This window comes from Spirosoma validum, from assembly GCF_014699035.1.
Taxonomy (GTDB): domain Bacteria; phylum Bacteroidota; class Bacteroidia; order Cytophagales; family Spirosomataceae; genus Spirosoma; species Spirosoma validum.
On sequence record NZ_JACXAA010000003.1, the window covers coordinates 1 to 115,343 of the forward strand.

At 50.2% G+C, this 115,343-nt stretch carries 72 protein-coding genes and 2 pseudogenes (1 of these 74 running past the window's edge); 33 read left to right on the forward strand and 41 right to left on the reverse strand.

Going from position 1 to position 115,343, the window contains the following annotated elements:
- Nucleotides 1-111 precede the first annotated feature (111 nt).
- The 6 genes from IC230_RS08835 to IC230_RS08860 all read left to right on the forward strand — a co-directional run bounded on the left by IC230_RS08835 (nt 112) and on the right by IC230_RS08860 (nt 11,676).
- Nucleotides 112-1,239, forward strand: a complete 1,128-nt coding sequence (locus tag IC230_RS08835) for a zinc-dependent alcohol dehydrogenase family protein (protein WP_191038641.1) — start codon at nt 112-114, stop codon at nt 1,237-1,239.
- Nucleotides 1,240-1,241: 2 nt separating this feature from the next.
- A complete protein-coding gene (locus IC230_RS08840; protein ID WP_191038642.1) occupies nt 1,242-2,717 on the forward strand; it encodes an NAD-dependent succinate-semialdehyde dehydrogenase in 1,476 nt (491 codons plus the stop codon).
- Nucleotides 2,718-2,786: 69 nt separating this feature from the next.
- Nucleotides 2,787-4,046, forward strand: a complete 1,260-nt coding sequence (locus IC230_RS08845; protein ID WP_191038643.1) for an MFS transporter — start codon at nt 2,787-2,789, stop codon at nt 4,044-4,046.
- Nucleotides 4,047-4,147: 101 nt separating this feature from the next.
- On the forward strand, nt 4,148-6,556 hold the full coding sequence (locus tag IC230_RS08850; protein WP_191038644.1) for a TonB-dependent receptor: 2,409 nt from the start codon (nt 4,148-4,150) through the stop codon (nt 6,554-6,556).
- A gap of 76 nt (nt 6,557-6,632) precedes the next feature.
- Nucleotides 6,633-8,510, forward strand: a complete 1,878-nt coding sequence (locus tag IC230_RS08855) for an aldolase/citrate lyase/malate synthase family protein (RefSeq protein WP_191038645.1) — start codon at nt 6,633-6,635, stop codon at nt 8,508-8,510.
- A 325-nt stretch (nt 8,511-8,835) separates the two neighbouring features.
- Complete coding sequence (locus tag IC230_RS08860; protein WP_223860517.1) at nt 8,836-11,676, forward strand: PQQ-dependent sugar dehydrogenase; 2,841 nt, start codon at nt 8,836-8,838, stop codon at nt 11,674-11,676.
- Between the two features lie 106 nt (nt 11,677-11,782).
- Here IC230_RS08860 and IC230_RS08865 read toward each other — a convergent pair whose 3' ends face one another.
- From IC230_RS08865 to IC230_RS08875, 3 genes are all read right to left on the reverse strand, one after another.
- Nucleotides 11,783-12,103, reverse strand: coding sequence for a DMT family transporter (locus IC230_RS08865; protein ID WP_191038646.1), 321 nt, complete (start codon nt 12,101-12,103; stop codon nt 11,783-11,785).
- Between the two features lie 300 nt (nt 12,104-12,403).
- Nucleotides 12,404-13,597: an MFS transporter gene (locus IC230_RS08870; protein ID WP_191038647.1), complete on the reverse strand. Its 1,194-nt coding sequence runs from the start codon at nt 13,595-13,597 to the stop codon at nt 12,404-12,406.
- Between the two features lie 217 nt (nt 13,598-13,814).
- Nucleotides 13,815-14,435, reverse strand: coding sequence for a class I SAM-dependent methyltransferase (locus IC230_RS08875; RefSeq protein WP_223860519.1), 621 nt, complete (start codon nt 14,433-14,435; stop codon nt 13,815-13,817).
- Nucleotides 14,436-14,870: 435 nt separating this feature from the next.
- On the opposite strand from IC230_RS08875, the gene IC230_RS08880 reads away from it, so the two are divergent.
- From IC230_RS08880 to IC230_RS08905, 6 genes are all read left to right on the forward strand, one after another.
- A complete protein-coding gene (locus IC230_RS08880) occupies nt 14,871-18,353 on the forward strand; it encodes a SusC/RagA family TonB-linked outer membrane protein (protein ID WP_191038648.1) in 3,483 nt (1,160 codons plus the stop codon).
- Nucleotides 18,354-18,380: 27 nt separating this feature from the next.
- Nucleotides 18,381-19,817 carry a RagB/SusD family nutrient uptake outer membrane protein gene (locus IC230_RS08885; RefSeq protein ID WP_191038649.1) on the forward strand — a complete coding sequence of 479 codons (1,437 nt, stop codon included), beginning with the start codon at nt 18,381-18,383 and terminating at the stop codon, nt 19,815-19,817.
- Between the two features lie 260 nt (nt 19,818-20,077).
- Nucleotides 20,078-22,375, forward strand: a complete 2,298-nt coding sequence (locus IC230_RS08890) for a GH92 family glycosyl hydrolase (protein WP_191038650.1) — start codon at nt 20,078-20,080, stop codon at nt 22,373-22,375.
- A complete protein-coding gene (locus IC230_RS08895) occupies nt 22,357-24,687 on the forward strand; it encodes a GH92 family glycosyl hydrolase (protein ID WP_191038651.1) in 2,331 nt (776 codons plus the stop codon). The genes IC230_RS08890 and IC230_RS08895 overlap by 19 nt, the downstream gene beginning before the upstream one ends.
- A gap of 102 nt (nt 24,688-24,789) precedes the next feature.
- Entirely contained in the window at nt 24,790-26,559 is a 1,770-nt protein-coding gene (locus tag IC230_RS08900) for an L-lactate permease (RefSeq protein WP_223860521.1), read from the forward strand.
- Nucleotides 26,560-26,606: 47 nt separating this feature from the next.
- The gene (locus IC230_RS08905) at nt 26,607-28,235 is read left to right on the forward strand and encodes a hypothetical protein (protein ID WP_191038652.1); all 1,629 of its coding nucleotides are present in this window, start codon (nt 26,607-26,609) and stop codon (nt 28,233-28,235) included.
- Between the two features lie 164 nt (nt 28,236-28,399).
- Here IC230_RS08905 and IC230_RS08910 read toward each other — a convergent pair whose 3' ends face one another.
- Nucleotides 28,400-29,821 (reverse strand): TRAFs-binding domain-containing protein, encoded by a 1,422-nt coding sequence (locus IC230_RS08910; RefSeq protein ID WP_191038653.1) that lies wholly within the window; start codon nt 29,819-29,821, stop codon nt 28,400-28,402.
- Nucleotides 29,822-30,269: 448 nt separating this feature from the next.
- On the opposite strand from IC230_RS08910, the gene IC230_RS08915 reads away from it, so the two are divergent.
- The gene (locus IC230_RS08915; RefSeq protein WP_191038654.1) at nt 30,270-31,694 is read left to right on the forward strand and encodes a Gfo/Idh/MocA family protein; all 1,425 of its coding nucleotides are present in this window, start codon (nt 30,270-30,272) and stop codon (nt 31,692-31,694) included.
- Nucleotides 31,695-31,871: 177 nt separating this feature from the next.
- Here the strand turns inward: IC230_RS08915 and IC230_RS08920 are convergent, their stop codons facing one another.
- The 4 genes from IC230_RS08920 to IC230_RS08935 are packed head-to-tail and all read right to left on the reverse strand — an operon-like array spanning nt 31,872 to nt 35,066.
- Nucleotides 31,872-32,222: an L-rhamnose mutarotase gene (locus IC230_RS08920; RefSeq protein ID WP_191038655.1), complete on the reverse strand. Its 351-nt coding sequence runs from the start codon at nt 32,220-32,222 to the stop codon at nt 31,872-31,874.
- Nucleotides 32,223-32,269: 47 nt separating this feature from the next.
- Nucleotides 32,270-33,082 carry a sugar phosphate isomerase/epimerase family protein gene (locus IC230_RS08925; protein WP_191038656.1) on the reverse strand — a complete coding sequence of 271 codons (813 nt, stop codon included), beginning with the start codon at nt 33,080-33,082 and terminating at the stop codon, nt 32,270-32,272.
- On the reverse strand, nt 33,079-34,119 hold the full coding sequence (locus tag IC230_RS08930) for a zinc-binding alcohol dehydrogenase family protein (protein ID WP_191038657.1): 1,041 nt from the start codon (nt 34,117-34,119) through the stop codon (nt 33,079-33,081). The genes IC230_RS08925 and IC230_RS08930 overlap by 4 nt, the downstream gene beginning before the upstream one ends.
- Nucleotides 34,116-35,066: an aldo/keto reductase gene (locus IC230_RS08935; RefSeq protein ID WP_191038658.1), complete on the reverse strand. Its 951-nt coding sequence runs from the start codon at nt 35,064-35,066 to the stop codon at nt 34,116-34,118. Before IC230_RS08935 ends, IC230_RS08930 begins: the two co-directional genes overlap by 4 nt.
- 244 nt (nt 35,067-35,310) lie before the next feature.
- Between IC230_RS08935 and IC230_RS08940 the strand changes: the two genes are divergently transcribed.
- Complete coding sequence (locus IC230_RS08940) at nt 35,311-36,156, forward strand: ceramidase domain-containing protein (RefSeq protein ID WP_191038659.1); 846 nt, start codon at nt 35,311-35,313, stop codon at nt 36,154-36,156.
- Nucleotides 36,157-36,203: 47 nt separating this feature from the next.
- Here the strand turns inward: IC230_RS08940 and IC230_RS08945 are convergent, their stop codons facing one another.
- The 6 genes from IC230_RS08945 to IC230_RS08970 form a co-directional block, all read right to left on the reverse strand.
- Nucleotides 36,204-37,712, reverse strand: coding sequence for a DUF1501 domain-containing protein (locus IC230_RS08945; protein WP_191038660.1), 1,509 nt, complete (start codon nt 37,710-37,712; stop codon nt 36,204-36,206).
- A gap of 61 nt (nt 37,713-37,773) precedes the next feature.
- On the reverse strand, nt 37,774-40,545 hold the full coding sequence (locus IC230_RS08950) for a DUF1553 domain-containing protein (RefSeq protein WP_191038661.1): 2,772 nt from the start codon (nt 40,543-40,545) through the stop codon (nt 37,774-37,776).
- Between the two features lie 198 nt (nt 40,546-40,743).
- Nucleotides 40,744-44,055 carry a VCBS repeat-containing protein gene (locus tag IC230_RS08955; RefSeq protein ID WP_191038662.1) on the reverse strand — a complete coding sequence of 1,104 codons (3,312 nt, stop codon included), beginning with the start codon at nt 44,053-44,055 and terminating at the stop codon, nt 40,744-40,746.
- A 70-nt stretch (nt 44,056-44,125) separates the two neighbouring features.
- Nucleotides 44,126-45,694, reverse strand: a complete 1,569-nt coding sequence (locus IC230_RS08960; RefSeq protein WP_191038663.1) for a RagB/SusD family nutrient uptake outer membrane protein — start codon at nt 45,692-45,694, stop codon at nt 44,126-44,128.
- Between the two features lie 27 nt (nt 45,695-45,721).
- The gene (locus tag IC230_RS08965) at nt 45,722-48,781 is read right to left on the reverse strand and encodes a SusC/RagA family TonB-linked outer membrane protein (protein WP_191038664.1); all 3,060 of its coding nucleotides are present in this window, start codon (nt 48,779-48,781) and stop codon (nt 45,722-45,724) included.
- Nucleotides 48,782-48,959: 178 nt separating this feature from the next.
- Nucleotides 48,960-50,300: a sugar porter family MFS transporter gene (locus IC230_RS08970; protein ID WP_191038665.1), complete on the reverse strand. Its 1,341-nt coding sequence runs from the start codon at nt 50,298-50,300 to the stop codon at nt 48,960-48,962.
- 100 nt (nt 50,301-50,400) lie between these two features.
- Here IC230_RS08970 and IC230_RS08975 point away from each other — a divergent pair, with 100 nt between their 5' ends.
- Entirely contained in the window at nt 50,401-51,282 is an 882-nt protein-coding gene (locus tag IC230_RS08975; RefSeq protein ID WP_191038666.1) for an AraC family transcriptional regulator, read from the forward strand.
- Here IC230_RS08975 and IC230_RS08980 read toward each other — a convergent pair.
- On the reverse strand, nt 51,279-54,644 hold the full coding sequence (locus IC230_RS08980; RefSeq protein WP_191038667.1) for a DUF5107 domain-containing protein: 3,366 nt from the start codon (nt 54,642-54,644) through the stop codon (nt 51,279-51,281). The two genes, IC230_RS08975 and IC230_RS08980, sit on opposite strands and share 4 nt — an antisense overlap.
- 200 nt (nt 54,645-54,844) lie before the next feature.
- A complete protein-coding gene (locus IC230_RS08985) occupies nt 54,845-57,730 on the reverse strand; it encodes a sugar-binding domain-containing protein (RefSeq protein WP_223860523.1) in 2,886 nt (961 codons plus the stop codon).
- Nucleotides 57,731-58,075: 345 nt separating this feature from the next.
- Between IC230_RS08985 and IC230_RS08990 the strand changes: the two genes are divergently transcribed.
- Nucleotides 58,076-59,230 carry a glycoside hydrolase family 43 protein gene (locus IC230_RS08990; RefSeq protein ID WP_191038668.1) on the forward strand — a complete coding sequence of 385 codons (1,155 nt, stop codon included), beginning with the start codon at nt 58,076-58,078 and terminating at the stop codon, nt 59,228-59,230.
- 108 nt (nt 59,231-59,338) lie between these two features.
- Here IC230_RS08990 and IC230_RS08995 read toward each other — a convergent pair whose 3' ends face one another.
- From IC230_RS08995 to IC230_RS09015, 5 genes are all read right to left on the reverse strand, one after another.
- Nucleotides 59,339-60,061 carry a DUF4198 domain-containing protein gene (locus IC230_RS08995; RefSeq protein WP_191038669.1) on the reverse strand — a complete coding sequence of 241 codons (723 nt, stop codon included), beginning with the start codon at nt 60,059-60,061 and terminating at the stop codon, nt 59,339-59,341.
- Nucleotides 60,062-60,126: 65 nt separating this feature from the next.
- Complete coding sequence (locus IC230_RS09000; RefSeq protein ID WP_191038670.1) at nt 60,127-60,405, reverse strand: transcriptional repressor; 279 nt, start codon at nt 60,403-60,405, stop codon at nt 60,127-60,129.
- Nucleotides 60,406-60,447: 42 nt separating this feature from the next.
- A complete protein-coding gene (locus tag IC230_RS09005) occupies nt 60,448-61,779 on the reverse strand; it encodes a PepSY-associated TM helix domain-containing protein (RefSeq protein WP_191038671.1) in 1,332 nt (443 codons plus the stop codon).
- Between the two features lie 133 nt (nt 61,780-61,912).
- The gene (locus IC230_RS09010) at nt 61,913-63,166 is read right to left on the reverse strand and encodes a DUF4374 domain-containing protein (RefSeq protein WP_191038672.1); all 1,254 of its coding nucleotides are present in this window, start codon (nt 63,164-63,166) and stop codon (nt 61,913-61,915) included.
- 23 nt (nt 63,167-63,189) lie between these two features.
- Complete coding sequence (locus IC230_RS09015) at nt 63,190-65,523, reverse strand: TonB-dependent receptor (protein ID WP_223860525.1); 2,334 nt, start codon at nt 65,521-65,523, stop codon at nt 63,190-63,192.
- Nucleotides 65,524-65,893: 370 nt separating this feature from the next.
- On the opposite strand from IC230_RS09015, the gene IC230_RS09020 reads away from it, so the two are divergent.
- Nucleotides 65,894-66,901, forward strand: coding sequence for a helix-turn-helix transcriptional regulator (locus tag IC230_RS09020; protein WP_191038674.1), 1,008 nt, complete (start codon nt 65,894-65,896; stop codon nt 66,899-66,901).
- 202 nt (nt 66,902-67,103) lie between these two features.
- The gene (locus IC230_RS09025; RefSeq protein ID WP_191038675.1) at nt 67,104-67,514 is read left to right on the forward strand and encodes a RidA family protein; all 411 of its coding nucleotides are present in this window, start codon (nt 67,104-67,106) and stop codon (nt 67,512-67,514) included.
- 362 nt (nt 67,515-67,876) lie between these two features.
- Here IC230_RS09025 and IC230_RS09030 read toward each other — a convergent pair whose 3' ends face one another.
- Nucleotides 67,877-68,203, reverse strand: a complete 327-nt coding sequence (locus tag IC230_RS09030; protein ID WP_191038676.1) for a YXWGXW repeat-containing protein — start codon at nt 68,201-68,203, stop codon at nt 67,877-67,879.
- A 610-nt stretch (nt 68,204-68,813) separates the two neighbouring features.
- Here IC230_RS09030 and IC230_RS09035 point away from each other — a divergent pair.
- Entirely contained in the window at nt 68,814-69,266 is a 453-nt protein-coding gene (locus IC230_RS09035) for a VOC family protein (RefSeq protein ID WP_191038677.1), read from the forward strand.
- 53 nt (nt 69,267-69,319) lie between these two features.
- Nucleotides 69,320-69,499: a hypothetical protein gene (locus IC230_RS09040; protein ID WP_191038678.1), complete on the forward strand. Its 180-nt coding sequence runs from the start codon at nt 69,320-69,322 to the stop codon at nt 69,497-69,499.
- A 137-nt stretch (nt 69,500-69,636) separates the two neighbouring features.
- Here the strand turns inward: IC230_RS09040 and IC230_RS09045 are convergent, their stop codons facing one another.
- The 9 genes from IC230_RS09045 to IC230_RS09085 all read right to left on the reverse strand — a co-directional run bounded on the left by IC230_RS09045 (nt 69,637) and on the right by IC230_RS09085 (nt 84,124).
- Entirely contained in the window at nt 69,637-71,541 is a 1,905-nt protein-coding gene (locus IC230_RS09045; protein WP_191038679.1) for a GSCFA domain-containing protein, read from the reverse strand.
- Nucleotides 71,542-71,651: 110 nt separating this feature from the next.
- On the reverse strand, nt 71,652-72,968 hold the full coding sequence (locus IC230_RS09050) for an enolase C-terminal domain-like protein (protein ID WP_191039278.1): 1,317 nt from the start codon (nt 72,966-72,968) through the stop codon (nt 71,652-71,654).
- Between the two features lie 160 nt (nt 72,969-73,128).
- A complete protein-coding gene (locus IC230_RS09055) occupies nt 73,129-75,318 on the reverse strand; it encodes an outer membrane protein assembly factor BamB family protein (RefSeq protein ID WP_191038680.1) in 2,190 nt (729 codons plus the stop codon).
- 144 nt (nt 75,319-75,462) lie between these two features.
- Nucleotides 75,463-76,443, reverse strand: a complete 981-nt coding sequence (locus IC230_RS09060) for a hypothetical protein (RefSeq protein ID WP_223860527.1) — start codon at nt 76,441-76,443, stop codon at nt 75,463-75,465.
- A 72-nt stretch (nt 76,444-76,515) separates the two neighbouring features.
- Nucleotides 76,516-78,246, reverse strand: coding sequence for a RagB/SusD family nutrient uptake outer membrane protein (locus IC230_RS09065; RefSeq protein ID WP_191038681.1), 1,731 nt, complete (start codon nt 78,244-78,246; stop codon nt 76,516-76,518).
- Between the two features lie 42 nt (nt 78,247-78,288).
- Nucleotides 78,289-81,756 carry a TonB-dependent receptor gene (locus tag IC230_RS09070; protein WP_191038682.1) on the reverse strand — a complete coding sequence of 1,156 codons (3,468 nt, stop codon included), beginning with the start codon at nt 81,754-81,756 and terminating at the stop codon, nt 78,289-78,291.
- Between the two features lie 195 nt (nt 81,757-81,951).
- On the reverse strand, nt 81,952-83,070 hold the full coding sequence (locus IC230_RS09075; protein ID WP_191038683.1) for a FecR family protein: 1,119 nt from the start codon (nt 83,068-83,070) through the stop codon (nt 81,952-81,954).
- A gap of 108 nt (nt 83,071-83,178) precedes the next feature.
- Nucleotides 83,179-83,775 carry an RNA polymerase sigma factor gene (locus tag IC230_RS09080; RefSeq protein ID WP_191038684.1) on the reverse strand — a complete coding sequence of 199 codons (597 nt, stop codon included), beginning with the start codon at nt 83,773-83,775 and terminating at the stop codon, nt 83,179-83,181.
- Between the two features lie 121 nt (nt 83,776-83,896).
- Nucleotides 83,897-84,124, reverse strand: a complete 228-nt coding sequence (locus tag IC230_RS09085) for a hypothetical protein (protein ID WP_191038685.1) — start codon at nt 84,122-84,124, stop codon at nt 83,897-83,899.
- 198 nt (nt 84,125-84,322) lie between these two features.
- Between IC230_RS09085 and IC230_RS09090 the strand changes: the two genes are divergently transcribed.
- Nucleotides 84,323-86,854, forward strand: a complete 2,532-nt coding sequence (locus IC230_RS09090; protein ID WP_191038686.1) for a carbohydrate-binding domain-containing protein — start codon at nt 84,323-84,325, stop codon at nt 86,852-86,854.
- A gap of 128 nt (nt 86,855-86,982) precedes the next feature.
- Here the strand turns inward: IC230_RS09090 and IC230_RS09095 are convergent, their stop codons facing one another.
- Together IC230_RS09095 and IC230_RS09100 are read right to left on the reverse strand one after the other, a co-directional pair.
- The gene (locus IC230_RS09095) at nt 86,983-89,016 is read right to left on the reverse strand and encodes a M13 family metallopeptidase (RefSeq protein ID WP_191038687.1); all 2,034 of its coding nucleotides are present in this window, start codon (nt 89,014-89,016) and stop codon (nt 86,983-86,985) included.
- A gap of 237 nt (nt 89,017-89,253) precedes the next feature.
- Nucleotides 89,254-89,433, reverse strand: a complete 180-nt coding sequence (locus tag IC230_RS09100; RefSeq protein ID WP_191039280.1) for a RagB/SusD family nutrient uptake outer membrane protein — start codon at nt 89,431-89,433, stop codon at nt 89,254-89,256.
- A gap of 125 nt (nt 89,434-89,558) precedes the next feature.
- Between IC230_RS09100 and IC230_RS09105 the strand changes: the two genes are divergently transcribed.
- From IC230_RS09105 to IC230_RS09140, 8 genes are all read left to right on the forward strand, one after another.
- Nucleotides 89,559-90,272 carry an RNA polymerase sigma-70 factor gene (locus IC230_RS09105; RefSeq protein WP_191038688.1) on the forward strand — a complete coding sequence of 238 codons (714 nt, stop codon included), beginning with the start codon at nt 89,559-89,561 and terminating at the stop codon, nt 90,270-90,272.
- 19 nt (nt 90,273-90,291) lie between these two features.
- Nucleotides 90,292-91,299 carry a FecR family protein gene (locus IC230_RS09110; protein WP_191038689.1) on the forward strand — a complete coding sequence of 336 codons (1,008 nt, stop codon included), beginning with the start codon at nt 90,292-90,294 and terminating at the stop codon, nt 91,297-91,299.
- A 24-nt stretch (nt 91,300-91,323) separates the two neighbouring features.
- Nucleotides 91,324-94,698, forward strand: a complete 3,375-nt coding sequence (locus IC230_RS09115) for a SusC/RagA family TonB-linked outer membrane protein (protein ID WP_191038690.1) — start codon at nt 91,324-91,326, stop codon at nt 94,696-94,698.
- A 54-nt stretch (nt 94,699-94,752) separates the two neighbouring features.
- On the forward strand, nt 94,753-96,366 hold the full coding sequence (locus IC230_RS09120) for a RagB/SusD family nutrient uptake outer membrane protein (RefSeq protein WP_191038691.1): 1,614 nt from the start codon (nt 94,753-94,755) through the stop codon (nt 96,364-96,366).
- Nucleotides 96,317-97,444 carry a glycoside hydrolase family protein gene (locus IC230_RS09125; protein WP_317171779.1) on the forward strand — a complete coding sequence of 376 codons (1,128 nt, stop codon included), beginning with the start codon at nt 96,317-96,319 and terminating at the stop codon, nt 97,442-97,444. The genes IC230_RS09120 and IC230_RS09125 overlap by 50 nt, the downstream gene beginning before the upstream one ends.
- Nucleotides 97,445-97,454: 10 nt before the next feature.
- The gene (locus IC230_RS09130; protein WP_223860529.1) at nt 97,455-99,059 is read left to right on the forward strand and encodes an MGH1-like glycoside hydrolase domain-containing protein; all 1,605 of its coding nucleotides are present in this window, start codon (nt 97,455-97,457) and stop codon (nt 99,057-99,059) included.
- 33 nt (nt 99,060-99,092) lie between these two features.
- Nucleotides 99,093-101,117 carry a beta-L-arabinofuranosidase domain-containing protein gene (locus IC230_RS09135; RefSeq protein WP_191038692.1) on the forward strand — a complete coding sequence of 675 codons (2,025 nt, stop codon included), beginning with the start codon at nt 99,093-99,095 and terminating at the stop codon, nt 101,115-101,117.
- Nucleotides 101,118-101,229: 112 nt separating this feature from the next.
- A complete protein-coding gene (locus IC230_RS09140) occupies nt 101,230-103,128 on the forward strand; it encodes a glycoside hydrolase family 127 protein (RefSeq protein WP_394355486.1) in 1,899 nt (632 codons plus the stop codon).
- Between the two features lie 160 nt (nt 103,129-103,288).
- Here IC230_RS09140 and IC230_RS34755 read toward each other — a convergent pair.
- From IC230_RS34755 to IC230_RS09155, 4 genes and pseudogenes are all read right to left on the reverse strand, one after another.
- Nucleotides 103,289-104,184 (reverse strand): annotated as a pseudogene (locus tag IC230_RS34755) (outer membrane beta-barrel family protein).
- A pseudogene (locus tag IC230_RS34760) lies at nt 104,132-104,377 on the reverse strand (outer membrane beta-barrel protein); the annotation flags it as partial. The pseudogenes IC230_RS34760 and IC230_RS34755, both read right to left, overlap by 53 nt.
- A gap of 108 nt (nt 104,378-104,485) precedes the next feature.
- The gene (locus IC230_RS09150; protein WP_191038694.1) at nt 104,486-105,469 is read right to left on the reverse strand and encodes a ThuA domain-containing protein; all 984 of its coding nucleotides are present in this window, start codon (nt 105,467-105,469) and stop codon (nt 104,486-104,488) included.
- Nucleotides 105,470-105,600: 131 nt separating this feature from the next.
- Entirely contained in the window at nt 105,601-106,515 is a 915-nt protein-coding gene (locus IC230_RS09155; RefSeq protein WP_317171780.1) for a dipeptidase, read from the reverse strand.
- A gap of 293 nt (nt 106,516-106,808) precedes the next feature.
- Between IC230_RS09155 and IC230_RS09160 the strand changes: the two genes are divergently transcribed.
- From IC230_RS09160 to IC230_RS09175, 4 genes are all read left to right on the forward strand, one after another.
- Complete coding sequence (locus tag IC230_RS09160) at nt 106,809-108,542, forward strand: T9SS type B sorting domain-containing protein (RefSeq protein WP_191038695.1); 1,734 nt, start codon at nt 106,809-106,811, stop codon at nt 108,540-108,542.
- 103 nt (nt 108,543-108,645) lie between these two features.
- Entirely contained in the window at nt 108,646-109,341 is a 696-nt protein-coding gene (locus IC230_RS09165) for a hypothetical protein (RefSeq protein WP_191038696.1), read from the forward strand.
- A complete protein-coding gene (locus IC230_RS09170; RefSeq protein WP_191038697.1) occupies nt 109,341-110,024 on the forward strand; it encodes a response regulator transcription factor in 684 nt (227 codons plus the stop codon). The genes IC230_RS09165 and IC230_RS09170 overlap by 1 nt, the downstream gene beginning before the upstream one ends.
- A 23-nt stretch (nt 110,025-110,047) precedes the next feature.
- Nucleotides 110,048-111,379 (forward strand): HAMP domain-containing sensor histidine kinase, encoded by a 1,332-nt coding sequence (locus tag IC230_RS09175; protein ID WP_191038698.1) that lies wholly within the window; start codon nt 110,048-110,050, stop codon nt 111,377-111,379.
- Between the two features lie 54 nt (nt 111,380-111,433).
- Here IC230_RS09175 and IC230_RS09180 read toward each other — a convergent pair whose 3' ends face one another.
- The 4 genes from IC230_RS09180 to IC230_RS09195 all read right to left on the reverse strand — a co-directional run.
- Complete coding sequence (locus IC230_RS09180; protein ID WP_191038699.1) at nt 111,434-112,624, reverse strand: PepSY-like domain-containing protein; 1,191 nt, start codon at nt 112,622-112,624, stop codon at nt 111,434-111,436.
- A 106-nt stretch (nt 112,625-112,730) separates the two neighbouring features.
- On the reverse strand, nt 112,731-113,732 hold the full coding sequence (locus IC230_RS09185) for a hypothetical protein (protein WP_223860531.1): 1,002 nt from the start codon (nt 113,730-113,732) through the stop codon (nt 112,731-112,733).
- Between the two features lie 75 nt (nt 113,733-113,807).
- Nucleotides 113,808-114,593: a bestrophin-like domain gene (locus tag IC230_RS09190; protein ID WP_191038700.1), complete on the reverse strand. Its 786-nt coding sequence runs from the start codon at nt 114,591-114,593 to the stop codon at nt 113,808-113,810.
- 180 nt (nt 114,594-114,773) lie between these two features.
- Nucleotides 114,774-115,343: the end of an arsenic transporter gene (locus tag IC230_RS09195; protein WP_191038701.1), read on the reverse strand. It continues 690 nt past the right edge of the window; 570 of the gene's 1,260 nt are visible here — the last part of the coding sequence; its start codon lies beyond the right edge, outside the window; the stop codon is at nt 114,774-114,776.

Below are 115,343 nucleotides of genomic sequence, written 5' to 3' on the forward strand. Positions count from 1 at the left end.
GCTTCAGCCCGTACAGCGCCTGACATCCGATACGGGCTGAAGCCGAACGCGGCCCGGCCCGTGGTACCGATCCAACTGCTCAAATAATCACCGATTACAAACCGCTATTACATGAAAATCAGAGCCGCCGTTTTGCACGAAATGGGTAAAGACCGCCCGTACACCAGCAGTAAACCGCTTACCATTGAGGAAATCGACTTGCAGCCACCACAGGCAGGGGAGGTGTTGGTCAGGATTAAAGCGGCCGGACTTTGCCATTCCGATCTATCGGTCATCGACGGAAACCGACCCCGTCAGATGCCGATGGCCTTAGGACACGAAGCGGCTGGTGAAGTCGTTGAGCTGGGTCCTGGGGTTCACGATCTGGCCGTTGGCGATCACGTGGTCTTCTCGTTCCTGCCCATTTGTGGCCATTGTATGCCCTGCATGACGGGTCGTCCGGCGCTCTGCGAAAACGGGCTTGCTGCGAACAACAAAGGTGAATTATTGGGTGGAGGCTCCCGGCTTCAGGACCAACAGCATCACCTGGTTCACCATCATATGGGCGTATCGGGCTTTGCTGAATATAGCGTAGTGTCCCGAAAATCTATCGTAAAAATTGATCCGACCCTGCCCTTCGACATTGCCGCGCTGTTCGGCTGTGCCATCATGACGGGCGTAGGCGCTGTGATCAATACGGCCAAATTATCCCTTGGACAAACCGTGCTGATTACCGGGATGGGCGGAATTGGTTTTGCCGCTCTGCTGGGTGCGCTGGCCGGAGGAGCCAGTAAAATCATAGTGGCCGATGTGAACAAGGATAAACTGACGAAAGCCCTGGAGCTGGGTGCCCATGCGGTTGTCGATTCGTCGGAGGCCAATGCCGTGGAGCAGGTGAAAGACCTGACCCGTGGGGGAGTGGACATTGGATTCGAATTTGCCGGTGTCGTACCTGCGCTGGAGTTTACGTACTACGCCACCGCGAGAGGAGGAAAAACCGTCACGGCGGGTTTGCCGCACCCCAGTAAAATGATGCAATTATCGCCTACGAAACTGGTTGCCGACGAGCGAACCCTGCAAGGTTCGTACATCGGTAGCTGCGTTCCGGCACGGGATATTCCGGCTTACATTTCGCTCTATCAGGCGGGTCGTCTTCCGGTCAATAAGCTGATGACGCACAAGCTGCAATTGGATGATGTCAATGAGGGATTTGAACGGTTAGCCAAAGGCGATGCCATCCGTCAGGTAATTACGTTCTAGCTATGAACTCGATCAGCACGAATCAGGATTTTCAGACAGCGAACTCGCTCATCCGAACGCAGGCCTACGTAAACGGCCAGTGGGTAAATGCGGCCAGTGGCGCTACGTTCGACGTCATCAATCCGGCTACTGGCGACGTAGTGGCCACGGTGACCGACATGGATCAGCACGACGTTCGCCAGGTCATTGACGTAGCACACAACGCCTGGCCCGCCTACCGGGACCTGACCGCCAAAGAGCGGGCTGCTATGCTTAAAAAATGGTTCGCGCTGATTCTGGAAAATAAGGAAGAATTGGCCCGGCTTATGACGATGGAGTGCGGGAAAGTTCTCACCGAAAGCCGGGGCGAGGTCGACTATGGTGCTTCGTTTATTGAGTGGTTTGCCGAAGAAGCCCGACGTATCTACGGCGATGTGATTCCGGCCAATACCCGGGACAAACGCATCGTGGTTGTTAAGCAATCCGTGGGCGTAACGGCAACGATTACCCCCTGGAATTTTCCGCTGGCTATGATTACCCGAAAGGTCGGCCCGGCGCTGGCGGCTGGCTGTCCGGTCATTGTCAAACCCCCTTCCGAAACGCCGTTGACCGCCCTGGCTGTTTCTGAGTTAGCCGAAAAAGCGGGCTTCCCGCCGGGGGTTTACAATACCATTACCACCTCAAAAAATGCTGAAGTTGGCCTGGAGCTATGCGAAAACAGTAAAGTGCGCAAACTCTCGTTTACTGGGTCGACCGCTACTGGCAAGCTGCTGATGAAGCAGTGTGCGTCGAATCTGAAAAAGATCTCGCTCGAACTGGGCGGTAACGCGCCATTTATCGTCTTCGAGGACGCCGACATTGATGCTGCCGTAAAAGGCGCGATTGCATCCAAGTTTCGAAACAGCGGCCAGACCTGCGTGTGCGTCAACCGCCTGTATGTGCATGATAAAATCTATGACGAATTTATCGGCAAACTGGCAAAAGCCGTAACGGCGCTACGTGTAGGTAATGGGTTGGACGTCGACTCGCAGATCGGGCCGTTGATCAACGAAAAAGGACTGGATAAAGTGAAGCGTCACCTGGATGATGCCCTGTCGAAAGGAGCGAACATAATGGTCGGTGGGCATGAACTGGAAGGGTTGTTTTTCCAGCCAACAATTCTGACCGGCGCAACCGCCGATATGATCATTGCGCAGGATGAAGTCTTTGGTCCGGTGGCGCCCATTTTTCGCTTTAGCGATGAGAAAGAAGTCATTGAACAAGCTAACGCAACCCCATATGGACTGGCTTCGTACTTCTACAGCCGGGACATAAACCGTTGCTGGCGCGTGGCCGAAGCGCTGGACGTGGGTATGGTCGGCATCAATGACGGCATGATTTCGACCGAGGTGGCCCCGTTTGGTGGCGTTAAAGAATCGGGCATTGGTCGTGAAGGCTCCAAATACGGCATGGATTATTTCACGGAAGTCAAGTATATGTGCTTCGGCGGAATTAGCTGATTGATTTGTGTTTAATCCTGTCCATCCGAACGTCGGCCCGACTGTTCATCCTGTCAAAAAACGTACGATATGCTCGAACCTATCACTAAATCCCGACCATCGGTTTCTCCGTCGCTGCTACGTCAGTTGTTACAGATTCCGGTCATTGTGGCGGCACTAGGCTATTTTGTCGACATCTACGATCTGCTTTTGTTCAGCATCGTTCGGGTGCAAAGCCTCAAAGATCTGGGTGTTGCAGACTCGGCTATGCTGTCTCAGGGAATCTACCTGATCAATACCCAGATGGCTGGTCTGCTCGTTGGTGGCATCATCTGGGGAATCCTGGGTGATAAGCGGGGTCGTCTGTCGGTACTCTTTGGCTCGATCCTGATTTACTCGCTGGCGAACATTGCCAATGGCTTTGTTATGTCGGTCGATCAGTACGCACTACTTCGCTTTATTGCAGGTGTTGGCCTGGCGGGCGAACTGGGCGCAGGCATTACGTTGGTAGCGGAGATTCTGCCGAAAGAAATTCGGGGCTACGGTACGTCGCTGGTCGCTTCCGTTGGACTCCTGGGCGCTGTATTAGCCTATTTTATTGCCGATATGTTTGCCTGGCGAATTGCCTATTTCATTGGTGGAGGGCTGGGGTTGTTGTTGTTACTGATGCGTGTCAGTGTGTTTGAATCGGGTATTTTTACGAAAGTCAAAGACAGGGAAACGGTATCCAGGGGTAATTTTTTACAGTTGTTTGCCACTAGTAGCCAGTTCCTGAAATACCTGCGCTGTATCCTGATTGGCCTGCCTGTCTGGTTTGTGGCTGGCATTCTGATGACCTTCTCGCCCGAGTTTGGGAAAGCGCTGGGTCTGAGTGAACCGATTGTCGCCGGGAAAGCCGTCATGTGGGAATACATCGGTTTAGCCATCGGCGATTTATCGAGTGGCGTGTTCAGCCAGTACATGAATAGTCGGAAAAAGGTGCTGGGCTTGTTTTTGTTATGGACTGCTTCGCTGGTAGTGGTGTACCTGTACGTACCGTTTCAATCCGCTACGATGTTTTACGCGATTTGTGTAGCCCTGGGCTTCGGTGTCGGCTACTGGGCTTTGTTTGTCACCATTGCCGCTGAGCAGTTTGGCACCAATCTCCGGGCCACGGTCGCCACCACGGTGCCAAATTTTGTGCGGGGAAGTATCAACATCATGACGCCATTGTTCCTGCTGTTCAAAGATCAGTTAGGTATCATCAACGGGGCGGCCTTATTGGGCGCACTAACCATTCTGACGGCCTATCTCGGTCTCTGGAAGATGGAAGAAACGTTTGGTAAAGACCTCAATTTTCTGGAAGAGTGATTAGTACGTAACGAATGTTCAACTTGTTTGACGGCTACCGTATGAAACGTTTTTATTGTACTGGATTTTTGGATTCGTTAGCTGGCAATTCTGTAAAAAGAATGCTTACGATGCTGATCAGTCTAACCGTTCATTGTGCGCTGGCGCAAACGAATCTTACGGGCAGAATCACCAACGAACAGGGGTCAGGTCTTGAAGGTGTTTCGGTACGTATCAGCGAACTAAAGAAAGGGACGGTTACGGATAAGACCGGTACGTTTGCCATTGAAGCGGTGCTGCCCGGTACGTACACGCTGCTGATCTCGAACGTAGGATTCAACAGCCAGAAGCTGAACGTGACCGTGCCAGACGGACAGCCATCGCCGATAGCCGTTACGTTGAAAGAAGGAATTTATAACCTGGATGAGGTTACCATCGAAGAGCGCAAAAACAGCATTCAGGTGGAGCGACTGCCCGACGTACACAACGTATACCTGACTGCTGGCAAGAAGAACGAAGTTGTTCAGCTTGAATCGGTAAATGGCAATATCGCCGAGAAAACCGGACGACAGATTTTTGCCAAAATTCCGGGTGTGTTTGTCTACGATATGGATGGTAGCGGAAACCAGATCAACATCTCGACGCGGGGGCTCGATCCTCACCGGTCGTGGGAATACAACATCCGGCAGAATGGCGTCATTACCAATTCCGATATGTACGGCTACCCCGCTAGTCACTACAGCCCCGCCATGGAGTCGATTGAACGGATTGAGTTGGTGCGCGGATCGGCTTCGTTGCAATATGGCGCGCAGTTTGGGGGCATGATCAACTACGTTACCAAAGCACCAGACACCAGCCGTGCGTTTGGCTTCGAGAGCATCAATACAGCCGGTTCGTATGGTCTGTTCAGTTCCTACAATGCCATCGGCGGGAAAATTGGGAAGCTGACGTACTCGGCGTATTACCAGATTCGACATTCGAATGGCTACCGGAAAAACGCCCGCTCGGATGCTGAATCCCAATTTATTAGTCTGACCTATGCCTTCAGCAAATCATTGCAGGTGAAAGCTGAACTGGGTCGTTCCTCGTACGTATTTCAGATTCCCGGCCCGTTGACCGACGCCCAATTTGCGCAGGACCCGCGCCAGTCGACCCGATCCCGTAATTATTTCAACCCCGACATCTACGTGCCGTCGCTGGTGCTGGACTGGAAAATCGGCCCGTCGACCCGGCTTCGCTGGACCAACTCGGGTGTGTACGGCGACCGGAACAGCGTCATGCTGGATGCATTTGCGACGGTAGTCGATACGATCAATCCGGCGACGAATCAGTACCGGGCTCGTCAGGTCGATATTGATAATTTCAACAGCTTTACGTCGGAGCTACGGCTGGTACATCAGTATCGAATTGCTGGTCTGACGAGTATTATGGCGGCTGGCGTTCAGTACATGCACAACAACCTCCGGCGTCGTCAACTCGGAAAGGGAACCACCGGCAGTGACTTCGACCTGAGCGTGACCGATCCAGCTTTCGGGCGCGATCTGTACATGAACACGAAAAACATTGCGTTCTTTCTGGAGAACCTGCTGTACATAACTCCGAAAGTAACGATAGCACCCGGCATACGTATCGAGAGCGGTTCTACCGATATGACCGGAGCCATCTCGTACTACGCGCCCGCTGATTTGCCCAACAGTATTCGCCACGGCTTCCCTCTTTTCGGGATCAACGCGCAATATCGTCCGAACGAAACCACGAAATTTTATGCTGGTATATCGCAGGCGTATCGCCCTGTTGTCTTTAAAGACATCATTCCGGGTTCGGTGCTGGAAAAGGTGGATAAAAATCTGAAAGACGCCTTTGGCTATAATTTCGAAGCTGGGGTTACGGGAAATGTCGGCTCGTTACTGACCTACGACATCGGCGTTTTTCAACTGCTGTACAACAACCGGATGGGTATGCTTTCGATGAACGACAACACCAGTCAGGCCTATCTGCTACGAACTAACGTGGGCAATACGCTGACTAAAGGCGTTGAACTCTACGCGGAGTATAAACCCATCCACATCGATCACAAACTGGGGCTACCAACTGAGTTTTCGGTTTTCACGTCAACGTCTTATTTTGACGCTACGTATAGCAAAGGTAGTGCGATCAATAATAATGAAAACACCAGCATCGTCGGCAATAAACTCGAAGGGGTGCCGACCTGGATTACGCGAAACGGGCTTCAGGTTCAGCACCGGAAATTGTTTGCCACGTTGCAATACAGCTACGTAGGCGCGAGTTTCGCCGATCCGCTGAATACCGTTACGCCATCGGCAAATGCCGCTCGTGGCCTTGTTCCGGCCTATAGTCTATGGGATGTGAACGCTACCCTGCGACTGACCAAGAGTTACACGCTTCGCCTGGGCATCAACAACATTGCTAATAAACAATACTTTACCAAACGTCCGACGATGTATCCGGGGGCCGGTATCTGGTCTTCCGATGGACGTAGCGCCGTACTTTCGTTCGGCATAAAATTATGAATGACTGTACCTTTACATCCGACCGCAAACCGGTACGTTACTAAGCTGACTAATACGATCGACAACCCTGACAATTATGATTAACATTCGCCCTCATCTACAGGACCTTTACCCCGACGTCTACACGCCCGAAGCCCAGGAAGCGCTCGCCGTTCTGGCTCCTTTCAACAAACGGATCAAAGAGGTCATGGACCAGCGCATGCAGCGTCGGGCCCGGCGGCAGCAGCAACACGAGCGCATTACGTTCCTCGACCCGCAAAGCACCATTCCCGGAACGGATATAAACGTCCAGGATGCCCGCGATGGCAAGTTCGAAGGAGCGGCCATTCCGGCGGATTTACAGCGGCAATGGATTCAGGGAACGGGTCCGGCAGCTAAACCCAACGCTCCGGTCGAAAGTAGCATCCGGAACGTAGCGTATGCGCTTTTGTCCGGCGCTGACGGCTGGATGTTCGATGGGGAAGATGCCCTGGGACAGATTACGATCATGTCACTCGACAACCAGCGTAACCTCAAACTGGCCATTCACAAAGATCCGCTCTTTCTGAACGTAGCGAAACAGGTGGCTGCTGAGATAAACCGCTGGGCCGAGTCGTTCCTGGGTCGAAAAACAATTGATAACTGGGAAGACCAACTGAATTTCACGACCAAGATTTTCCGCGCGCGGGGACTGCATCTTGATGACCGCCATATCCGCGATGCCGATGGAGAATCTATGGCCGCTTCGATCGTGGATCTGACGCTCTACGTCGTGAACAATTATCAGGCGCTGCAACAGGCGGGTTCGTCCATTGTGCTGTACCTGCCCAAAATTCAGACTGCTGAGGAAGCAGGTGTCTGGAATGCACTCATCAGTGCGCTCGAAAATCACCTGGGTCTGGCAGTCGGTACGGTTAAAGTTTATGTACTGGTCGAACAGTTAGAGGCCACTCATCAACTGATGGAAATTCGGGCTGCGCTGGGCAAGCATTTTGTGGGTTACAATACCGGTCGTTGGGATTACATCAACAGCGTATCGGACGCGCTGGCCTGGGACAAAAGCTTCGTCAATCCCAACATCGAAGCGATTACCATGACCTACGGTTACATGCGAAATTACGAAGATCGCGTGCGCCGGGCCGTCAATACGCCCGATCTCAATGGCAACTTTGCGCTTTGGCAGGGCGGCATGGAGCCTAACATTCCGGTGGGTTCAGAAGCGGGCGTGTCGGCCAGTATGGCGAAAGCCGTTGCCGGAGCCGAGCGGGAGCAGCAGGCCGGCGCCAGTGGCAAATGGGTGGCCCACTGGAAAATGGTTCATATCGTCCGACCCGTCTGGGAGAAAGTGGGGCAACCGAATCAGTTAGGCCGCGAATTCCCTCGTCTGACCTATACCCAGGCCGACGCCGATGGCCTGATGCAACTGGAACCGGCACCGACCGACATTCGGGGCGCCCGCAATCTATTGAGCGTAGCGCTGCAATACGGAAATGCCTTCGGACAAGGGATGCAGGCGGCTGCGCTGAAAGCCGCAGACTTCTTCGGTAACGACGACATTCTGTACCTGATGGAAGATATGGCTACGGGTGAAATCCGGCTGAGTATCCTCTGGGAGTGGTTACATAAAGGGGCCGTTCTGACCGAAGCTGATGCGGCCACGGGTGTTAAAGCGGGTGATGGTTTTTCGACAGATCTGTACAAAAAACTACTGGACGAAGAGTACGAAAAACTGCTGAAGGCCGATAATAAAGACGTATTCGATGCCTCAAAAACCACTACGTTACCAATTTCGAAGGAGATTGCTGAGGTGTACGTACTAAGTGATGTCAAAGCGCCCTGGTTCATCGATTTGCTGAACATCAATCTGAACAATACGGACCTGGACGAAGCCAAAGACCGCATCCGGTTATATATGGATACGTTGGTGAACGAAGGGAAACGGATCACCGAAAACCTTGATTTTGTAGCTGCCTGAATGCGTTCACCTCTAAATCCCCTGAAGGGTAGGGTTGTTACGTTCTGATCCCGAAGGGATCCCATGTCTATAGGGGAAATAGCTTCCTGTGCGCTTTGCATGCCGAAGGTATGCCACCCCAGCGATTGTGGCATACCTTCGGCATGCTGGATACGGGTGAATGATTGGGGTTTTCTATAAACATGTGATCCCTTCGGGATCGGGCTACACGAAAAGTGACGCTAAATACGAGAACTCAACGGCCCTGCCCTGAAGGGGGCTTTAGGAGTATATAAACAAGAACTTAACTGTCCTTTGGGATTTTCAAACAGTCTTATCGATACGCATGGCAACAGTGCGGCTGATCCTGCTCTTAATTGGTCTGACGGGCCTTCTCTCTATGAAGAGGCCTGATGCCGATAAGCCGAACGTGGCCAAGCGTGGCCCGGTCCGACCGAACGCGGCCCGACCCGAAGCGAATCGGTTTACCCGTGTCGTGCTGGCGGAGAAACTGAACGAACCGATGGCGCTGGCTCCGCTGGAGGACGGCCGCGTCTTGTTCATCGAACGGAAAGGAACCATTCATCAGTACAATCCTACGACCAACCGGATTAGCGTGGTCGCGACGATTCCGGTCAATACCACCTATACGAACCGGGAGGGAAAAGTACGGGAAGCCGAAGATGGCCTGCTGGGCATTGTCCCCGACCCGAATTTTGTGCAGAATCATTGGCTGTACCTGTATTACTCGGACCCGGATGCATCCAAAAACGTACTGGCTCGGTACGAGATGCTGGACGATCGGCTAGTGATAGAATCGAAAAAAGTGTTGCTGGAAATTCCAACCCAGCGTGAAGAATGCTGCCATACCGGGGGCGGCATGGTGTTCGATCCACAGGGAAATCTGTATCTGCTCACGGGCGATAACACCAGTCCATTCAGCAGTCTGGTTTCCGGCTACGCGCCCATCGATGAGCGACCAGGACGTAGTGCCTGGGATGCTCAGAAATCATCCTCTAATACAAACGATCTGCGGGGGAAACTGATTCGGATTCACCCTGAGCAAGATGGTTCCTATACGATTCCGAAGGGTAATTTATTTGCGGAAGGACAGCCAAACGGTAGCGATCCCGGCGGGGAAGCGCGCCGAACCCGTCCGGAAATTTACGGGATGGGTCTACGGAATCCCTGGCGGCTTTCCCGCGACAGCCGAACGGGTTACGTGTATTGGGGCGAAGTGGGCCCTGATATGAAAGATTCGGTTGGACTTGGTCCGTATGGGTACGATGAATTTAATCAGGCGCGGAAAGCCGGTAATTTTGGCTGGCCCTACGTAGTGGGTAACAACGCAGCGTACTGGGACCGGGACTACACTACTGGAAAAGTCGGAGCACAATTCAACCCGGCTAAACTGATCAATGACTCGCCCAACAACACGGGGTTACGGGAGTTGCCGCCCGCTCAAAAAGCACTGATCTGGTATTCACACCGGGCTTCGGACGAGTTCCCGCTGATGGGCAATGGCGGTCGAAGCGCGGTGGGTGGACCTATTTACCACAAAAGCGATTTTAAAAACGCCCAGCGTCCCTTCCCGGATTATTACGAGGGTAAATGGCTGATCACCGACTTCATGCGGGGCTGGATCATGTCCGTAACCCTGGATGCACAGAGCAACTACGTAGCTATGGAGCGGTTTCTTCCCAACGAGCGTTTCGACAGCCCCATCGATATGAGGTTTGCGCCCAGTGGCGATTTATACCTGCTGGAATACGGTAGTGCCTGGTTTCAGGGAAATGACAATGCCCGACTGGTACGGATCGAATACAACAGTGGTAATCGGAAGCCCGTCGCGCAGGCATCGGCTGATAAAACCGCCGGAGTCGTTCCGCTTAACATAGCGTTTTCATCGGCAGGCTCAACGGATTATGATCATGACACGCTGATTTACGAGTGGCAGACCACGCCAAAAGCAGGTGGCACCATCCAGACATTTACGTCGGCCAATCCGACGGTCCAGTTCGATAAAGCGGGAGTATATACGGCCCGACTGACGGTAACGGACGCCAAAGGAGCCAGCAACAGCAAAACACTGGAGATCAAAGCAGGCAACGAGCCGCCTGCTGTAGCGATTACGCTGAAAGGAAATCAAACGTTTTTCTTTCCAAACCAGTCGATTGAGTATGCAGTGAGCGTATCGGATCGGGAAGATGGAAGTTTGTCGAACCCGGCGCAAATCACGCCCGATCAGGTAGCGGTGAGTATGGAGTATCTGCCCGAACGTTTCGACCGGGTAACCGTGGCGATGAATCAGCGTAGCGCCGACATGACAGCCAGTTACGCCACTGCGCAAAGACTCATTTCCGAGAGCGATTGCCGGGCTTGCCACTCGATCAACCGGCCATCTGTCGGACCAGCGTATCAACACATCGCCCGGAAATACAAAGGCGATCCCAACGCCGTAGAGCGGCTGGCCCGGAAGGTGATCAGCGGAGGAAGCGGCATCTGGAGTGAAGCTACCATGAGTGCGCATCCGCAACTCTCGCTGACGGATGCTTCGACCATCGTGACGTACATTCTAAGCCTGTCCGAAGAGCCGAAAACGGCCAAATCGCTGCCCACATCAGGAAGTTATCCGTTTATTATTCCCGAAGGCCAGACCAGCACCGGCGTTTTCATCTTTCGGGCTGCCTACACCGATAAAGGAGCGCCGGACGTTTCCCCCATTTCGGCGGAAAAAGTTGTGGTGCTACTTAGTCCAGTGTTACTGCCCGAACAGGCGGATACGACAAAAGGCACCGAACAGACTACGGCCCAGAACCGACCGTTTTACATGATCGGGTCCGGCGCTTATCTAGGCTACTCACAACTCGACCTGACGGGTATTGACCATATCGACGTAGCAGCTCAGGCTCCGGCGCGGGCCGATGCGGCTGGAGGCATCGTGGAGATGCGGTTAGATTCGCCGGCGGGGAAACGTGTTGGCGAATCCCCCATGATCAGTAGTCGAACTCCCGGTTTGTCGGCCGGTTCATCAACTACGCAACGCTCAACCATAACTATCCAATCAGCCCCGATTGCGGGCATTCATGACGTTTACTTCGTCGTTAAAAACCCCGCTGCCCGACCCAATCAGGTATTGCTGCAACTAACGTCTATTACGTTCAAGCCAGCCGACGTAACGAAATAACAGGGTTCTCATGCGGGATAGTTTTACTAAAACAGACCGAATCCTTGCGTGGCTTAGGTCAGCAACTGTGCTCATTTTCAAAATGAAGTTTTTGACCGATAGCAGGTTAATGGTTCGATGAGAGTTTCATCAGAATAAGGCCAGCAATAAGTAAAAAAGCCGCTAGAAAGCGAGTAACGCTGATTTGTTCACCAAGAAAGAGAATCCCAACCACAAATGCGCCTACTGCTCCAATGCCTGTCCAGATGGTATAGGCGGTGCCCAGCGGTAACGTCCGCATGGCTATAAGCAGTAATCCAAAACTGCCGATCATGGCAGCTATGGTAATTAAAGATGGAATAAGGCGGGTGAACCCTTCCGACTGTTTCATGAAGTAGGCCCAAACGACCTCTAACAACCCAGCGACAACTAAATAAGTCCAGGACATAACTCTGACCTCTGTTAAGAAACTGGGTCGTCCCGAATTATTTTCCCATTGTGGGGGAGGTCGTCCTCCTGGTTACCACGAATCCTCTAAGGGATAAAGGATTCTCAAACGAGGTTGCAAATATAGCCTATCTGATCCGCCGGGCTAACTACTTTTTCTGAAAGCTTTTATTCCGGCTTACTCAAGAATGACAAAGTTGTGCAGCAACCACGAGGGGTTGGTGAGAATAGAGCCTTAACGGGTATAAACTCATTTTGAGTATGATAAGCTGTCAGAATACACCCTTTCCTGAGCGGTTATTTAACTTGCTTTCCCGTTTATACCATAACTCAGGGCAACCAGCAACAGCAAAAAAGCTAAGCTGCCCAATGCAATACTCAGTGAAAAATGATAGGCGATAAAGCCCAGTAAAGCCGGGCCTGCCAGCATACCCGTATAGCCGATCGTCGTGATGGCCGATATACTGACTGTGGGAGCAATACCGGGCAGTCTGCCTGCTGCGCTGAAAAATATTGGTACAATATTGGCCGCCCCCAGGCCCAGCAGCACAAAGCCGGTCAGTGCTCCGTATACCCAGGGACTCAGAATGGCTATCAACAGGCCCACTGCACTCAGTAAACTGCCACCCACCACGACTGTTTTGCTGTTCAGACGTGCCACTATTTTATCGCCTACTAACCGCATTGTGGCCATAGCAACGGAAAAAGCGGCATAGCCCGTCCCTACCAACTCTGGTTCGATTCCTTTGACGTCCCGTAGAAAGATGGCACTCCAATCGAGGATGGCCCCTTCGGCCAGAAAAACGGCAAAGCACATCAGTCCCAGGAACAAGACACTACTGTGCAACCAGCCGAACCGCTGCTTACCTTCCGTTGGCTTCTCCTTCGTAGTGGAAAACTGAGCAATAACCTGTCGCTCAACAGCAACGGGAAATAAGTGCTTGTACTGGGTGATGGTAATGATGATCAGTAACGCGGCAATACTGACAATGGCGTAGACTGGATTGAGTCCCAGCTTAATCAAAAATCCCAATCCCAGCGAACCGAACAGGCCGCCCACACTAAAGAGACCATGCAGGGACGACATAATGGGGCTGCCGTACAGATTCTGCACCTGCACACCATGGGAGTTCATGGATACGTCAATGGCACCAACGCCGGCTCCAAACATAAATAACGTTATCGCTGTGGCCGCAGTGGAGGGCAGGATGAGCAGCAGCGGCAAAGCAATAGCCATAATCACCACGGCACCAGTCATGATGATGCGGCTACCGAAACGGCTCACCAGCCAACCCGAGGTAGGCATCATCAGCATAGCCCCAGCGCCCAACAGCAGCAATAACAATCCCAGATTGGCGTCGTTTAACGCTAACCGATCTTTAGTATAAGGAACCATCGGAGCCCAACTGGCCATCCCCAGCCCACAAACCAGAAAAATCAATTGGGTGGCTATGCGAGCCTTTGATACACGTACTGATGGTATGGCTATATCCATTCCACGATAAATATAAATGTGATTCCCAAATGTATAAAAAATGAGTATTCAGCTCCGATTTTAGTCGCATGGGTAGGGGCACGACTTTTCCTGATAATACTCTGAGGTAACACCTTCTTTCGTACAATCACTGAGCTTGTTTGGAGTGGAAAGTAAGTGAACGCTGCCGTGGGATTTTGCGATCCCGTTTTGGCAAGACTACCCAACGTAGGCCTTCCTAGCGTTCCTGTTTTTGACATACCAACCTTGTCCAGGACACTTTTTCTTTGTGTTGCATCAGGCTCGGCTGATTCTCAATACACATTAATGTGGTTAGCCTGGAACAGTAAGCATCCTGTATGGTTTGCCTGCCACTTGTGGGAAAAAAGTGGCTTCCTGCGCCGGGTGGGCCATGGCGAAGCGAAAGGGCTACAATGTCATTTATTTTCAACAGGGAGGCTATTCTTTCCATGGCCATAGCTTGTTCTTCATCGTCAAGATGATACCACACACCTGATGCCAGAATAAAGTCGAACTGGTTAGCCTGATCACTAAGTAGGCTAAGCTTTGGTAGGCAGTCATCAATCCAGTCAATCATTGGAGAGTGGTATAACTTCTTTCCTACTATTCGAAATTCTTCCGTAGGCTCTACGGCGACAACTGAATGTCCTCTTTGTGAAAATTCAAAGGCATCTCTTCCAATACCGGCTCCCAGATCCAAAATGCGACCTGCCACTTTAGGAATAAACGGTAAGAAATCCTGATGCAATTTCGTGAAGTCAATGGCTGTTGTAGCTTCAATAAATTTTGGGGCAACATCCGCATATCCTTTTGTCCCCGGTATAGACTTCATTTCCATTTGTTCTACGTTGGGCAACAGCCACGCCCGTATTAGGAGACGTTTGCCGCGAATTCTTTACTATTGTGAAGTTGAGTTAACTATTGGCTGCAACAGCATCGTAGGATTATTACTCTACAACTGTATCCTAAATTAGCCAGTTGACCCCATTTTTAGTGGAAATCCCCATGTAAGCTGACAAGTCGTCCAATCTATCGCTGGTAAAATCAATCGTCTCCTGCCTTATTAAATTCAATTTTTTGAAAAAATAAGTAAAAAAGACTAAGTGTTATTTGATGCTTAATCGTCTTGATTATGAAGTTGGTCATAAGCTACTTTGAATAGAGGCAGCAACGGATTGGAATACAACTTACCAGCGAGGTTCGGTAGAACTGTGTGTAATAGTCATGAAAGAAATCGATCTATAAATCGCTAACGAAAAACCCTTACCAAACGATGAACAAACTGTTTCGTATGCTACTTCTGATTGGGGTGGTGCTGGGAGGAGTACGGCCCGGATTTTCGCAGGTGCTGGCAAAAGCGCAGCAACTTCCCCAGAAAGAAAAACTGTGGAAAGCCTCTCCGCAGAAATTAAAAGATGTTCTAAAAAAGCTACAGGAATATTACGCGACTGACATTCTGTTTTTCGACCGGAACGTCGAAGGGCTTGTGGTGACGGGTAATACGGTCAATTTCAACACAGGTATTGAGAAAAACTTAAGCGCCATTCTGAAACCGCTCGGACTTCGTTATAAAAAGGTGAAAAACGGAGGTTACGTAGTGATGTCGAAAGAACCATCCGGCCGGGTTGAAACCGGGAGCGGGCCGGAGTCGGTTGTCGCACCCGAATCAGCCGAGCGGCCTGAACCCGAAGCTGATAGACGCGAGTCGTCATTGGTTGTACCTGGAGTGTCTTTGGAAAACAGGCTGGCGGATATTGCCGTTCAGGGAACCGTAACGGACGAAAAAGGGGAGAGCTTACCGGGTGTGAGTATTGTTGTCAAGGGTTCCCAGCGCGGAACCACGTCTGATGCCGAAGGGAACTATAAACTGGACGTACCGACCGAAGCAGCCATACTAATCTTTAGCTACGTTGGGTATCTGGCCCAGGAAATCAGTGTGGGTAGTCGAACGACTGTGGACGTTACGTTAACGGCTGATAATAAAACCCTTGATGAGATTGTCGTGGTGGGGTATGGCACCGTCAAGAAAAAAGATTTAACCGGTTCGGTAGGGGTGGTTAGTGCCAAAGAAGTAAAGGATCTTGGCGTAACCCGTATCGAACAGGGATTGGCGGGGCGCGTGGCAGGGGTTCAGGTGAAAACCGTTTCGGGCGAACCGGGGGCAGCCCCACAAATTCGTGTACGCGGTATCGGGAGCATCTCAGCCGGAGCTACCCCTTTATACGTAGTGGATGGGTTTCCTACGGATAATATCCAGACCATCAATCCGAATGACATCGAAACCCTGGATATTTTGAAAGATGCGTCGGCCACGGCCATTTATGGCTCCCGCGGGTCAAACGGGGTCGTAATTATTACCACGAAGCGGGGCAAATCCGGTAAGGCAAACCTGTCTCTGGATACGTATTACGGCTGGCAAAGTGTACTGAAAGTGCCTATCATGAAGAATTCACTGGAACAGGCACAATTCTTCTACGATGGTATGCGGAATAAAAATCTGGATGCTGGCCGGGACGTATCGGGCTCACCGACCGCCTGGGCAACGCCAGTGCCTGCCATCATCATGGACGTACTGCAGGGACGGAACACGACAGATGAGAATTCGCTGGACAAAGTACTCGTTACGGCTCCGCAGCGTCAGATTCAGTTGTCGGCTACGGGTGGTTCCGAAAATATTCGATATGCCGTAAGCGGAGAGTATTTTAACCAGGACGGGATTATCGTTAACAGCGGTTTCAAGCGCTATTCACTCCGAACCAACATTGACGCCCAACTGTCGAAACGGTTGGCAATGCGCGTTAGTGTCAATCCGTCGTATACAGATCTCCGTTCATTGCCGTCAACGGGTGTAAGTGGTGGTACGGCCGCTACGTTGGGCATTGTTGCATCTACTTTGCAGGTACATAATTTTCGCCCGCTGCTGAATCCGGATGGAAGCTATTTTAATTACGCTGGCCTGGCTGATATGGCGGATATTTATAACCCATTGGCCGTTGCTCAGGAAACCGTTACGTCTCAAAAAAACCTGCGTCTGTTGGGTAACGTTGGTGTTGACTATCAGGTCATCAACGATTTAAAGTTCAGCGTGTTGCTGGGTGGCAGTGTCCTGAATAATAAGGGAATGTATTTCCGGCCGCAGCGGGCTTATTTTGCCAATGAGCTGCCCAATGGTTCCGACAATGCCTCCATGATTACCAACTGGCTTACCGAATACACACTGAACTATACCAAAACCCTTGACAAACACTCGATTGCTGCTTTAGCGGGCTACACCGTCCAGAAAGAACGTGGCGAAGTCAGCAATATGAGCAGCAATAAATTTCCCAATAACCTGGTGCCGACCCTAAGCGCGGTGGGCGGTCTGATCAGTAACGGAACGGCTTCGATTTATGAGTGGTCGCTGCTGTCGTACCTGGCCCGGGTCAACTACAATTACAACAGTAAATACTACGTAACGGCATCCATCCGAACGGATGGATCGTCGCGTTTTGGAGCCCGGAATAAATACGGTTTGTTTCCTTCGGCTGCGCTGGCCTGGCGTATTTCGGACGAAGACTTTCTGAAAAATATACGGAATATTAGTGAGCTTAAACTACGGCTTAGCTACGGCGAAACGGGCAATAACAACATCGGAAATTATGATCAGTACGCTACCGTCAACTACGAAAATTACGGGCTGGGCGGAACCGTGGCTACGGCCATTGCACCGGGTCGGATTGCGAATCCGAACTTAACCTGGGAAAAGCAGAAGTCCATCAACATGGGCGCTGACGCCAGTTTTTTTAACAGCCGACTTAACCTGTCCATCGATCATTTTCAGTCCAGAAATACGGATCTGTTGCTGAACGTAAACATCCCGAACAATACCGGATTCAGCACCGCTTTACAGAATATCGGGGAAGTACGGAATACGGGCTGGGAGTTTGTCTTGAACACGGTCAATATTGATCGAAAAATCAAATGGTCAACGGATCTGAATTTGTCGACGTACCGCAATAAGGTCGTAAAACTTGGCCCACAGGGAGACCCAATTTACTCCGGTAATAGTGTCACTATGATTGGGCAGCCGATTGGTATGTTTTTTGGCTGGAAGGTCGATGGTATTTTTAAAACCCAGGCCGAATTAGACCGGGGACCCATTTACAACCCGAGCGGAAGTGATCGTTCGCGCGTGGGCGACGTACGGTTCGTTGATATTGATGGCGATGGCGTTATCACGAACGCCGATAAAACGATTATGGGCTCACCGTATCCCGATTTTTTTTACGGTATGACCAACCGCGTTTCCTATAAAAGCCTGAGCCTGAGTGTTAGTCTGCAAGGTTCGCAGGGAAACATGATTTACAATACGTCGCGGGGTGGTGGAAATAGCGGCCGGGCCCGCGTTCGTGGATATTCCTTCAGCAACAATTATTGGAAATCGGAGCAGGACCCCGGCGACGGGAAAACACCCCGCCCCAACGATACGCCTACGGGTGGGGTTCGGTTGCCTAGTCAGCTCTTTCTGGACACCGGTACGTATCTGCGGGTCAACAATATTACCCTGGCATACGTAGTGCCCGGCTCCATTACGCAGCGGCTGAAGCTCAGTTCGCTTCGGGTTTATGTGAACGCCAATAATCCATTCATTTTCACGAAGTACACCGCGTTTAATCCGGAATCCAGCACAACGGAGAATCCCCTGCAACCGGGTGTCGAAGCCAACGATTATCCGTTGCAGAAAAGCTTCATGGTTGGTTTAAACGTCGGTTTTTAACGTAGTGAATCCCTAAACAGGAACGAGATGAAAAAGACTGTCTGCCTATTACTACTGAGCATGCTGGCGACGTCGTGCCAGAAAAGCTTTATCGAATTGAATCCGATTTCGACGGTTAGCGTCGATGCTGTTTATAAAACGGACAAAGATTTTCAGGATGCTGTTGTCGGTATTTACAGCGCCCTCCGCAACCAGTACCAGGATTTCTGGATTTTCGGTGATCTGCGAAGCGACGGTTCCTGGCACGCGCTGGGCAATGACGCTTTTCTGGTTTCGGTCGACAAGTTTAACATGAATAGTGATGCCAATTTGATGATCTCGACCTGGCGAAATTATTACAGCGCCATCAACCGGGCCAACCTGGTCTTGTCAAGTATCGAAGTAGCCGATCCAGCCGTTGTAACGAACAAAGATCGTCATGTAGCGGAGGCTAAATTTCTGCGCGCATTCGCGTACTTCGATCTGGTACGCATTTTTGGCGACGTTCCATTGAACACCAAACCGACAACAATTGAGGAGGGCTATACGAAAACGCGCGAAAAAGTCGATAAGATTTACGATGAAGTTATCGTCAAGGACTTACTGGATGCCGAAGCGAAACTTCCCGCAAAATATACGGGCGTCGACGTCGGTAGAGCCACAAAAGGAGCCGCCAAAGCTATTCTGGGTCGGGTGTATATGACCCGAAAAGACTTTGTCAAAGCGGAAGCGAAGTTACAGGAAGTGACAACGTCCGGGTATTCACTGCTGGCCAATTACAATGACCTGTTCGATTACACGAAGGATGAACATCACAGCGAATACATCTTCGATATTGAATATCAGGATGGTAATCTGGGTGCGGGCAGCGGCTTCTCTAATAAATTCCTGCCTAAATCGGCCAACTCACTAGCCGAAACGTTTTACGGAATCAAAGGGGGAGCCGGTGAACAGAATACGCCAACGCTGGCGCTGTTCGACTCGTTTGATCCGAAAGATCCCCGGCGCGATGTGACCGTCGCGAAAGGATACACGGACAATAACGGCGTTTTTCAGGGCTTTTTGCAGATCGCTACGTTCACCAAGAAATATTTAGCCATCACCAATACGCTGAACGACAGCAAAGTAAACTGGAAAGTGATCCGGTATGCCGACGTGTTGCTGATGCTGGCCGAAGCGTTGAACGAAAATGGGAAGACGGATGCCGCGCTTACGTATCTGAATCAGGTACGAACCCGCGCCAAAATGCCCGCGTACACGACCATGACCAAAGATCAGCTACGTAGCAAAATTTACGATGAACGCGTTTATGAACTCTCGATGGAAGGCGTGCGCTGGTTTGATCTGGCCCGAACGGATCGGTTAACGACTGTAATGGCACCCCTTGGTTTCAAGCCGTATAATGCGCTATTCCCGATTCCGCTGGTCGAAATACAGATTATCAATAACCCTTCTGTACTCCCTCAAAACCCGGGGTATAATTAGGGGATGATTAATGCAAATAGGTATAGGACTCTGGTATGTTGGTATGACGGCTGCGGCCGACCGTCCCGTCGGGGTCAGATGTCTATAGAGATAACGAGGTGCTATAAACATTTGACCCCAGCGGGACGGTCGGCCGCAGCCGTCATACCGAGCTAGGGTCTTGGAATCCTTCTGAGAGTATTCTTTCCGCAAATCGTTTTTTTATAGAGTAGAGCTAGGAATAGCTCAACCGTAATAATGTTTGATGCCTTTTCTCGATCATGATGAACCAAAAAATCAGCCTGCTATGTAGCCTGTCAATACTTCTCCTGTCAGGAATTCAGGTCAGCTTTGGGCAGAAAAAAGCCAACAACTCAGCGAATGGATTAACCTACATTGATCCGACGATTGGGAACGTAGCGCCCTTGCTCAACACCAACCGGCCGGTGGTGCATCTGCCTAACCAGATGGTGCGGATGTTTCCCAAACGGCAGGATCATCTAGATATGCAGATCACCGATTTTCCCATGCTTTCCCAGAACATCATTACGCCCCAGATGGTCTTCGCCATTAAGCCATTTGCCGGAGTACTGGCGGACACGGGTTGGTATCGTCGGCTAACCTACGATCATGATTTTGAGACGATTCACCCCTGGTATTATTCGGTCCGACTCACGGATGACAATATCTTAACGGAATTTACGCCGGGCGCTAAAACAGGTATGTACCGGTTCACGTTTCCGGCGGGCGTGAAAAAGAATCTGCTCCTGTCACATTATTACGCCAATGGTAAATACGACTTTAAGGACGGGAACGCCATTGTAGGGACAGAGTACGTGAACGATGCGATCCATGAGCAGAAAGGCATAGCGTATCTGTATGGCGTTTTTACGGGTAAGCCGCAGACGGGTAAGAAAGAGGGCGAGAAAGATTGGGGACGGTATACAGTGACTGGTACGCAGGAAAAACCGAAGAAAGTAGCTGGTGAACGCGCCTTTGCCAGCTATTCAGAAACCGATTCGCCGGTAGTTGAATTCCGGTACGGTATTTCCTTTATCAGCCATGAGCAGGCCAAAAAGAATCTGGAGCAGGAACTGATGAACGTTAGCTTCGATCAGTTGAAAAATAAAGCGCAGGCCGCCTGGGTAAAAACTATTGGGCAGATTAACGTAGAAGGCGGAACCGACGCTCAGAAACGCAGTTTCTATACCTCGCTCTACCGCTGCTACGCCCGCATGGTCGACATGTCGGAAGAGGGAAAATACTATAGCGGCTACGACAAGAAAGTACACGTAGATAAACGCCCGTTCTATACTGACGATTACACCTGGGGCAATTACTTAGCCTTACATCCGCTACGTAGCATTCTGGACCCTCAGCGCGAGGCCGACATGCTGGAGTCGTACGTGCGGATGTACAAAGAGAGTGGGTGGATGCCGGAGTATCCGAAACCGTACGGGGATCGTCCAGGAATGTTTGGTTTCAAGTCGTCGGTGATGTTTCTGGATGCGTATCGCAAAGGCATTCGCAATTTCGATACGAAGACGGCGCTGGAAGGCATGCTCAAAAATTCGGAGAAAGCTACGATGCTTCCGTCGCGAAACGGTCCGAAGGGGGCGCTTGAGGATTTTTATTACGCTAAAGGATACTACCCGGCGCTACGTCCCGGTGAGCAGGAAACGGATTCGGTTACGGCAGCTAAGCGTGGTCAAAAACGGTCGGCCGTTGCCGTTACGTTGGGAAATAGCTACGACAGCTGGGCGTTGAGCGAGTTGGCCAAAGAACTGGGTAATCAGGAGGTATATAAACGCTACGCCCCGTATGCGCAGAATTACAAAAACCTGTATTACGCCAAAACCGCCTTTTTTATGCCTAAAGACGCGCAGGGTAACTGGATTGAGATCGATCCGAAGTTTGATGGTGGTCATGCCGGTCTCGACTATTACAACGAAAATAACGGCTGGAATTACCGCTGGAATGTGCAGCAGGACATAAAAGGACTAACGGAATTGATGGGCGGACCTGACAAGTTAGAGCAGAACCTCGATCAGCTTTTTCGGGAAGGATTGGACCGGCCAAAGCCGGTTTTCTGGGAGAAATTTCCGGATCAGACGGGCCTGATTGGTCAGTTTGCGATGGGCAACCAGGTTACGTTCTTCATTCCGTATCTGTTCAACTACACCAACTCACCCTGGAAGACCCAAAAGTACACGCGCCTGCTGCTGGATACGTGGTTTCAGGATACCATTTTCGGCGTACCGGGCGATGAAGATGCGGGCTCAATGTGCTCATTTGCCGTTTTTTCGGCGATAGGTTTCTACCCAACCACACCCGGTATTCCCCGTTATTCGATCACCAGTCCACTTTTTAGTAAGGTGACAATCAAGTTGCCGAATGGCAAAACCTTTACGCTGTCGGCACCAAAGTCATCCCGAATCAACAAATACATCCAGTCGGCAACTTTAAACGGAAAGCCGTTGACGTCGCTATCCTTCTCGCACGAAGAATTGATGCAGGGCGGTACGTTAGTGCTGGAGATGGGCGAGAAAACCGACAAAAAATGGGAGATAACTTATTAGCCGATATGAATTGCTCAATACGTCCTAACCGACTGGTTAAACTCGCTTTAACGACTGTCATTATTGCTTTTTGTGCCCAGACCAGCCGGGCACAAAATGGGAAGGGAAGTAACCCTACCCTCAACTATATCGACCCCACGATTGGCAACGTAGCGCCTTTGCTGAATACCAACCGGCCGGTCGTTCATCTGCCTAACCAGATGGTGCGTATGTTTCCCAAGCGGCAGGATCATCTGGATATGCAGATCACCGATTTTCCGATGATGGCGTTGAACATCATTACGCCCCAGATGGTCTTTGCCATCAAACCGTCGAAGGGGAACGTAGCGGACACGGCCTGGTACCGTCGACTGACGTATGACCATGATCTGGAAGTAACCCAGCCCTGGTATTATTCCGTCAAACTTACGGACGACAATATTTTAACCGAGTTTACGCCCGGCGCCCGAACGGGTATCTATCGCTTCACTTTTCCGGCGGGTGTGAAAAAGAATCTGCTCCTGTCGCACTATTACGCTAATGGCAAGTATGACATCCAGAATGGCAATGCGGTGGTGGGAACTGAGTTTGTCAATGATGCGATTCACGACCAGAAAGGCATGGCTTATTTATACGGCATGTTCACCGGTAAACCGCAAACGGGTAAAAAGGAAGGCGAGAAGGACTGGGAGAAATATACCGTTAGTGGTGTGCCGGAGAAACCTAAGAAAATGCCTGGCGAGCGACTTTGGGCAAGCTACGGTGAAAACGACCCTTCGACCGTAGAGTTTCGGTACGCTATCTCGTTTGTTAGTCCCGAACAGGCCAAAAAGAATTTCGAGAACGAACTCAAGGGCGTTTCCTTCGATCAGCTCAAAGCTAAAGCCCAGGCCGCCTGGGCAAAAACCATCGGCAAAATCAACGTAGAGGGTGGAACTGAAGCCCAGAAACGCAGTTTTTACACCTCACTTTACCGTTGCTACGCCCGCATGGTCGACATGTCGGAAGACGAAAAATACTACAGTGGCTACGACAAGAAAGTGCATGAGGATAAACGCCCGTTCTATACTGACGATTATACCTGGGGCAATTACCTGGCCCTCCACCCACTACGTATTATCCTTGACCCTCAGCGCGAAGCCGATATGCTGCAATCCTACGTAACGATGTATCAGCAGAGCGGCTGGATGCCGGAGTATCCAAAGCCGTACGGGGATCGTCCAGGAATGTTCGGTTTCAAGTCGTCGGTGATGTTTCTGGATGCGTATCGCAAAGGCATTCGCAACTTCGACGTAAAAACGGCATTTGAGGGCATGCTGAAAAACGCTGAACAAGCTACCATGCTGCCGTTCCGTAATGGCCCTAAAGGTGACCTGGAGACTTTCTATGTCAAGAAAGGCTACTATCCGGCGCTACATCCCGGAGAGAAAGAAACCGACGCGTTTGCTTCGCAGAAACCCGGCCAGAAGCGATCAGCGGTGGCCATTACGTTGGGCGATTGTTACGACAGCTGGGCGCTAAGCGAATTGGCGAAAGAATTGGGTAACGAACAAGTGTACGCTACGTATGCGCCCAGGACGCAGAACTACCGAAATCTGTGGAGCGATAAGCATACGATGTTTATGCCTAAAGATGCCCAGGGCAATTGGATCGAGATCGACCCGAAATTTGACGGTGGCCATAACGGTTTCGATTATTACAATGAAAACAACGGCTGGAGCTACATGTGGAACGCCCAGCAGGACCTGAAAGGGCTGCGTGAATTAATGGGCGGCCCTGAAAAAATGGAGCAAAATCTGGATCAGCTTTTCCGCGAAGGCATGGGTAAAAGCAAGCCCGTTTTCTGGGAGATGTGGCCAAACCAGACTGGCATGATTGGTCAATTTTCAATGGGCAATCAGGTCACCTTCTTCATTCCGTATCTATTCAATTACACCAACGCGTCCTGGAAAACCCAGAAGTATACGCGACTGCTACTGGACACTTGGTTTCAGGATACTATTTTCGGTGTTCCGGGCGATGAAGACGGCGGGTCGATGTCGTCCTTTGTCGTTTTCTCGGCGATGGGTTTTTACCCAACCACGCCGGGCATTCCCCGCTATTCGATCACCAGTCCGCTCTTTACAAAAGTCAGTATTGCCTTGCCCAACGGGAAGACGTTCACCCTGTCGGCTCCAAAATCATCGCGGACGAATAAGTACATCCAGTCCGCTACGTTAAACGGAAAACCCTTGACGTCGCTCTCGTTTACCCACGAGGAACTGATGCAGGGCGGTACGTTGGTGCTGGAGATGGGCGAGAAAACCGACAAAAAATGGGATATGCAGAACTGATGGGTAATCCATTCCTACCAATCGAGAGCTTATTCACTTTAAAGGGAAATAGATCACCAGAATTAACAGCTATTACATCCTACTCAATAAAGCCATCGGATTATGAAATGGACCCAGGTCATTGACCCACTCAATAATATAGCGTTGTCGGTACTTGTGGCGGCAGTGCCTATTCTCTTTATTTTCTGGGCGCTGATTATTCGAAAAATGAAAGGCTATCAGGCCAGTTTACTCGCAATAGCCATTGCTACGGTCATTGCCATATTGGTTTACGGCATGCCGGTGAAGCTGGCGCTCTTATCGATCGGTCACGGCGCTTTATACGGTCTGTTTCCGATTTGCTGGCTGGTAATTATGTCCGTCTTTCTGTTTAATCTGACGGTAAAGAGCGGTCAATTTGAGATCATCAAGCACTTTATGGCATCCATTACGTCTGACCGACGCTTGCAGGCCTTACTGATTGCGTTCTCGTTTGGCTCCTTCCTGGAAGGTACGGCAGGGTTTGGCGCTCCGGTGGCCATTACGGCCGCCATGCTGGTCGGACTGGGGTTCAATCCGCTGTATGCGTCTGGTATTTGCCTGATTGCCAATACGGCTCCGGTTGCTTTCGGGTCCATTGGAATTCCGATTACCGTAGCGTCGCAAGTGTCGGGTATTCCTGAACTGCCCATTTCGCAGATGGTGGGTCGGACGCTGCCCATTCTGTCGGTGATATTGCCCTTTTATCTGGTAACCATTATTGCGGGCTTCAACAAGACCAAAGAAGTGCTGCCAGCCGTATTGGTATCGGGCGTTTCGTTTGCCTTCCTGCAGTGGTTCTCATCCAACTATATAGGGCCGTCGCTGCCTGACGTGATTGCAGGTCTCGGGTCCATCATCAGTCTGATGGTGTTTCTGCGGTTCTGGAAACCCAAAACCGTTTGGCGCTTTGCCAACGAACCTGCTGCTACGTTTAACACCGACGTAACGTATACCGCTGGGCAAATGCTACGAGCCTGGTCGCCCTTTATCGCGCTGACCATTATGGTGATTGCCTGGGGGATGCAACCGATCAAAGACGTTCTTAATTCGCTGGGATTATACCAATTCGAATTTCCAGGGCTTCACAAGATCATTCAGGGGACAGACGGTAATTTGATTCCTAAGCTATTTAAATTCAATTATTTATCCGCTGCCGGAACGGCTATTCTCATTGCGTCGCTTGTCTCCATTCCGATGGTCGGGCTAACGTATCGGGAAGGAGGGAAGGTATTCATCGCTACCCTGAACCAGTTGCGATTTCCGATCCTGACCATAGCCGCCGTACTGGGATTTGCCTACATCGTTAACGACTCTGGCATTACGCTTACTCTGGCCGAAGTGCTGGCTAATACGGGTGTTCTGTTCCCATTTTTTGCTCCTGTGCTGGGTTGGCTTGGCGTGTTCATTACGGGTTCCGATACGTCGGCCAATGCTTTGTTCAGTAAATTACAGTACGCTACGGCTCAGTCAATTGGCGTCGATCCGGTTATAACGGTTGCTGCCAATGTATCGGGTGGGGTAGTGGGTAAGATGATTTCGCCCCAATCCATTGCCGTAGCCGCTGCGGCTGGCGATCTGGTTGGTCAGGAATCCCAGCTGTTTCGCTTTACGGTGAAGCATAGTTTCCTGATGCTGGGTGTTATTTGCCTTATTACGCTGGCGCAGGCTTACGTGTTCACCTGGCTAATTCCCGTTTATGACATGCTCAGCACGGCGAAAGTGGCTATTAGCCCTGACGTAGCGCGAGGATACACATACCTCGTCGGACTAGCAATTCTCCTGGTTGCGTTGGTGACGGCAATCCTGCTTGTTGGGAGAAAGAGAACCCAAACGCCTACGCTGGTGAATTAAGAATTAACAGGGATTACAATAGTCTAAACCTATCTTGTTCAAACGCCATGAACTTGTTCAACCCCAAAAAAGCATGGTTGCTGGCATGCCTTGCCGGTCTATACGCAGTCCATTCAACAGCGCAGTCGATCCCGCGTTCGAACGTACCAGCTCCGGCTTTCGAGGTCACGGGCAGTATCTATCCGTGGGAGGTGCATGACGAAGGCATCGATCTCATTCTGGACAACATGACCGGTATTGCCGGAGTAAACTCGGTTTACCTGATTGCCGTTATGCACCAGGAGCATCGACCGTTTAACAATGATAACCTGCCAGGGACGTTCAACTTTATCCATAATCCGGTCCGAACCGAATGGGATGCCGAAGATTCGCGGGCGTATTTTAAGCCACACATGGAGTTGTATGGGAAGATTAAACCCCTGATGTCGCGCGAAGCCTGGCTGAATGATACCGATTGGCTAAAAATCGTGCTTGACAAAGCCCACGCGCGTGGATTACGAGCGGGTGTCGAGGTATCGCATACATACATTCCGGTAGACTACCTCAACCAGCACGAAGAGTACAAACAACGCGACATCACCAATAAGCCGGTTGATCGGCCCTGCACGAACAACCCGGATGTACGGGAGTATCTGGTTACGCTTTATGGCGATCTGGCGAAGCATTATGATGTCGATTACATTCAGACGTGCATGTTGCTATTCAGCCGGTCGGATGATCCGGTTAAAGGCGGTACGTGTTTCTGCGAATCCTGTAAGCACAAGGCAAACGCAATGGGCTTCAACATGGAGGAAGCAATTCCGGTTTTGAAAGACAACCCGTATGCCGAACCCCAACTGACCAACTGGCGAAATTTTAGAAAAGCCTGTACGACAGAAATTTATAAACTGGTTACGGATCGAATCCACCAGGAAAATCCGAGCATTGATTTTCGCCTGAATGACCTGAATGACCGAACATCGGGCTTAACCCTGGAGGAGTTGAAAAACAACATCAACTCGGTTCATCTCTCCACCCATACCGAACAGAATGGCTATCAGAAATCGGATCGAAAATCGCGCATATTAACCACGAAGTATTTCATGGGAGACAACATTCCCATTATTCCTGGTGTACCAACTCGTTTACTCACCACACCGGAAATCATCAAGTCCAGCATCAAGATTTCGGTTGAAAATGGTTCCAAGGGCATCGGTATCAAACACTACGATGGATCGCCGTATTCGAATCTTCGCGCAGTACGTAACGGATTAAGTGAAGCAGGCGTTGCCGGATTTAAACCCGTTATAGGAATGGAAGTTGAAGACATGACGCTTACGGGATACACGGTCGATAAGTTCCTGATTGAAAAATGCGTACAGACAACCGGCAAGGGAACCGCCAAATCTACTTTCAATAAGCCATCGGGTGTATATACGGTCGTGGTTTCGTACGCGGACGAAAAGAATGGGCAGGGCAATCTGGCCCTGGCGATCGCTGGTAAGCAGAAAGCATCCTGGAAGCTAAACGAGGATGTTGGTTGCTGGCGCCGAAAAACTATCCCTAACGTTAAAATCAATGCGGGTGATACGATTGAACTTACGGGTATTGCCAATGGTAGTGAAACCGCTAAGGTCGATTACATCGAATTTATCGCCCAACCGACCACAGGAAAACTGAAAATAGCTGGATTGTAAATTTGTATGGTTAACTCATTGGAGCACAAACGCCCGTGCTGAAGACACAGATTATAGGCGTTTGTTCAATATTTTTACTTCTCAATGCTACTGTGGAGCGGTGGTAATTTTGCATCGATTAGATAGGTAGCCGACATTATTTTGAACGTCGGCTACCTATCTTTTTAGGAAAGTTTGGCCGCAATTTTTTCAATGTTGGCTGTTTCTTCTCCGCGATCTTTTCTGAAGGTAATAATTTTGGTAAGATTATCTTTTGTCGTACCAAACATCCAGCTTTCTACAGCTAATGGTTTTGCTTCGTAATAGAACTCTTCTGCCTCGGCAAATCTATTCTCGATGACTGCCAATTCGAGTAACGTAGCGTAATCCCAATAGTCGGGGTCCTTCCGTTTCATTTTTGATAAAACAGCGTATTCAACAGCCGGTACTATACGTAATGCTTTTTCTTTCTGCCCCGATAATTCCAGACAGGTAACGTAATTAACACCAGGAAAAGCATCTCTTGGATCAAACTCAAAGCCTTTTTCGTAATATTTAAGTGCGGTTTTTAAGTGCACTTTTGCCTCGCCTATATCGCCGTGTTTGTAAGCACGATCAAATTTGTCCTTATAAATTCGGCCCCAAATGCCATATGTTTCACTGCTCGCTTTCTTATTACTTTCTAACTTCCTCAATACATCTTCTGCTTCGTTGATCATTACGTCATCAACTGGTTTTTTCTTGCTTCCATTCCGGTTCAAGATAAGCGCATATTGTTCCTGAACCATCACTGTTTCAAAGACATATCGAGGTAATTGTTTGATGAAATCCATCATCTCCGTAAACGCTTCGATGTTCCGGTAGGATAGCATCATATCGATTAATAAGGCTGTTTCTACATTTTCTAATGGCTTATTTTGATCAACTATTTTATTGATTGCCTCAATTCGTAAGGATTTAATTTTGGATTCGTCCTGATCGGTAAGACTGCGAGCATAGGCTAAATCTTTTTTAATATCGCCATCATAGATTACTCGTTCTCTAAAGACATCGGTTTTTTCATGTTCAACTGAATTCTGGAAGGTAATTCCATTGATCATATCATACAAAGGGCTATCGGTTAACCGGGATTTTTTGGCGCTCAAAAGAATGGTAGTCAACTTTTGTATGTCATTTTCTTTATCAGATAAATTAAAATCTTTGTCTACCTGATAAGCAAACGTTCTGTTAAAACCAATATCAAATGGAAGCGGAAAATGGGAAGAAGCAATAATGGGAATTGTTGTAAAGGGCCTGACAGCATAGCGCATACCTAACTCATAATAGGCATTAGGATTCGCATTCGTTAAATCAGCTACGCAGAATTCGCAGAGAATAATTTTTTCATACATTGTTTTTTGGATGGAGCCAAAGTTGCTTTCTTCCCGTTCGATTAAAGGCTCCATCCCCGCCCTCACAATAGCAGGCTTTACTAATTCTTCGTAGATCTTATCGAAGTCAATTTTCTGTATTGGGTCATTTACGTTTTTTGACTCGAATTTGGCCTGGAGATCTTTTAGATTAGGCTTTTTATCAAAAGAGGTGATGACAAAGCAAAAGGGTTTCATGAGCTTGGAAGGTTAAACGGTGTTTAGAGAAAGGGAAAAGAGTTCACATTACGTTAGGAGCGCTATCTAGCCTTGCTACTGAGACCGCGCCAATGGTTCTGTTAGAGGCTATCCTGTCTGATTATGAGGTTGGTGTAACAAAGAAAGTAAAATTGCGACGTTTTTTTTAGTGAAGCAATTCGACACAAGTCCCCAACGGATTTGAGTGGCAACACCTGCTGATCAAATGCTACGTAATGAGGTGTGGGGATTCTTGGAGATTGCCGACTGGAGGATCGACGGGCACTGGACGACGTGACGAGAGTTAGGTAGAGAGTAATCACGGTGAAGACTAAAGCCTGCTTAGCAGTAGATAGAAGAGTCCGGCATTAGTAAAAAAGTACCCTCTTGTGGCTTCTGTATCGTACAGGTAAGTCAATCCTTAATCACTCATTTTAACAGTCTGAAAATGGATAGTGAAAACATACACGTAAACCGGCGAAGCTTTCTTAAACAGGCAGCCGCTGGCTCGGCTACTGCATTGGCGACAATTGCTTTTCCGACCATCGTTCCGGCATCGGTTTTTGGCAAGAACGCCCCCAGTAACCGGATACATATCGGACAGATCGGTTTCGGACGGATTGCCATGACGCACGATCTGCCCGAAATTGTGAAACATGGCTTTGCGCAGGTCGTAGCGGTCGCTGATCTGGACGCTAAGCGTTTAGCGCAGGGAAAAACCTGGATTGAAAAACAGTACGTCAATAAAGAAACGGGAAAATCGTCGGTCGATGTGAAGACCTTCAGCAATTACCGCGATCTATTGAACAGCAAGGATATTGATGCGGTAATTATCAGTACACCCGATCACTGGCATGCCCAGCCTGCTATGGAAGCGGCTATCGCCGGGAAACACGTTTACATGCAAAAACCCACTTCGCTGACTATTCAGGAAGGGCGTATGATGGCCGACGTAGTGAAGAAACGGGGGATTGTATTTCAACTGGGTAGTCAGCAACGGTCCATGAGCCCGTGGCCGCAGTTTCACCGAACCTGTGAACTGGTGCGAAATGGCCGGATCGGTACGCTCAAAAAAGTGATTATCGGCTTACCAGGCGATCCCGCAGGAGGCAATCCATCGCCGATGCCGGTTCCTGAAAATCTGAATTATGACATGTGGCTTGGGTCAACTCCTAACGTACCATATACCCTGGACCGGGTTCACTCCCAGACGGATATCGGCTCGCGGCCCGGTTGGCTGCGGTGCGAACAGTTTGGCGCGGGCATGATTACCGGCTGGGGCTCTCACCATATTGATATTGCTCATTGGGGAATGGATACTGAACTGACCGGACCATTGGAAGCGGAAGGACGAGCGAGTTTTCCAACCTCAGGGCTGTGGAATGTCCACGGTGATTTTGAGGTAGAAATGCTGTACCCAAACAACGTGGTCATGCAGATCAGCGGAGCGAATCCCAATGGCGTGCGCTTTGAAGGCACGGAAGGCTGGATTTTCACCTCCCGGGGTAATGTTGGCGTAACGGCTTCTGATCCAGGTGCTGCTAAAGGGGGCGAAAACAAAGCCTTTTATGCCAGCGACTCGAAAATCCTGCAATCCGTTATTGGCCCTAAAGACATCAAGCTTTACGAAAGTCCCGAACAGCATCTTAACTGGCTGGAGTGCATTCGGGACAGTAAAAAGACCATTAGCCCGGTCGAAGTGGCCCACCGGTCGGGGTCGGCCTGTTTAATTGCACATACAGCAATGAAATTAGGTCGCAAACTACGCTGGGACGCGAAAAAAGAGCAGTTTCTTAATGACAAGGAAGCCAACGCTACGTTGTCCCGCCCACAGCGTTTCCCCTACGGTACGCAATACGTTAAAGGCGCCTGATAAATTGTCCCCCACGGTAACAGTTGGCCGTTACCGTGGGAAATACGTTGAATGAGTAGTACTAGTACTTGACCAATTTGAGAAAAAGGTACCACGAGTTTTAACCCGTTCAGGAATTGTCCCAAAAAACGGGTTAAAACCCGTGGTACCGGTAATACGAATTAAAGTGGAGCAGTACTAGGCTGGCTCTTTTTCAAACTGAAAAATCTGATCCATCAATATCCACTTTTCACCATCGGTAGCCCAGGGTAGTGGTTGCTGAAAACGCCACATGAGCCGTTCCCACTCCTGTACGTGCGGATTGACCGAATCGAGCTTCGCTTTCTTCTCGAAGGTAAACTGATCGTCGGTTTCCAGAATCATAAACATACGGTTGCCCGTCCGATAAATCTGAAGATCCAGAATGCCAGCCTTCAGATCATTTTGGCGCACTTCCGACCAGCCTTTCCCTTTGGCATGCCATTGTTCATACTCGGCGATTAATTCAGGGTCATCTTTCAGATCGAGGGCTAAGCAAAATCGTTGCATAGTAAAGAAAATTGTTTTTTTAGGCGTTGTATCCGTAATCGGGCATCTTACCGAAAATAGGTGTTGAAGGATCGAATGGTTTGTTGGGCGGCCTGGTCAGGGGTAGGGAAGGGGAACGCTTCGGCAGAAACGTAGCCAGCATAACCGATCTCTTTTAATGCCGTAGCCACTTCAGCCATAGCGATGTGCCCCAGCCCTATCGGCCGCCGGTTGCTGTCCGCAAAGTGAACATGGCCAATAGCAGAGCCTGCCAAGCGAATACTCTCGGGCAACGAAGATTCTTCAATGTTCATGTGAAACAAATCCGCCAGCAAAACCACATGCCTGGTATTCAGTCCATTGATGAAACTCGTACCCGTTCCGAGGTCATTGATCAGATTGGTTTCGTAGCGATTCAACGGTTCGTAAATCAACTTTACCCCTTGTGCGTCAGCCTGGATACCCAGCGTATTCAGCCCATCAGACAGCCAACGTAACGCCTGATCTCTGTCAATACCCGGCGCGACATTTCCCTGCATCGACCCAATGATCGCGGGAGCACCAAAGCGGGCTCCGAACGTAATCATATCGGTAATAAAGGCAACGGCTTCGGCTCGGATCGCCGGATTGGGATCGGTTAGCGTTAGCCCCTTGATAACCTTTCCCGCTCCAGTGCCCACAGCCGCGAGGCTGAGACCAGACTGGTCGAGTAAGCGGGTCAATCGATCCGGATTGATGGCGTCTGCCGAAGCGGTGAACAATTCAACCGCATCGAATCCTAACGTAGCGGCTTTCGTTATACTGGCTTCCAGGTCATTCCAGTAAATCCAGGGACCGGTTTTGATCTGGGGAACTAAGGCAATCGTTACGCAGGATTTCATCTGGAAGACTCGTTGTCGAGATTGACCATGATTTTTGTGATGGGCCCCGGATTTGCTGACCAGTCCGCCAGGGCTGCCCCAGCTTCTGCCAGCGACACCTCCCGGCTGATGACAGCATCGACGGGGAATTTTCCGGATTCCAGATAGCTGATGACATCGGGGAAATCGCCGAGGCAATTGCGCGAGCCCAGAATCTCAATTTCCTTTCGGACAAACGTACCGGTATTGTAATCCACTGGTTTCTTGGCGTATCCGATGTAGACAACACGTCCGGTATAAGCCACTTCGTCTACGGCGGCACGATACGTCGCCGGATTTCCAACAGCTTCAATAATCACATCCGGTCCGTCGCCATCCGTTATTGCCTGCAGGGTCTCGTGCAAATCGACTTTGGTCGTGTTGATGGTATGGGCTGCCCCGGCCAGTTTGGCAATCTGCATTTTAGCATCATCAATGTCGATGGCAATGACCTCCGCCCCTCGATTCACAGCAGCGGCCACAGCGCCCATGCCCACGATGCCGCAACCGATAACGGCCACTTTTTCACCCGCTACAACGCGGCCTCGGTCCACGGCATGAAAACCAACCGTGAGCGGCTCCACCAGGGCTAATTCTCGAACAGATAACTGAGAAGAGGCATGTAGTTTTTGCCAGGGAACACTGATGAATTTTGTCATGGCACCCGGTCGACGAACACCCATCGTTTTATTATCCTGACAGGCATTCGGACGACCTTTTCGGCAGGACAGACAGGTTCCGCAGTTCAGATACGGATTCAGCGTGACGTTCATACCTGGCTTCAACTGATCAGGAACCTGACTGCCGACCTCCAGAATAGTTGCCCCCACTTCATGGCCTAATACGTTCGGGTACTCCTGCAATTCGAACAGGCCCCGGAATCCGTTGAGGTCACCACCGCAAAAACCGACCCTATTCACCTGCAACAACACTTCGTCTGGCTCGGGGGTCGGTATATCAATCTGGCGAACCTCTGTTTTGCCGGGCTCGACCAATACTAAAGCAGGTTGTGTACTCATGCGTTTGTTGGCTTAGGAATATTGTTTTCTGGTTTTCCCTCGAACCATGTCTGATTTTTTACCGGAGCCACCATCGTTTCAATTCGCTGGAGCAGTTCCTCAGGAATATCGACCTGGAGCGCCCGTATGTTTTGCTCCACCTGCCGTTGCTCCGACATGCCGACAATGGTCGTGGCAATAACGGGGTGACTTACCGCATACTGCAAGGCCACATCGCTCAGAGCCAGCCCGTATTCGCGGCACAAGGCCAGTAGTTTGGGTTGCATGTCCTTAACGCCCTGTGGCGAACTCTGCCAGGTCGGGATGGGAGCGTCCGACAGAATCCGTTGCATCAGCGGAGCCGCGTTCATTAGGCCAAAGCCTTTTTCCTGAGAAAGCGGTACCAGTTCGTCGTTGATTTCGTCATCCAGCAAGGTATAGTGTCCCCAGGAAAGTACTGTATCGACATCGACCTCACGGACAATCTGAGCGAGGTAGCGAACCGGCAAGCCCGAGAAACCGACGTAGCGAGCCTTACCCATTTCTTTGATCCTGAGCGCTGCTGGAATGGCTTCATTTAGTACTTGCTGACGATCGCCAAACTCGATGTCGTGTACCTGCAATAAATCGACGTAATCGACCTGCAAACGCTTGAGGGATTCGTCAATACTTCGCATGACACGCTCATACGAAAAATCGAAGACGCCGTTTCCGTAGCGACAGCATTTAGTGGCTAGAAGTACAGAGTCGCGTTTGTTCTTCAGGGCTTTACCCAGCCGTTGCTCGGCCAGTGTGTCGCCGTAGAACGGGGCCACATCAAAAAAATTAATACCGTGCTCAATGGCTGCGTGAACCGCCCGTATACCTTCCCCTTCATCGGTTTCATTGAACACATTACCTAACGGAGATGCACCGAAGCTCAGAAGCGAAACGTTCAAATCCGTCTTACCTAATTGACGATACTGCATTACTTATACGTAGTGGAGAGTTGTTGTTTCAGCCGAATTTCCAGCACCTAACCACGCCTTGAACTTCATAACGCAGGTTCTGAGATAGTTATCAGGATGGTAGGCTTTACTGGAGTCGCTGGTGTTCTAAAATAACTTCTCCATGACTAACCAAGCTACTGACGTAATCTACTGCTTTTGCGATGACTTCTTTCGACAAAGCGCTAAACCAGTAAGATAGAGATTCCCATTGCTTCCTACGTTTATGGATTTACCCATTTTTTATAAACGGCTGCTTTGGGCTACGTATCTGACAGCCGGAATGCTGCTGGTTTGGATTGGGCTGAATACCTGGCTAAGTAGTTCGGTCTGGATGGGTATGCGGATCAGCCAATCGGCCTTAACCGTGGAGTATTGCGAGTTTAATCATCTCAATCGCTTCTTTCATCAACCCATCAATACGTACTCCAACCTGGCGTATTTCTTTTTGGGTGTACTGATTTTGCAAATCGCCGGAGACGATGTAAAAAATCAGGGTAAATCGGGTCTGAATCGACTGGAAAGTTTTCCCTTACTCTCGGTCGTGACGGGAGGCTGTTTTTTGTACCTGAGCATAGGCAGCGCCTTTTTTCACGCATCCCTGACATACATCGGCCAGCGCGTAGATATGAATGCGACCTACTCAATTTTGCTGACATTGGTGGCAATAGCGTTGTATCACGTTTTCTATCGCCTTACGCTAACGTCCGTACAAAAAAAACGTTGGGTAGTGTCGTTACTGGCTGTTATTATCTTGTTTTTTCAACTAGCGCTATGGGTACCCAGCGCCCAGTTAGTACCTGCGTTAATTTTGCTGTTAAACGGCCTGATGGTTATCCATTACGTTCAGTTCCGAAACGAGCGTTCCATCTGGTTAGTGATATTGGGCTTCGTTCTAGTCGTGATCGCGATTAGAATTCGGACGCTGGATGTGCAGAAAGTAGGCTGCGATCCACATTCTTTTTTCCAAGGCCATGCCCTTTGGCACGCGCTAACAGCCTTGAGTAGCTTTTGTAGTTACTCGTTTTTTCGCTTCACGTTTAACGCCGGGCATACACGTTCTGAGAGCTAATTTTTTAAGGTTAGCCTCGGATAAGCCGAATTACGTAGCACGGCTGATTACGCCAAAATGGGTTTGACAATTTTTCCTGCTACGTCCGTCAGGCGGAAAGGGCGTCCCTGAAATTGGTACGTTAGTTTTTCGTGATTGAAACCCAGCAAATGCAGAATGGTTGCCTGCAAATCGTGGACATGTACTTTGTCTTTGACGCCGTAATACCCAATATCGTCTGTTTCACCAAAGGAGAAGCCCTTCTTAACTCCGCCACCTGCCATCCAGACCGTAAACGCATCCAGGTGATGATCGCGTCCCATGAACGGTAACGTCTGCCCATCGCGATTCTCCTGCATGGGTGTCCGTCCGAATTCGCCACCCCATACGACCAACGTATCGTCCAGCAAACCGCGCTGTTTCAGATCGGTCAGTAGGGCTGCTACGGCTTTGTCAGAATTTTGGCATTTTTCTCGAAAACCCAGATCGAGCGCGGTGCTGGTATCCGTTCCGTGCGAATCCCATCCCCAATCGAATAACTGTACAAAACGAACACCCCGTTCGACCAACCGACGGGCTAATAAACAGTTTCTGGCAAACGAACCCTGACCCGGATTGACCCCATATAGATCGAGCATGGATTGCGGTTCACCTTTAATATCCATTGCTTCCGGCACGGACATCTGCATCCGAAAGGCCAATTCGTATTGTGCAATTCGGGTTAATACTTCCGGATCTTTAACTTCGTCGTACTGCTGACGATTAATCTCAGAAATAGCCTCAATAGTTTGCTTGCGGAGATCACGCGGCATACCCGCCGGATCAGATACGTACAAGACGGGGTCGCCATCCGTACGGCACTGGACGCCCTGATAAACCGATGGCAGAAAGCCACTTCCCCAGACTGACTTTCCCGCATCCGGTTGTTTGCCACCCGACGCCAATACGATATAGCCCGGCAGGTTATCGTTCTCAGAACCCAATCCGTACGTCACCCACGAGCCAATGCTGGGTCTTCCCAACCGGGCCGAACCGGTATGCATGAGCAACTGCGCCGGAGCGTGGTTGAACTGGTCCGTGTGCATAGCTTTCAGGAACGTAATGTCATCGACCACGCCCTGCAAATGCGGCATGTAATCAGACACCCACGCCCCCGACTGCCCATGTTGTCCAAATTTACCCTGTGGCCCCAGCATTTTGGGTACACCCCGAATGAAAGCAAATTTCTTACCCGTCAGCAATTCCTGTGGGCAGTCTTTGCCGTTATATTTGACCAACTCGGGCTTGTAATCAAACAGCTCCAATTGCGAAGGAGAACCGGCCATGTGAATGTAAATCACGCGCTTAGCTTTACCCGAAAACTGCGCTGGACGTACGGCCATTGGTGAGCCGTCGCTGTTGGTCTGAGCAGACGTCTGCGATGTACCCTGCTTGTCCGATTTATCTAAAAACCCACAACTTTCCAGGAAAGAGCCCAGCGCCATTGCCCCGAGGCCAGTGGAGCAGGTATGCAAAAAATGCCTCCGGGTTTCGTGTTGCAGGGAAACCTGCTGGAGTTCGTCAAGGAGCTTTTTCATTTTGGTACCACGGTCTTCAGACCGTTTTTAGTTGTGTAGTACGGGCTAAAGCCCATGATACCTATTCTTTCGTAATAACCTCGTCCAGATTCAATAACGTGTTCGCCGTTACCGTTAGCGCGGCCAATTGGGGCGAGTTGTCTTTGCAGTCCAGTAAGGTCGCGGCATCTGTCGGATGTTGTTGATAATACGTTTCGGATTTCTGATACAACCGCAAGAGCACAGCCACTCTGTTAGCATCAGGATTACGTAGCATAACCTGGCGGAAGCCCGCTCGTATTTGCTGATCGGGCGTTTTACCTCGTTTCAACATCAGAGCCGCTAAGGTCTGGGCCGACTCCACATAGACTGGGTCGTTCAACGTAACGAGTGCCTGCAAGGGCGTGTTGGTGCGAATACGTCGTATCTGGCAAAATTCCCGGCTTGGACTGTCGAACGTCAGCATGGACGGATAGGGCGCGGTACGTTTCCAGTACGTATATAACGCCCGACGGTGGCGGTCTTCGCCCTCGCTCAATGTCCAGCTTTCGCCGTTGTAAGGCGATTGCCAGATGCCGTCGGGCTGGGCGGGTTTTACACTCGGCCCAAACTGCTTGTGACTTAGCAAACCACTGACAGCCAGCGCCTGATCCCGAACCTGTTCAGCTGTTAATCGCACACGTGGTCCGCGCGCCAGCCACCGATTAAACGGATCTTTGGCCACCAAATCCGGCGAAGCACTCGAACGTTGACGATACGTAGCCGACATGACGATACGTTTCAGCAGGCGTTTCACGGACCACTGATCCGTTTCCATAAATTCAGTTGCCAGATAATCCAGCAATTCCCGATGGGTTGGTGAAATGCCCTGCGTACCCATGTCCTCAACCGTTTCGACCAGCCCGGTGCCAAAGAGTTGTTCCCAGAAGCGGTTCACGGCTACGCGCGCCGTTAGCGGATGATCGCGATTTGTCATCCATTTCGCGAGTCCCAACCGGTTACGCGGTACGGGTTTTCCATTCGAATCGGTTGGCAGAGCCGGTAATGATTTAGGTACGTCTGGTTGCACAGCTTTTCCTTTTACTAACCAGTTTCCTCGCTCGAAAATGTGGGTTTTTCGGGCAAAATCGCCTTTTCCTTCAAACAGCACGAGGGATGTTTCGGGTTTGCCGTTCAAAACCGCCTGGAGTTTATAATCGGCCTCACCCAACGTAGTAGCCGACGTACCAGGCAGAGCGGGCAGAAACGACAGCCACTTAATCATGGTCCATTCCTTCGGCTGTGTCGGATTATCGAGCGTCAGATACAGATGATGTCGACCTGAAACGGTCGGTAGCGGATACACCATGATCGTGTCTCTCCATTGGCTACCGGTTCTCGGTACGGGCAACGTCAGTAGAGATGGCCCCGTCGGACTATCCTGGTGGATAGTCAGGCTAGCCTTCTCCGACTTTGTACCGATTGCCACAACGAGCCGGTTGGTACCCGTCAAATTTACATTTTTGATACGCGACGATCCTTCGTGATATACACCGTAATACTGCGCTCCGATAAGCGACGAATTAACGTACTGATCGAAGTCGTGCGAGTTAATTTTAGGCTCGGTCAGCCGGACGAAATTCATCCAGTCCTGTACCTGCCGGGGGGCTGCTTTGTGCGCCAGTATCCAGTTTTTTAACTCCGCTACGTTCACCGAATCCTGTCCCGAAAAAAACCGAAGTTTGGGCGTATCGTTCTCGACGTCCTCATCGCGGGTATTGTTGAAAAAAGCGAGGTACTTGTAGTATTCGTCGTGCGTGAATGGATCGTACGGATGGCTGTGGCACTGCACACAGGCAAACGTAGTGCCCTGAAATACGTCCCAGGTGGTGTTGACCCGATCAATGACGGCTGCGGTGCGGAATTCCTCATCCTGCGTTCCGCCTTCATCATTGGTCATTGTATTACGATGAAAGCCGGTGGCAATCAGCTGGTCATCAGTACGGTTAGGGAGCAGATCGCCCGCCAGTTGTTCAACCGTAAACTGGTCGTACGGCTTATCCTGATTGAAGGCCTTGATCACCCAGTCGCGGTATCGCCAGATTTTCCGTTCCGCATCTTTTTCGTAGCCTTTGGAGTCGGCATAGCGGGCCAGGTCGAGCCAGAGGGCGGCCCAGCGTTCGCCGTACGAGGGAGCGGCCAGAAGCCTGTTCACTACGTTCTCATAGGCATTCGGGGATTTGTCGGCCATAAAATTGGCGACCTCCTGTTCCGTTGGCGGCAGGCCCGTCAGATCGAGCGAGAGCCTGCGGATGAGCGTAGCTTTCTCTGCTTCAGGCGACGGTTTCAGATCGTGTTCCCGAAGTTTCTCGATGACAAAATGATCAATCTCGTTTTTCGCCCAGTCCTGTTCGGGATGCTGACTTATGCCCAACCGACTCCAGAACGTACCAATCTTGGGAACATCCGGCTTTTCAATACGGGTATACGCCCAGTGATCACCCCATTCGGCACCCTGGTCAATCCATTTCCGGAGTGTCTCAATATCGTCGGGTTTGAGAGGGGCAGCCTCCAGCGGCATTCGTTCGGTATGATCCGTCAGCGTTAACCGACGTATCATTTCACTGGCATCCGCATCGCCGGGTATAATGGCTGGTTTGCCCGACTTCGTTTTTGCGAGCGCTTCGTGTCGGAACAACACCGAGAATCCGCTTGCTTTTTTAACTCCACCGTGACAGGCAATGCAGTTTTTATTCAGGATCGGTTTAACCTGTGTGTTAAAGTCAATACGTTCCTCAAACAGACCCAGGAACGACGAAAGCGCCAAGCCTATGCCAATAACCACACCACTGAAAAGAATGACTTTTGACTGCATATGTCGAGCGAACAGGATAGCCAGGTATTAACTCAACACAAATCTAAGTGACTATAGTCCAAAATGGAATAGAGCAAATAGCTCTTTTCATGGATAATTTTATGGTGAAGTGGTTTTGGATGGTCCCGGTTCGGTGGTGTCAGGTTTTCGAGCCTGACACCACCGAACCGGGACCATCCAAAACCACTAAAAATTAACTCACTTTTTTGGAGTCCGGAATATACGTAATGGTCCTTTGTTTGCCGATACGACAATAAGTCGATTCGCACCGTTGGTTAACCCAACCATACTTTTGCAGTCGCCATCGGCCAGAAAACCGCTTTTCGGAAAAAGTAAGGGCTGGAAGTTTCCTTTACCGTCGCCTTTCAACACCAGACCCGTCAGCGCATCGTACTGCCCGGCTACTGATTCCGCATCGTAGGCATTACCAACGGCCAGTACGTCCAGGTGACCGTCGTGATCAATGTCCTCGACCAGCAAGCTTTGAATCGGTGACCACTGAGCCAGAGAAGGTAGCGGTTTCAGGCGAAAACTACCTCCTGTATTTTCGAGTAAGATGCTCTGCTGCTGGCAAGCCTGGAGAACCGAACTGGATTTTTGCTTGTCGGGCGGTAATAGGTCGGCGAGTGTGGCTTTGGCGTAGAGCGCATAATTCGTGAATTGCTTTTTTATAACCGGCAACTGACGGCCTAACTCATCGCGGGAAGCAATGGGATACTCAACACCCTGCAAATAATACGTAGTGATGGCATCCAGCCGACCGTTACCATCATAATCACCCGCGTACACCCGCATCGGCTGGCTGGGCGATACGTGGTAGCGACTGTTCAATCCCATGTTGCCAATCACAAAATCAGGGTCGCCGTCGTGGTCAAAATCACCGGAACGAATGCAGTTCCAGAAGCCTTCCGAACCCTTCAGCGCATCTAACGCCAAACGTTCCAGTCGCCCTTTGTTATTTTTAAATACCATAATCGGCATCATTTCGCCAACCGCTAATAGATCCGGCCACGAATCGCGGTCGATGTCAGTCCATACAGCGTCCGTCACCATGCCAACGTTACGTAGCGCGGGTGCTACGTTATCCGTTACGTCCGTAAAGCGACCCTGATCATTTTTGAGTAAATAGCTGTCACCGGGCATTGGGTATTGCAGCGCCCGGAGCCGCCCACCCCGAAACAGATCGAGGTCGCCATCTTTGTCAAAATCGATTGCTGCGACGCACGAACCGCTGTGCCGGATGGGAGGCAGTCGGTCGGTAGCGTTTGTGAATTTTCCGGTTCCGTTGTTGAGATACAGCCGATCCTGGTAATATTCAGAGCCATCGTAGTATTCATTCGAGCCGCTTACAATGTAGAGATCGTTATCACCATCGCCGTCCGCATCGAACAAGAGCGCGCCGACATCTTCTTCGTCTTTCGGCTGGGATTCGTCGATATATGATTTCTCGATGAACCGACCCGTTGTAGTTTGTAAAAGCAGTTTTCCGTAATGTCGAAACGCGCCACCTACAAACAAATCCTCCAATCCATCGCCATTAACATCGCCAGCGGCCAGTTTGGGACCTTGTTGGGAAAGCTTGTGCGGCAACAGCGGTTCCTGATTATAATCCAGATACGATTCTTCCCGATGCGTAAAGTCAATACCGGACGAACGCGTTACGTCAGTCAGTAGAGTAGGTTGTACTTTTTTTGGCTGTATCTGAATGCGCTGCGCCTGTTTGTAGTTCAGCGTTACGAGACGGTCAATTGGGAGATTTTTCTGCGTCTGCGATTTACCGTCTGGCCAAGTGATACGTAGTGAATCAATCCGATTGGCCGAGCCTAGTCCGAAGTGAATAACGTAATCGCTGGACGATTGATAGCCCCGTGTAACGGCCTGATGATACGTTTGCATTACCCCCTGACTATATAACGTTACGTCGGATCCCAGTCCGAACGGATTGGTTTGAGAACCCTCTAGTTTTACCTGCAAATAGTGGGTGTTTGCTACGTTATTTTGCAGAATATACGCGTCCTGATTGATGTTGTTGACAATCAAATCCAGATCACCATCCCGGTCGAGGTCGGCGTAGGCAGAGCCATTTGACAGAGACGGTTCCGAACCAAACCAGTTGGCCGTAACATCATCGAACGTCAGGTCGTGGCGATTGCGAAAAAAGCGGTTTGGCTTTGTAATACTGGCCATTTTCGACGCGCCCTGCCGTAAGTACTGATTAACTTCTTCCGGCGTCCGGCCACCCGCCTGCGCGAACTGGTCGTTGAACGACACAAAATCCAAATCGGTAATATCACGCAGGTAACCGTTGGTGATGAACAGATCGCGCCAGCCGTCATTGTCCAGGTCGGCCAGCAACGGTGACCAACTCCAGTCGGTAGCCGATACGCCCGCCAACTGGCCAATTTCCGAAAAAACCATGCGTCCGTCGGGCGCTTTGCCGCCGTTCACCTGCAACATATTTCGCATGAACTGGGGATGATAGCCCTGGCTCAGAATACTTTCGAACTGCTGGTAATTGGCCGGTCCCGCCATTTTCTTGCGCTGCTCATTATCCGCAGGCAGCATATCGGCCACCACAACGTCCATCAACCCGTCGTTGTTGATGTCGGCGGCATCGCAACCCATCGAAAACTGGCTGTGGTGCTTGAAATACGTTTTACTGACTTCGTTGAATGTACCGTCGTGGTTGTTGACGTACAGAAAATCATTTGCCAGAAAATCGTTCGCTACGTAGATATCTTCCCAGCCATCCTGGTTGAAATCCGACACGGTGAGCCCCAGTCCGAATCCGTCGTGCAGAATACCCGCCGACTTCGTTACGTCGGTGAAGTGCGGCCCGGCAGCATCCGAATCGTTGCGAAACAGTTTGTCGTTTGCCAAACCGGAGCCGTCGGCAATAACGGGCGTTACCTGATTGGGGTTACGGATCAGATTCGTACTGGTCAATAAATAAACGTCCAGATCGCCATCCTTGTCGTAGTCGAAAAAGGTAGCCTGATTGGTGTAGCTGGTGTCGGCCAGACCGTAGCGTTCGGCGCTCTCCTCAAAGTGCAAATTTCCTTTGTTGATGTAGAGCTGATTTTTTCGGCGATGGCCCGGATAATTTCCTGATTTGCAAACGTAAATATCTAATAGTCCATCAGCGTTGACGTCGGCCATTGTTACGCCCGTCGACCAGCCGCCTTTTTTAAGACCCGCCGTTTCGGTAACGTCCTCGAACTGCGGATGACCCGAACCGGGGTTGGTTTTATTCAGAAACAGCCGATCACCAACTTGGTTGCCGGTGAAATACAGATCGGGCAAATTGTCGTTGTTCAGATCGCCGACGGCAACCCCACCGCCGTTGTATACGTAGTAATAGTCAACCAGGTTAAACGTATCGTTTTCGGTAACGGTATTCTGGAAATAAACGCCCGATTCGGCAGCTGATAAGGTGGTAAAGAGTGTCTTTGGTTTCTGTTCGCAGGCGAGTAAACTTCCCAGAACCAACAGCAATACGACGTACTTCATACGGGGAAAGGTCGCGAAAAAACGGGAATCAAAAAAGGGCCTGACTAAGCCCTTTTTTGATTTTCTGCTCTTACTTCCACGCATCGACCTGGGTCACGTTGGTGTTCCCCTGCAACTCCTTCAACGGCAGCGGAAGTACATAATCCCGCGCTTTGAGGGTTCGGCCAACGGCGTATTTAGTGATGTAATGCTTGATGTGATCGCCCAAATAATCCGGCGTTCCACCGAATTTACTTTTTCGGCGCAATTCGGGATACATCACTTGCTCGAACACAAACTCCTGCTCGCGTTCTTTAATGATCGCATCACGTAACGCCGACTGGCTCAGGCCGCTCAGCGCAGGCAAACCAGCCCGGGCACGCACTTTGTTGATGCTCACGAATTTGTCACCTGTATTGCTTTCGTTACAGGCTTCGGAGTGGCCAAGCAATACGTCGGCTAACCGCAGATAGATGGTATTTTTCTCGGTGTTGTTGTAGTTGATACCCAATTCTACCAGTTTACCAGCCCACGCTTTGCCAAAAATCATTTGCGCCGGATCGTTCGGATTGGCATCGGTTTTCACGATTCCCCCAAAACGTGAGAGGTTAAAGTCCGCTGTTGGACTCCACTTCACTGTGGGATATTGCCCATTGATTTTCCCGAATCGTCCGGTTGGATATGACTCAATGAACGTAGCGTCGATGCGTTTGTCTTTGCTGTCGTACGACGCTCGGAATTCCTGCGTAGCACTTAGCCAGCTCCAGCCCGCACCGCCCAGTTCGCTGGGGTAATCTTCCGGATTGAAGTGCGCCGAATGCACCGCCCATTCGTTGGCATTGGCCCCCGCCGACACCTGCCCTTCGAAGAGTCGTTCGCCCTGGTTTTCGTGCGCTAAGTCGAAGTTATACCCAAAATTATCGTACAACTGAAGCCCGCTGGTGTTGATGATTTCTTCACCCGTAGTCTTTGCATCGGCCCATTTCTCATCCCACAACTGGGCTTTCATAAGAATCGCTTTGGCGGCCCATTTCGTCGCACGGCCTGCATCAGCGCCCGTATACGAAGCCGGCAGTACGTCAGCAGCGGCTTTAGCATCGGCGTAAATCTGATCGATGACGGCCCGTTTGCCACCCGTATTGGTGGGTAGTTCGCTGATCCCTTTGGTCGACTTTATGGTGAGCGGAGGGTTATCGAAATACATCAGCAGTCCGTAGTAATAGAACGCCCGCAGAAATTGCGACTCGGCTTTCAATCGCTTGATTAGGGCATCATTGGCCGGGTCTTTCAGAGCATCGGCGATTTCAATTACCGCATTGGCCCGGTTGATCGACCGGTAACTGATTTGCCAGTAAGCCTCGATGTATTCATCGGCATTGCTGACGTTGCCCAGATTGTATTGGAGGGGTCCTTTTTCCCAGCCGATCTGGTCGCCGGTTAAGCATTCAAATACGTAGCGGTCGTAGAAATAGCCGGAGTAGCCAGAGTTCAAGTCGTCGTAAATGCCGTTAACGCCCAGCTTCAGTTCATTGGCCGACTTATAAAACGTATCGGGATTGATAAAGTCGGGGTTTTCTTTGAGGTCCGAACAACCAACACCCACGGCCATGATAGCCAGTACGGTCAGGTATTTCATTCGGGAGGATATATGCAGATTCATGTGTCGTTGAAATTGAAGGTTTACGAGTTAGAAGCCAAGATTTAGACCGATTGTAGTCATGCGCGCCCGTGGGTACGCATCGTAATCGTCGCCCCGGTTGAGGTTGTTCTGGCCACCATTGTTCACTTCAGGATCGAAGCCTTTATACTTGGTGATCAGGAACAGATTCTGGCCGCTGACGTATACCCGCGCATTGCGGATGAACTTGCTTTGAACAGGCAGCGTGTAGCCCAGCGATACGTTCTGTAGCCGGACAAACGACCCATCTTCGATAAAGAACGACGATCGACGGAACGAGATGAAATCCCGGCGACCATCGATAACCGGACGGCTGGCTCCCGTATTGGTTGGCGTCCACGAATCGGTCAGGATGTTGCCCACCTGATTGATTTTCTGCACACCGTCGCCCATTTCCGATTGTTGCAGATTGCGAACCTGATTGCCCTGAACACCCCGGAAGAAAATGGCAAAGTCGAAGTTTTTGAACTTGACGGTCGAGTTCAGTCCCCAGGTGAATTTCGGGTTTGGGTTGCCCAGGATTACGTAATCGTCGGCGGTGTATTTTCCGTCGCCGTTGGTGTCCTGATATTTCGGATACCCGGCTTTGGCGGCAAAGCTTTTCCCTTCTTCGTCGCTCTGGAACAGCCCGGTGTACTTGTAGCCTTTCCAGGTCCCGATTGGATTGCTTGCTTCGACCCAGCTTCCGAAGATACCCAGGTGACCGCTGGGGCTGCTGGCGAAGAATGGCGTGCTTTTACCCAGGTCAGTGATTTCGTTCCGCAAGATCGACAGGTTGCCGCTAACGTCCCATTTGAAATCCTTGTTGTTCACAATTTTGTAATTCGTCGAGAACTCAAACCCTTTGTTGGTGAGCGAGCCGGAGTTGAGCATTATGGTGCTAAAACCCGTGCTTTGCGGAATCGATACGTCGAGCAGCAGGTCGGTGGTTTTGTTGCTGAACACGTCGAACGTCATCGACAGGCGGTTGCTCAGAAAGGCGAGGTCTAATCCTATGTTAGTCATAGCGGTACTTTCCCATTTCAGGTCAGGGTTAGCGATCCGGTTAGGTCCATACCCAGCCACCAGTCCACCGCCAAGTACGTAGTTGTAGGGCACCAGACCGCTCAACGAGCGATACACCGGAATCTGCGAGTTACCCGTCAATCCGTAGCTGGCCCGGAATTTGAAATCGTTGAAGACTTTGCTTAAGCCTGAGTTCTGGAAGAATTTCTCGTTGACAACCCGCCAGCCGATAGCCCCCGACGGGAACGTAGCCCACTTGTTGTTTGGCCCGAATTTCGACGAACCATCGCGCCGGAACGTAACGGTCAGCAGGTAGCGGTCGAGCAGGTTATAGTTGACCCGTCCCAGCATTGATTGCAGTGACCAGTCCAGTCGGCCCGAGTTTGGAATCTGCGGTTTGCTACCGTTCTGCATGTTTACCGACAACGGGTCGTCGGAGGGCAAATCACGCGTGGCAGCCGAGGTGAACAGGTTGCTTTCCTGCTGATATGTATAGCCCAGCGTTACGTCCAGGTTATGTCCCGGCGCTACCTGTTTGTTGTACGTCAGGATATTTTCATTCAGAATACTGCTCACGTTCCGGTTCGCTTTTTCCAGCTGACGATTGTACTGACGACCGGTGTAAGTTGAGTTATTGTAATACGTAGTCCGCTCGGCCGTTACGATGTCGGCGCCGATGCTGGTACGGAATTTCAGCCCATCCAGAATATTGAACGTCAGCGCCGTTGTCCCGAACAGGCGATTGGTGTTGTCGCGGTCGTAACCTTCCATCGCTTCGGCCAGTGGGTTGATGTTAAAGCGCTGATCATAGCTTGGATAGTTATACGCACCGTTCTGGTCGTAAATGGCGACGGTTGGATCAAGACCCAGGGCCGTAATGACGATCCCACCCGGACCGCCCCGGTCGGTTGCTACGTTGCTGCTGCCCGTTCGGTTAAACGACCAGCTATTGCTCAGCGTCGCGCGACCATTCAGGAAATCGTTATCGAGGTTCAGTCGGAAACCGTAACGTTTGAAAAACGTATTCTTAATAATTCCTTTGTTATCGAGGTAGTTACCGACGACGGCGTAGCGCATCCCTTTATTGCCGCCCGTAAACGAAAGCTGGTGGCTCGACAGCCCCCCCGTCTGCGTAACGGCGTCCATCCAGTTCGTGCCCTGGCCAATCTGGCTGATTTGAGCATCGGTAAAACGAGGACTTCCTCCCTGACTTTTCTCCAGCAAATTCAGGTAACGAGCGTAATCGCCACCGTTCAGTACGTCGATGTTGCGGGCAATGGTCTGGGCTGAATAAGACCCTTCATAATCCACCCGGCTCTGTCCTTCTTTTCCCCGCCGGGTCGTAATCAGTACAACCCCGTTGGAGCCCCGTGAACCGTAAATCGACGTAGCGGAGGCATCTTTCAGAATTTCAATCGACTCAATTTCGTTAGGGTTGATGGTTGCCATGGCGTTGCTGGCCTGACGGTTTCCCGACGTACCGATCGCGCCGTTGTCAGGGTAGACCGGAAACCCATCGATGACGTACAACGGCTCACTACCACTGTTGATCGAGTTGGCCCCGCGCACCCGAATCGAAATACCACCGCCCGGAGCTGCTGAACTTTGCGTAACCTGCACACCCGGCGCCCGCGCCTGAATCGCCTGATCGACCGAAACAACCGGCATTTCCTTGATGGCGTCGGATTTGATCGTTGATACCGAGCCCGTCAGATCACTTTTCCGGACCGTTCCGTAACCGACTACTACAATTTCTTCCAGACTGCGCGTGTCAGGAACAAGTTTCACCGTAAAGTCGGTCCGGCTGCCAACTGTAGCTTCCTGCGTTACGTAGCCGACGTAGCTAAATACCAGCGTTTCGTTGCCGGCTGCGTTGATGCGAAACGTACCCGACGCATCCGTTGACGTTCCCCGGGTAGTGCCTTTGACCGAAATCGTGACACCCGGAATCCCTTCGTTCTGTTCGCTCACTACCTTGCCGGAAATTGGGGTCTGGGCAAACGAAGTGAGTGACAGGAACACCAGCAAACAGATTAGTTGCAGGCACCGTATAAAGTCGTGCATAATGTTAGAGAAGTTAAAGGTTTGGTTTAAAGCGAGAATAAATGCGAATCAAACGATGTGATCGGACTGCTAAAGTGCAAAACTTTATTCACTAAAGTCTATTCTTACAAATATGGACGTAGTAATCCCCTAAATCAATAGAGAGAATTTTGATAAAGATGGATGATCTGATGACTTTTTAATGAGAAACGAAGGTTCCTTCCAATTCTTCCAGCGTTTTTCCCTTTGTCTCCCGCACATTGCGTTGCACAAACCAGAAGCCGACCAGACAAATACCGGCATACAGCCAGAAAGGGCCATACGTACCGAGCTGCTCGGCCAGAATCGGAAATGTGAAGACCAGCACAAAATAGGCCGCCCACAACGCCAGAATCGCAATCGATGAAGCCATTCCCCGAATCCGGTTCGGGAAAATCTCGGAAATCAGGACCCACGTAATCGGCGCCAGCGACGTAGCGTAGACGCTAATGGCCAGCAGGACAAATACGGAAAGCAGTCCCGAAGACGCGCTGTTTTTGAGCAATAACGCGATCACTACGTAGAGGACGGACAAGCCCAGTGTACCGACCAGCATCAGCGGTTTACGGCCCAGTTTATCCACCTGCCACATCGCCACCAGCGTAAATAACAGGTTGACGACGCCGATAGCCACCGTTTCGAACAATTGCCGGTTCAGGCTGGCCCCCACCGTTTCGAAAATGGTTGACGTATAGTTGAACACGACGTTGATGCCGCACAGTTGCTGCAATACGGCCAGACCAATACCGACCAGAACCGCAGGACGCACATTTTTTTCAAACAACGTTGCAAAGGAAGGTTTCTCCGTTTGTGCCATCGACTGCTGAACCGCCGTAACGGTACGTTCCACGAAAGCTTCTCCGCCAATACGCTGTAAAATCGCTTCTCCCTCGGCGATACGACCCGTCTGAACCAGCCAGCGGGGACTTTCGGGGAGCCAGATTACGCCCACCAAAAAGCCTAATGAGGGCACCGCGCCCAGCCCGAACATCCATCGCCAGGCATCGGGTCCACTATCCGCTAGACCGTAATTGACCAGATTGGTAATGAGAATTCCGATCACAATCGTCAGTTGATTGATGGATACGTTGCGGCCCCGTACTTCGGCGGGTGAAATCTCGGCAATGTACAGGGGGCTCAGTGTCGAGGCCATTCCCACGCCAATACCGGCGATAAAACGCATGACAATAAACCCAGTCAGTCCAGTCGAAAAGGCCATTCCCAGTGAAGACAACGCAAAAATCAAAGCTGCCAGCATTAACCCCGGCCGTCGACCGTAGCGGTCGGCCAGATTGCCCGCCAGCACACAACCGACCATGCATCCCAGCGCCAACGAACCTGTGAGAAACCCTTCCCACCAGGCGTTCAAACCAAAATACGTTCGCAGGAAAGGCAGGGCACCCGAGATGACGGCAAAGTCGAATCCAAACAGGTAACCGCCCAACGCCGAGATAAAAGCAATGCCGAATACGTAACGCGCGTTGAGGTCTGTTTTTTTCATACGGGTAGAAGTTAAATGATTCGTGTTTCTTTAGAAAAAGGCTTGCGGATACCGATAATTCAGTCGTTTGCAGGCATGAATACCTAGACAAAATGACGGTATGCTTAAGAAAAAAGAAGGCTTTGCCGGGCAACGCAGCTGCGTATTACCGGCAGAACTAACGAAACAGATCGCCGTTCACCCCCTGTGCGAAAACCTGTACATCACCGATATTGGCTATTATCCAAAAGCTGTTTTTCACGACCGGGAACGGCGTAAGGGCAGTCCGCAGCACATCCTTATCTATTGCATTAAAGGCGAAGGCTGGTACTACCTGAATGACCGAAAGCATACTGTTAAACCCAATCAGGCGTTTATTCTTCCGGCCGATGCCGCCCATCGATACGGTACCGACGTTCAAAATCCCTGGACAATTTACTGGCTGCATTTTACGGGTTCGCGCGCGCATCATTTTCTGCAATTTTTACAACCGGACGCCGATTCATCCCCCATCACGGTGTCGCCCCAACCCGAACGGTTTCAGCTCTTCGACGATATTCTGTCCCACGTTGAAATGTCGTTCAACATGGATAATATTGTTTATGCCAACAGCAGTCTGGCCCGCTTTTTGGCAACGTTCAACAATGCGGTGTATAATCCCAGTCGAATCACGCAGGTCGAGGACGACCCCATCAGCCGGACCATTACGTTCATGCGGGAAAACCTGAGCCGAACGCTGAGTCTGGAAGAACTGGCCGAAATCGCAGGCATGTCGGCTTCCCATTACTCGGCGGTTTTTCGGGCGAAGGTTCAAAGTGCTCCCATTAACTTTTTCACATTTTTGAAAATTCAGGAGGCTTGCCGACTCCTCGAAAACACCCGACTACGTATCAAAGAGGTCGCTTACCAGATCGGCTACAGCGACCCCTATCATTTCAGCCGGGTGTTCGCCAATGTGATGGGCGTTTCGCCACGCGACTTCCGGAAACTCCGAAAAGTTTAACCGGCTACTTCCTGCGCCATCAGAAACGCGACCATGTTCCGATGCAAAGCCGCTCCCTGATGGTTGTTGTCCAGACGGAGTACGGTATCAAACTGCGTGATTGCCTCAGCGGTATGACCGTTGCCGAGTCCCAGATTCCCGAGCGCCATCAGGTAGTAGCAGTGAATGCGATTGCGTTCGTTCAGGTCAGCATCGAAGACCAGCATATCGGGTAGCGAAACCGCAAAATAATCGATCCGGATTACGTCGTTCAAATGGGTTTCTCCGTAGTGAATCAGCCTGTTGAACAACGTTTCAGCGCGTTTGTATTGCCCCAGTTTTTTCCAGGCCAGACCCTGATAGAAGAGTTTATCGGGTTGCTGGTCGTTGTAAAAAACAGCTTGCCCGAGCGTATCTACGCCGATTGTTGCCTTTTCGTAGTAAGACTCAGCTGTTTGCGGCTGGGCTAAAGCGTCGTAGGCTAACCCTTTCAGGTAAAAAATGTCGGACTCCTGTACACCATAGAGTTTGCCTTCGCCCAGATTCTCAGGATACGTTTCGGCAGCGGTCAGCAGCGCGAGAGCCTCCGTGGGATTTCCGTCGTTCAACGCCTGTTTGGCCAGTTCAATATAGGTAATCAGGTATTGATGAACCACTTTCCCCTCACCCCCTTCCCAGGGATGAAACTGACGGGCGGCCAGCAATTGACGAGCTGTTTGATAATCGCCCAACTGATTGTACAATGTCACTCGTTCTAAATACAGATCGTCCCGGTGTTCGGTAACGGAAAGGTATGTTTCCAGCCGGGCCAGCCGTTCGGTATGGGGGTAATTCAGCTTTTTGTACAACTGATCCAGTTCCATCAGTACCCGCGCGTCGCTGGTATCCAGTGCAAACGCTTTCTCCATCGCCGTTAGCGCTTTGACTGACTGCTGAAGCTTATTCTGATACGCTAGTGACAAATTCCGGAAAACGGTCGGGAATGTATCGTCCAGTATCGCCGACTGTTCCCAGGCCTCGATCGCTTCCGTATACTGCCGATTGGCGTACCAGAAATTACCCAGAAAATACCAGGTATGCGCCTGATTGATAGCCTGACCATCAGTCTTTTGTGTAACAGCCCACTGGAGTACGCTTAGCTCTTCCAGGCGGTTGGGAAACACAAAGTCCGGGCTGGCATCCGTCGCTTTTTGAATGTATTCGTTGCTACGTTCACGCTTGCCTAATTGGGCGTGGAAAAAGGCCAGGAAATAATAGACCATCGGATAAACAGCCGACTCGTCCGACATCGATTCCAATAGCAATTGAATCGCTTCGTCGTAAAGCCCGGCCTGACTGTAATCCAGCGCATATTCCAGGTAGTTATGGACGTAGTGCCGCATCAGGTGATTGAGGCTGGCCAACGTATCGGTGGCCGTTATCGAGGCACTGGTTTGTTCAATAAGCACCTTTTCGAACAGACAGCCAAAATGAAACCGGTCAATCACTAACGTATCGTCAATGAGCCGCAACGCTTCCTCTGTTCGGCCGGTCTTACGCAGTAGCGCGACCTTCAGATGCCGTGCCGACTGACCGTGCCAGTTTCGGGCCAGTGACTTATCCACCAGTTCGAGCGCCTGCGCATAGTTTTTTCGTCGGGTAGCAATACGGGCCAGTTCAAGAAAACTGGTATCCTGCCAGGCGGCATTCCAGGTCGCTTTGAAAAACGCGTCGAACGCTTCGTCGTAGCGGCCTAATTTCGATAGGCACAGTCCCAGGTTGTAATACGGTTCGCCGTCGTATGGATTTGGGTTGCGGGCAATCAGCGTTTGAATGGCTTGCTGGAAATGAGGTTCTGCTTTGGCAAACTGACCGTGCTTAACATACCAGAGTCCCAGCGCATTGTTACAGCGAACATCCTTCGGATCGCGACGTAGCGCTTCTTCGTAGTAGTCGGTAGGCGAATACGTAGCGTGGCGATACTGCTCAATGTGCAAACCAGTCAGATACAATTGCTCGTTGTTTTCTACCTCAGCCGGGTCCTTAGCCGCCAGCGCCGGTTCGGGAATGGGTTTCTCGTCGGCAACATCCGGCTGATACGCGACCAGTTCGACCCCTTCGGCCGTCGTTGTGCTTACCCGCATGGCGGTTGGTTTCGCGACGGTCAATGATAGTGTGTGCTGAAAAGGCTGCTCCGGCGAAAGGTCAACTCGTTGCTCGAAAATCACCTGATTGTTATCGGTCAGGCGCACACTGGCCCCGGCATATATAGCCGTTGTATAGACGCTGATCGTTACGTCGGTTTCGCTAATTTCCAGATTGACAGCCGCTTCCTTCGTGGCATTTTTGACCAGACCGATTTCGCTATATGGCATGAAGTACTGCACAAAGCTGCGTTCTTCGTTCGGCATGATCCACGAAAAATCGGGCTGATTATCGGTAAAGACACCCGTCATCAGCTCAATGTAAGGCCCGTCTTCGTCGGTCAGGTTACGATCCCAGGCATACCCGAATTCACCGTTGCCCCAAGTCCATTGTTTCTTGCCGGGCGATAAGTGATGGCTGGCTACGTGTAACACCCCGCCCTGTGTATCGTGTTCGTAACCGCCAATGAAATCGTACTTCGACGCGACGGCCATGTACGAGGTCGGCACGGGAATGTTTTTGTAGCCGGAAATGTCCGTGCCCGGCGAGTAATCAACCTTGTAATATGTTCCTTTGGCAATCGGAAACGACGACACATCCCGTCGGCCATGATCGAAAACGGCGTGGACATCGGGCGGGAAAACTGACTGGTACCGGTCGTTTACTTTGACGGCCGGATTGGTCCACCACAGGAATGTCTGCGGCACCTTGGTTCGGTTATAGAGCACGCCATGCACTTCGAGGTACGCTTTGTCGGGATACAGCCTGAATCCGGCCATGCCCTTCGTACTGAACATCCGTTCTACTTCGCTCACCCAAATCGTTTTGGAGCCGTCGGGGTGGGCTTCGGTCGTGTAATCGATGGCTTCGAACGTACTGGGCCGGTGGTGTTGCGGCCAGTTGAACTCAATGCCGCCCGAAATCCACGGCCCCGTCAGCCCAACGAGTGCGGGCTTGATGACCTGGTTATAATAGATGAAATGACGATTTTTGATTTTATCGTACGCCATCTGAATCCGGCCGCCCAACTCGGGTAAGACCATGATTTTCAGGTACTGGTTTTCGAGAAAAACCGCTTGGTACGTTTTATCTTCTTTATGGTCGTCAATCTTCTCGATAACGGCGTTCGGATAGACGACTCCGCTGCTGCCCTGATACACCCGTTTTTCCAGAAACATCGGGTTTTTCTCGGGCGCTCCGACGCCATACGTAGGAATGGTTACCTGTTCTTCCCAGACATTTACTTCCTGCAGGGCCATAGATGATTTATCGTAAAAAGGTGGTTGATCCTAATAGGGCGTGGTGTCCGATTCTCAAATCGGACAGGTGAGGACGGTTCGCCGTTGCGATTCTCAAAACCGAACGACACGAGGTTTTGAGAATCGCAACGGCGAACCGTCCTCACCTGTCGGTTAAAAGTAACCGACATCACAGAACACGTAATAGATGAATTCATTACTCATTTCTTACCCGGAGTTACCAGTGACGTTTCTTCCTGAAACAACTGTTTTACCTGGTCAATAGCCAGCTCGTTTGTTGGGTTGAACTGGTTGCTGTTAATGTAGTTAAGCAGGCTGTATTTCAACTGGCGGGTCGATGGACGCCGGGCGATATCGGTTTCCAGATCAACACTGCAAACCATCAGTTTTCCTTTACAAACCCGTCCTTCAAAGGCCAGTGACAGCCGACGGTTTTCGAACCACGTATCGATCGGCTGAATCAGCGGACGTAGCGTTTTTGAAAAATCGTTCAGAATAATGGTTTGGGAATGACTGACGATATCCTGCCATTGGTAATTGCTGCTGTTTTCGGTTGGGAAAGTCGCAAACAACGGGTGCGCCGGGTTGCAAACGAGGCCCAGCGTGTGTGGCGGTTGATTAGTGGTCCAGGAGGTGTTCCAGAAAACGGTGGAAAAGCCAATCGCGACTTCAGCCCCTTTGCCTTGTTTTACGTGACCATACGGCAGTAGCAGTACATTGGCACCATTTTGGAGCTGGTTTACTACATCCGGCGTCAGCGAATGAGCAACGACAACCTTGCCCATTGCGGCATCGGCGTTTACGTTCGCCGGATACACCCACACGTTCCACGAGTTCGTGATGTCGGTGCCTTTCAGCGCGACTTTTAGCGTAAGCATCTCTGGTTTTTTGAAGCCGGTTAGTGGTATCTGAATCGTCCCAACTGTCTGAAGATTGTCGATCACTACGTTGTCTTTCGTCAGCGTACCGCTACGTTTCGCTTTCCCGTCCGCATCCAGCAATTGCCAGCTGATGGTCTGATTTTTTAAGTCCGAAGCACCGAAATGGGCGATCTCCAGAGCGGCTTGCATCGTTTCGTTGTTCTCATAGATGAGCTTATCCATCCGGGCCAGCAAAACCGTTGGGTTGCAGAATGTGCGGTATTCTTCCGGCGTCGTGTACCCTTTCGATTCCCAGAAAACGTCCAGTGCCCCCACCAGCGCCGTGCCCTGACCCGGAAAATCATGCAGTCCCAATAGTTGAAATCCGGCGAAACCGGGGGTACGTAGCGCGGCTTCGATATCCGCTTTGTAGCAGAGGGTTTGTAAGCGCCCTGACGAGTGCAGGAACGCTTCGGCCTGATCGCCCATACCCGCTTCGTCCAGCGTTTCTTTGAAAATCTCGAAATTGGTTGGCTTTACAACGCCCTTGTATTTAGCCATTTCCTTGAAATTCGGATAAACGCACCACTGACCGATCTCGTGACTCACGTAAGGTGCCGTCGCCGTTTTGGTAATTTCCCGCCAGTCGTAGCTCGTTTTAGGCGCTCCAGCATTGATGATGCTTTTTAGCCCTTCGCCCCACCGCTGAATTCGGGCGTCGGAATGAATGTGAAACTGATTTTCGGGAAGCATCGGCCAGCCCGCACCGCTGGTATAGAGTCGGCGCTTATCTTTTTGCTTGAAGTGATCAACCCAACGACCCAAAAACTCATTCTGATCAGCGCCCGCCGGCTCGTTACCATACGACATCATGCAAAAAGAAGGATGATTCCCGTACGCCTGAAGAATGCGCTCCGATTCCTGATAAATAAACTCATCCACTACGCCACCGGTCCCGACGGCACTGCTCTGGTTCGCCCAGAGCGGACTTTCTACGTATAGATAGATACCGAGCCGATCTGCTACGTTGAAAGCGGCCTCGGGTGGGCACCACGAGTGAAACCGCAGGTGATTCAGACCATACGCTTTGGCCGTTTTCATGATTTTCTCCCAGGGCGCTTCCGTCGTCGGTGGGTAGCCCGTTAAGGGGAATGCTGCACAGTCGACGTCGCCCCGCAGAAAAATCGGTCGTCCGTTAATGGCCAGGCGAGTACCGCGCGTGCTCATTTCACGCATGCCAAACGTCACTTCTTTTTCCGACACCAACTGCCCCTGATCATCCACCAGGCGAGCCACCAGCTTGTATAGATTAGGAGTAAACTCATCCCAGAGTTGGGGAGTCGGAATAAGGTACGTTGGTGTCAGCGTAGTGGTTTCGGTGGAAAAACTAACGGGCTGCGTTATTTCTGGCAGAGCTGCGCTAGTAGTCTGCAAAGGCCGCGCTTGGAGAATAATTTTTCCGCGAAACGTCTGATGGCGGGGTTGGCGAAACGCAAGTGCTACGTTAATTGATTTGGCGCTCAGGTCCGGAAACACCTGAACATCGTCCATATACGTCAGCGAACCAACAGTCAGCGACAGCTCGCCGACGAGCCCGTTCCAGTTTGTCTGCGTATGATCGGCAACGCTGTGCGAATTAGGCCCCAGATGGATTTTATACCGATTATCGACGCGAATGGCGATCGTGTTCTTGCCGGGCCGGAGGTGCTTTGTCAAATCAAACTGATGCGCCGTGACCAGACTATTGCGGGTGCCGCAAAACTGCCCGTTAACGTAGACCATCGTTTCCCAATGGCAGCGTTCCAGATTTAACGTAATGCGTTTTTTTGACCAGTCGGCGGGTACGTCAATCTGCCGTTTGTACCAGGCCGGACCCGCGTAGTATTTGACGGGTTTAAGCCAGAACGGTATTTTAATGTCGCCCTCCCGGTACTTTTTAAATTTGTCAGCAACGAAGTACGTACTGTCGATAACATCGCCAACCCAGGGCGTTTGGAGCGTTACGTCGTTTCCTTTCCCGTTTTCGGTTAACGAGCCGGGCAGCTTAACGCGATCAGAGTAGTTTGCCTGCCACCAGTGTTGCCGCAAACCCAGATCGTTCGGGTCCAAACGGAGTTGCCACTCGCCAGATAATGAAATCTTGTTCTGGCCGATTGATTGTAGTGGATTAGCCAGAGACAATCCAATCGTCATCAGAAAAATATACAATCTGCTTTTTTGCATCATTGCACTGGTTAACCGTTTTTATTAACATAGTAGCCGGCTAATCATCATGCAAAAAACACAAAATCATATTAGATAAACCATAGAGCTTATTTGGGAAAAGATGGATAATTTGATGACTACAGCCAGTGAGTGTAATGGCTGAGTACGTAAGCATACGCTAGGCTGTCGGATTGGAAAATATGGGTATAAATGCCTCGCAGAACGCCTTTGTTTACTTCTCCAGCCAGGATAAATTGCTAAGGAACTGGTTGTATACAAGTTGAAACCTCTAAGCTGGACCAATGAGCCATTTAAATTTTGGCGAAAAAGGCCGGAAGGTTGGTCAAGCGTAATTCACAGAATGCGATGAAGAAAGTATTTTTTCTGATTTTTATTGTCACTACGCTGTTTGGGCGACATCTGATGGCTCAAACGGCACAGAGCGTGGTCGCGGCCAAAGCCACGTATGTTAATCCCTTACCGGTGCAATTCGGTGATCCTTATATTTTGCAAACTCAGGGCATGTATTACCTGTATGGTACTGGGGGAGGAGCGGACAAGGGATTTGCGGCTTATTCATCAAAAGATCTGGTGAACTGGAAGGCTGAAGGGCAGGTCTATTTCCACAACAACAAAAATGGCTGGAGTGACCCTAAAGCCAGTTGGGGTGGAGCGTACTGGGCACCTGAAGTATATGAGGTGAAAGGGAAGTTTTATTTGCTTTACAGCGCACAATGGAAAGAGAATCCAACGAAGGAAGTGGAAAATTTTCGGATCGGTGTGGCCGTTGCCGACAAGCCCACCGGGCCCTTTATTGACCTGACCGACAAACCGATTTTTGATCCTGGGTATCCGATCATCGATGCCAATGTGTTTTTTGATACGAATGGCAAAGTCTACCTCTATTATTCGCGTTGCTGCTACAAACATCCGGTCGAAAGCGAAGTAGCCGATCTAGCCCGGAATAAAGGTTGGTTTAAGGAGATTGAAGAAAGCTGGGTGTACGGCGTTGAACTCAAGCCCGATTTTTCCGGCGTCGTTGGTGAGCCCGTTCTGATCCTGCGGCCACCTGTGGCCCTCAACGACAAGCAGGCCGAATGGGAGAGCCGGTCCGTTACGGCCCGCGAAGTAAACCGGCGCTGGACGGAGGGCTCCGTTACATTCAAAAAAGACAATACGTATTACATGATGTATTCGGCCAATCATTTCGGTGGTCGGTATTATGCCATTGGGTATGCTACGTCCAACTCACCGTTGGGTCCCTATAAAAAAGCGGCTAACAATCCAGTCCTGCAGAAAAATACGGACCAGGGTGGTGCAGTGACCGGCACGGGGCACAACAGCATTGCCTACTCGCCGGATGGCAAAGAAATGTTCTGCGTCTACCATGCCAGAACGGATAAAACAGGTGACGAGCGAGTTGTCTGTATCGACCGTATGGACGTGAAAAACGGGCGAATAACGATCCTAGGCCCCACCACTACGCCCCAAAAAATGCCATCAGGCGTAACAACGGATTAATGGTACGTACTGAATCGATGTGGGTTACGACACCGGTAAGGGCCTATACTCAGTCTATGATTGTCTGTTTTTAGTTGCAGTTGGGCAAAACCGTTACGGCCGCTCGGTTTATTTGTCGTTCGCTACGTTCACCGCGTAAGTAGCGCATCGCCATACGGACTGGTACGGTTTGCCTCCCTGCTCACCCGTTTCCTTTTCGCTCTTCGAGGCTTCTATCAAATAACGGCCTGGCCAGAGGGGAGTAAATTCAGCTACGCCTTCGGCATTTGTATGGATTTGTTTCGACCAGCCGCTAGGCGAATAAACAGTCAGTTGAATTTTTTCAGCTGGTTTGCTCTTAAATAAGCTCGACAGGTTTACGGGCTGATTGGCTTTATACGTTTTGCTTGCATCCGTAAAAACAGTCAACTCATTTGAATTAACTACGGGGCTATTACCAGTGTGGGAAGTGCCTACGGTAACGAGCGCACTGGCATTAAATTGATATTTGGTCGTGCCGCCCAAATCCTTTGCCGAATGCCCAATCAGCAACGTGTAGATACCCTCTTTCGCTGGCGTAAATTCAGCCGTGTACGCATCATCACCGGCAAGCGTTGTCAACTTCGTTCTCTGCTTGTCAGGACTTATTAGCCAAAGTTCGAACGATTTCACGTCCGAATACCAGTCGGCTACTTTTTCTGGTTTATCGCCGGGTTCCGAATAAACAATCCGGACGGTCTGTTTCTGGCCAAGCTTGCCCGTTGGATTGGTTTCGAGCCATAATGCATGTGCGTATATGTCGACAGATGCCAGTGCGAAAAGAAGTGTAAAAAGGGTGAAGAGACGGTTCATACTAATTTATGATCGTGTTACGTGTGAAATGATTGAGTTGATTCTGTACTACCTTCCAGAAGTCGTTATAAACAGGCAGCGCGCGCGAGTCTGTAAATACTGGTTCGATCCTGACGGACCGTGCGCTGACTGATTCCGGCGTTTGTTAGCCATTGCAACGCAAGATAGACGGTTCCCCGGCTGATCCGGGGGTATTGTCTGCGCAGGAAAATCCAGAGCGAATCGGCATCCGTATCGGTGTCAATCTGGTTGAGTGCCATGGCAACCGCTACCCGTTTTTTCGCCAGCCGGAAACCTTTCTGTCTGGAATAAGCAATGATCTGATCCAAAAGTATCTGGTTCATGTAGCGGTATTTTGTCGGTGTATTATCCAGTTACCCAACCCCTCAATCAAGTCCAGGTGTTGAGTTCGGTTGTACAGTGGGTAAAAGAACAGTTCCGTTAGCGGCTCTGATGGGCGAAGGTCGGATGGCTTGGGCTGATGGAACGGCGTTGGGAAGTTTTCCCGCACTTTCTTTCGACTTCCTGCCTTTCCCTTTCTTTCCTTTTTTCTGTTTTCCCCACCAGATAATAAAGCCGGTAATCGGCAGACTGGCGCCAATCAGACTGGCAAAAAAGGCCAGGATTTTGCCCGGAAGTCCTAGAATCGAGCCCACGTGAATATCGTAGTTCATCCGGCGAAGTTTAGCTCCGGCCGGAGCTTCCGAAAAAGAAGTGCCATACACTTCATGTTTCGGCATTTCGGCTAGGGTAAACTGGTCAAACGCGTATCCCTGGTTGTCGTAAAACTTCCCGATAGATGGATACACCGTTACGTTAATGACCGTTTTCCGTTCGGAAGAATCCGGGAAAGTCATATAAAATCCTTTCGCTTCCGGATGTTTGCGAGCCACTTTGTTCCAGGCCAGGTCCATCGCCTGAGCGGGCGTGTAGGGTCGGCGCGTTTGTAACGTATCTGAGTGGGTATCGTTGAAACCGGGGAGGGTTTTGCCGCCAGACGTTGTCCAGTATAAACCTTTGCTAAACCATTCGATGCCATACACCATGCCCGTTAAGCTGATGGCCATGACAACAAGCAGCGAATAGAAGCCCAGTACGTTGTGTAGATCGTAATTGACCCGCTTGAACTTACCGTTCCATTTGATGCTGAAGCTTTGCTGGCGGGTACTCGTTGTCCATTTCTGGGGCCACCACAAGACCATGCCCGTAATGAGCGTAATGACGAAAATCAGGGTGCTGTAATTGACAATCGGTCGGCCGATCTCGAAGGGTAGCCACAGAAAACGATGTCCGTTCAGAATCCAGCGAAAGAAACTTACCTGCCCTTCTTTGCGCTCTGTTTTACTGATAATCTGACCGGTGTAAGGATTTAATTTAAGTGTCGTACCTCCTCTGCGTCGCCCGCCGATATTGACCTCGATGGCTTTCCCCTGATGATACATCGCATAAGAAACCCGTTTTCCCGGATACGCCTGTCCGGCAATGGCCATAATCTGCGACGGCTGAATGACTGGTTTTTCCTGCCGGGCAACGTTCGATTCGGGTTCGAGAAATACGCTGGTAATTTCGTCCTGAAACACCCAGATGCAACCCGTCAGGCAGACAATGATCATGACAATGCCCGTAATGAGTCCCAGCCACAGATGTAGCCAGGCAGAAATGCGGTAGAAAAGCGACCGGGAAGATTCTTTCTTTTTTTTGACGGTCTTGAGGCTCATAGACGAGAGAACAATAAAAAGTTATGCAACTAGGTTTGCCAGGCGATCATATCAGAAATAGACTATAGAGGTGTCGTGGCAATGGCAATGCATTTACACGACACCCCTGTTGGCTACGTAGCAAGCTGCGCGATTATTTGTAGGTTAAGGTACTGATAGCCTGAATGGTACCACCGTCTACTTTCAGGCCACGCGTCGCTTTGGCAGTAGAGGCATCGACCTGATAAATGTAGCTGGCTCCATCTGTCAGCGTAAGGCCAATGAAGCCCGTTTTGCCGTCTTTGGGAGAGTAGTTATTCCGACCTGCCAATTGTGTGATTTCGCTGACCGCCGGTAATCCATCCACCCATTTGAACGTCTGGTTGTAGACATTGACAACAGCTAGCTTTTTACCTACAGCATAGGCCCCTTTTTCAGCCGCCGAGGTCATTGTCAGAATGAAATTGCCCTGACCGACGTACAACTGGGTAGTCAAATTGTAGCCACCCGATGCCTGCTCTACGTTGAAGAGGTAGGTCTTATCGAACTCGGTTGTGCCCGACTTAATCCGCGTAATGGCCGATGGCTTGGTTGACGTAAGTTTGCTGCTACTGGTGGCTACGCCCGACGAGAACGCATACGTATCACCCTGCTCATCAACGGCCAGTCCGTCGGTGAAATAGCGGCCGATAAAACTGGTCCGATTGTCTTTGATCACTTTTTCGACTTTTAAATCGGGATACGACAACACGGCTACCCAGGCACTGTCGGGATAGCTGGTGCCAAACCCGTCGGGCGCTACGCCTTTGATACTCATGTAGGGCGCAAAGAGTTTGTCGCCTACCTGCGTGGCCCACGTAAAGTGCGCCCGTTCACCGTTACCGGCCAGTTGCACGATATTAACCTGAGCTTCTCCGACAATCTTTGAACTTTCGGCCTGGATGCGATAGAACGACGCACTTTCGTTACCCGAACGAGGTACTTTCACCGTGACGACGTCATCTTTCATCGGGGCGAAAACCTGAACCGTTTCGGCCTGAAAATCCGATACTTTTTCCAGCTTTCCGGCTGAGTTAACGACGTATGTTGTTACGGCTCCCGGATTTCCCTGCCCGTAAAGCAGACTGAAAAAACGGTTCTTATGCGTTACGTAGTACCGGTACGTACCGTCCTGCTCAATGCCCGATCCTTTCGTTGAGACCGTACCTTTCGTTAGCGTATCGGCGGTTAGTAAGTAATCCGCAACTCCTTGTGAACCAACGGGCGTGGCCGAGATGATGAATTTTACCTTGGAGCCATCGGTTGGCGTGCCCGTTCCCGGATTAAGTTCTGATTCCTCTTTTTTACAGGCAGTCAGTGACAGGCCAATAGCCAGCACTGTCAGTACGTATTTATTCGTGTTAAACATAGTTGTATGAAAATTGAAAGCGATTATTTACCAACGAAGTATCTGAGTTTCACATAAAAGCCGCGGCTTGGCTTTTGCAGACTGAAGTTGTCGTACAGCTTACTGTCGAGTACGTTTTTACACTCAAAGCCGATATTGTATTTGCCACCCGCCAGCGCATAGACCAGATTGACGTCGTGCGCCAACTGCTCCGGAATATCCAGCTTATCCTGGCCTAAACTGGGCCAGTAGAGGTAGTAAGCGTGTACGTAAAGCAGATTATAGCCGACCGACAGGGTGTTCCCCTGACCACCCACATTGCGCAGAAACAGGGAGGCATCGGCGTTCCCGAACAGGAAAGGCATGTTGGGGATTCGATCGCGGAAGAGCGGACTTTCCGTCGTATAGCCGTCTTCGTAGCGGGTGTTATTCCGCAGGTTCTGATACGTTAGATTCGTACCCACCGTCAGGAATTGCCGGTAGGAGTAACGGATTTCGCCGTCAAAGCCGAGGTTTGTTACGTCGGCCAGATTATCCATGACCTGTTTGGTCTGGTTGTTGTTGAGCCGGGGCCGAATGAAGCCCTGTGCATCGCGGTAAAGTACGTTACCGGCAAAGCTGAACCGATGTACTTTCGCCAGATTCGTCAGGTAGCTGAAACCAAGGTTATAATTTCGGCTGGTTTCGGGTTTAAGGTTGATGTTGCCTTCCAGATTCAGCAGGTCACCATACAACTCATCCGTTTCGGGCAACCGGTAACTCTTCTCGAAGGAGGCTTTCAGCTGTAAATTCTTCTGGAGAAAAAAAGACGTAGCGATGCCGTATCCTAGCTGATTAAACCCGTTTTTCTGGGTCATGTAGGCAACATCGCCGTAAGTACCGCTGGGGTTATACGTGATGCCGTATTTGTTATTCTGTGAGAAATGCTTGATAAACAGGGACGTATTCCAGCGTTCGCTGTAATCGTATTTGTAGCCAATGCCCAGCACATTCTTGGTATTGACACGCGGCTGTTCGTAGTTCGCACTCGTCGGATTCAACTCGTCGGAACCCGTCCGATTGAACGTATTGAACACATTATTGATGCTCAGCGCCTGCTTTTCGGAAATCTGGTAACTGACGTTGGCCGTTACCAACCCATTGTTGTTGCGGAATTTATAGAGCGATCGTTCACGTTCACTGCCTTTTCCTGGATACTGTTTATACTGCTGAAACCAGTTATAGCGCCGGTAAACCGTATCGACGTTCTGCTCCTGACCCAGATTAAAATTACCCGTCAGCCGAACGTTTAACCCTTTGATGAGCAGGTTATCTTTTTGATACCGGACACTGGGCATGACGATGTTGCCCCGCCGGTACCAGTCGCCAAATACGCTGACCATACGGGCACCCGTCTGAATCTCGGCGCGGTTCTGGCCCAACGTAATACCGAACAAAAGTTTATCGGCAAAACGCTTTCCTACTACGCCGACAGTGGCCACTATCGTTTCATTGCGATACGTATCATGGAACCGTCGGACGCGCTGATTGCGAAAATATTCACCCGTGTTGATGTCGGCCACATCGACCGTTACCCAGTAGTTGTTGTTCGAATAGTTCTGGAAGGCGTTTAGTTGAACCGTAAAACCCGATTTCGTCGTAACCCCCGCATTAACGGCGGTACGGTGCGTATTGAATGAACCATAGGAGTACGACGCATCCAAATAATTCCGCTGTCTGTTTCCCGTAACAATGTTAACGGCACCCCCCAGAGCGTCGGAACCTAACCAGATGGGTACAACCCCTTTGTAAACTTCGACCCGTTCGGCTAGGTTGATGGGAATGTTGTTGAGCTGAAACGATGAGCCAAAATTGTCCATTGGGATGCCATCGATAAAAAACTTCACCTGGCGACCCGTAAAACCATTCAGCGAAAAATTGAAGTTAGATCCAACGCCACCCGATTCACGAACCCGAACTCCCGACACCCGGTCGAGCGCATGCGATAAGTCGAGGGTTGAATTGTGGAGTTTCGTCGCATCAATGGCCGTTACGTTGAATGCCTGCCGACAAACTTCTTTGGCTTCGCTACGTCCGATCACGGATACCGTCTCCAGTTGTTGGGTCGATGAGACCAGTCGAAAATTATGTCGGAGAGTTTCACCGGATTTAACGGTTACAGTCTTTTGCTGAGTTTGGTAACCCACAAAGGAAGCTGTCAGGGTGTGCGTACCAGGCGAGAGATTGTCCAGTTGAAAATTACCCGATTCGTCCGTATTGATTCCCTTCGAGGTACCCGCCAGCATAACGGTCACTCCCATCAACTGATCGCCCTCTTCGGAGACAATTCGTCCACGTAAGGCGCCCGTCGATTGGGCATGGGCAAGATAAGATAACATACAGACGAGTCCTGTATACAGTAATTTTCTAAGAGGCATTGGGACGGAGTATACGGTGTTTTATTGTGTTCAGTTAATCGATGCCCATAACCAAGGAGCGTGGTGTAATTAGGGCGCTACAGAGCGCGTGTTCCGGAAAAAGCTATTGACATTGCTGAGAGAGTGAACAAGTTGGTTATTAAGCATATTGGCGCATACATAGTGAAACTGATGGACAACTAGCCAGTACCATCTTCTGCGTTTGACGGTCAGCGACGTAGTGTTGATAACTATTCTTATTTAGATTAATTAAATTTTAATGCAAATTTGCAGCTCGAAATCTTGTGATAGGTATCGTAAATGGGAGTATTACTACCGAAATCGGGCCAATATGGAAATAATGATAAAAGTTGAAGGAAAGGCTACAATCCTGCGTCGGGAGGAAATGGCTGGTTCCGAAGAACATAATCCCGAACTGTTTACGGAGCGACGGGTCGCGATTCAGGATGAACAAATTGGTCTTATTACCGATACCCAGATTACGACAGGTGATTTCTTAATGGCTCATTGTGATTTTCAATTAACTCAGCCCATTCAGTTAATCAAGGAGGTTGAAACGGATATTATTCAGCTGGACTTTGCCTTACAGGGTGATAGTCAGGTCCATATGGGCGGGCGGCCAACTCAACATAGCTTTTCCAGTGGACAGCATAACATAAGTTATATGCCCAAATCAAAAAGCACGTATGCATATCCGGCTTCAGAGCAGGATTACAGCGTCATCATTATCCCTAGGGAGGTATACTTTCACTTACTGCCTCCTGGCTGTGAACTACATCGGCAATTTGCAGCCCGGGTCAGGCAGCACAAAGCCGGTTTCATTACGCCTAAAAACTTACCCATAACCCCGGCTATGGCGTGGCTCCTTCAAGATATGCGAACCACTCAGCGAACGGGCTGTCTGAAGCGTTTATTTCTGGAATCCAGGATAATCGAACTCCTAATGCTCCAATTGGAACAGATACAGGGTAATCAACTGATAAATCAGCCATTGAAAAAAGCCAACTCAGTCAAAATAACGGAAGCCCGTGAACTGCTGGATGCTCGCTATACTGATCCGCCCACGATTGTCGAGCTGGCGAAACTGATAGGACTAAATGAGTTCAACCTAAAGCGGAATTTTAAGGAGCAAGTGGGCACGACCATTTTAGGCTATATTACCAAAAAGCGAATGGAAGAAGCTAAGCGGTGGTTGCTGGAAGGTGATAAGAGCATTAGCGAGATTTCGTATTGGGTAGGCTATAAAAACCCCGCTCATTTCACGGTAGCCTTTAAACAATTCTATGGCCTGCTTCCAAGTGCGATGCGAACAATTCCGGGCCTATCCCAACAAATATGAATATCGTTTTTGGTAATTCAGGCGAGTGGTTTTTAAAGATAAAGCTAGAAGTCGTCTGAGTGAAGGGCGCGATACGAGACCGTGAACTGCATTTTTATAATTTGATACTATTATACCAGGGGTAGTCTTTACTTTTAATTAAACGGGATTAGTCACCGGTTGGTAGTCATTGTGTAAACAGCATCCATAAAGTAAACGAAATATGAACTCCAGCATAGAATTTCTAAACCCGGACGAATTATTGAAAAATCCTGCTTTCTCTCAGATTGCTATTACGAACGGAAGTGGAAGTACGATTTATATTGGTGGACAGAATGCAATCACAAAAGACCTGGAAATAATTGGGAAAGGTGATATAGCCCTGCAAACAGAATATGTGTTGAAAAATATTGAAATTGCTTTAAATACCTGCGGTGCAACGTTAGACGACTTGTTTAAATTGACAATCTACATTGTACAGGGACAGGACGTACGAAAGGGCTTTGAAGGGGCACAGGGTTTTTTGAAAAAATTAAGTAACCCGCCTGTTATTTCTGGTATTGTGGTCGCAGGTTTGGCAAATCCTGATTATTTAGTCGAAATTGAAGCGGTTGCCTTCAAAAGAGAAAAATAATTACGAAGAGGGAAACAGGTCTGATTATAGACTACGTTCAACGGATTGATTGACTGATGATGTTTATGGCGCTTACTCTAGCGCCATAAACTCCGGTAGCCCGGTTCATTAATCCGTAGGTAGGTCCAGATGACCATGATACTCAGATCCATTATAGATTGCCATCATTAGTTGGCTGAGTTACTCGATATAGTGCTCCGGCTCACTGCTACTATTTCTTCAGGGTTTAGCTCAGCCAAGGTTGAGTTGACCGGACCGGTTATGGAAAGAGAGCCGCTGGAAAATCAAGTGATAACGTACTAGTAGTTTAATGCAGAAAAAACGTCCTGAGCGATAACTCAGGACGTTTTTTCTGCATTAAACTAATAACTCCAGTACCCGTCAACCCAAACTTTTCCACGGGGAGTTTGTCGCCAATAACCGGGATTCCAGGTTTTATACCGGGCTGGTTTTGAATACGTAGCATACCGAGCAGGAGCTGTTCGATAATAGCCATTTACCCACAGATAATCCCGTCCTCGACGGATGTAATGACCCGGTACCCATACTTGACGGACGGCCGGGGCACTTGGAACGACGATAACCCTTCTGGGCCCAGGTACCTGGGCTGTGGCATTATCGGCATCGACTGTACACAACGCGGTGAGCAACAAGCTCGTTAATACCAATACTTTCACGTTCGTTTTCATAGCGTTTACTGATTAAGTTCGGCAGAAAAGCAGCTCATTCTTCGGTTGAGATGGCCATTTTCTGCTCCAATTATCTTTACTAGGCTATGGTTTATAAACCGAAAAGTTTTAAACCTGGCTACTTATCAACCCAACTGAGAACGATATTGTTGGACAATTTTGCTGATATATAGTCTTGTTGACAGAATCTAACCTGACAAAACTCTTAAAATATCCTGTCTAGGTTGGGAATAGGACTACTACAAATCCAGTGATTTTGCTGCCAATTGCCCGTGCCAGGGTAGCTACTTCCAGGATGGCTTACGGAATTTATTAACACCTGACCTTGCCCAGACGTAGACACTCGTAAAATGACTGTACTTATAGGAGTTTAGTTTACATCAGGTCAATAAGTTCAGTATCGATGAAACGGCTTGTTATTGCTTTGTATATCCATTAGGTTTAATCGGCTGACGTATGTTAGGGATTAAACTAGGCAGTTATTGAATAATTACCGTTCAGTTAAACCCATCAAATGTGCATCTGAAAACATTCACGAAAACGCTGATTAATGAATTGGTTATAATTGAGTTAGGGTTTGCTTTTCAGGTTTATCTCCTCTGACGTAACAATGGACAAGACAATGGAACAACGACTGAGTGTGATTACGCTAGGTGTCGACGATTTAGCTGCCATGAAACAGTTTTACTCCGAAATCATCGGCTGGCCAACAGTGGCTGAAAACAAAGACATTGTCTTTTATACGCTGAATGGATTTCTGTTCAGTCTTTTTGGTCGAACGAGTCTGGCTAAGGGGGCGGGTCTAGCCCCTGAAGGAAGTGGTTTCCGTTCCTTTACCTTAGCTTATAACGTACCGACCAGACAAGAAGTGGATCATTTGTTCGAAGAGTTGAAAAAGAAGAACGTTCACATGTTAGGCGAACCGCAGAACACGCCGTTTGGTGGATACTTTTTTTACTTTACTGATCCAGAAAGCAACGTACTGGAAGTGGCTTATAATCCTTACATCCCGTTGGATGAACAAGGTAATGTCATCACCCACAATAGCATTGATGATTTATGAGCCAAGTTAAAGAAGGGCTGTGTCTGCATGGCTAAACTGGATAATATGGGTCTATGAGAACACTTGGACTTGTCGTCGTAAGCTTGCTGATTAGTTATGTATGTATCGCTTATTTAAGTGACGAATGGAAACCCTTTCATTGGAAAGTCGAATCGCAAGCCTGGGCACTAGTAGGCGAAGTAACGTTTCTAGTGCTCTTTCTGCTGTTTCGGCACAAACTGAATAAAGATTAAAACCTGCCGATTTCAAAGACAACTTTTCGGTTAGCAGTTGTTTTTTAGGTCAAATCCAGATACTACGGGCTCATGTACCGGCCTATGCAGGCCGTCCAGATAAAGGCTCGTTTGGTTCCTATGATTTATAAAGCACCTTATTTTTTCAGCGCCTGAATTTGTTGTTTTAACCGAAGAGCATCTACATTATGACTACTGAGTCGTAATGATTTCTCTACATATTTAGCGGCCGCCGTTGCGTTGGCAAATTTGAGATAGCTGGCAGCCAGTTGATTGCTTAACGTTACGTTGGTAGTGTCCTTTACGAACTGTTGCTTTACTGCAATCAATTGTTGTACAAACGTTTGTAGCTCATTTAAGCTAAACTGCGACTGGTTATGTTCAGCTGCGTAGTTAAGATACGGTACCGCTTCTTCGGGCCGGTCTAGTTTTAGTAGTGTAATGAATAGATTCTGCGCGGCATCGAATGTATTTTCCAGACGAAAAGCCTTTTTCAGATACGTAACGGCCTGGTCATTTTCATTCAGATTTAGGCACAGTTTACCTGCCTGTTGGCACAAAGCCGGATCGTACGGGTACTCCAGCGATAGCGCTTCCGTTACTTGTAACGCTTTAGCCAGGTTATTCTGCGCTACGTAGTGATTAGTCAGCTGGTTCATGGCATCACGCCAATTAATTTGCTTCACGACCAAAGCTCCCGCCAACTGCTCTTCCACCGTTTTGGTCCGCTTCTCTTCCGGTGGCATCGGTATGTTGAATGGCCATCCTTCTTTCAGAATCATTATCTCGTAAGCGCCCTTCAGTGAATCTACAGCCGTAATGGGCATACGCTGCCTCAACGTAGTGAACGACATTTCACCCCGGCGATCAGAAGGAATCAACTGCTTCTTTTTCATTGCCTCATAAAATGCGTCTGAAAGCAGAGCGTACCCATAGACATTCGGATGAACGTGTTCCAGCAACGTTTCCTGGCCTAAGATTCTGTGGAGCGAGTGTTCTTCAAAGAATCGTTTCGTATCGACCAACGTAACGCCCGGATACTTGATTGCTACGTCCTGAATGATCTGGTTCATAGCCTCGGGCGCTCGAAACCGTAGAAGATCCAGTTCTTTCGCCTGTATGTATGCCTTTTTGGCTTCGCCAAAATTGTTCTCCGCGTAGATTTGATTGGCGACCTGAAATTTCGCCTGAGCAGATGAAGCACCGTCACCCGGAGCGCTGATAAAGGGTTTTAAATCTTTTTCATTACTGACCAGATTGCTGATAAAAACTGGAATCTTCCGGTTGCTCAGAAGCTGGCAGAGGTCGTTCAGATTGGTTTTGAATTGGACGATACCTGCCTGATAGATTGCTGAACCATATGGAATCTGCTGATCGGCTGCCATGCGTTTCATCAGATTCTCCCGCAAATCCACTTTCTGATTCGAAACGGCCTTTCGAATCCCGCTCACGGCCTGATTAATGAGTTGTATTAGACGGAAATCACGGAGCCTGATTACCAGCCGCATCAGCGAAGGGTTATGGGCTATAGCGTTAGTAGAGCCAACTCCTAAAGCACCGTAGTATTCGTTATGACCGGTATAAAGCAGTACAGCGTCGGGGGCGTAATCGACTAATTCCTGGGCAAAGCCGTAGACGGTATACGAATTGACGGCTGTCAGCGACAGGTTGATGATCTCGAATTCCTTATCGGGAAAGGTGTGCATTAGCCGGTATTGCAGCCACCGGTGAAACGAACCGTTGTGCATATACGGATAACCGATCGTGGTTGACTCGCCCAGCACAAAAATCCGTAACGTACCATTGGCTTTGCGTTGCGGAAAGGGTTCAAAATTACCGATGGTCGCGTTTTCGGTTTCTGTGAAATACCGCTCTGATGCGTATTGATTCATGACCCAATAGCCCTTGCGATCAGAATCTTCAACGAACAGACTTAGATCATGACCATAGCCGAACAATCTAAGTAAGAGCTCTACCAATGCCAGTACAAATAGGGGCAAGAGCACTGCGATTCCCTTAAACAGCCACAGCCGCTTTTTCATAAAAAATTTCTACCGTTTTTGCTGCCTTCAACTAAAAATAGCGATACGAGTCACTTCCAAAGCGTATCGCAGTTGAAAGTGACTCGTATTGCTGAATTACTCGCTGGTGATTACGGCCGGATGAGGGTGCCATCCATCTTGCGCACCTGCCAGTTGGATTTGGTACTGATGGGATATTTGGCCGCTTCCTTCTCGTTGATGTCTACACCAATGCCCGGCACCTCGTTAACCGACATGTAGCCCTTGTCCATCGTTGGGCAACCACTGAAGACCTCCTTCATCTTGTCCGAAAACGATACCGCTTCCTGAATGCCGAAATTCCACACCGCCAGGTCGATGTGGGCATGGGCTGCGTGACCCACCGGCGATACGTCCCCCGGACCGTGCCAGGCGGTGCGCACATTGAACCATTCGCCCAACCGGGCTACCTTCATGGCCGGGGTAATGCCCCCAATTTGTGATACGTGTATCCGAATGAAATCGAACCACTGGTTGACCATCGGCTCCTTGAACTCGTTGACGTTGTTGAACAGCTCACCCATCGCAATCGGCACCGAGGTGACCTGACGAAGTTGAGCAAACCACTTCATGTTCTCGGGCGAGAAAGGGTCTTCGATGAAGAAGGGTCGGTACTCTTCCACCTTTTTGATCATGTTGATGGCTTCGATGGGCTGCACCCGCTCATGAATGTCGTGCAGTAATTCAACCTCGTCTCCGCACTGCTTGCGTACCACCTCGAACATCTTGGGTACCGATTTCAGATACAGCTGCACGTTCATGTAGTTGTCCGTTTCCCCCCCAAATCCAGCCACTTTGAAGTCGGGCTTATCGGACGTAGCGCCCACGGCTCCGTAACCGCCCTGCTGAATGCGGATGTGCTTAAAGCCCTGCTCCATAAACTTCTTGACGCTGTCGGCGGCCGCTTCGGGGGTATTGCCCCCCGCATGGGTATAGCAGGGGATGGCGAAGCGAACTTTGCCGCCCAGCAGCTGATAGACGGGCATTTTGGCGCGTTTGCCTTTAATATCCCACAGGGCCTGATCGAGTCCACTCAACGCATTATTGAGCACGGGACCATTACGCCAGTAGGAGCTGACGTATGCCCCCTGCCAGATGTCTTCGATGTTGTCGACGTCCTTACCGACACAAAATTCGTTGAGATACGTATTGATGGCCACCACGACGACGGCCGCCCGCTGGGTGAACGTAGCGCAGCCGAGTCCGTAGAGTCCGGGTTCCGTGGTTTCGACTTTGACGACGATGAGGTTTGATCCCTGCGGGGCTGTGGCGATGGCTTTGACGGATTTGATTTTGACGGGAGGAGCCCCAACGGCATATTGCGGCTTGCCCTGTTGCTCCCGGGCTTCAGCGGTTGACATGCCCCCGAAGAGGCCCAACAGCCCAGCCGATGAGCCGAAACCCAGCATCTTCAACGTATCCCGGCGGTTGGCATTAAATTGATTCTCGTTTGATTCACGGCTTGTATTCATAGAGTTAGACTTAAATGGTTAACAGGTTTATTTTGAGGTATCACGGGTTTTAACCCGTTTTTAGACCAGCTCAGGTACGGATTAAAATCCGTGATACCTAATTGGGCAGCGCAAACGCGATATAGGAACCGCCTGGTTTATGACCGTTTTTAACGCCACCAGCCGCAATAACGACGTACTGCTTTCCGTTCACCTGATACGTAATGGGCGTGGCAAAACCACCCGCCGGAAGTTGATACTCCCAGACTACTTTGCCCGTTTTCCGATCGAAGGCACGAATGCGCTCATCATACGTAGCGGCAATAAAGACCAGGCCACCCGCGGTAACAATCGGACCGCCGTAGTTTTCAGTGCCTGTTACTGGTATACCTTTCTTAGTCAGTTCGGGGAACTCACCCAGCGGAACTTTCCACAGATAGTCTCCCGTGTTCAGGTCAATGGCATTGAGCGTTCCCCAGGGTGGTTTTACGGCTGGGTATCCATCGGGATCGACGAAGCGCGTCCAGCCGTTGTTGATGTAAGGCGGAATGTAAGGATACTCGGATTTGGCTACCGAAGCCGTTGGGGCTCCGGCGCTATGCTGATCGCCGGTTTCGCTGGCTTTGGCTTCGGTATTAAGCAAAAACCGGACGAGAGTACTACGGTCCTGCTCAGAAATATGCTCGAAGGATGGCATCCGGCCTCGCCCCGTTTTCAGAATAGCCTGTATATCCTGACCCGACAACCGACTCCCAATATTGACCAGACTTGGGTAGGCGTCACCACTGCCTTTCCGGTCGATTCCATGGCAAGCTGCGCAGTTGGTCTGATAAAGCGTTTTCCCTTTCGAAACTATTTCGGCGTTACGGGCCGCCAAATCCGCCATTTTCAAATCCCAGACCATTTCGTTGGAATTCTGGTACAGGATTCCATCCGGATCAGCTGCGTTACCACCCCACTCGGCCCCCCCGCCAATGCCAAAGAATAACGTTCCTTCCAGACTTGGAGGCATGAACTTATTGCCGGATCGGGTTTTCTGAAACCGCTCTTTCACAAACGCATGAGCTTCGGGTGTGCGATCGGTAATGTCTGCTTCGGTGAATACCTGCCGGGCGAATGGGGCGGGCTTCAGTGGAAAGCGTTGTTTGGACCACGGCTGCTCTCCTGGCAATCCTGACGTTGGTACGGCCCGCTCCTCAACCGGAAAGAGCGATTCGCCTGTGTCGCGGTCAAGCACATAAATTAGCCCATCTTTCGTAGATTGAGCCACGGCATCCACTTTGCGGCCCTTGTGGGTCACGGTAATCAGATTTGGTTGGCAGGGTATGTCACGGTCCCATAGATCGTGGTGAACCGTCTGGTAATACCACTTCAGTTTACCCGTTTCGGCGTTCAGGGCGAGAACGCAATCTGAATACAGGTTCTGCCCAGCCCGGCTTCCTCCATAAAAATCGACGGCGGGCGAACCGGTACCCAGATAAACCATGTTCCGTTTCTCGTCGAGAACCATACCAGCCCAATTGTTGGCTCCGCCTATTTTCCTGTAAGCGTCTTTTGGCCAGGTTTCGTAGCCCGCTTCACCCGGTTGAGGAACGGTATGGAATGTCCAGCGAATTTTGCCAGTACGTATATCGAATGCGCGTACGTGTCCCGGGGCAGCATCGCCGTATTCGGATACGGTCGCTCCCAACACCAGCAAATCTTTGTAGATAACCCCCGGACTGGTTGCCGAAACCGACAGCTTCGTAATATCAACGGTAGCGTTATCCAGTAAACCCTCCCGCAAATCCACTTCGCCGTTTTTACCAAACTGAGCGACAGGCTCGCCCGTCAGGGCATTGATGGCGTACAGCGTTGGGCCAGCCGAATAGAGAATGCGCTTGTCCGTGCCCTCTTCCCAGTACAATACACCCCGATTCTGGCTAAAACGAGGAGTTTTACCGTTGAACGGATCGAATGTCCAGAGCTGTTCGCCCGAGTGGGCACGTAACGCAAATAGTTTCAGTTTCGGCGTATTGCCATAAAGTACCCCATTCACGACGATAGGCTGACATTGAATCTCCGGCTGACGGCCCGTCTTACCGTCGACAGCGGCCGCATCGTACGTCCAGGCGACTTTAAGGTTTTTAACGTTTCCGGTATTAATCTGGCTAAGGGTTGAATACCGGTTTCCAGCTTTATTGCCGCCATAGCTAGCCCAATCAGTATTGCCTGGCGTATCAATCGTTACGTCGTTTCGATTTGGGTAAACAGCCATGAGTGTTAACCCCAGCATAGCAATCGATCCGAGTAGTAGTATCTGCTTCATGGAATCCTGTTTAAAATGGCTATTACATCGGTTAGCGGTACGACCCCATCGGGGTCAGACGTTTATAGAGACACCATTGGCTATAGACATTTGACCCCGATGGGGTCATACCGACCGATCGTGTATAGGTCTAATTCTGAGTAATCACTTGGCCTCTGATTTTACGTAATAGTCGTAGGTGATTTTCCAGGTGAATTCCTGCCCCGGTTCAGCTTTTATGCGAACATAAGGTTCTGGACAAACCACCGTGGCGATCGACCAGAAAGCCAGCTGTGCAATTGGCTGATCGCTGGTGATGTGCACACCCGCGCCAGTTTTACGGTTTTCAATTCGGATATCATAATCTTTAGACGTATCGCCAAAACCAGTTAAGTATGAATGTGTGCTTTCCCCTTTCGCGAGTTCCCGGAGATACGCAACTTGATTGTTACGTGTTTCGAATAGCGTTCCGAGCCCCCGGGCTTTGTCGTTCGTTTGTAAGGTAAACGGGAACGTAACGGAAACATCCGGTCCAGTCGGCTGATTGTCGATCATGTAAAAGTTGTGATCGTAAACGGTCGTTTCAATCGGTTTTCGCCCTGTATTCTTCAGCGAATGTTCCAATACCAACGTTGGTTTCCCAGGTAGCAATCTCAACGTTTTTCGATACAGGTACGAATAGCCCGCGGCATTGGTCAGTTCATGGGTAAATTCAACCGCGTCTTTTCCAGGCTTTACTGTCCACTTTCCTAAATTTACAGTAGGATAGGACGTAGCAAACCGATACGGAGCATCGGCTGTTTTACGTAGTGAGCCAACACCGATTTTAAGAAAGTCTTCGCCTATTTTGGCTTGCTCATACCCAATCGGCGTAAATTCTTCGACGGGACCACTGATGGCATCGTGCAGTTTAGGGTCGTATTTGTCGAACCATTGCCCAAAGTAACTGTGTCCGTTATACGTAAGGCTGGCTATCACGCCTGACCAGTCGAAGCGCACGCCCTGATAGTACCCCTGCGTTGAATCTGGGAGGTAGATCTTCGCTTGAATTACTCCATTCGAAATGTCCGTTTGCGGAAACGGGGGTAACAGAACGGCACTGATCATGCCAGCCAGCACAACCAAAACAATAATTGCCTGCTTCATAAGCGTTGATTCTATGTAGATTTATGTTGTGGTGTCGGGTTCTCAAACCCGACACCACAACACTACAGGTTATTAATACCCCGGATTTTGCTTGATATTCACGTTCGAAGTAATCTCATTGATTGGAATTGGCTGTGCATAGTCGGTAGGTTCCCATTGAATCGCGCCCCCCCGAACTCGCTGGTAGTAAGCGGCTTCCTTATCGCCAATTTTCCATCGACAGACGTCGAACCACCAGTGACCTTCCCCAAACAATTCCGCCCATCGCTCGTATTTAAGCGGGTCATTTTTCAGAATATTGTCAGGGGCACTGGTCTGATCATTCAGGGTTTTGTAATCTACTGCCGAGGGCGTATTGACAGCATAACCATACGCTCGCCGTCGGACTTTATTGACGTACTCCAGTGCAGTTGCATTATCGCCCGTTTTCGTCAGGGTTTCGGCGTAGAGCAGGTAAACGTCGGCCAGTCGTAGCCAAAGGATATTGCTGCCATTCGCCATATTTACCTCGCCTTCTGCACCGCCCAGATAGAGATATTTCCGGAAACTCCAGGCTTCCATATCAATCTCCGAAATGTCGAGGTAGTGCGAAATCGGCTTTTTAACCCCGCTGACAATCATCGAATCAACGTAAGGTTGCAGGCAGGCCACCCACAAACGCGGATCAACCGTTTTGTTAGTCCGGGCGGTCACCGAACGCGTAATGTACGACTTATCGACATTTGCTACGTTGGCCGTAGCGGTTCCTGCTGGGAAATAGTGCCCCAGATTAAAACCAAAACGGGCTATATTTTTGGCGTGCGGAAAGACATTCGACCAGGCCGAAGCAGCCTGTGCGCCGTTGGTACCGACATACGTTGGCGCAATTACCATACCGATGCTGGACCCCATCGATAGATCGGACGTACCACGATAGGTCATGTCAACATTCAGGTTGAGTTCGACTAAGGATTCGGAGTTAAACTCATTCTGCCCGTTGAACATGTCTTTATACGTATTAAACGGAACCAGCGACTTGCCACTATTCGTTACAACATCGCCCAGGTACGTTTTTGCGTTCGTCCAGTCCTGCGTATACACGTACACCTTCCCTAAGAATGCCTTAACGCCCCACTCGCCCATTTTATACTTGTCGGTTGCGCCGGTCCAGCTTTTTCCTTTCAGCAAGGTTTCAGCGGCTTTCAGATCACTAATGATAAAATCCCAGCTTTGCTTGACCGTACTACGTGACACCTGCGTTTCGGGTAGACTGGTCGACGTTTTTGTGATCAGTGGCACGCCCATTTTATCGCCACCCTGCCCATCGATCAGAAAGCTTTCGCCCCACAACGTAGTGAGGTAGAAATAATACCAGGCCCGCAGATACAGCGCCTGGCCTTTAATCAGACTAATAGCAGCCGCATCGGAAGCCGCAGCATTAGGGCCATACGTATCAATCGTTGCCAGCAGTGTATTCGCCCGCTGTACGCCCCGCCACAAATCCTGCCAGGTTCCCCGTAAGAAATCGTCGTTTACCTGCGAATTGTTCTGCGCCAGTTGAATCCAGGTTGTGGTTCCCTGCCAGCTTAAATCCGTTGTATGGTCCCACAGATACGTATTTTTGGCGAGCATGTTATGCCCGAAGATGCTGGGTGCATGCTGGGTTGCGTAAACACCTGCCAGGAGCTGTTCCAGATCAGACACCGAACTCGGGTAACTGCTTGTCGAAATTGCACCCGGATTGTCTACATTAACGAAATCCTCCTTACACGATGCCAGACTCAGTAGTGCGGCAAAGAGAGCGAGTTGAAATAGTATTTTCATGATCAATTAGCGTCTTTAGTTCACGTAGTAAGTGAAGGATTATTAAAAATTTACGTCGATACCCGCGGAAACAAGCGAGGTGCGCGGATAAGAATAAATCGTGTCGATGCCGCGCCCGGTGGTAGCCGCGTTCGAACCGCTGCTACGTCCCAGTACTTCCGGGTCAAGCCCCGAATACTTCGTGAACGTTAGTAAATTTTGCCCCTGCACGTACACCCGAATCCCTGACATCTTCCATTGTTTCAGCAACGAAGCCGGAAGCGTGTAGCCGATCTGAACGTTACGTAATTTAAGAAACGAGCCACTTTCAACCGCGTAATCCGAGATTCGGGTATAGTTGGCATTTGGGTCGCGGACGTAGTTGCCAGACGCGTCCGTATAACCTATCCGGGGCAGGTTGGTGAGACCATTGCCATTGAAGAACGACGTATTGAAAATGTCCCGGGTTGTGTTATAGTCGCCAACGAAAATCGACGTATAGTAACGGTTTGCGTTGAACACATCTACCCCGGCGATTCCCTGAAATAAGGCCGAAAAATCCAGCCCCTTCCAGGCCAGGTTCAACGTAATGCCGTACGTCATTTTCGGCCAGGGGTTGCCAATAAAGGTTTTATCGGCTGAAGTAATCCGACCATCTCCATTTATGTCCTGAAACCTAAGATCGCCCGCTCCCGTTGCAGCCGCCTGGTAATACACGCCGGTGGTGGTGCCGCCCGCTGCAGCGGCTGCTTCCTGCGCCCGTTTGTTTAAGGTCGCTACGTCGGCATCACTTTGGAAAATGCCATCTGTTTTGTAGCCATAAAACTGCCCGAGCGGCTGACCAGCCTGCGTGCGCGACACGACACTCTCCAGGTAATCGCCAGCCGGGCCGTCGTTGATCGGATTGTTGTTCGTACCATCTAATTTCTTCACCAGGTTGGCGTTAAAGGCGGCATTGCCCGAGATTCCATAGGTGAACTCCCCGGCTTTGCCCCGATAATCCACGGCGATCTCCAGGCCTTTATTGCTCATCTGTCCAATGTTCGTGTATACGTTGGAGCTACCAAAACCGCCGGACATGGGAACGGGAACCTGGTAAATCATATCATTGGTCTGACGACTATACCAATCGACGGTGATGTTCAGCGCGTTTCTCAACAAACCAACATCCAGACCGATATCCGTTTGAAGTACCGACTCCCACTTGATGTCCTGGTTGGCTAATTGAGCGGTCAACGAATACCCTTTCTGACGCGACCCGTCGGGAAGCCCCATGCTGGTAATCGCATTCGTTCCGCCGTATGAATTTTGATACGTATATTGAGGAATGCTGCTGGTGCTTCCCAGTTTTCCGTAGCTAGCCCGAAGTTTGAGGTTAGATACGTAGCTCAGGTTATCCTGGATAAAGGCTTCTTCATTCAGTTTCCAACCAATGGAAGCCGACGGGAAAACGCCGAATTTATTAGCTGGGCCGAAGCGGTCGGAGCCGTCCCGACGAACCGTTGCCGTTATCAGATACTTATTGGCATAGGTATAATTGACCCGTCCGAATTGAGAAAGCAACCGGACCTGCGGAAATTCGCCACCACTGGTTACGTAACTACTGGGGTTAGCTGTCAAACCCAGGTTGTACGTTACATAGGGAAAGCTTTGGGCCTCACCGTGTAAGGAACTCAGGTCGGATTTATACGCTTCGTAACCGGCCAGCACTTTGAATTCATTCAGGCCAATGGTGCGCCCATACGTCAGAACAAAGTTGGCGGTGAAGTTCCGCTGGTTATTGATATCGCGGCTCAGAAAGGCATTCTTGTTGGCGACCGTGCCGTAGTCATACGCTTCCGTGAATCTGTAATTCTTTACGTTATAGATCGATGCCCCAAACGTAGAACGGAGATTGAGACCTTTTACAATTTCCCAATCGGCATACAGATTACCCTCCAGCGCATATTGTTCATTCAGCGTATGGTTCTGGTATTCCTGACCGACAAGATTTGGCCCGGTAAAGAAAGTACCCGTCTTGGCCCACCCACCGAGCGGATTTGTTGCGTCATAGATGGGGACAACCGGTGCCGACCGGAACGGGAACGTACTCGTCACGACCGGATTGTTTCCCGTTTTCCAGGCATACAGCGTTTCGCCTACTTTCAGTTTATTGTTGATTTTAAAATCAGCATTCGAGCGAATCCCATAGCGGTCAAACCAGTTGTCGATCAACGTACCGCCTTCGCGCTGATAATTGGCCGATAAGTAGTAATTGGTTTTGGTTGTGGCTCCCGATAAGGATAGAGAATAACTCTGGTCGGAGCCGTTCATATACAGATCTTTTACCCAGTCGTTATCGGGTAACGTATTGGGGTCGCCCCATCCGCTCGTACTGACACCGAACGCTTTCTTGGCGGTAATGTAGTCGGGGGTGTTCAGCAGCTTAAACAGATTCCGGGGTTGGCGCACGCCGTAATACGCATTAAAATTGATTTTCATGCGATCCGTACCGGAACCACGCTTGGTCGTAACCAAAACAACCCCACCGGCCGCCTGTGCGCCGTAAATGGAAGCCGCACTGGCATCTTTCAGAATCTCAATGGATTCGACATCCTGTAAGTTGAAGTTGTTGCCCGCCGACATCCGAATCCCATCCACAATATACAGCGGAGACATGCCTCCAATCGAACCCACTCCACGAATAACAATATCCGAACTGGCGCCCGGCGATCCATCGTTACGGGTCACCTGGACCCCGGCGGCACGTCCCTGCAAGGCTTCGTTAATGCTTCGAACGGGCAGGCTTTTTACGTCTTCGGCTTTCACCGAAGAGATCGATCCGGTCAGATCCGACCGTTTCTGCGTACCATAGCCGACAACGACGATCTCACTTAAGTTTTTTGTATCGGTGGCAAGCCGGACATTCACGGTCGATTGATTCCCTACAGTAACTTCCTGTGATAAGTAGCCAACGAAGCTGAAGACCAATACGTCATCACCAGTGAGCAAGGTCAGTCGAAACTGTCCGGTTGCATCCGTCGTGGTTCCGCGCTGAGTTCCTTTCACCAGGACACTAACGCCCGGCAAACCGTTTCCGGCTTCATCGGCGACCGTACCGGATAGGGAGCGATCAGTTACCGCAGCCTCATTGGCCAGCTCCGTCTCACTGAGTGATTTGAAGGCTGTTGGCTCCTGGTTCAGAATAATCTGTCGGCCTTTTACGTAATAGGTAACGGCAAGCGGCTCCAGGAGCTTATCCAGCACTTCGCCCAAACGCAGATCTGTGGCATTCAGCGAAATGCGATTATTCAATTGCACAAGGGCAGACCGATAGGCAAACCGTACGTCGGCCTGGCGCCCCAACTGGTGCAAAACGGCTTTCATGGTCATATTCTCCGCGCGTAGCGTAACGCGCTGGTCCATAACTTGCTGCGCTTCAACTGGTCGGGCCGTTGCCAGACCGGCGATCAAAGCTGCCAGGAGTAACTGATAGACAGTAAATTTCATAAGGCTACGCAACAGGCTAAGCGGTTGTCGAAGTTCTTTCATACTTTTGCTTGTTTTTTGTCTGTTTGAATTTAAGAATGGGCAAGCAACCCCCTGCCTCATCTTGGATGAGGGTTTCGATATGGGTGCTTTTCAAGTCAGTGATGCCGGAATCATCACTGGCTTTTTTTATTTATAGACACTTATTTTTCCATAGGCGGGGCGTGTAGTTTATGGGTTTAGAAGTATACACATTGCTTATTGACAGCCTTTACTGGTAATGACTACTTGCCCATCGAGTACCTCATAGGTTGCACCAATGGTCTGGCATACTACGTCGAGTTGCTCCAGCATGCTTTCGTTTCTAAACGTAAGATTCACCAGGCAAGCTGATAGGTCTTTTTCGTTATAATGTATTTTTACGCCGTAGGTATGTTCAATAGCGGAGAAGACTCTGGCAACCGGGGCATCGTCAAAATTCTGTTCCTGAATCGCACTGGAAGGCGTCAGCGCCACCGGTTTTTCAACCAGCGCCTTCATCAGCCGATTGTCTTCCAGATTCAAGGTGATCTGCTGATTGGGTGTTAGAATAACGCCCTGAATCCGGCGGCTACCCGAGCGCTGTGCTGTTTCGAAATCCTGCTGTTTATACACTGAAACACGCCCGGTTCTTACGGTTACAGTGATCGATTTTTCGCTTTCAAAGGCCCGTACCAAGAAGCTGGTACCCAGTACTTTGGTAACCATCTGGCTGGCATAAATCAAAAAAGGCTGGGCCGGATTTTTCACTACGTCGAAGAAGGCTTCTCCATTCAGATAAACCGTTCTGGTTGCACCCGTAAATTTTCTGGGGTAACTCAGTCGGCTTTTGGGTCGTAAGGTTACGAGACTGCCATCACCCAGTAAGATCGTAGCATCTTCATGACTGGTATTGATTTTTTCCTGAAGCGGGATTGGGGCTGATTTGGTTAACTGAGCGTAGGAAGGCGACTGCGCTTTGTGACCGACGTTGACGTATTGCCAAACACCCACACCAACCGTAATGACAAGGACAGCGGCCGCAGCCCAACGCCCCCAGGACAATCGCTGAAAGAGGGAAACGACTGGTGTACTGGGTTCTGCATCCCGTCGTTCGACAGCCCGTTCCATCAACTGTTGTAATTCGCTGGCAATTCGGTCGTCGGTAGCCTTATCGCGGTAATATTCGTCCAGGGCGCGAACGAGCTCCTGGGCCTGACGGACTACATCGACCCGATCCGAATTCTGAATCAACCACTGCTCCCAGAATTCCGTTGCCGTTGGAGACGTACCAGTTGTCCATTGGCGAAAGGACTCGTCGAGCAGAAAATCGTCAGCTGTGTAGGTTCTATAGTCCATGTCGGAGCCAGCAGCATGTTGTTTTCTTCTATAGTGCTGTTTTTCCAGGGACAATACTCAAAAAATATGAAAAATATTTTCGCCTAGAGTACAATTACGGCCCGCGGGCTACTTCGACCAGAGTAGCAGCAGCAGCGACATGAGCAGATCGGGCGACCAGTGGCTACGGAGTTCTTTAAATGTTCGATGAAGCAGATTGGCAACACTTTGCCGTTCCATTCCCATAATCTGGGCAATCTCGTAATTCTCTAAATTTTGGTAAAACCGCAGATACAGCACTTCCTGCTGACGTTTGGTTAGTGTAGACATTAATTGATGAAGCAAGCGCGTTTGCTCGGCATGCACCTCATTGTCAATAATTTCTTCTTCAACCGAAGCGGAAAAAAGCCCGTTGATCGATTTGGATTCATCAATCGTAACCGTTGTGCGATGAGATTGGGCCTTTAATAACTTATACCGAAGGGCCTTAAGCAAATAAGCTCTTACAAAAACAGCATCGCCAATTTTGTCCCGCCGGTCCCACAACTCCAGAAACATATCCTGAATGGTGTCCCAGACCAATTCAGAGTCTGAGGTCATCTGTAAGCCATAATTGTATAGACTAGGATAGTGTCCACGAGCTAATTCTCCCAAAGCCCGTTCATCCCCGGTTTTGAAGCGCTGCCATAGCTCTTGATGAGCCAGTTGTCTGTAATCAGTTGACATTAACGTTCGCAGGAACAAAGATCACACTCTATGCTACCTAAAGACGTTATCTATCCAATTATATTGATTTACTAACGGATTTGTTTTATTGAGTAGCTACTCTATATTACCCTAAGCTATTTCACAACAAGGGTCCGATGGTATTGCCGTCAGGATGTTGTTGAATCACGTGACGAACATCAGCCAACTTAATGACAACGCAGCCAGCAGGCGTAGTCACTGCCCAGGCATTCCTAATCGAGAAAGGTAGATTTTGCCAGCACATTTTCAGGTACCAGAAAGCCACGCTAAAGTCTGACAGGCGCGGCTTTTTGGCAAATTGATTATTTCGGGATTCTTCACTGGTCAAGAGACTAATTGAAAAGCAGGATGGAGTTGTCTGGTATGCCTATTTTTTTTCTGCTCGTGCCACATTCGTTCCAGACTATACGTATATCTTACTAAGTGAAAATCCCCAGTGACAAATAGAATGAATAGAAGAATCCTCTCTGTAATAGGCATATTACTAACATTTATTTTGATTTCCCTGTCGTGTAAGACAACCGAAGTGGAAACGAATACGCCGAGTATTATTGCGCTCAATTGTTCGGCTGCCACATTTTCGGCTACGGCAACCAGCGGAGCCTCGTATACCGCTAAAGCCAGTGTACCTTATACGGGCGGAAATGGCATGGTATATGCCGAAGGAACGGCGGTTACTCCATCAGGAGTAACGGGCTTAACTGCAACCTTATCGGCAGGAACTCTGTCCAATGGAAACGGTACGGCCAGTTTCGCCATTACCGGTACGCCAGCATCGGCAGGAACAGCCAGTTTTTCAATAAGTTTGGGTGGGCAAGCCTGTGCGTTGGCGTTGCCCGTAGCTGTTTCTAAAGCCAGTATGTCAACCTTGGTCTGTACGGCTGCTCCAGCAAATGGAACAATCGGCGTTACTTATTCGGGGACAGCCACGATGGCCTACACGGGTGGAAATGGTGGAACGTATGATTTGTCAACGGCCACCTCAACGGGTGTTGAAGGGCTGACGGCAACCGTAGCGGCAGGAACACTCGCCAATGGTTCTGGTACCTTAGTTTATACGATTTCGGGCACACCCACTTCAGCGGGCACGGCTACCTTTGCGCTAAGCCTGGGCGGTCAAAGCTGCACGGTGACGGTAACCATCGCTGCTTCAGGAACGGCCACGGCGGCCAAAGATACCGTTGTGATTGTGTATGGAGGTACAACGGCCAGTGTCAGTAATGCGTTTCAGGACGCGGGCGTAAGTGTGGCAGTGAGTGGCGCAGATGTAACGGTAACGTCGACAAACACGACCAAAGAAATTGTCTATGCCCTATCAGGGATATCCCCCAAAGGTAGTTTCAAGATTTATAGTCAATACAAGTACAATATCACCCTGAAAGGGCTGAGCCTGACCAACAGCGCCGGGCCTGCCATCAATAGCCAGTCAAGTAAGAAAGGGACCATTAATGTGGTGAACGGTACAACCAATACATTAGTCGATGGGGTTACCTACACCACAAGCACAGAGGATCAAAAGGGCACTTTTTTTAGCGAAGGCCAACTCAGTTTTATGGGAGCCGGAACGCTGAACGTAACCGGAAATAATAAGCATGGCATCGTATCCGACGATTACATCTATGTGAGTGAAGCAACGATCAATGTAAAATCGGCAGCAAAAGATGGTATCCACGCCAGTGATTATTTTGCGATGGATAACGGAACGGTTACGGTTACGGCATCGGACGATGGAATTGAGGCTGAAGAAGGGTACATAGCCCTAAATGGAGGGGCATTAACGGTCAATAGTGTCGATGATGGCATCACGGCATCATATGAAGGCACAGACGCCACCATTACGCCTTATGTTTTAATCAAAGGAGGAACTATAAACGTAGCGACTACGGGCGATAAGGGAAATGCCATCAAGAGCGAAGGCTACACAACAATCACCACCAATAACCCTGTTACGTTAGCTGTTAGTGGAAAAGGAGCTAAAGGCATCAAGACAACTGGCGACTTTACCCTCAATGCAGGCACAATAAAGATCACCACTTCAGGGGCTGCCTATTACGTAACTGCCGATGCGGATATTGCGGCTCCGGCGGGTATCAATTGTGATAAAAATTTAGCCATTAAAGGCGGTACGTTAACCATCACGAGTACAGGAGCCGGTGGGAAAGGCATCACCGTTGATGGCACAGCTACGATTAGTGGAGGTAACACCACGATTTCGGCCACCGGTGCCAAATACACCTACAGCAGTGCGCTAACCAGTGAAGCGAAAGGCTTTAAAAGTGATGGTGATTTTACGATGACCAATGGCGAACTGAACATAGCTGCTACCGATGATGGACTAAAGTCAGAAAAATCCATTACGATAAGCAATGGAACGCTTAACGTAACAAAATCGTATGAAGGTCTGGAAGCGCCAACGATTACCATTGCCGGTGGTGTTTCGAATATAACCGCTACCAATGATGGCATTAATTGTTCTTACGGAACGGTTTCTGGCGGCACCGAATCAAACGACGGGAGCAACCTGTTCATCAATGGAGGTATAGTCATCGTAACGGGAAGCGATGCGATCGACAGCAATGGAAACATTACCATAAAAGGTGGAACGACCATTGTCTGTGGGCCAACTAACCAGCCGGAAGAAGGGATTGACTATAACGGTACGTTCCTGGTGAACGGCGGAACGTTAATCTCTGCGGGCTCCAATGCGAACATGACCAAAGCCATGGCGAGCACGTCCACCCAGGTTGGGATGTATCTGAAGTCGAGTACCCAACTGGCTACAACCTCAATCCTGCATATAGAAAACGCTTCCGGAACAGAAATGGTAACGTTTAAACCTAAGAATGCGGTCTATTATTTCCATTTCTCTACACCAAATTTAGCCAAAGGCACGCAGTATAAAATCTATTTTGGTGGAAGTTATACCGGTGGAAGTTTTGTCGGCGGCTCGTCAGGATGGGGGCTATACACGGGTGGCACCTATTCCAATTCAGGCGCAACTTTAAAAGCGAGCCCGACAACATCGGCTACAAGTACGGTTAATACACTATCTCTCTGAACCAGATTGGTGTAAAAGCAAAAACCGGCACAAGTTTTATTTGTGCCGGTTTTTTAGTGATGAACGATGTGTTGTATGGGTACGCTCCTACCCAATCAGGGGAAGGTTTTCTGTAGCCAAACAAAACCTTACCAAACGGTTATTCTTTCCTTTTCGGGTTTGTACATTTTATCGCCTGGTTGCACATTAAAGGCCTTGTAAAAAGGAGTGAAGTTCATCAGCGGGCCATTCACACGCCATTTGGCCGGTGAGTGTGGATTGGTGTTTACATACATGCCCATATACGCATCCCTGGTTTTTACCCGCCATATCCGGGCTATCGAGATGAAGAACCGTTGATCGGGGGTAAAGCCATCCAGTTTCGTCGTGTCTTTGCCAAGCGTGGCCCGGCCTTGTTCGGTCAATTTAAAGGCGTCATAAGCAATGGCAACCCCGGCAATGTCGGCGGTGTTTTCTCCCACGGTTAAGGCCCCTTTTACATGCACTGAGTCCAGCACGGTAAACGAACTGTATTGGTCAATCACCTGCTGGGTTCTCGCTTTGAACTTGGCATAGTCCGCTTTGGTCCACCAGTTTGTTACGTTGCCGACTTTATCATATTGGGCGCCCTGATCGTCAAACGAGTGCGTGATTTCGTGACCAATCACCATGCCGATGCCGCCGTAGTTCAGCGCATCATCGGCATTCACATCGAAATAAGGAGCTTGCAGGATGCCAGCCGGGAAAACAATTTCATTCAGCGGAGGATTGTTGTAAGCCGTTACCGTAGGCGGTGTCGTATGCCATTCCGTTCTATCGACCCGCTGGCCAACTTTAGCCAGACTGTAGAGGTAATCATTTTTATTTGTCGCCAGCCGGTTTTCAAAGTAAGCATCTCGTTTCACGGCCACTGTCGAGTAATCTCGCCATTTATCGGGATAACCAATTTTCTGATTGAAAGCGTACAATTTTTCTTTCGCCTTTGTCTTGGTGGAATCACTCATCCAATCCAGGCGGTTAATACGTGCTTCAAATGCTTTTTTGAGGTTGTCTACCAGGGCCGCTATCCGTTTCCGGGCCGCTTCTGGAAAATACTTCTTCACATATAACTGGGCCAGTGCATCGCCAAGCGAGCCATCAACCGCTTGCGTCATTTCTTCAGCCCTTGTTTTCTTGACCGCTTGTCCGGTCAGGATTTTGGCATAGGCAAAAGACGCATCCACAAACGGCTGGCTTAAGAAATTCGCATAGTTGGTCAGCGCATGAGCTTTTAAATAGACTTTCCAATCATCGATGGAGACCGATGTTAACAACGTATTCAGCTTGTCATAATAAGCCGGTTGCCCTACGTTGATCGAATCCACTTGTAAGCCTAAGTCGTTTAGCAAGGTTGTCCAGCTTAGAGTAGGGTGTTTTTTTGACAACTCAGCGACCGCCAGTTTATTGTAGTTTGCCTTTACATCCCTGCGTTCAATATTGGTTCGATGGGCAAGAGCCAATTGTTTTTCCAGGTCATAGACAACGGTTGCGTTTTTCTCAGCCGCCGTGGGCTCCGTCCCGATCAACTCAAACAGGCGGGTGAGATAGTTTCGGTAAGCTTGTTGAATTGATCGAGTTGACGAATCGGTCTTGACATAATAATCTCGTTCCGGCAGGCCAATTCCGGTTTGACTAAATTGAGCAATATTGATCGTGCTCTGTTTATTATCAGGACCAACATAAAAACCAATGATGGACCGATCACCTGCTTTTTGTTCTTCAGTCACTACGTTCAACAACGAAGGGACATCCTTCACGGCATCGATGCGGGCGAGGAGGGGCTTGATGGGTTCATAACCGCGTTTATTAATCGCGACTGTATCCATGCCTGATGCATAAAAATCGCCTACCTTTTGCTCGATGCTCCCCGCTGAATTCCGACTTGTCGAAACGCTGTCCAGAATCGCTTGCAGCCGTATACGTTGGGGATAATTCAAAAACGAGTAAGAACCTACGCCGGTTTGACTGGGTGGGATCTGGGCGGTATCATTCCAAATGCCGTTAGCGTACGTAAAAAAATCATCCCCGGGTTTTTTAGATGCGTCTATTCCCGTTATGATTACGCGTTTTGTGGTTGGCATAGAAACTCGATGACAGGCTCCTGCCAACAACAGCATCAGCGAGAAATACATTAATCGTTGCATAGTTTGTAATGAATAGAGATTAGTCAATGTTCACCAACAATTCATATCAAAAATGAATCAATCTAAATTAATCTGAAAAGGTAGAGCGGCAATAAACAGGTTTAGAACGGTCACGAATGGTTCCTGCTTCGAAGGCACGACCAAAGCTAGTCAATAAGCGCGCACGATTGCTGTTTAAAGGACGGTTTCAAGGGTAGGATCAGCGTTTATTGGTCATTTCGTTTTCCATCGGGTTGGTCATGGCTGGCCGTGCTGACCAAATTGAGCATGACACCGGAATACAGCCCGTCGACGGATGATATTGATGAAGTCGTGAGCGACCGCTGTGTTACCGTTCAATCGGGCTTCAGCTTCGGCCGCAATCAGGAACGCGTCGGCATAGCGATAATCCGGCCTATTATTGCTCTTCCTGTCTATTCAAACGTACTGCCGAATTTACATCTATCATAATTCACAGAAATTATTTAAAAAAAGTGGCAATAAGAGCAAGGGTATGTTCGGGAAAAATACTCTTATAGGTAAACCCGCTCTCTGCTTGTTGCATGAACCATTCGGCTCCTTTTGAGAATGAATCCGACGCTGGTCGACGCCAATGGTTGCGGCCTGGTGATCCTAATGCGAATACATCCCAGCCTACCTTCGTCGATTCGGAGATATTTATCCGACAAACGTTTGAAACCGATTGCCGAAAGGGATATGAGTTACTATTTAAGCGGTATTACCAGCCTCTTTGCAATCATGCTGTTCGCTTTGTGTATGCCAAAGAGGTTGCCGAAGATCTGGTCATCGAGGTATTCAGTCAGTTCTGGCAAAAACAGCTACAGCACGCAGTCACTACGTCTTATCGAGCGTATCTATTTACCATGGTACGGCATGCTGCCTTTGCGCATTTGCGAAAAGAATTCGGTCGGGAAATTCCAACCGAAGATTTCTCCGAACTGGTTTCAGATACGGTCCCAAGCACTCCCCAACAGGAATTACAATTCAATGAGTTGTATCTTAAAATAGAGCAGGTCATTCGGTTGCTGCCGCCCCAGAGTCAGAAAGTGTTTCTTATGAGCCGGTTCGAGGGGAAAAAGAACGTAACGATTGCGGAGGAACTGCAAATTTCCGTGAAAACGGTGGAAGGCCATATCACCAAGGTATTGTCGATTCTGCGGCAGGCACTGCGGGAATACGGATTGATAACCTGGCTGATTGGTTTCGGTTTCTGGGTACTCGAGCAAGGGGTAAACAGACTTTTTTCACTCGTATAGGTAACAGCCCGCTCCACGTATGAAACCGCTTCTATCGAAACAAACGATCTGGAACTTCTTCGAAGGAAAAACTACGCCCTTGCAAAATACGCTTATTCAGGAGTGGTTGCTGGAGTCAGCCAATCTGGAACTGTATTTTCAGTGGCTGGAAGACTGGGAACGAGAGAATCCTCAGTTTACACCAAATGTTGATCAGGCCTACATGCGCTCGCTTCAGCTAGCGGGTAGCGCCGTCGATACGGCCCCCGAAACGCCTGTTCGTTCCCTGGGTAACCGAATTCAGCTTTATCCATGGGCCGCTGCTGCCTGTTTGCTATTGACGCTTGGCATGTATTTGGGACGCGATCTGTGGCTATACAAACGCTACGAAACCGGATATGGCGAAATTCGAACCATTCGATTACCCGATAACAGCCGGGTGAGCCTGAATGCACACTCAAGCCTGACTGTGCCGAGGTTTGGCTTTGGCAGTGGTAGCCGTGAGGTTCAGTTATCGGGTGAAGCGGAGTTTGCCATCCAGCATTTACCGGGCAATCAACGATTCATTGTTCGCACACCGGATCAGCTCGAAGTGCAGGTATTGGGTACCGAATTCATTGTATACAGCCGTGAGCGCGGTTCCAAGGTGGTGTTGAGTCAGGGTAAGGTTCAGCTACGTTCGCTGACCGACCTGACGGCCCAGCCCGTTGTTATGGTACCCGGCGATGTCGCTACGTTGTCCATGAAAGGGCAGCTCACACTACGTCACCAACAACCTTTATCAACCCATCAGGCCTGGAAGCATCATCGGTTTATGTTTGAAAACACACCCGTATCGGAAATCGCCTACCAGATAAGCGAACAGTTCGGCGTCAACGTTGTCGTTTCTGATTCTGCCCTGGGCCGACGAACGCTGGGCGGAACGTTTCAGGCTAAAACCGCCAGCGATGTATTACACGTAATAGCGGATATACTGAATGCCCAGATTACCCGGACAAGTCAACCTGATCAATCTGTAGAAACGTTTGTACTAACCCCAATTCATTAGCTGATTCCTTAACCCTTTCCTTACATGACCCGATCCTTACGAATTCTCGTTTTAGTGGCGGGAATAACGGGATATCTATTGGATATTCCGCCCCTGCAAGCTCAGTTGCTGGCCCAAAATCGCGTTAAAAATGTTGGCCACAATACCTCGTCGTCAGGCAACCTTACACTACGTGAAGCGCTGATGCAGGTAAAAAAACAGTATAGTATCGATATTCTTTTCGAAGAAAAATTACTGGAAGGAATTTCAGTAGCGCCCAGTCAGATTCAAACCAGCCAATCCCTCGAACGTAATCTGGCTAATCTGCTTCAGCCGGTTGGGCTGCGGTATAAAAAAGTCAGCAAGGTTACCTACGTAATCCTGATGGCCCGCACAGAATTGAAAACAAGCTATCAGGAGACCCAGGACGTACCCACATTACTTATGTCACCACAACCGATGGTGAATTTGCTCCAGCCCTTATCGGTGCAGACCAGCAACCAGGTCCAGGCTGTTGAAAAGGTAATCAATGGTGTCGTTACAAGTGAAACGGGGGAAGTGCTGCCGGGTGTAAGTGTGGTTGTTAAAAGTTCGACGCGAGGTACCACAACTGATGCCGATGGTCGATACCGGCTCAACGTGCCGGACAATACCGCTACGTTGGTTTTTTCGTTCGTAGGCTATCAGAATCAGGAAGTAGAAATTGGCAATCGAACCACGGTCGATGTTCGGCTGCTTCCCGATCAGAAAACGCTGAACGAAGTGGTGGTCGTTGGGTATGGTACGCAGAAACGGGAACAGATTACCAGTGCCATCGCCAGCGTAAAAGCGGAGGATTTTGTGAAAGGTCCGGTTCAGGATGCCGCTCAGCTAATTCGTGGGAAGGTAGCTGGCCTGAGCGTTATTACGCCCGACGGTAATCCAACGTCGACCGCTCAGATTTCGCTACGGGGAAACGCGACCATCAACGCGAGTTCTGCGCCCCTGATTCTGATCGATGGCGTGCCGGGGGCGCTAAATACCGTAGCGCCGGAGGACATCGAATCCATTGATGTTCTGAAGGATGGTTCGGCAGCGGCCATTTATGGAACGCGCGGGACCAATGGGGTCATTCTGATTACAACCCGAAAAGTAAAAGGCGAAACCCCGCCGACCATCGAGATAAATTCGTACGTCACGACCCAGCGCATAACCCGTCAGCTCAGTTTTATGAATGCCGATCAGTATCGTCAGCTGGTAAGTCAGCAAAAACCGGGCGCTACGGATTACGGCAACAACACCAACTGGCTCAACGAAGTAACGCAAAAGCCACTGTCGCAGGTGCACAACGTCAGCCTACGGGGCGGCTCCCGGACAACCAACTACATCATGAGTCTGGAATACCGCAACCTGAATGGCGTGATGAAAAAATCGGACAACTCTTTTTTGTATCCCCGCATTGAGGTGAACCATACCATGTTCAATGGGCTGCTGAAACTCAATGCCAACCTAAGTGGCTATCAGCAAAAATATTTTTCCGTTGACGGTGGTACGTATTCGGGGTTGGTTTACCGAAATGCACTAACGTTTAACCCGACAGAGGCAATCCAGGATGCCAATGGTAACTGGACGGAACGCACCGATAAAACCGACTACATGAATCCGCTGGCACTCATCGAAGAAGCGCGGGGCGAAAATCGCAACAATAACCTTCGTACGTACGGGACCATTTCACTGGCTCCCATCGAAGGGCTGGAAGTCAAGGCATTGTTCGCGCGGGACATGTATAACAGTACACGTGGCTATTACGAAACAAAGCGGCACTACTCAACGGCACGAAGTGGCCGAAACGGATTTGCCTCGCGCGGTACGACCCGGACGCAGGATGATTTGTTTGAATTGACGGCCAATTACAACAAGACCATTAAGGACCACAACTTCGTGCTATTGGGCGGGCACACCTGGCGTCGTTACAACACCGAAGAATACTGGATGCAGAACTGGGATTTCCCGACTGATAACTTTTCGTATAACAACATCGGGGCAGGACTGGCGCTGAAGAGAGGACAAGCTCCCGAAAGTTCGTCGCAAGCGGAAAATAAGCTGATCAGTTACTTTTTTCGGGTGAACTACAGCTACATGAACAAATACCTGTTGATGGCCAGTATCCGCCATGAAGGGTCTTCCCGTTTTGGGGCTAATCATAAATGGGGTGACTTCCCGGCTGTTTCGGTGGGATGGAATTTGCAGAAAGAGTCGTTTCTGCAAAACGCCAGAGCTTTGTCAACGCTTAAATTACGGGCAGGTTTTGGCGTGACCGGAACCGAGCCTGGCAGTTCCTATCTGTCGCTGAACCGTATCAACTTTAATACGTATGCACTCATTAATGGCCAGTGGATACAAGCCATCAATCCATCGAACAACGCAAACCCGGATTTACGCTGGGAACGGAAAGAAGAAATTAACCTGGGCGTCGACTATGGCTTTTTAAATGACCGAGTTTCGGGATCGATTGATTTGTATCAGCGAACCACCCGCGATCTGATAGCGAATTTTCCGGTAGCGACCCCACCCTATTTGTACAATACCATTACGGCGAACGCAGCTTCGATGCAGAACAAAGGTCTGGAGGTGCAACTGAACGTAGTGCCGGTCCAGACGACGTCGTTCCGTTGGTCTACATCGGTCAACTTCTCGACCAACGCCAACAAAATCCTGTCCTTATCGAATGACCGATTCGCGCTGGCCAGTGGGTATTTCGATACCGGCAATACGGGCGAACCGATTCAGCAGACAACGCACCGTGTGCAGGTAGGCCAGCCCATCGGAAATTTCTATGGATTTAAAACCGTCGACATTGACGAAGCAGGCCGCTGGATTATCGAAGGGAAAGATGGTCAACCCAAGCCCATTGCTCAGCAACAGGCTGACGATAAGAAGATTATCGGTAATGGCTTGCCCAAGCGGTATCTGAACTGGAACAACACCGTTACGTATAAAAACTTCGACCTGAACGTAACGATGCGGGGTGCATTTGGCTTCCAGATTCTGAACATGACGGAAATGTTCTGGAGCGCTCCCGTGATGCTGACGCGTGGCAACCTACGTACCAACGCATACGATCCGATTTATGGTAAACGCCCACTTGCCGATGATCAGTCGCTGAATTACGTTAGTTATTACCTCGAAAATGGGAATTACTGGAAAATTGACAACGTAACGCTCGGCTACAATCTGAACCTGAAAAACAAGTACATAAAACGGGGTCGGGTTTATCTGTCAACCGCTAATTTGTATACGATCACTGGCTATAAAGGAATCGATCCTGAAGTGAGTATCGGCAGTGCAGAACCAGGGCAGGGGCTGGCACCGGGCATAGACGATAAAAACCGCTATCCTGCCACCACCAGCTACACCGCCGGAGCCATGCTGACCTTTTAATGCTACGGCTATATCACACTCGATTGGCAAACGTATTTCCTAACATCCGCTAACATGAAATTCATAAAACCATACCTCTTTACGGTTTCGCTGATGGCATTCACCCTGAGTGCCTGCAATAACGATCTCGAAGAGAAAATCTATTCCGAAGTCACGGAAGAATCCTACGCCTACACCGATGCGTATAAGGCGATGAGCATTGTATACGCCAATATGCGGGGTCTTATAAACCACACGAATTACTACATGGCCCAGGAATCGACGGCCGACGGGATCGTGATGCCGGCTAACGCATCGGGCTGGGACGATGGCGGTATTTATAAACGAATGCATTTGCACACCTGGAACTCCGAAAATCCACAGATGAACAACATGTGGAATAGTTTTTATGCGGGGGTTATTAACGCCAACCGGATTATTGATCAGATCAACAGCGGAAAAGTTACACCACCCACCGGGGTTACCAAAGAGGCTCTGGTATCGGAAGTACGTGCCGCGCGGGCGTTCTTTTACTGGATGCTCTGTGATAACTTCGGCGATGTTCCACTGATTGCTGATCGGTCTGACGAACTGAAGGGAAAAACGGCGCGGAAAGATATTTATCAGTTTATCGTGAAAGAGCTTACAGAAGCCATTCCGACTTTGAGCGAGGACCGGAATCAGTTGATGTATGGACGGTTTAACAAATGGGCCGCTAAAACACTGCTGGCCAACGTATACCTGAATGCTGAAGTGTATACGGGCGAAGCCAAATGGCAGGAGTGCCTCACCCAGTGCAACGACGTCGTTGCTTCGGGCAAGTATCAGCTCGAGACGTCCCTTCGGGCGCCGTTTGTCACTAACAATCAGAATTCGCCGGAGATTGTGTTTGCCATTCCATTCGACGAAAATCAGGCTGGCGGATTTAACGTGGAAATGTTTTCCTGGCATGCGTCGCTGAAAGCCAAGTTTGGTATGCTGGATACGCCTTGGGGGGCAGGTTCAGCCAAAGGTGTTCCGCAATTCATTGATACGTACGATCCGGCCGACGGGCGGCTAGCTTCTACCTGGATGATTGGCCCACAGTTTTCAGCCGACGGCGTTACGCCACTAAAAGGTTCGTACGATCAGGCGGGCAAGAACATTGTGCTAACGAAAGAAATCCCCGACGGGCTTTACACCGGAGAAGCGGAAGGCTACCGAATGAATAAATTTGAGGTGAAGCAGGGTGCATTGGCCAGTCTGAGCACTGACTTTCCATTTTTTCGTTATTCGCAGGTCCTGATGATGCAGGCAGAATGCCTGTTACGTACCGGAAAAGGCACGGATGCTGCTGCCATCATTACGCAGGTACGTACCCGCGCCTTCACGGCCACGCCAGCCAAAGCAACGGTTACCGCTGCGGATCTCGAAAAAAACAGCAGCTATCAATACGGCTATGTTGAAAATTACAAAGTGGTTGATCCGGGTAACACGACGACTGTCAAATATGGCCGTATGCTGGACGAACTGGGCTGGGAATTTGCTTGGGAAGGGTTTCGACGGCGGGATATGATTCGCTTTGGCATCTATACAAACAAAAGCTGGCTTTCTCACAAACCGAATGGCAATCACCGTGCTGTATTTCCGCTCCCTCAGATTGCGATTAATTCCAACCCGAAGCTGGTCCAAAATCCGGCTTATCAATAAGGTGAAATGGCTGATTGCCAGTAGTCTTTTTCTTTTTGGTCTGGATTCGTTCGGTCAGTTGAAAACCCCGGCCGCTACTGTGTCAGCTGAAATGATGCAGACCATTTTTGACGAGGTAAAAACACCTTTCAAATATGGGATTGTGCTGCCACAACCCGATTCAGGACGGATGGTGGATAGCCCGACCATCTTTCGGAACGAGAATCACTGGTACATGAGCTACATCATTTTTGACGGGAAGGGCTACGAAACCTGGCTGGCAAAAAGTGATGATCTGCTGAAATGGACTACGCTGGGCAAGCTGATGTCATTTACGGAAACCGGTTGGGATGCTACGCAGAAAGCCGGGTACGTAGCGTTGGTCGAGACGGACTGGGGTGGCACATACAAAGCCGAAAAATACCAGGGGCGCTACTGGCTGTCGTACCTGGGTGGTTCCGAGAAAGGGTACGAAGCGGGCCGACTGGGTGTCGGTATGGCAACGACGAACGACCTGACCCAACCGGTCGAAACAAAACGTCTGCCCCAGCCGGTTCTGTCGGCGGTTGATCCCGATGCGCGCTGGTACGATGACAAAACCATTTACAAAAGCCTGATTATTCGGGACAAAGTCAGGAAAACAGGCTACCCGTTTGTGATGTATTACAATGCCAAGGGGACCAAACCCGATACGAACGGCAACGGCTTCGAAACCATCGCGATGGCCGTTTCAACCGATATGACGCACTGGAAACGCTACGGCCAGCAACCGTTGATTACCCGGCAGACGGGCATTTGTGGGGATGCACAAATCACAAAAATCGGCGATCTCTACGTCATGTTTTACTTTGGAGCCTTCTGGAAACCCGGTGCTTTCGAGCGGTTTGCCTGCTCGTATGACCTTGTCAACTGGACCGATTGGCAAGGCGACGACCTGATCGCTCCATCCGAACCGTTCGACAAAACCTATGCGCACAAACCCTGGGTCATTAAGTGGAACGGTGTGGTGTATCATTTCTACAATGCCGTTGGTACGAAAGGGCGGGTAATTGCCCTGGCAACCTCCAAAGATTTGGGGAAGAGCCAACTTAATGACTAGCGAAAACGCAATGATGCCAAAACGACTGACTGTTTGTTGCTTTTTGTTGTGCTGTCAATGTCTGGGCGGACTGGTTTGGGCACAGGATTTTATCCTGAAACCCGATACGTTCAAACCGTACGTAACGGCCTTTAATCACGCCGATGAGGAATTGTATAAGCAATTGATTCCCAATGCAAAATCCTGGGATTTTCTTTCGAAAAACATTCCCTTGTTCGAGTGCCCGGATAAGCAACTCGAGCAGACGTATTACTTCCGCTGGTGGACGTATCGAAAGCACCTGAAACAGACGCCGGCGGGCTACATTGTTACCGAGTTTTTGCCGGATGTTTCCTGGGCTGGAAAATACAATTCCATAAACTGTCCGGCGGGGCATCATTTTTACGAGGGACGCTGGCTACGCGACACTGCGTATCTGAAACAGTACGCTCGTTTCTGGTTTCGGTCGGGAGCAAGCCCGCGTTCGTACAGTTCCTGGGCGGCTAATGCGATCAGTTCATTCGCTAAAGTTCAGCCCGATACTACGTTTCTAATCAACTTATTACCTGACTTGCTGAACGATTTTCAGGAGTGGGAAAAGATGCGGCTGGATTCGACGGGTATGTTCTGGCAAACCGACAATCGCGACGGTATGGAAGTTTCTGTTTCCGGGGCGCTGGGCCAAAAAAATCAGGGGTACCGGGCTACGATCAACAGTTATATGTTCGGAAATGCGCAGGCGTTGGTCACCATTGCGCGTATGGCAGGTAATAAAGCCGTTGCGGACGAGTATACGAAAAAAGCGGCCATGATTCGCCAGCAGATTCTGGGTAAGTTGTGGGACGACAACGCTAAATTCTTTAAAGTCATTCCGCGCGGAACCGGTACGTTGACCCGCGCCGATGTTCGGGAGCTACATGGATTTACACCCTGGTATTTTTCTATTCCCGACGAAAAACAGGCCATCGCCTGGGCGCAGCTGTTTGATGAACAGGGATTCTGGGCACCGTACGGACCGACCACGACGGAACAGCGGCATCCGGGTTTCCAGATTGCCTACGAAGGGCATGAATGCCAGTGGAATGGCCCAAGCTGGCCGTTTTCGACCGCTATAACCCTCACATCTTTGGCTAATCTGCTGAACGATTACAAACAGAACGTAGTGGACAAGCGCGATTACTGGAGATTGCTACTCACGTATAGCCGTTCGCAACAACGCCTGTTGCCGAACGGAGATCGGGTACCGTGGATCGATGAAAACCTGAATCCCTACACGGGCGACTGGATCTCGCGTACCCGGTTATCGACGATGGAAACGGGTACCTGGTCTGAAAAAAAGGGCGGTCGGGAACGTGGCAAGGACTATAATCATTCGTCGTTTTGCGATCATATTATTTCCGGCCTTGTGGGCATACGTCCGCAACACGGTAATCAACTCGTTATCAATCCGCTTCTGCCTGATAATACCTGGGACTATTTCTGCCTGGATCGAGTACCGTATCATGGAAAAACGCTGACCATTCTGTACGACAAAACCGGAAAGAAATACGGAAAAGGAATCGGACTTCGCGTGTTTGTGAATGGTATAGAAAAGGCTTCTTCTGCTTCTTTACAACGAGTTACCATCGCTATTTGAGTAATTGGCAACCAATCAAGTCCGTATACCTGCATGAAAATCAACGTTACGTTTCACCTTCTTTTGGCAAGCTTTGCCCTGACGGCAGTTGGGCAGGTAAAAACGACTAAAGTCCAGCCGGTAACCTACGCGGGCAGCCGGGCGCCGTTACGGCCAAATCCGTATATCGAACTGCCGCTGGGTGCCATTAAACCGCAGGGCTGGCTGAAGGAAATGCTGATCCGCCAGAAGAATGGGGCAACCGGCAAGCTGGACGAGTTGTATCCGCTGGTGATGAATAACCGGAACGGCTGGTTAGGGGGCGATGGCGATCAGTGGGAGCGGGGACCGTACTGGATTGATGGTCTTTTGCCACTCGCTTACATTCTGGATGATCAGGGATTGATCGCTAAAACCAAACCCTGGGTGGAATGGGCTCTTAACAGCCAGCAACCCGACGGTTATTTCGGGCCATCCAAAGACTACGGTCCCGAGCCGGGTATTCAGCGCGATAACAGCCGCGACTGGTGGCCCAAAATGGTCATGCTCAAGATCCTGAAGCAATACTATTCGGCAACCGGCGATCAGCGGGTGATCAAGCTGATGACGAACTATTTTAAGTATCAGTTGAATGAGCTTCATAAGAAACCGCTGGATCACTGGACTTTCTGGGCGCGTTACCGGGGTGGCGATAACCTGATGGTGGTGTACTGGCTGTATAACCTTACGGGCGACAAATTTTTGCTGGACCTGGGCGATCTGATTCACAAACAGACGTTTGATTACACGAATGGGTTTCTGAGTACGGATATGCTGACAAAGCCCGGTAGCATCCATTGCGTCAATCTGGCGCAGGGAATCAAAGAGCCGCTCATTTATTATCAGCATCACCCGGATCAGAAATACCTGAACGCTACTAAAAAAGGCTTTGCGGACATTCGTAAATACAATGGCATGGCACATGGTCTGTACGGGGGCGACGAAGCGTTGCATGGCAACAACCCAACGCAGGGCTCGGAACTGTGCTCGGCGGTTGAGATGATGTTCTCGCTGGAAAGTATCCTTGAAATCACCGGTGACGTAGCCTATGCCGACCAGCTCGAAAAAGTAGCCTTCAATGCCTTGCCGACGCAGGTATCGGACGATTTTATGACCCGTCAGTATTTCCAGCAGGCGAACCAGGTGATGGCGACCCGGCACACGCGTAATTTCGACGTTAACCACCACGGTACCGATCTTTGTTTTGGCTTGCTATCCGGCTATCCATGCTGTACGTCGAACATGCACCAGGGCTGGCCTAAATTTGTGCAGAACCTATGGTACGCAACCGCCGACAAAGGCATTGCGGCCCTGGCCTATTCGCCTAGTGAAGCGAAAATGTCACTGGGAAATGGGCTCGACGTAGCGGTAAAGGAAGAGACAGGCTATCCATTTGAAGAAACGATTCGCTTTACGATAAGTCCGTCGAAAACCGCCAGTTTCCCATTCCATCTTCGTATGCCTGCCTGGTGTAAAAAAGGTACGGTGAAAATCAATGGAAAAGTCTGGAAGGAAGAGGTCGGAAATCAGGTGGTAAAGATTACTCGTGAATGGAAATCGGGCGATGTTGTGGAGCTTGAACTACCCATGCATATTTTCAAAAACAACTGGTACGAAAATTCCATGTCGGTGGAGCGGGGCCCTATTACGTATGCGCTGAAAGTTGGCGATAAAATAACACCCGTTAAAAACGACAAAGACCCGATTGAGTACGGCGCTACGTATAACGAACTACACCCCACAACCCCCTGGAATTACGCCCTGATTCAGGTGCCGGAAAACAAACTGGACGATCAATATAAAATAGAAAAAGTAAAGCCGGTTTCTGATTTTCCGTGGAATCCCGACAATGCGCCGTTGCAAATCAAAACCAAAGGTCGGCGCATTCCGTCATGGGGGATTTACAATGAAATGACTGGACCGATTCCGTACAGTCTGACGTATCAGCTTGAGACAGCTAACGAGCTGGAAGACATTACGTTGATTCCGTATGGTTGTACCAATCTGCGTATTTCACAGTTCCCGGTTGTCCGGAAGTAACAGTTCAAGACGCATTCTCATGCCAAGCCATCCGATGATAAAAAGCATAAAACGTTCAGCCTGCGCGATTGCCGTGATCGGGCTATCGACGCTGACAGGCCACGCGCAGTTGATGATTCAGCGATTTGAGCCGGTAGGCTTTTCGCAGGTGACGATTACGGATCGATTCTGGAAACCGAAACTGGATAAAGTGGCCACGGCAACGCTTCAGGCCTGCATCGTTCAGACAGAACAGAAAACGGGACGCATCCGCAATTTCGAAAAGGTGGCCCGCAAACAGGGCGAAAAACACGAAGGCATTTATTATGACGACAGCGACGTATACAAAGCGATTGAAGCAATGGCGTATTCGCTTAAAAATCATCCGGATGCGGCCGTTCAACAAAAAGCTGACGAGTGGATTGATAAGATTGCTGCGGCCCAATTGCCGGATGGTTACCTCAATACGTATTACACGCTGACGGGACTGGATAAACGCTGGACCGATATGGAACGGCACGAAGATTACTGCGCCGGTCATCTGATCGAAGCGGCCGTTGCGTATTATAACACGACGGGTAAGCGTAAGCTGCTGGACGTAGCGATCCGCTTTGCCGATCATATTGATTCTACCTTCCGGGTCACCAATCGTCCCTGGGTGAGCGGCCACCAGGAGATTGAACTGGCGCTGATGCGACTCTATCATCTGACCAAACAGGACCGGTACCTGAAACTGGCTGACTGGTTTCTGGACCAGCGCGGGCGGGGTTACGGGAAGGGCAAAATCTGGGATGACTGGAAGAATCCGAAATATTGCCAGGATGACGTACCGGTGAAGCAGCAAAAAGAAATTACTGGTCACGCGGTTCGGGCCATGTATCAATACACCGGCGCTGCCGACGTAGCAGCCGCTACAAACGATGCGGGCTACCTAAAGGCCATGACAACCGTTTGGGAGGATGTCGTTTATCGGAACATGTATCTGACCGGCGGGATCGGCTCATCGGGCCATAACGAAGGCTTTACGGAAGACTTTGATCTACCCAATGAATCGGCCTATTGCGAAACCTGTGCATCGGTAGGCATGGTATTCTGGAATCAGCGGATGAACTTGTTAACCGGTGAAAGTAAGTACATCGACGTATTGGAGCGCAGTCTATACAATGGAGCACTAGACGGTATGAGTCTGAGTGGAGACCGCTTTTTCTATGGTAACCCGCTTTCGTCAGCCGGTAATTATGGACGTAGCGAATGGTTCGGTACCGCCTGTTGTCCGTCGAATATTGCTCGACTGGTCGCGTCCCTGGGCGATTATATCTATGGCCGTTCTGAACAGGGAATCTGGGTCAATCTATTCGTTTCCAGCAACACGACATTTGCGGTCGGTAAAAACACGGTGCCACTTCAGCTGGAGACTAATTATCCGTGGGAAGGAAACGTAAAGATCACGGTGAACCCAGCGAAAAAGGTGGCGTACGCGCTGCATATCAGAATACCGGGCTGGGCCAGCAACGTACCGGTACCTGGCAAGTTGTATCAGTTTACCGATACTAACGCTTCGAATGTCGAGATCGTGGTAAATGGCAAACCCGCAACGTATCGTCAGGAAAAAGGCTATGCTGTTCTCGACCGGACCTGGCAAAAAGGTGACGTTGTTGAGGTGAAATTACCGATGGATGTTCGACAAGTAACCGCCCGAAGCGAAGTAAAAGCCGACCAGAATCGAGTGGCTCTGCAACGTGGGCCCTTGGTATATTGTGTAGAAGGTGCCGATAATAACGGACGGGCCTATAATATTCTCGTTCCGAATCAGGCAACGTTTACGACTAAATCGCATCAGGTACTTGACGAGCCCGTTGTGGCCATTCAAGCCAACTTATCTATCGTTGAAGCCGCTGCCGACGGACTAAGTGTCCAGATAAAACCTAAGTCAATTACGGCGATTCCGTACTACACCTGGGCGAATCGTGGGAAAAGTCCCATGCAGGTGTGGTTACCGAACCGGATCAGGGAAGTGAAAATTGCCGAATAAGTAATTTATGGCCAACAGTCCCCAACTATTTCCTTGTACCAACCCTTCCCCAAGATTAGCCTGAAGGAGGGATTTGGGACGGTCGGCCGTTGAGCAAAAAATTAATAAATGAGCAGCTTTCATCGCAAACGTCTGTCAAATTCCTACAGGAAACTCTCTTTTAACGTCCCACCTTCGTGTTCTTCTGATCGTCATTATTGATCTTCCGGCTGTTGCTGGCTTTGAATAGGCTGCCAAACTCCCAGTTCAGCGAAAGACGGACAGTACGCATCAGATACCGGTTTTGGATAGTGGTTTCGAAATCAGTTCCACGCGTGAGGCCCGTCTGGCTGATGTAACCCCCAAATGGGCTGACAGTAGTGAGTGTAACGGTCAGCTTTCGGGTAGTGATTTCTTTCTTGGCCGAGAAGCTGTAGTAGAACCAGGAACCTTCGTAGCCCTGCAACGTTACGCTTTGGGCATCGTAGTCAGTATAAGCCTGCAGGCTGAACTGGTTCGGAAGTTTCCAGCTACTGTTTACGTTGATGCCCCAGGCCAGATCACTGTTGCTAATCGCCAACGCACCGCTCTGGAAACGAGCATGCCGCAGGTTGGCATTGCTGTTGATTTTCCAACCCGGCAGTACGTTAAATGATGTCGATAGATTAAGACCGAATTGCCGGTTCGACGCCAGGTTTTGTTTGGTGGTGGTGGCAATTCCTGCTGCGTCAATTCGAATAAGGCTTTCAATGGAATTGGTCGTTTCTCGCCCGAACAGCGACGCGTTGAGGAAGAAATCGGAATCGGTTTGGAGCGCATACGTGAATTCTATTTGGTTTACGCCTTCGGGACGTAGCGACGGGTTACCGATTTCGATATTCTTGGGGTCCTGCGCATTCTGGTTGGGGTTTAGGGCCCAAATGGAAGGTCGCGAAATGCGTTTCGTATAGCTCAGGGTCAGGTTATTTTGGCATTCAACTTTTTGAACAACGTAGCACTTGGAACAAAATTCCAGAAGTTATTCCTAAATGTAATGTTCTGATTCTGTTGTCGGCCTTTCAGAAATGTACCTTCCAGACGGGCTCCGGCGTGTAGTGCCCAGCCATTTTAATTTAACCTGACTGTATCCCGCCAATACGTTTTGCGAATACGTAAACAGGTCGCTACGTGACACTACGGGCACCAGTTGGCCAGGGTTTTCAATCTGGCTGGCCGACAACTGATACGTACTGCGATTGTCGCGTAGGATTAATTTGGCTCCACTTTCCCAGGCATGTTGGCTCCCAGGTCTGGATCAATTCCCCGGTTGGGCGATTTAGTCGTTATGTTCTGGCGAAAATCTTCCAGTAACGTACCATTAGCAAATGGTATCTATTGTTTACGGATTGTCCACAAATTTTCGCTGGCTTACCGCATTTTCCGTAGGGAAATCGCCTGGAACAGGAATATCTACCTTGCCCGTAGCGGCCCATTGCGTGCCGCGTTGCAGACACGTAATAAAGCCCACGCACTCAACGGAGTAATCTACGTGGCCCAGTGGGGTATGGAAAATCCGTCCTTTCCCCATTTTGATGGTCATGAGCATCGGTTCGTTGCGTCCTGTACCGTGGTTGTCTTTTGATGAAAAAGCAGTTGCCAATACGTCCATTTGCTCGGCAGGTCCACGCAAACGATCATACATTTCGTCTTTAGTGTGCATCCAGTTGAGAGGCATTCCTTTGGTAATAGGATGGTTTGCATTTCGAATGGTTATCAAAAACTCCTTCTGCGCTCCATGCGAACCTGCTTTTCCAACGCTGTTGTCTCTCACCAGTTTTCCGTCCTGATCATAATACACATAAGGGCCGTCTTTTTCGGTGCGGTCACCCCAACCTCCCAAACCGATCATTCGATTGTAGGCTGGCCATTGCTGAAACGAATTATCGGCGGCATGGATAACCACCAGGCCTCCTCCGTTTTGAATGAACTTTTCAAAATCGGCCTGCGTCGCATCGGACCAGGGAGCGGCATTCCAGCCAAAATTATTGATCACTACGTCATACTTCGAAAAATCAGGGTGAAAGGCCGAGTCCATTTTGGGTTTAGGCAGCGACTGGGTCGTCGGTACACCCTGTATTTTGTATTTTTCGACTAAATCACCTCCATTCCAGGTGTAATACGAACGCTGTACATCGACCGAAAATTTACCTGTTTCTTCGAGATACCGTTTCATCATGTAGGTGATTTTGGGCCATTGGTCGTGGTTGTTTTGCCCATCGACAATTAATACGTTTATCAAAGGTTTTTTTGCCTGAGCGAACGTAGCCGGGGCGCTACCAATCCCCAAAAATAAAGTCAGCAATAGGTAAATTAGTGTTTTCATTGGCCTGTATTCTAATGTAAGCGTGAGTGGTCATTATGATAGCCAAAGCTCAAAACTTCACAGAACTATTCATGAAGTATGCTGCTTTTTGAAAAATCATTATTCCACGATTTACAGACGTACTGTTGACATCAGGAGTGCCCCTTCGTGGTCGCATCGAATATCCGGCAGAAGTTACCACCGCCTATCCTGCCAATTTCATCTTCGTTGAAGCCGGTTTTTAACAAAGCATCGACAACGGCGTAATAAAATCCAACCCTTTGATTCTCCCAGGCCATATTCGTACGTTCGCCGACTCCCCCGAGATTTCTACCGGGGTCATTCGGATTCTTTTTATCGCTTGGGGGACCTGCTTGCTGATTATCGGGATTTCCCCCGCCAGGTTGTGGGACAGAGCCAGCGGGTTTGGGCCCGACATTGCCGGGAGATCGGTAAGCTGGAGTCATCTTGGTATCTGTGCCGATGCATACATGATCGATGCCAATGGCGTCGACCAGGCCCCGGATGTTCTGAGAATACGCTAGTGGTGTGTCAGCCAGGTGTGTCCATACGCCAATCAATCCCCCGGCGTCGGCAACGATTTTAGCCTGCTCCTTGCTGATAAGTCTTGGTCGCATCATCTTGGCCATGAACGGGTTGTTGCCCAGCTGAGTATTGAGGCCAGTGTGCGAGATGATCACCGGTTGGGTCGCCACTTTGAGGGCTGCATTCAACGTTTCATCGCTGGCATGTGCCAGGTCAATAAGAATACCTAGCTGGTTGCATTTTTTGATGACATCCTTTCCCAAAGTGGTCAGACCACCAAATTGTGCAGCGTTGGTGTAAACATCGCCCAATGGTACTGATGCATCGTTATCATGGAGTCGTCCGAGATGCCGTACGCCCCGTTTGTAAGCTTCTTCCACTCGCTCTAACTGCCCTTCCAGGAAATGACAACCCTTGTTTGCGTTGCCACACTGCCCGATTAAGCGTTGCTGTAGCGCACTCAGAGCAGCTATTTTTTTGTAAAACAGGTATAAGCGGTTATTATAGTCGCATCTTATCACGAAAAGCGAAACCAGACCGCCGGGTCGGGTATATTCAGTAATACGGACAGCATCAGTAGCGTCAGTCTTATCCCCAAAAATAGTGTGATGTCGGCCAGGTCAACGCTGATTGAATTCGATCGCCTATGATGTTCAGCCCCATTCATTGTACATGGAACATTAAGGAAAATTAATATAATTCTAAGGCCACCTTCAGTCGTCCTCTCTACTTTAGCCGCCATAGACTGGCTAATGCAATTAGCAAACTAGCTGATGTAGCCAGGCAGATTTTCCTTCCTAAATCTCGCGCTGGTATGAAGTACGTTTGGCTGTATAGCTGGCTTTTTGGCCTTTGTTGCACCCTGGCCAATGGTCAGCAACTCGATTGTAACAACATCGGCTTTGACCAGGGAACCACCACGGGATGGTTACTCACCAATGGGCAAGTTGCGAATGTGGGGCAGCAGGTTGTTTTTCAGCAGGAAACCGTCGGTACACTCGAAAACGGGCACCGGATCACCAGCCTAAGTGATGGTAATGACCCTAAAATAACCAGTGAAGCCATTCCGATGGTTGCTCCGGGCAGTACACATTCCATCCGCATTGGCAACGTAACACGGGGTAGTCGGTTCGACCGCATTAAAGGATCGTTTGTCGTTACGTCAGATAATACGCTGTTTCAGTATAAACTGGCCGTCATCCTGCAGAATGCCAACCACGAGGCCTACGAAAAGCCCGGCTTCACCATTCGGATTACCGACAGCGACGGGCAGGAGTTGCCCTGTAGCTTTTACGACGTACAGGTGTCGGCTGCGGGCACAGTGGACGGATTTAAAACCCAGGGCGATATTCAGTACCGCAATTGGACGGTGGGTGCCATGGACCTTCGAAACTACGTTGGCAAAACCATCACGGTTGAAGTAACCGCCCACGGATGTACCCACAACGGGCATTTCGGGTATGCCTACTTCGACGCCCAGTGTCTCAAATCCGAAATTGTTCAGGCGTCGGCCTGCGCCGATGCCGATGGGTATACGGTACTAAAAGCACCCGAGGGTTTTGACAAATACACCTGGAGCACCGGCCAGACGAGCGCATCCATTCGGGTAAAGGCGGTGGTCGGGCAAACGTATTGGGTGAAGCTGGTGCCTTTTTCGAGCCTGAACGCTACGTGCGAACTCCAGCTCGACCACCAGATCAAGTTTCAGGCGGTGCAGACTACGCTTATTAAAGCCATTTGCGAAGGAGATGGCTTTGTCGTGGGCGATACCATCTACCGAACCAGCGGGCACTACATTCGCAAAATTAATCGCAACGCACTGTGCGACAGTACGATCAACCTGACGCTCACGGTGAAAGCGCTCGGTAAATCAACGCAGCAGGTAACCATTTGCGAAGGCGGAAATCTGACCGTTGGAGACTCAATCTATCGGTTACCCGGTACGTATCTGAATCGCTTTACAGGATCGTCGGGTTGTGATAGCGTCGTGACCACCCAGTTGTCGGTCAATAAACTGGCGGTGACGCTCACCCCTGATGTGATTGTTACGCAGGGCGATAGTACGCTGTTACAGGCCATCGCTATACCACAGGGGACGTATCGTTTCGAGTGGAGTCCTGGCAATAGACTAAGCTGTTCTACCTGTGCAGACACCTGGGCGAAGCCATCAACGACCACCAGCTACGCAGTGACGGTTTCCGACGCTACGCGGGTTTGCCAACTTACCAGAACCGTCACCGTAACAGTGATTCCCTGCGGAGTATATTTACCTACAGCCTTCTCGCCCAATGAGGATCGGATGAACGATCAGTTTGTGATACGTGGCAACACGTGTGTGAAGCAGATCCGGGAACTGGTGATCTACAATCGATGGGGTGAAGTGATTTTCCAGAAGCATGATTTCCCGATAGCAGACCCTGCTTCGGGTTGGGATGGTACGTATCAGGGCCAACGGGTTCTGAGCGGTGTGTACCCTTACAAACTTCGGGTAGAACTTCATAACGGCGACCTGACCCACTACACGGGCGTCATTAACTTAGTCCGATAACCGCAGCTAAAACGCAGGCAAACCCACGCACATTTTTTACTGCAACAAAATAGGCGAAATAAGGTAGTCTTATCGAAACCATAGACAACACCATGACCACTCTATGAAACAACCGCTACGTTATTTGTTTATTCTTATCATTTTCTGGTCTGGCTTGATACGTACCGCTGCGCAACCCCCTGCGTCTGTCTCGGGGCGGGTGCTGGGCTACCTGTCGAACCGAATTGGCGATTATGATGGCCTTCGGCTGCGCACAGGGACGGGCGAAGTACAGCTGTTTTTTCCTCCCCATACAGCCGCTAAAATCCGGGGACTGGCCGCCGTGGGGCAACTGCTGGTTGCCGACGTTAAGCCGGGTGATGGCGGCCCGGGTCATAGCAGGCCGGGCATTGCCCCGCCCGGCTTAGGGCAAATACCCCAGGAAACAGCGGAAGCAGAGCCACCGGTTATAAAGACGTACCGGTTGATGCGCCTGCGGAATACCAGTTCGGGAGCCGCCTTCCAGGTTTCGGATTTGCCGCCCCCACCGCCCCAATCAGGCCGGTTGGTGCAAACGGAGGGGCGTTTGGTAGGGGACATGCATGACGAAAATGGGCAACTGGTGGCCCTGCTTACGGATAATTATCTGATTGAACTTAAACCCCATCAGGCCGAGCAGATTAGCTCGCTGCTGGAGGGGGTCCAGCGGCTGGGTGTGGCTGGATACGAACGGGCGATGGATGGTTTCGTCAATCGAACGGGTCGGCCGCTGCTCCATCCTACCGCCTTAACCATACGTGGACAAACGTTTGCACTCTGATGAAAATTCTGTTGATCGACGACGAAGAAAAACTGGTTATTCACCTGCAGAAAGGCCTTCGTCAGGCGGGTTATTCAGTCGATACGGCCCTGTCGGCGGCCTCGGGACTTGAGCAGGCCGCCGTGGGTGAGTATGACCTGATTCTACTGGACCTGATGCTGCCTGGTACGACCGGCTTCGACGTGCTCCGTACCCTGCGGGAGTTTGGTATTGAGGTGCCGGTTATGATTTTGAGTGCGCTTAACCAGTCACAACACGTCGTGCGGGGGCTGGATTTGGGGGCGGTCGATTATCTGCGAAAACCCTTCGAACTAGACGAGTTGTTGGCTCGAATCCGTACTGTTCAGCGGAGTCAGGCTGGGAGTCGACTGGCCGTATGGCGCGTGGGCGAGTTATCGATGGATCTGGCGAGTCGCCAGGTCAAGCGTGCCGACCAATCCATTACCTTAACACCCCGGGAGTATCAATTACTGGAACAACTCATGCGCCATGCCGGTCGGGTAATCGCCAAAGCCCAGTTGACCGAAAAAGTCTGGGATTCGGATTTTGACCGGGGAAGCAATGTGGTCGAAGTACACATGCATCAGTTGCGCAAGAAAATTGACCGGGGCTTTGCTGAACCCCTGCTTGAAACCGTAGTCGGGGTGGGTTATCGACTGCGCGGTGCGCTGGAAATCAGGTAAGTAGTTCATTTCATTTATCGCCTATGTCGTTCCTGCGCCCGGTTCGTAGCATCCGGCTGAAAATTGGTTTAGTTTTTGGTGTTACGTTCTTTCTTGGCTTTGCCGGTGCCGCCACCTACGTATTTAATCGGGTAAAGGACGTCCTGATTCAGCAGGAAACCCGAGCCCTGACCGACCGGGCGGCCCGACTGTCTGAACGAACTTCTGTCTATCCCCTGGTCATTCCGCTACCGGAGCGGGGCGAAATGCTGGCGCTTTGGTATACAACCGGCCGATTTACGAAGCGACTGTATCAATCGCCCCGATTTCCGGGCCTAAACGAGAACAATACGTCAGCTGCGGTTGCCCAATCCGATACGTTCCAGCTCGCTCGTTTTGTTCGAAATACGGACGATGGCTACGGAAGACTAACGACGGTTGTTGGTCGTAGCAACCGCCCACTGGCACGCCAATTGCAACAGATTGGATGGTTGCTGGCCATTACGTTGCTGATGAGTATGAGCCTGTCCGGCCTTGGGGCGTGGTGGCTGAGTGGCTGGTTGCTACGTCCCCTGCGCGCCATCATCGAATCGGCCCGATCCGTGAACCGGGCCGAACAGGCCACGCCTATTCCCACGCCTAATACGGGTGACGAGTTGCAGGAATTGGCCGGTACGATCAACGACATGCTGGCCCGCATCCGGCAAGCGGTCGATACCCAGCACCACTTTTTTGCGGCTGCTTCGCACGAATTGCGCACACCGCTCAGTATCCTCCGTACCGAGATCGAAGTGGCGCAACGAGAAGACATTACTGACCGTGAACGGCGTTTTCTGGCTAGTCAGCTGGCCGAGTTACGCCGGTTGAGTCGTCTGGTTGATGATTTGCTGGCCATGAGTCAGCTTCGGGCTGGTACGTTGCAACTGCGCCCCGAAGCTATTGAACTCGACGATTTGACTTTGCTATTGATTGAGCGATACCACAACCCGATTAATCAGCGACAACTTTATCTGTCGGTCCGGCTGGATGATACGGCTCTTTCACTGACCATCATAGCCGACCAGGATAAACTCACAAATGTATTGCTAAATCTGCTGGATAATGCCGTCAAGTATGCCGTGCCAAACACCCAGCTCGACCTCAGTATTCTCCAGCAAAACGAATCTATTGTCTGGGCACTAACCAATCAGACGAACGCACTCGTACCGGACCCAAATCGGCTGGCCCGCGAGTTTTACCAAGCCGATGCGCGGCACGATGGCTACGGATTAGGTCTTTGGATTAGTCACCAGATTGTTCGGCTTATGGGCGGAACCCTCACCGTAGCGGCCAGCGATGGCTGGTTTCGGGCAGAGGTATGTTTTGAACGACAATAAGGCCAGTCTGCTGTCGCGAACTGGCCTTATAACAAACAGGCAATACAGGAACAATTATCCCCTCGCTTCGGCCATCAGCAACTCACCGGCTGCCGAGAAGCGGAGTTTATACAGTTGCTGACCTACAGCTACGTCCACGTTATATTCGCCACTTGTGCCCATTGGGGGCGTATGCAAATCAGCCGCCAGGTAGGTGTAACTACTGAAGTTGGTTTGCAAATACGACGTAATGGCCGATGGCAATTTGGTGGCATCCAGGATCAGTTGATGATTGGCTGGGGCTCCCGGTGTTAATGTGCCTGAAACCGGAGCCGTTAGCGCACCCGGTTTGGGACCCGCTGGTCCACCCACAACTGTGCCCGAACTGGGGGGAGTCGGTCCACCCACTACCGTTCCTGACCCAGGGGCTGTTGGGCCACCCACCACGGTACCCGACGCGGGACCACCAACGCCCGGACCCGCCGGAGCGACCAGCGCACCACTCGTATCGAAATGCAGAACGATGGGCTGATTATTGCTAAACAGCTTGACGTCGTAGGTGGTCGTTCCATCGTGTACATGCTGTTCAGCCCATCCGTAGGTATAAGCCGCATAGGTACTGCTCAGCGCCGTTTTTATGGCAGTCGACAGATTATCCCGCGATACATAGCTAACCGAATGCGTTGTGGTTAAACTGCCGGGAGCCGTGTGCGCATCACGGAACGTACCAGTACCGTCAAAATGAACGTCGATCCGTTGGTTATTCGATACAATCTGCACCCGGTATTCCTGCACCGTTCCGTTGATCTGCATTGACTCGGCCACTACCAGTTGATAACCGGCGTAGGTCTGGCTCAGGTAGCTACTAACCGAAGCGGGTAGCTGGGCGGCTGTTAAGCGGGTAACAACTTCGCCCCGTGGCCCGGCGGGTCGGGTGGTTGGGGCGCCATTGGTGTCGAAGAAATAATCGACGGGGGCACCATTCTGAAGAACCGTTACTTTGGTTCCCCAGTATGTTGTCGTGCCCGGCTGGATCATTTTCTCCACTTTAATCAGAGTGTACCCCGCTACATTCTGATCCAGGTACGATTTCACGTTCGCGGGGAGCGTTGCGGTCGGTAAGGCAATCAACCCGGCCGACGCGCGGGCACTAAACAAGGAGCTAGTTTCGACAGCCTGAGTTTGGTCGGGCATCATCGCGTTTTTGCTACAACTTGCTGTAAGCAAGGTCGCCAGAATGGCGACGGATAAAAGGGTTCGTTTCATTCGCTTTCTGTGGTTAATAAACCAAAGTTGCTTCGACCCTATTAAGAAACGCTTAAGATAAAATTAATTCAATCCCATATCTGGGAATGACTGGTTGCCAATTAATTTATCGCTTTGCGATAGGCCGGACGATTTCATTGAGGAGAATGGTCAGGTCATTGTTCATGAGCCGGATCTCGGTTTCCAACTGCCCCAGCATGGCCGCCCGAACGGTCAGTTCTTCGGCGGTGTACGTATCGCCATCATCAAAATAAGCTACCTCCCGGTGCGCATGCTTACGGGCGCGTTTTGCCCCCGCATCCAGCGAAACCAGTACTTCCCAGCGGTTGCGCAACACATCGACGAGCGAGGGACTGTTGCCTGATTTAGGTTGATTGAGATAATACCAGACGAGGGGTGGGAAAACGGTCGATGTTTTCGGGTGATTCCAGATGTCACGAAGGGGATTGCGGGGATGCCTATACTCGGCTTTAGGAGGTTTCTGGCGCAAGGCCAGCACACCTAATCCACCTTCGCCGAGACCACCAGCGATGTGAAGCCAGTCAGCCGTTACGTGGTGTTCTCCCAGATTTAAGAGACTAGCGCCGATAATAGAAACAGCACCAATCGTAATGGCACTAATAGTCATCCGCTTTTCCCGGCTATTTTCCCGACGGGTGAGCAGAGTGGCCGTAAGCGTGGCTCGTTTGCTGTCACAGTCCACCAGAGCAGCGGCCGTGGCAATATCAAAGCTGGCCAGTTGAAGCTGATCGGTCAGTTTCTGACGTAGCGACAGGTACTCGTTCGATGTGGGCTGATCGGGTTTCTGCCGCCCTTCCAGTCGGGTTGTCTGGACCAATAGGGGAGTAAGACCCACGGCTTGCGCCATGCGAAGTCCGCGCTCCCCGTAGCGATGTCGCAACAAAGAATCCTCCGAAGAGCCAGGTGCTAACGTAACGGGGTGAAATACGTAGCCCGAAGTGCCACTGGAGTCAATATCGCACTGGTCACTGGCGACTCTGGCCAGGGTGGAGCTGGCCTGTTTGCTCGATAAACAACCCGTTAACATAACGACGACTAGAAAACCGGTTGTAACGGCACACATGGATGTAAAGCTTCTTTTGCTCATAGTTTGATAAAGTAAAGTCAGCCCTCGCGGGTCGTTGATACATAAGAATTTGGTGATGGGTTGCCGCATGGGTAGTTAGTAATTGACCATTTCGTAGAGTACGGATTCGAAGGCGCTGGCATCCACGCTAAAGCCACCCCGAAACGGATTATCCATCGCGGCCGTCAGAAACAGCAGTGAACCCAATAGCAGGGCAATCAAAGACGTCAGGGCCAGTTGAGGAACGATGTCATCGGAAACGAAGAACCAGGAAATCGCTACGTTGATCAACGCCCCTAGGATAATGACCCACCACAGGAGTTCGGGTAGATTAGCCTGGTTTCCCCGCAGGCGCAACCGATGGGCAATCAGCAACTCATTGAGTTGATTGATTGCCTGCTCGTGAACAACACGAAGCCGGGGAGTTGGCGGAACGAAATCGAATAAATGATTCTTGAACGAACGCAGAATTGTACTGCTTGCCTGAGACACGGTGCCCTGGCTATGGGCAGGCCAGTCCTGCTCAATAACCGACCTGACGTACGCCTTCAACTCCTGCTGATAGGCCTGGCGGTAGGCGGGTGGATACGTCGCCATGTCCTGATAAAGGGCCGCGGTGATGGTTGCTTCACTATCGACCTGACTCGATAAGGCCTGAAAATTACTCCATACCCCGGCGGCTACCAGACCCAGCAAGATGCCATAAATAACCCCCGAAGAACCTAGAAAGTAACTGACCAGATCGTTGTGTTCGGCGTAGGACGCAACATGCGATTTAACCCACGGACGAAGCCACACTAAACCCGCCAGCGAGAAAAGTAACGTGGCTGAGCAGCAAAAAATAAAAAACAACCAGTTGGGTATGTAATAAATCCAGTCCACTATCGGCACGTTATTGGTCGGTTACTGATCTTATTTGGCGATCGATGCGATTGTGAAAAGCCTTTTCTCTCGGAGTAGATTTTTGGGTTTGCGGACTCGCTTCTGGTACGAAAACCACAAGACAAATCGGATAACCAACGGGTACAGTAAAATGAATTCATAACGACGAGTTGTTATTGATCAGCTATAGATATGGTACAGCCAGATCGCGGCCAGCGTGAATAAGAGGGCGGTTGTCATGACCGGAATGCCAAGTTTAAGAAAGGCCCACGCGCTGACGGGCTGGCCTTCCCGGCGCAGAACAACCAGCCAGAGTATGGTAGCCAGTGAGCCTGTCACGGATAAGTTGGGGCCGAGGTCAATGCCAATCAACAGGGCACTTTTGATCACGTCGGGGACCTGACTGGCCTGTACCACCGTACCCGTAATAAGCCCGGCAGGTAAATTATTGACCAAGTTGCATGTGAGAGCAACCCCAATACCACTCGCCCAGATAGTCATTGCTACCGAACGGGACGTACTATCGTGCAGTAGAGTTGTCAGCACCTGAATCAGGCCCGTTTTAATCAGGGCTTCGACCAGCACAAACAAGCCCGCAACCAGTGGAAGTACGGACCACGATACGCCTTTGATGACGACCCACGGATTCAGATTCGCCCGAATCAGGACCAGCCCGGTTGTGAGCATACCCGTAATGGCGGTTGGCAGACCGAGGGGCCTATCCAGTGCGGATGAAACCAGTAAGACGAC

What these genes read in the sequence shown, in the direction of transcription:
- IC230_RS09150 (WP_191038694.1), bottom strand. Translation starts at nt 105,469, where the DNA reads ATGAAAACACTAATTTACCTATTGCTGACTTTATTTTTGGGGATTGGT.
- IC230_RS08845 (WP_191038643.1), top strand. Translation starts at nt 2,787, where the DNA reads ATGCTCGAACCTATCACTAAATCCCGACCATCGGTTTCTCCGTCGCTG.
- IC230_RS09120 (WP_191038691.1), top strand. Translation starts at nt 94,753, where the DNA reads ATGAAATTCATAAAACCATACCTCTTTACGGTTTCGCTGATGGCATTC.
- IC230_RS08940 (WP_191038659.1), top strand. Translation starts at nt 35,311, where the DNA reads ATGGATTTACCCATTTTTTATAAACGGCTGCTTTGGGCTACGTATCTG.
- IC230_RS09080 (WP_191038684.1), bottom strand. Translation starts at nt 83,775, where the DNA reads ATGTCAACTGATTACAGACAACTGGCTCATCAAGAGCTATGGCAGCGC.
- IC230_RS09035 (WP_191038677.1), top strand. Translation starts at nt 68,814, where the DNA reads ATGGACAAGACAATGGAACAACGACTGAGTGTGATTACGCTAGGTGTC.
- IC230_RS08910 (WP_191038653.1), bottom strand. Translation starts at nt 29,821, where the DNA reads ATGAAACCCTTTTGCTTTGTCATCACCTCTTTTGATAAAAAGCCTAAT.
- IC230_RS09030 (WP_191038676.1), bottom strand. Translation starts at nt 68,203, where the DNA reads ATGAAAACGAACGTGAAAGTATTGGTATTAACGAGCTTGTTGCTCACC.
- IC230_RS09020 (WP_191038674.1), top strand. Translation starts at nt 65,894, where the DNA reads ATGGAAATAATGATAAAAGTTGAAGGAAAGGCTACAATCCTGCGTCGG.
- IC230_RS09010 (WP_191038672.1), bottom strand. Translation starts at nt 63,166, where the DNA reads ATGTTTAACACGAATAAATACGTACTGACAGTGCTGGCTATTGGCCTG.
- IC230_RS08870 (WP_191038647.1), bottom strand. Translation starts at nt 13,597, where the DNA reads ATGGATATAGCCATACCATCAGTACGTGTATCAAAGGCTCGCATAGCC.
- IC230_RS09015 (WP_223860525.1), bottom strand. Translation starts at nt 65,523, where the DNA reads ATGTTATCTTATCTTGCCCATGCCCAATCGACGGGCGCCTTACGTGGA.
- IC230_RS09140 (WP_394355486.1), top strand. Translation starts at nt 101,230, where the DNA reads ATGATTCAGCGATTTGAGCCGGTAGGCTTTTCGCAGGTGACGATTACG.
- IC230_RS09185 (WP_223860531.1), bottom strand. Translation starts at nt 113,732, where the DNA reads ATGAGCAAAAGAAGCTTTACATCCATGTGTGCCGTTACAACCGGTTTT.
- IC230_RS09060 (WP_223860527.1), bottom strand. Translation starts at nt 76,443, where the DNA reads ATGAAGCAGGCAATTATTGTTTTGGTTGTGCTGGCTGGCATGATCAGT.
- IC230_RS08875 (WP_223860519.1), bottom strand. Translation starts at nt 14,435, where the DNA reads ATGGAAATGAAGTCTATACCGGGGACAAAAGGATATGCGGATGTTGCC.
- IC230_RS09075 (WP_191038683.1), bottom strand. Translation starts at nt 83,070, where the DNA reads ATGGACTATAGAACCTACACAGCTGACGATTTTCTGCTCGACGAGTCC.
- IC230_RS08880 (WP_191038648.1), top strand. Translation starts at nt 14,871, where the DNA reads ATGAACAAACTGTTTCGTATGCTACTTCTGATTGGGGTGGTGCTGGGA.
- IC230_RS09105 (WP_191038688.1), top strand. Translation starts at nt 89,559, where the DNA reads ATGAACCATTCGGCTCCTTTTGAGAATGAATCCGACGCTGGTCGACGC.
- IC230_RS08935 (WP_191038658.1), bottom strand. Translation starts at nt 35,066, where the DNA reads ATGCAGTATCGTCAATTAGGTAAGACGGATTTGAACGTTTCGCTTCTG.
- IC230_RS09025 (WP_191038675.1), top strand. Translation starts at nt 67,104, where the DNA reads ATGAACTCCAGCATAGAATTTCTAAACCCGGACGAATTATTGAAAAAT.
- IC230_RS08965 (WP_191038664.1), bottom strand. Translation starts at nt 48,781, where the DNA reads ATGCACGACTTTATACGGTGCCTGCAACTAATCTGTTTGCTGGTGTTC.
- IC230_RS09175 (WP_191038698.1), top strand. Translation starts at nt 110,048, where the DNA reads ATGTCGTTCCTGCGCCCGGTTCGTAGCATCCGGCTGAAAATTGGTTTA.
- IC230_RS09000 (WP_191038670.1), bottom strand. Translation starts at nt 60,405, where the DNA reads ATGAACCAGATACTTTTGGATCAGATCATTGCTTATTCCAGACAGAAA.
- IC230_RS08955 (WP_191038662.1), bottom strand. Translation starts at nt 44,055, where the DNA reads ATGAAGTACGTCGTATTGCTGTTGGTTCTGGGAAGTTTACTCGCCTGC.
- IC230_RS08990 (WP_191038668.1), top strand. Translation starts at nt 58,076, where the DNA reads ATGAAGAAAGTATTTTTTCTGATTTTTATTGTCACTACGCTGTTTGGG.
- IC230_RS08960 (WP_191038663.1), bottom strand. Translation starts at nt 45,694, where the DNA reads ATGAATCTGCATATATCCTCCCGAATGAAATACCTGACCGTACTGGCT.
- IC230_RS09170 (WP_191038697.1), top strand. Translation starts at nt 109,341, where the DNA reads ATGAAAATTCTGTTGATCGACGACGAAGAAAAACTGGTTATTCACCTG.
- IC230_RS08840 (WP_191038642.1), top strand. Translation starts at nt 1,242, where the DNA reads ATGAACTCGATCAGCACGAATCAGGATTTTCAGACAGCGAACTCGCTC.
- IC230_RS09115 (WP_191038690.1), top strand. Translation starts at nt 91,324, where the DNA reads ATGACCCGATCCTTACGAATTCTCGTTTTAGTGGCGGGAATAACGGGA.
- IC230_RS09055 (WP_191038680.1), bottom strand. Translation starts at nt 75,318, where the DNA reads ATGAAGCAGATACTACTACTCGGATCGATTGCTATGCTGGGGTTAACA.
- IC230_RS08865 (WP_191038646.1), bottom strand. Translation starts at nt 12,103, where the DNA reads ATGTCCTGGACTTATTTAGTTGTCGCTGGGTTGTTAGAGGTCGTTTGG.
- IC230_RS08920 (WP_191038655.1), bottom strand. Translation starts at nt 32,222, where the DNA reads ATGCAACGATTTTGCTTAGCCCTCGATCTGAAAGATGACCCTGAATTA.
- IC230_RS08860 (WP_223860517.1), top strand. Translation starts at nt 8,836, where the DNA reads ATGGCAACAGTGCGGCTGATCCTGCTCTTAATTGGTCTGACGGGCCTT.
- IC230_RS08855 (WP_191038645.1), top strand. Translation starts at nt 6,633, where the DNA reads ATGATTAACATTCGCCCTCATCTACAGGACCTTTACCCCGACGTCTAC.
- IC230_RS08925 (WP_191038656.1), bottom strand. Translation starts at nt 33,082, where the DNA reads ATGAAATCCTGCGTAACGATTGCCTTAGTTCCCCAGATCAAAACCGGT.
- IC230_RS09045 (WP_191038679.1), bottom strand. Translation starts at nt 71,541, where the DNA reads ATGAAAAAGCGGCTGTGGCTGTTTAAGGGAATCGCAGTGCTCTTGCCC.
- IC230_RS08885 (WP_191038649.1), top strand. Translation starts at nt 18,381, where the DNA reads ATGAAAAAGACTGTCTGCCTATTACTACTGAGCATGCTGGCGACGTCG.
- IC230_RS09095 (WP_191038687.1), bottom strand. Translation starts at nt 89,016, where the DNA reads ATGCAACGATTAATGTATTTCTCGCTGATGCTGTTGTTGGCAGGAGCC.
- IC230_RS09130 (WP_223860529.1), top strand. Translation starts at nt 97,455, where the DNA reads ATGATGCCAAAACGACTGACTGTTTGTTGCTTTTTGTTGTGCTGTCAA.
- IC230_RS08995 (WP_191038669.1), bottom strand. Translation starts at nt 60,061, where the DNA reads ATGAACCGTCTCTTCACCCTTTTTACACTTCTTTTCGCACTGGCATCT.
- IC230_RS08950 (WP_191038661.1), bottom strand. Translation starts at nt 40,545, where the DNA reads ATGCAGTCAAAAGTCATTCTTTTCAGTGGTGTGGTTATTGGCATAGGC.
- IC230_RS08975 (WP_191038666.1), top strand. Translation starts at nt 50,401, where the DNA reads ATGCTTAAGAAAAAAGAAGGCTTTGCCGGGCAACGCAGCTGCGTATTA.
- IC230_RS08970 (WP_191038665.1), bottom strand. Translation starts at nt 50,300, where the DNA reads ATGAAAAAAACAGACCTCAACGCGCGTTACGTATTCGGCATTGCTTTT.
- IC230_RS08900 (WP_223860521.1), top strand. Translation starts at nt 24,790, where the DNA reads ATGAAATGGACCCAGGTCATTGACCCACTCAATAATATAGCGTTGTCG.
- IC230_RS08895 (WP_191038651.1), top strand. Translation starts at nt 22,357, where the DNA reads ATGGGAGATAACTTATTAGCCGATATGAATTGCTCAATACGTCCTAAC.
- IC230_RS09065 (WP_191038681.1), bottom strand. Translation starts at nt 78,246, where the DNA reads ATGAAAATACTATTTCAACTCGCTCTCTTTGCCGCACTACTGAGTCTG.
- IC230_RS09110 (WP_191038689.1), top strand. Translation starts at nt 90,292, where the DNA reads ATGAAACCGCTTCTATCGAAACAAACGATCTGGAACTTCTTCGAAGGA.
- IC230_RS09070 (WP_191038682.1), bottom strand. Translation starts at nt 81,756, where the DNA reads ATGAAAGAACTTCGACAACCGCTTAGCCTGTTGCGTAGCCTTATGAAA.
- IC230_RS09135 (WP_191038692.1), top strand. Translation starts at nt 99,093, where the DNA reads ATGAAAATCAACGTTACGTTTCACCTTCTTTTGGCAAGCTTTGCCCTG.
- IC230_RS09050 (WP_191039278.1), bottom strand. Translation starts at nt 72,968, where the DNA reads ATGCTGGGTTTCGGCTCATCGGCTGGGCTGTTGGGCCTCTTCGGGGGC.
- IC230_RS08835 (WP_191038641.1), top strand. Translation starts at nt 112, where the DNA reads ATGAAAATCAGAGCCGCCGTTTTGCACGAAATGGGTAAAGACCGCCCG.
- IC230_RS08985 (WP_223860523.1), bottom strand. Translation starts at nt 57,730, where the DNA reads ATGATGCAAAAAAGCAGATTGTATATTTTTCTGATGACGATTGGATTG.
- IC230_RS09005 (WP_191038671.1), bottom strand. Translation starts at nt 61,779, where the DNA reads ATGAGCCTCAAGACCGTCAAAAAAAAGAAAGAATCTTCCCGGTCGCTT.
- IC230_RS09165 (WP_191038696.1), top strand. Translation starts at nt 108,646, where the DNA reads ATGAAACAACCGCTACGTTATTTGTTTATTCTTATCATTTTCTGGTCT.
- IC230_RS08930 (WP_191038657.1), bottom strand. Translation starts at nt 34,119, where the DNA reads ATGAGTACACAACCTGCTTTAGTATTGGTCGAGCCCGGCAAAACAGAG.
- IC230_RS09180 (WP_191038699.1), bottom strand. Translation starts at nt 112,624, where the DNA reads ATGAAACGAACCCTTTTATCCGTCGCCATTCTGGCGACCTTGCTTACA.
- IC230_RS08890 (WP_191038650.1), top strand. Translation starts at nt 20,078, where the DNA reads ATGATGAACCAAAAAATCAGCCTGCTATGTAGCCTGTCAATACTTCTC.
- IC230_RS08905 (WP_191038652.1), top strand. Translation starts at nt 26,607, where the DNA reads ATGAACTTGTTCAACCCCAAAAAAGCATGGTTGCTGGCATGCCTTGCC.
- IC230_RS09040 (WP_191038678.1), top strand. Translation starts at nt 69,320, where the DNA reads ATGAGAACACTTGGACTTGTCGTCGTAAGCTTGCTGATTAGTTATGTA.
- IC230_RS09160 (WP_191038695.1), top strand. Translation starts at nt 106,809, where the DNA reads ATGAAGTACGTTTGGCTGTATAGCTGGCTTTTTGGCCTTTGTTGCACC.
- IC230_RS08980 (WP_191038667.1), bottom strand. Translation starts at nt 54,644, where the DNA reads ATGGCCCTGCAGGAAGTAAATGTCTGGGAAGAACAGGTAACCATTCCT.
- IC230_RS08850 (WP_191038644.1), top strand. Translation starts at nt 4,148, where the DNA reads ATGCTTACGATGCTGATCAGTCTAACCGTTCATTGTGCGCTGGCGCAA.
- IC230_RS08945 (WP_191038660.1), bottom strand. Translation starts at nt 37,712, where the DNA reads ATGAAAAAGCTCCTTGACGAACTCCAGCAGGTTTCCCTGCAACACGAA.
- IC230_RS08915 (WP_191038654.1), top strand. Translation starts at nt 30,270, where the DNA reads ATGGATAGTGAAAACATACACGTAAACCGGCGAAGCTTTCTTAAACAG.